The organism is Synechococcus sp. WH 5701 (genome assembly GCF_000153045.1).
GTDB classification, from domain to species: Bacteria; Cyanobacteriota; Cyanobacteriia; order PCC-6307; family Cyanobiaceae; genus Regnicoccus_A; species Regnicoccus_A antarcticus.
This window is the reverse complement of sequence record NZ_CH724160.1, coordinates 219,384-311,041: the sequence shown is the minus strand read 5'-3', so window position 1 is coordinate 311,041 and position 91,658 is coordinate 219,384. Positions and strand designations below refer to the sequence as shown.

Here is a 91,658-nt window from a genome sequence, read left to right as displayed (position 1 = left end):
GATGGGCGCCACCGCTGACTTGCGCATGGCTGTGAAGAAGGCAGGCCCGGTGGTCACCGACCAGGGGAACCTGGTGCTCGATCTCAAGTTCGCTGGCGGCATCACCGATCCAGCGGCCTTGGAGCAGGCGATCAACAACCTGCCAGGGGTGCTGGAGAACGGGCTGTTCGTGGGCCTCACCGATCCAGTCGCTGGGGCGGTAGCTGATGAACGGCCGTTAAGGTCGGATCACATCGGTTGCGATGGCACAGGCGAGGGCCATGAACGGTTCGGGTGATCCTCCCCGCCGGGGACGTCGCCGCAGCGGCGGGTCTCTGGATCAATGGATGTCGGCGGGACGGCAACTGGTGGATGGAGTGGCCGGGGCTCGCCCTGGCTCACGTCCCCAGGCCCGTGGAGCCGAGCGCCGAGCCGGCGGACGCCCGGGTCTGGAGGGTCTGGGTCGCTGGGTGGAGAACCGCATCGACTGGTTCCTCGAAGGCGACGACGACTGGCCGGAACCCTGGCAGGAGCGGGCTGAGACCCCAGAACGCAGGAGGCCCCCGCTGCGCCCGGACGCGGCGCCGTGGGAACCCGAGAGCGAGCGTCCATTCCAACCCCAACCCCAACCCCAACCCAAACCCCAGCCAGCGGCCAGGGCCAGGGCCTTTGAGCCGTCGCCAGGAACCCGCCGGCCCCTGGAGGCCATCTCCCGCCGGGCGGCCCCCCTGCTGCCTCCGTCCAGGGGCCAGGACTCCGTTCAGCCTGCGCAATCAGACATTCAGTCGCGGCAAGCGCCGCTCGAGCCGCCACTGCAGCCGGACCCCACCGGGTCAGTCCCCCCTGGCGGGCGGCCCCTGCCCCGCTCCAGCCGCCGTCCGCGCCGAGACTGAAGCCCTAGCCTGAAGCTTATTCCCGACACTCCCCAGCGTCCATGAGCAACCTGATCGTGGTGGGTTTTCCCAAGGTTGAAGAGGCTGAAGCCGTACGCAAGGAGCTGGTCTCCATCCAGCAGGAGCATCTGATCTCCTTGGAAGACGCCGTGGTGGTGGAGCGCGATGCTGATGGCCAGGTGCACCTGCGCCAGGCCATCAACCTCACCGCCGCCGGCGCCCTGGGGGGCGGTTTCTGGGGGTCGCTGGTGGGGCTGCTGTTCCTCAACCCCCTGCTCGGTGCCGCCGTCGGCGCCGGCATGGGGGCGGCTTCCGGGGCGCTCAGTGATCTGGGCATCAACGACGGCTTCCTGCGGGAGCTCGGTGAAACCCTGCCCAAGGCCAGCGCTGCCCTCTGCCTGCTGGTGCGCGACGCCACGCCCGATCGGGTGGTGGAGCGCCTGCGCAGCTTCGCGCCCCACGCCAAGTTGCTGCGCACCAGCCTCAGCCACACCGATGAGGCCCAGCTCAGCGAGCTGCTGGAGAACAGCCGCAAACAGGCCGAAGCCCTGCGCCTGGGCTGAGGCTCCCAGGCCCCGGACGCTCAGTGGCCGCGGTGCACCCGGCTGCGGCCAGGGGCTGTCTGGCCGTGGTGCGGGGCGGTCTGCTGGGGCCTGGAGGGATGGTGACTCACCTGGAAGTCCCAGCCCTTGTCCTGCAGCTGACGGTTCACGGCTCCCACCAGCTCATGGGGAAGATCTTCCGCCATCTGCTCGGCTGAGGTGATGATCGAGGGGGAGCCCTGCTTCAGGGCCCAGAGCAGTTCCGCCCACTGCTCCACCAGGGTGGGTTGATGGGTCTGCCGAGGGGAGTCGCCCTCAAGGGCGGCGGCGCAGCCGGTCTGCTGCCAGAGGGTGGCGCGACCCCTGTGCAGGCCCTGGCCACTCGCCCGGGCCAGGCCCAGATGCAGTGCCTGCTCGGTGGGGCGGCCATCGAGCTGGCGCAGCCCCGCCTCAATCAGCAGGCGGCCGCAGCTCACGGCCGAGAGGCCGAGGGAGCGCCCCAGGTCGGTGAGGGAGATCCACTGATCGCCGGCTTCGGAGGCCTGGGCACCGGGTGCGGTGGATTCCGCGGAAGAGTGCCCTCCTGGGCTTCCAAGGGTGGTGGTCATCGTCAAACAGGTGGAGCCGATGCCGCCATCCTGTTCAGATCCCCCAGAAGCGCAAGTTGTCAAGTGGAAACCGCCACAGATCACGCTGACTTCATGAAACTTTATGGAGATCTGCGTCGTGATGACTCGCTCCCAGCCAGCGCTCCAGCGCCGGTGAGAACACTTCCCGGATCACCGTGAGTTCCCGTCCCTGCCGGAAAAAGCGGTAGTGGCGGCTCCAGAAGGGACCCTTGGCGGCGAATCCCCGCTCCAACCAGTCGGCGTTCACCTGGGCCAGGCCGTCCACTTCCCGGAACAGCTCCGCCCGCTCACTGGTCAGGCTCAGCCAGATGGGTTGCTGCCGGTCATGCAGATACATCTCGGCCTCCGCCTGGTTCCACCAGCTCTCGGCCCAGGCCAGAGCCTGGCCGTTGCAGCGCAGCCACACCTGCCGCCGCAGCAAAGGCGGGACCAGCTCCGTCACCTCGGCGGGGGGGCGGGCCTGAGCGACATCAGGCAGGGTTGTGGAACCCCCTGGCACGAGCTCAGGCCCCATGGCGATCAGATCGATCGTGATCGGTGTGCCGCTGAGCAGGTGCAGATGGCGGGTGGGGCTGCCATCACCCAGAAGCAACAGCTTCCAGGCACCGCTGAGCTGAGCGCCAGCCCGGGCGTTGAGCACCTCACTGATCGGAGCTTCCCAGAGCGGTGTGGGGGACACCCATGGCCTGGTGAGCAGGGAGTCGGCCATCAGCCTCAGCTCAGGGGGTCCAGGCTAAGGAAGGCCAGCAGAGCACCGGGACGACGATTCCTGAGCCTGACTTTCCAGGAGCCTGCCTTCCCTGGCGCCTGTCGCTCAGAAGCCGCCGCTGATGCTCACCCGTTGTTGCTGGCCGTTGCGTTCGATCACCACGGAGTTGCCGCTGGCGGAGCGCAGGCGCCAGCCGGTGGAGCCGATCGCCTCCCCCACCGATGCGCTGGTGGAGCTGCCGCCCATTTGGAAGATGGCGGAGCCGCTCTGACCAGGCACCTGCACCACCCCCACCAGCTCGGGGGAGCCTCCATCCGCTCCAGGCGCCGGCATGGCGGGGGCTGGGGGAGCCCCCCGGGTGATCGTGCCGCTGACGGGAACCCGCAGCGGCGGGGCGGCCGAAGCACGGGAATTGCTCTCAAGCGGCCCCAGTTCCTGCACCCAGGCTTCCTCCGGCGGCGGCGGTGGCAGCCCGTTGGCGCCGCCATCGGCCATCTGGCCTGCAGGCTGGACGGTGGCGGAGGCCGTGGCTCCGGGCTCGGCAGCCCCCAGGGGGCCCACCGAGCGCAACCGCTCCAGCAGTTGCAGGGTGCGCTCCTGCTGCAGAGCGATGCTCGCCTGGGTCCAGCCACGCCACACCAGCAGGGTGCTGCCGGCTCCCAGCACCGATAGGAGCGCCATCAATACCAGCAGTGGCCGTTGCTGCCTGGAGCGTGCGGCGGCTGAAGCGGCGGCCGTGGAGCTATGGGGCCGGGGTACGGACCGGCTTCCAGCCGTGGTTGTTGGCCGTAGGCGCGGCGGCGCGTCGTGCACCACCACATCGATAGGCGCGGGATCGCCGCCAGACTCCATGGTCAGGCTTGGCTCCGGCTGGAGCGGGTCGCGGCTGTAGCCCTCGAGGGTGGGGCGCTCCCCGGCATGGATACCCAGGGCCGACAGACCGGAGGAAAAGACGCGGTCCATCACCTGCTCGGCCTTCAGCTCCCAGAACGCCCGGGAGGAGGAGATGGGGCGCTGATCACCGCCCATAGCCGATGGGCTTAGGAGTGGATTTTCGCGATCGTAGTGGTGGTCTCCCGATTCGACAATCGCTCCTGCTGACACTCACGGCGGCGGCGTAGTTCCAGCCACAGCAGCAGGGCGGTGGTGTCGGCCGGGCTCACCCCGGGGATGCGCGAGGCCTGCCCCAGGTTCAGCGGCTGCACGGCGGCGAGTTTCTCGCGGGCCTCTTTGGAGAGGGTGGCAATGGCGCTGTAGTCGATGCCGCCCGGGATCGGCCGCTGGTCCTGCTTGCGCACCTGATCAATCTGTTGCTGCTGGCGGGCCAGGTAGCCGCTGTACTTGAGATCGATCTCCGCCCCCTCGCGCACGCCAGCCGGCAGGTCGGCATCGGCCAGGCCCAGGTCCACCAGATCACGGCTGTGGAAGCCGGAGCGGCGCAGCAGATCGGCGAGGGTGATCGATCCCTTGATCGGCGCGCCCGAGCGGGCCTCAGCCTCCGGCGCCACCGGGTCGCTGACTTTGAGCCGCACCGTTTCCAGCCGCTGCTTCTCGGCGGCAATGGCGGCCTGCTTGGCCTCGAACAACCCCCAGCGGCGGTCGTCGATCAACCCCAGCTCCCGGCCCAGGGGGGTGAGGCGGCGGTCGGCGTTGTCTCCCCGCAGCACCAGGCGGTATTCACTGCGGCTGGTGAGCACCCGGTAGGGCTCATGCAGATCCTTGGTGACCAGGTCATCGATCAGGGTGCCGATGTAGCTGCCCTCGCGGGGGAAATGCACCGGTTCCTGGCCCCGCAGCAGCCGGGCGGCGTTGAGTCCGGCCACCAGGCCCTGGGCAGCGGCCTCCTCGTAGCCGGTGGTGCCGTTGAGCTGGCCAGCGCTGAACAGCCCTCGCACCCGCTTGGTCATCAGTGAGGGCAGGCACTGAGTGGCGGGCAGGTAGTCGTACTCCACGGCATAGGCGGGACGCAGCATCACGCAGTGCTCAAGGCCAGGCAGGGTGCGCAACAGTTCCAGCTGCAGCCGCTCCGGCAGGCCGGTGGAGAAGCCCTGGATGTAGAGCTCAGGGGTGTCGCGGCCCTCCGGCTCCAGGAAGATCTGGTGGCTTGGCTTATCGGCGAAGCGCACGATCTTGTCTTCGATCGAGGGGCAGTAGCGCGGGCCCTTGCTGTCGATGAAGCCCCCGTAGATGGGCGTGAGGTGGAGGTTGTCGCGGATGAGTTGGTGGGTGGCGGCCGTGGTGCGGGTGAGGTGGCAGGCCATCGGCTCACTGCTCACCCAGGCGGCGGGATCAAAGGAGAAGTAGCGGCCCTCGGCGTCGCTGGGTTGTTCTTCGAGCTGATCGAGGGCCACGCTGCGGCGATCCACCCGGGCTGGGGTGCCGGTCTTGAGGCGGTCGGTGTGGAAACCGAGGGCCTGCAGCGCTTCTGTGAGGCCTTCGGAGGCCTGCTCGCCGGCGCGGCCGGCGCTCATCGACTGATTGCCCACCCAGATCTGGCCCCCCAGGAAGGTGCCGGTGGTGAGGATCACGGCCGGCGCGGCATAGACACTGCCGAAGAAGGTGCGCACGCCGGTGATCCGGCCCACGGCTCCGTTGCCAACCTGGTTCGGGCCGTTGCCCTCCAGGTCCACCTCAAGCCCCGTGACCATCGCTTCGCGCAGGTGGAGGTTGGGGGTGTGCTGCAGCAGCTGCAGCATCTGGCGCGCGTACTGGCGCTTGTCGGTCTGGGCGCGCAGGGCCCACACGGCCGGGCCACGGCTGGCGTTGAGCACCCGCTTCTGCAGGGTGGTGGCATCGGCGAGGCGCCCGATCACGCCGCCGAGGGCATCCACCTCATGCACCAGCTGGCTCTTGGCCGGTCCGCCCACCGCCGGATTGCAGGGCTGCCAGGCGATGCGATCGAGGTTGAGGCTGAACAGGGCCGTTGAAATCCCCAGCCGCGCCGCGGTGAGCGCCGCTTCGCAGCCGGCGTGGCCGCCGCCGACCACGATCAGCTCGAAGGTTTCGCTGGGGGCTGCACTGAGGGCCATCAGGTCAATGTATGGCGCCCAGATCGCTGGGAGGCTCCACGGCGGCGGCGTAACTGGTGTCTTCGGTGCCGCCGATCCGGTCCCAGAGCGTGAAGTAGAGCCCGAAGTGCACACCCGGGTGGAGATGGTGCAGCGAATGGTGGGCTGGGCCGATCACCCAGCGGCCCAGCCAGTGGTGGGGGAAGCCGCTGGGGAGATAATCAAGGCCGAGGTGATTCACGATCGCCCAGACCGTCATGGTGCTCAGCACCGCCAACAGGGTGATCAGGTGCAGCGGCACCAGCATCACCAGCAGGACCAGCACCAGCGCCTGCACCAGAGCTTCAGGGGGATCGAAAGCGAAGGAGGTCCAGGGGGTGGGCTGGCGTGTGCGGTGGTGACCGTGGTGGCACCAGCGGTAAAGCCAGCGGTGGTGGAAGAGGCGATGGGTGGCGTAATAGAGCCCGTCCTGAAGGATCAGCACGGCGGCGTAGCTCAGAGCGAGGTACCACCAGCCGTAGGTGTCGGGCCTGGCATAAAGGCGGGTGAGCCCATGACTCTGGAGCGTGAGCACAGCGGCGGTCGCCAAGGCGAACACAGCCGCTGAGAGCACTGAAAGGCGGATGTCGGCGCGGATGCCATCGGCGTTGTGGGCCATCTGCCGTGGCGTTGGTCCAGGTGGTGTCGATCTGGGATGTGTTGCGGCGGAGCGGGCATACAGCCACCACCAGGATCCACCTGCCAGCAGAAAGTAGCGGGCCAGAATGATGCCGAAGAAAACAAGTCCGTAAAACAAGAAGGAGTGATCACCGAGTGAACGGATCACTGTTTCGGTGTCGATCTGTGCGATCGGCATGGACTGGTTGTCCCATCGGCGGCGTCAAGACCCAGCCTAGTGACCCCTCACCGCCCTGAACTGCCACGGCCATGCAGCGCTACAGGATCCTGCACCTCACCACCTACAGCTTTGAGGCGCTCGTACGGCTTGACGCCCATGCCCTCAGGCTCAGACCACGGGAGGGCCATGAGCTGCGGATCGAATCCTCCACTCTGCGCATCACACCGCCGGCCAAGCTGCGCTGGCACAGGGACGCGGAGGACAACTCGGTGGCGATCGCCAGCTTCCGCGAGCCCACGGCCCAGCTCCTGATCGAGAGCGAGTTGGTGGTCCAGCAGTACCACCAGGCACCCCTGGATTTCCTGGTGGATGAGAAGGCGGCGCACTTCCCGTTCCGCTACAGCGACGAAGACCAGTTGCTGCTGGCTCCCTACCGCCAGGAGCCCGGGGCCAGGTCTTCTGCACTCCTGACGGACTGGCTGGCGGGTCTGCACCAGCCTGGCGAGCGGATCGAGACCTATGCGCTGCTGGAGCGGATCAGCGATCTCATCCACGCCAGCCTGCGCTACCAGCGCCGGGAGGAACCGGGCGTGCAGACGGCTGAGCACACCCTGGCGGGCGGCTCTGGCTCCTGCCGCGATTTCGCCACCCTGTTCATGGGCGCCGCCCGCCAGCTGGGCTTCGCCGCCCGCTTCGTGAGCGGCTACCTCCACGACCCGGCGGCGGCCGCCGCCGCCGGGTCCACCCATGCCTGGGCGGAGGTCTACCTGCCCGGTGCAGGCTGGAAAGGCTTCGACCCCACCATCGGCGCTCTCGCGGGCCCTCACCACATGGCCGTGGCCGTGGCCCGCCATCCCGAGGCCGTACCGCCGGTGGCGGGCTCGTTTGTTGGGCCGAGTGGCGCGACCCTCAGCGTGGGGGTGTGGGTGACGCGGTTGGAGGAGTCGCCCTGAGCCGTTCTCAAGTCGATACCAGGCCGGCGTGCGGGAACTCCCAGCCGCTGAACTCACCGCGTCGATCAGCTCCACATGCTCCTGCTCATCCGGGTCGTTGCGGGCCACGATCGCTACGGCCGCTTCGCTGCTGCTGAGGTTGGTGGGTTGGTGCGGGACACCGGCCGGGATGAACAGAAAATCACCGGCTTGGTTCACCACCGCATGCTCCAGGCGCTCGCTCTAGCGTGTGCGCACGGTGCCCTGCAACAGGTAGATCGCTGATTCCGAGCCCAGATGCCGCTGGGCCGCCGCGCTGCCGCCGGGGCGGATCACAACGCGGTTGAGCGAGAGGTCCTTGGCGCCACTGTTGGCGCCGGAGATGCCCACCAACTGACCCAGTCGTTGTTTGCTGACGATGCTGGTGCTCGGCCGCACGGTGATGATGCCGCCGCCACCGGGCGAGCCGATCACCCCCAGGGCAGCAAGCCCTAAATCGAATGCTTTTGGTCTCCAATGCACCGTTACCGGATCCTGGCCCTCGCGTCATAACCCGATCCGGATGCGCTGGTGATCCAGCTGATTGGTCACCTTGGCCTCCACCTCCACCTTCCCCTTCACTGTGGCGCCCACATCCCCGCGCACCGTGGCGCCCACATCGCCGGCCACCTGGGCGCTCAACGCGCCGCTGACCTTGGCCTCGACGGGGCCCTTGACGTCGACGCCGATCCCTCGGCTCAGTTCGGGTACGTTCACGGCCAGGGGCGAGGCCAGGCCGACTGGTTCCGCCATGGTCACCTTTGCGATGATCGGAATCGTTTTGATGGGAGCGGTGCGGATCGGTTCTGCAATCTTCTCGACCACCAGCGGCGTCTGAATCGAACCCACATCCACCTGGGCTGCCACGGGCAACGGGCTCTTCATCACCAGCTCGATCTTGATCGGCTCCTGCAGGATCCTGCCCAGGGTGCTCGCTCCGATCCCCACGGCCGCCACCAGGGCGATGGGCCAGCGCAGGGCCAGCATCCAGCCCAGGGCAGACGGCTGAGTGGAGGGGTTGGTGGGGGGCTCGCTCATCGATCGGCGGAAAGGCATTGGCCCCCATGTTGCTGCCGGTGCGGGCGAGTGTGGGTCAGGGGGCTGCCAGGTTGCGGAAGCGGGTGAACTGGGGCTCGAACAGCAGCTTCACCGTTCCCACCGGGCCGTTGCGGTGCTTGGTCACGATTACTTCGGTGATGCCGCGATCGGCCGTTTCCGGGTTGTAGTACTCATCTCGATAGATCATCAGCACCAGGTCGGCGTCCTGCTCGATCGAGCCCGATTCGCGCAGGTCGCTGAGCATCGGCCGCTTGTTGGTGCGGCTCTCCACGCCTCGGCTGAGCTGAGAGAGGGCCATCACCGGTACGTTCAGCTCCCGAGCCATGCCCTTGAGGCCCCGCGTGATGCGGGAGAGTTCCTGCACCCGGTTGTCGGGGGTGGAGCCCTCCATCAGCTGCAGGTAATCGATCACGATCAGCCCCAGCTCCTTGCCCTGCTCCGCCATCAGCCGGCGGCAGAGGGAGCGCATCTCCAGCACACCGGCATTGGGCTTGTCGTCGATGAACAGCGGCAGCTGGCCGAGGGTGTTGATGCCCTGCCCCAGCAACGGCCATTCCTCCTGCTGCAGGCGGCCGGTGCGCAGCCGGCCGCTCTCGATGCCCACCTCCATCGACAGCAGCCGGTAGGTGAGCTGCTCCTTGCTCATCTCCAGGGAGAACACGCACACCGGCAGCTGATGAATCTGGGCCACGTTCTTGGCGATGTTGAGCACGATCGAGGTCTTCCCCATCGCCGGCCGGCCGGCCACGATGATCAGGTCACTCCGCTGCAGCCCCTGGGTGATGGCGTCAAGGTCGTAGAAGTTGACTGGGATGCCCGCCACCGAGGTACCGAGGGAGCGGCTCTCGATCTCGTTGAAGGTGCTGGTGAGGATCTCGGCGGTGGGGGTGAGCCCCACGGAGGGTTTTTCCTGGCTGATCGCGAAGATCTGCTGCTCGGCCTCATCGAGCACCTGCTCCATCGGCTTGGCCTGATCGAAGCCGAGCTTGATCACCTCGTTGCCCGAGCGGATCAGCTGGCGCCGCAGGTACTTGTCCATCACCAGGCGGGCCACCTGGTCGATCGAGGCGGTGCTGAGGGTGCGCTCCACCAGCTCCACCAGCCGGTTGCTGCCGCCAACCTTCTCCAGCTGGCCGGTGTCGGCCAGCCAGGCGGCCATGGCCGTGAGGTCGGTGGGTTTGCCCTGGCCGTGCAGCATCAGGGCGGTGCGATAAATCTCGCGGTGGGCGCCCAGGTAGAAGGCTTCAGGGCGAAGCACGTCGGCAATGCGGCCGAGGGCGTCGGGATCGAGCAGGATGCCGCCCAGCACCGCTTCCTCCGCCTCCAGGTTCTGGGGCGGGACCTGATCGGGCAGGGCCTCGAAGCGGGCCTCATCCTGGTCCCGGCCGCGGCGGCGAAAGGCCGGGGTCAGAGCGGCGGCGGCCGTTGCTGATCGGTCGCTCCCCTCTCCAGCGGTGTCCCACTCGGGACCTCCATCAGGGGCTGGCAGGGGAACACTCACCATCGACTGAGGCTAGGTCCGGGCTTGGGAGCACGGGCGATTTGGGTGGCCGCCAAAGAAAACGCCGGCCCGCATGGGACCGGCGCAGACGCTGACCAATCTGAATGGGGCCTGCTCAGTGGCTGACCACTTCCAGGTTGATTTCAGCGGTGACCTCGGGGTGCAGTTTCACCTGCACCTTGTAAGTGCCGGTGCGATGGATCTCGGGAACGGAGATGTCGCGGCGGTCGAGTTCCTTCTTGGTGGCCGCTTCGATCGCTTCGGCCACATCGCCGTTGGTCACGGTGCCGAAAAGCACGTCGTCGCCACCGGTCTGTTTCTTGACGGTGAAGCGGCCGATCGTGGTCAGGGCCGTGCGGAAGGCTTCGGCCTCCTGCTTCAGGGCCGCCTGCCGCTCGGCCTCCTTGGCGCGGCGGTGCTCCACCTGGCGCAGCACGGCGGCCGTGACGGCAACGGCCTTGCTCTGGGGAAGCAGGAAGTTACGGGCGTAACCAGGAGCCACTTCCACCAGGTCACCCTGTTTGCCGAGGCTGTAAACGTCCTCGCTGAGGACGACGGAGACGCGCTTGGCCATGGAAACAGAACGGCGGGAACAAGTAGGGATCGGGCAAGGACCGCCGCTGTGACGGTCCGCATCCTGGAGCGATCAGAGATCCTAGATCACCGCTTGCGTGGCCTTGCCGGCGGCGGAGGGCAGGCGCACCTGGGTGGCCAGGCCCAGGGCCTTCAGCAGGCGGATGTGCTGCCAGGTGAGGTCGAACTGGCGGGCGCCGAAGCCGTGACGGGCCGAATGGGGGAAGGCATGGTGGTTGTTGTGCCAGCCCTCACCGAAGGTGAGCGCAGCAACCCAGGGGTTGTTGCGCGACTCGTCGCCGCTTTCGTGGGACACGCTGCCCCAGCAATGGGTGGCGGAGTTCACCAGCCAGGTGCAGTGGTAGAGCACCACCAGACGCAGGGGGATGCCCCAGAGCACCAGCGCCCAGCCGCCGGCACCGGTGGCGGTGCCGATCCAGAACAGGAGCAGGCCCACAGGGATCTGCAGGAGCAGGAAGTTGGTGTTGAGCCAGCGGTAGTAGGGGTCGCGCTGCAGATCGCCGGTGAGGCGGGGCACCGCGGCCATGGCTGGAATCTCCTCGAACATCCAGCCCATGTGGCTCCACCAGAAACCTTTGTGGCTGTTGTGGTGGTCGGCTTCGGTGTCGGAGAACTTGTGGTGGTGGCGGTGCAGTCCGGCCCAGTCGATCGGACCGTGCTGGCAGCTCAGGGCGCCGCAGGTGGCGAAGAACCGCTCCAGCCACTGGGGCACCCGCAGGGCCCGGTGGGCGAGCAGACGGTGATAGCCGAGGGTGACCCCCAGGCAGCCGGTGATCCAGTAGAGGAGAAGCATGCTGGCGACGGCTGGCACGCTCCAGAACCGGGGCAGCAGGGCCACCACTGCCAGCGCATGGACCACGGCCATGAAACCGAGCGTGGCCCAGCGGGTCCCCTTGGGCGCCGAGGGAGTGGGTTCACCGCGTCGTGGGCGGTGCAGGGCCTCGGCCCGGGAGAGGGAGCGGGCCGACGGGGGGGAGGGTCGCCGAACGGTGGCGGTCATGGGGACTGGTTCCTGATCGGTCTTTTAGAATAGTAGCAGTACGAATCCAGATCAGGTGGGATATCAAGCAGATATCGAATCAGGGCGCGAAGCTTTTTCGTATCTGATCAGGGCCTGGCATGAGCGCAATGGCTGGTCCCACCGGGTGCTGCCGGCCCTGGCCGAAGTGCTCGACCTGGGCCGGATCCACAATTCCCAGGTTTCGATGCTGCGCAACCGCAAACTCGCCTCCCCCGGCCCCGAGGTGTTTCTGGCCCTTGGGCGCATCAACCAGTGGCTGGTCGCCGGTGCCGGTGCCCCCGGCGCTCCCCTGGCCGGCCACCCTGACCTGATCGAGGCCCTGGGCCAGGGGGCCCTGCCCCTGCTCAGCGACGACGGGGTGCCCCTGGGGCCCGGCGACCTGCTGGAGATCTTTGTGGGCCTGGTGCCTCCGCCGCGGGCCTTTGATCTGCGCATTGACGAGGACGAGGCCGCTGGCCTCAGCTTTGCCCTGGCGGAGTTGCTTTGCGCAGGGCGGCCTTGGCGGCTCTGCCGTGACCAGGTGCTGGCGGCCTATCCGGCGGCGAAGGCCCAGCGCCGGGATCGCTTCGCGGCGGTGATGAGTGGCCAGCGCGATTACAGCGCCGTCGAGCTCGATGCCGAGCTGATGGACCTGCACCGCACCCTGGTGGGGCTGGGAGTGGCCGCAGAGCAGGAGATCAGCGCCGACCGCTTCCTGGAGGTGCTGCGCCAAAAAGCCCGCCTGCAGCAGCAGACGGGCCGGGAGGATCTGGCCGAAGCGATCCGTCAGGAGCTGGTGGCCGAGGGCAGCGGCTGACCCACATGGGCCACCCGGATCCGTTTGGCCAGCCCCAGGGCGCGCAGCAGCTTGATGTGCTGCCAGGTGATGTCGAACTCGAACCAGCGCAGGCCATGGCGGGCGCTGGCGGGGTGAGCGTGGTGGTTGTTGTGCCAGCCCTCGCCGAAGGAGAGGACCGCCACCCACCAGCAGTTGCGCGAGAGGTCGGGGCTGTCGAAGTTGCGGTAGCCGAAGGCGTGGGTGGCGCTGTTCACCAGCCAGGTGACGTGGTAGACGATCGCCAGCCGCAGGGGGATTCCCCAGAGCACCAGCCCCAGGCCGCCTCCGGGTACGCCGGCCCGCTCGCCGTACCACCAGAGAGCGGCACCCAGGGGTACCTGCAGCAGCAGGAACCAGCGGTCGAGCCAGCGGTAGAGGGGATCACGCTGGAGATCGCCGGTGAAGCGAGCCATCTGGCGCACCGCCGGAATGTCGTGCAGCATCCAGTCGCTGTGACTCCACCACAGGCCGCGGCCGGCATCGTGGTGGTCGTTGGGCTGGTCGGAATACTTGTGATGGTGGCGGTGCAGCCCCACCCACTCGATCGGGCCGCTCTGGCAGGCCAGGCTGCCCATCAGCACCAGGGTGCGCTCGAGCCATTTCGGCGCCACGAAGCTGCGGTGAGCCAGCAGGCGGTGCAGCCCCAGGGTCACGCCCAGCACCGTGGTCCAGTAGAGGGCCGCCAGCACCACCACCGCCTGCCAGCTCCAGAAGCGCGGCAACAGTGCGAAGACGGCACCCACGTGGATCGCCAGCATGAAGCTGGTGGTGCCGAACTTGTACTTGCGTTGGCTGGGGGGAAGTGGCTGACGGCGTCCGCTCACTGAGGCGCGGACGGCGGCGTCCTGATGCTCGGCGGCGTGGCCCCGCAAGGCCTGACCCGCAGACCCGATCTGGGGCAAGGCGGATGCTGGATCTGAAGCGGCAACCAAATGAACTCTCGCGATGGTGGCGCAGGCTTGAGTCCGTCATCTCCCCTGCGGCGGGCGATCCCGTTGCAGGGAACCCATCAGGCTGAGGTGAGACCCTGACCTGGGATGCCGGCTGATATGTAGCCGATGCATCGCGGTGAAATCTAGCGGCGTGATGGAAGCCCCAAGGCAGCATGGCGCCGTGAGCCGGTTTCAGGCCATGACGACAACGGCAACGAGCGCTGGGCCCCACACCGGCTGGGCCCGGGATCGGGTGGCCGCGGCCGCCGAGCGGATCGCTCCGGTGGCCGCGGCACGCACCGCTGCCGTCCAGCCGGCACTGGCGCGGGTGCTCGACGCCTTTGCGGCCGAGCGGCTCGGCACCCACCACTTCGCCTCCGTCAGTGGCTATGGCCACGGCGATCTGGGCCGGGAGGTGCTCGATCGGGTCTTCGCGCGGGTTCTCGGGGCCGAAGCTGCTGCCGTGCGCCTGCAGTTCGTCAGCGGCACCCACGCCATCGCCGCTGCCCTGTTCGGTGTGTTGCGCCCTGGTGATCGCCTGCTCGCCCTCACCGGCCGCCCCTACGACACCCTTGAAGAGGTGATCGGTCTGCGCGGCCGTGGTCAGGGCTCCCTGGCCGAATTCGGCATTGATTACGACGAGCTGCCGCTCACGGCCGCCGGCGCGGTGGATGAGGACGGCCTGGCTGCGGCCCTGGCGTTGCCCACGCGCATGGTGCTGATTCAGCGCAGCTGCGGCTACAGCTGGCGGCCCTCCCTGAGCCTGGAGTCGATCGCCCGTCTCTGCGAGCGGGTGGAGGCCCTTCAGCCCGGCTGCATCCGCTTCGTCGATAACTGCTATGGCGAATTCGTCGAGCCCCTCGAGCCGCCGGCAGTGGGAGCCGACCTGATCGCCGGCTCGCTGATCAAGAATCTCGGCGGCACCATCGCCCCCACCGGCGGTTACGTGGCCGGCCGCGCCGAGCTGGTGGAGCAGGCCTGCTGCCGGCTCACGGCGCCAGGCATCGGCAGCGAGGGCGGCACCGGTTTCGATCTCTATCGCCTGCTGTTCCAGGGGCTGTTCCTGGCGCCCCAGATGGTGTCGGAAGCCCTGATCGGTGCCGAACTCACCGCCGCGGTGTTCAGTGACCTGGACTACGCCGTTCAACCAAGGGTGGGGGAGCACCGCAGCGACCTGATCCAGGCGGTGCGCTTTGGTGCCCCCGAGCCCCTGATCCAGGTGTGCCGGGCCTTCCAGTCGTGCTCGCCGGTGGGGAGCTATCTCGATCCGGTGCCGGCATCGATGCCCGGTTACGCCAGCGAGCTGGTGATGGCTGGCGGCAGCTTCATCGACGGCAGCACCAGCGAGTTCTCGGCTGACGGCCCCCTGCGCGAGCCCTACGTGCTCTTCAGTCAGGGCGGCACCCACCGCAGCCACGTGGCCCTGGCGCTGGAGCGGGCTCTGGCGGCCCTCGGTCCCGGAGGATGCTCCTGAGCACGGCGGCCCCCCGGGAGCCACACTGGACCCAACCGTCTTTCGGTCCGCGATGGCCCTCCAGGTCCCCGACGACTGCCGCTACGCCGACAGCCATGAATATGTGCGCCCGGAGGGGGAGCTGGTGCGGGTGGGGGTGAGTGCCTTCGCCGTCGACCAGCTCGGCGACATCGTCTTTGTGGAACTGCCCGAAACCGGCACTCATCTGGAGCGCGGCAGCAGTTTCGGCACGGTGGAATCGGTCAAGGCCGTCGAGGAGATGTACGCCCCGATCAGCGGCACTGTGGAGCTGCGCAACGAGGCGGTGCTCTCCAGCCCCGAGGAACTGCAGAACGATCCCTATGGGGAGGGGTGGTTGCTGCTGCTGCGCCCCAGCGATCCCGCCCAGCTCGACGACCTGCTGGAGCCCGCCAGCTACCGAGCCAAGCTGGAGGGCTCGTGAGCGCTGGCTTGCCAGGGTGAAGTCCCTAGGATCCAGCCTTAAGCCGGACCGGTGGCGTGAGCGTCGAGAGCAGCAGCGACAGCGCCGTGGCCGGCGCCCCCCGGGAATTCTCCCCTTTTCTGCAACGCCATCTGGGCCCATCCGCCGCTGAGCAGGCCCGGATGCTGGAGCGCCTGGGTTGCGCTGATCTGGAGGGCTTCGTGGCTGAAGTCGTTCCCGCTGACATCCTGATTCCAGCCAGCGCCGCCGAGCAGGATCTGCCCGAGGGCGTGGGGGAAGCCGAGGCCTTGGCGGAACTGCGCCGGATCTCTTCCCTCAACCAGGTGCGTCGCAGCCTGATCGGCCTGGGGTACTACGGCACCGCCACCCCGGCCCTGATCCAGCGCCATGTGCTGGAGAACCCCTCTTGGTACACCGCCTACACCCCCTACCAGGCGGAGATCGCCCAGGGACGGCTGGAAGCCCTGCTCAATTTCCAGACCCTGATCAGCGAGCTCACGGCCCTGCCGATCGCCAACGCCTCGCTGCTGGATGAGGCCACCGCGGCGGCCGAGGCGATGTCGCTCAGTGCAGGCGCCTGCCGCCGGAGCGAGGCCCGCCGTTTCCTTGTGGATGAGCAGGTGTTTCCCCAGACCCTGGAGGTGCTGCGCACCCGGGCCGAGCCCCTGGGGATCCTGATCGAGACCTTCGATCCAGCCACGGCTTCTGCAGCCAGCAGCAGCGCGGCCAAGGCCGCTTCTGGTGATCAGTTCTTCGGCTCCGATGTCTTCGGGGTGCTGCTGCAACTGCCTGGCAGCCGTGGCCGCCTGCTCGATCCCAGCGCGGTGATCGCGGCGGCCCACCAGGTTGGCGCCATGGTCACCGTGGCGATCGATCCCCTGGCCCAGGTGTTGTTGGCCCCTGTGGGCGCCCTCGGCGCCGACATCGCCATCGGCAGCAGCCAGCGCTTCGGGGTGCCCCTGGGCTTCGGTGGACCCCACGCCGCCTTCTTCGCCACCACCGAGGCCCACAAGCGTCAGATCCCTGGCCGCCTGGTGGGTCGCTCGCTCGATGCCGAAGGCCGCCCGGCCCTGCGCCTGGCCCTGCAGACCCGCGAGCAGCACATCCGCCGCGACAAGGCCACCAGCAACATCTGCACCGCCCAGGTGCTGCTGGCGGTGATGGCCGGTTTTTATGCCGTGCACCACGGGCCTGAGGGGCTCAGCGCCATTGCCCGGCAGGTTTTGCGCCTGCGCGCTGCCCTGGCCCTGGGGCTCACCCGCCTCGGCTTCCAGCTCGAGCCCGGCCCCTCTTTCGGCACCCTCAGCGTGCTCACGGCCGAGGCCGCCCCGCTGTTGGAGCGGGCGGAGGTGGCCGGCTTCAACCTCCGGCCGCTCATGGCTCCAGGCGGGCCGCTGGAGGGGGTGGCCCTCAGCCTCGATGAGCGCAGCGATGCCGCCGAGCTCGACCAGTTGCTGGCGCTGTTCGCCGCGGGCGCCGCTTGCGCCGATGTGCCCTCAACCGCCGCCCTGCTGGCCGAGTTGGCTGATGATCAGGAGCTGCTGGCGGGGTTGCCCCTGCGCGAGGGCCCCTGGTTGCGGCAGGAGGCCTTCCAGCGCTACCGCAGCGAATCTGAGCTGCTGCGTTACATCCAGCGCCTGGCTTCCCGCGATCTCTCCCTGGTGCACGGGATGATCCCGCTGGGGAGCTGCACGATGAAGCTCAACGCCGCCGCCGAGCTGGCTCCGGTGAGCTGGAGTGAGTTCGCCGACCTGCATCCCATGGCGCCGCCCTCCCAGGCCCGGGGGTATGCCCGTCTGATCGCTGATCTGGAGAGCTGGCTGGCGGCGATCACCGGTTTCGCCGGTGTGTCGCTGCAGCCCAATGCCGGCTCCCAGGGGGAATACGCCGGCCTGCTGGTGATCCGCGCCTGGCACCGCAGCCGTGGCGACGGTCACCGCGACATCTGCCTGATCCCCACCAGCGCCCATGGCACCAACCCGGCCAGCGCGGTGATGGCGGGTCTGCGGGTGGTGCCCGTGGCCTGTGACGCCAAGGGCAACATCGACCTGGAGGATCTGGAGGCCAAGGCCCAGACCCACGCCGCCTCCCTGGCGGGGGTGATGGTCACCTACCCCTCCACCCACGGGGTGTTCGAGCCCGGCATCCGCCGACTCTGCGACGTGATCCATCGCCATCGAGGTCAGGTGTATCTCGACGGGGCCAACCTCAACGCCCAGGTGGGCCTGGCCAAGCCGGGCCTCTACGGCGCCGATGTGTGCCACCTCAACCTGCACAAGACCTTCTGCATCCCTCACGGGGGCGGCGGTCCCGGGGTGGGGCCCATCGGGGTGGCCGCTCATCTGGTGCCGTTCCTGCCCGGTCAGGTCCAGGGCATCGGCGCGGTGGCGGCTGCTCGCTGGGGCAGCGCCGGCATCTTGCCGATCAGCTGGATGTACATCCGCATGATGGGTGGCGCCGGCCTGCGCAGGGCGAGCGCCGTGGCCCTGTTAGCGGCGAATGTGATCGCCGAGCGCCTGGAGCCCCATTACCCCGTGCTCTTCCGCGGACCGGGCGGGCGGGTGGCCCATGAGTGCATCCTCGATCTGCGTCCGCTCAAGCGCAGCGCCGGCCTGGAGGTGGATGATCTGGCCAAGCGCCTGATGGACTATGGCTTCCATGCCCCCACCGTGAGCTGGCCCGTGGCCGGCACCGTGATGGTGGAGCCCACGGAGAGCGAATCGCTCGCGGAGATCGATCGCTTCTGCGAGGCCCTGATCGCGATCCGAGCCGAAGCTGCGGCGATCGAGGCCGGCCAGGTGGACCCCCTCGACAACCCGCTCAAGCGTGCGCCCCACACCCTGGCGGCCGTCACCGCTGATGACTGGGGCCGTCCCTACAGCCGGCAGCAGGCTGCTTTCCCCGCCGGGGAGGGCCAGTACGCCACCAAGTTCTGGCCGGCGGTGGCCCGCATCGACAACGCCTACGGCGACAGGAATCTGGTCTGCACTTGCCCATCGGTGGAGGAGCTGGCGGCGGTGTCCCTGGGGTCGGTCCCGGAAGGGGTAGCCACGGCACCAGCCCTGGCTGGCCATGGGCGTTAAGATCCCGCCAAGTTGATCAATCCACAGGTTTTCTTTTGAATCCAGGGGTTGCTTCTTTTCAATGATCTGTGAGAAATGCGGCCGGTAGTTCCGGTTCCGCTGTCCCTTTCGATCCGCCCATAGGCCACGCCGACCCATCCATGAACGGCAACAACGACGACACTTCCGGTCCTGCGGCCATTCGTCGCCTGGTGAGGGCTGATGCCCAGGCGGCCAGCCAGCCGGGTTCGCCGTCCAAGCCGGGTCCGTCCCTGCCGGCCGTGTCCACCGCCCTCGTCCATTCCCATGACAGGGGAGAGATCTTCCGCGAAGAGGGCACCAATGTGTTGCGGGTTCCTTTCGGGGTGCGTCAGGCCAAGCGCCATCGCAGCGAGCGCCCGGAGCGCTGGGCCACCGTGGTGCTGACGTTCCAGGCTGCCGGCGGCCCCACCCCCACGCCGCCGCAGGCGGCCTGAGCCCCTCAGGGGGCTCTGCTCAGGCAGCCAGGGTGAGGCGCCAGTCGACCAGGGCCTTCACGTCCGCCAGAGAGCTGGCAGGGGTGCGGAAAGGCAGCACCGGCATCGGGCTGCGCTCAGGCCGCACCAGCCAGGTGAGATCGGCCTGGGGCATCAGCACGAAGCCGCGGTAGCGAACGATCCAGCGCTTGGGTTCCAGGTCGGGGACCACGCGCAGGGCAGGGGCGTAGGGATCGTGGGTCGCCATGACCAGGCGCGCGATGGAACGTCGGAATCCATTGCAGGGGCAGGGCTGATCAGGCGCAGCATCACAGGCTGCCTTTCCGAAAAACGGTCATGATTCGTCATGAATTGCCGGTGGAACGGTGGAGCCTTCAGAAACGGGAGCCCGGTTGCTTCAGAAACGCCAGTTCCTCGGTGCTGGAGCTGCGCCCAAGGACTTCGTTGCGGTGGGGGAAGCGCCCGAAACGGGCGATCACATCCCGGTGGCGGCCGGCAAACGCTGTGGTTTCGGCATCACAGAAGCGCTCGAACAGCTTGAGCCCCTGCTCCTGGATCGCCAGGTCCTCGCTGTGCATCAGGGGCATCAGCCAGAACTGGCGCCGCTCGCGCTGGGGTTCGGCTTCGATCCAGCCCATGGCGAGGGCCCGCAGGCTCAGCTCCAGGGCCGCGGCATCCCCGGCGAAAGCCTCGGGCGTCCCGCGCCAGAGCTGTCTCGGCAGCTGGTCGAGCAGCAGCACCAGCGCCAGCGCTGAGTCGGGATCGTCTGCCCACGGTCGCAGCTCCCCGGCCAGGGCCCGCTCGCAGAGCACCCCGAAGCGCTCGCGCACCTGCTGATCGAAGTCGGGATCCTTGCGGAACCACTGGACCGGCTGGCACTCCTCGAACCAGAAGTGCAGCAGATCGCGGGCGGCAGGATCGCTCATGCCAGCTCGAACAGCAACAGATCGGTGCCGGCAGCCCTGGCGGTGAGCTTCCCTGATCCCACGGCCAGGAAGCCGAGGCCATCACCGGCCCCCAGGGGCTGGCTCCCATCCGGACCGCTCAGATCCACGGCACCATCGATCAGCTGCAGCCAGGCCTGGCGCCCCGCCGCCAGAGGAAGCTCCAGGCTGACGCCTTCGCCGGGCTGGGCCCGCCACAGCCGCACCGGCCGATGGATCGCCATGGCGCCCTGAGTCTGCTGGGGATCAAGCAGCAGGGTCCAGTCGTCGCCGAAGCTGAAGGCTTCTGCTCATAGGCCGGCTTGATGCCGCGGCTGCTGGGCTCGATCCAGATCTGCAGCAGCCGGCAGGGGCTGCCCGATTCATTGATCTCGCTGTGGACCACCCCGGTGCCGGCGCTCATGCGCTGCACCTCCCCCACCCTCAGCACGGCGCCATGGCCCATCGAATCGCGGTGGCTGAGCTCCCCCTCCACCATCACCGTGATGATCTCCATGTCGCTGTGGGGATGCATCCCGAAACCACGGCCCGGGGCGATGGTGTCCTCGTTGATCACCCGCAGGGGGCCGTAGCCCATCCAGGCAGGGTCGTAGTGGTGGCCGAAGCTGAAGGTGTGCCAGCTCTCCAGCCAGTCGAGCCGGCCATGGAAGCGCTCGGCCGCCGGGCGCAGCAGGGTTTCGGTGCGTGGGGTGGTGGTCATGGCAGGGCGGGGTAGTCGGTGTACCCCGCGGGGCCCGGGGTGTAGAAGGTGGCGGGGTCGGGGCTGTTGAGCGGGGCCCCACACCGCAGGCGCTCGGGCAGATCGGGGTTGGCCAGGAAGGCCGTGCCGAAGGCCACCGCGTCGATGGCGCCGGCGGCGATGGCTGTTGTGGCCTCGCTGCCGTCGTACCCCATGTTGGCGATCAGGGTGCCGTTGAAGTGTTCACGCACCGGCGTGAGCACATCCCCATGCTGCTGGCCGAGGAGATCGCCGCGCATCACATGGAGATACTCCAGACCGCAGCTATTGAGCCGCTCCGCCAGCCAGCGGGTGAGGCCGACCGGATCGGAATCGACCATGGCGTTGTAGCTGTTGAGCGGCGAGATCCGCAGTCCCACCAGCTCCGCTTCCTGGCGCACCGCCTCGATCACCTCGAGCACCAGGCGGGCCCGGTTCTCGATCGGACCGCCATAGGGGCCAGCGCGGCGGTTGCTCCCGTCGCGCAGGAATTCATCGAGCAGATAGCCGTTGGCGCCATGCACCTCCACACCGTCGAAACCGGCAGCGATGGCGTTGCGGGCAGCCTGGCGGAACCCGGCCACGATGGCGGGCAGCTCAGCGTCGGCCAGCTCCCGCGGCACCACGTAGGGCTTCTTGCCCTCTGGGGTGTGGATCTCATCGCCGCTGATGGCGATCGGGCTGGGGGCCACCGGCTGCCGGCCGCCGTTGAGGAGCGGGTGGCAGGCCCGTCCCCCGTGCCAGAGCTGCAGCACGATGCGGCCTCCCGCCGCGTGAACCGCGTCGGTGGTGAGCGTCCAGCCGTCGACCTGGGCCTTGGAATGGATGCCCGGCTCACGGATGAACGACGACTCCCCCTCCATCACCATCGTGGCCTCGGCGATGATCAGCCCAGCCGAAGCCCGCTGGGCGTAGTACTCCGCCATCAGCGGGCCGGGCACATGGCCCACCTCGGCCCGTGAACGGGTGAGGGGCGCCATCAGTACCCGGTTGGGCAGCTCCAGGGGGCCGAGCCGCAGGGGAGTGAACAGGTCGGCCATCGTGGGAACGTGAGGGTGTCAGAGATGAGTGCGGCGCTCGGGGGCAGCCGGCGATCGAGTCAGGACAGGGATCAGGCCGCCAGCAGCTGAGGCTCGCGGTAGGGCTCGAAGCTGGCCTTGCGGACCCCGCAGATCGGGCATTCCCAGTCGTCGGGGATGGCCTCGAAGGGGGTGCCGGCGGCGATGCCGGAGTCGGGATCGCCGATGGCGGGGTCGTAGATCATCGAGCAGGCCTTGCAGATCCAGAGGCCGGGCAGCGGCTCGCTGGCTGCACCAGCGGTGCCCTCACCGGAGAGGGCCTTCAGGGCGATGCCGTAGCGGTCGGCATGGTGGTGCTCGATGGGGGTGAGGAAGCCGAAGTTGCTGGCGGCCTTGCGGAAGACTCCGGCATGGTCTTCCGATTCGGCGATCTGCTCGTTGAATTCGGCTTCGGCCGAGGCATCGCGTTCGGAGCGGGCAGCGGCGGCGAACTCCGGATACATGGTGGTGTACTCGTAGGTTTCGCCTTCGATCGCCAGCTCCAGGCAGCGGGCGAGCACCGCCTGCTTCTGCTCGTCGCTGAGGGAAGCGGGATCAGCCACCACCAGCTCGGGATGGAGCAGGCGGAAATGGGCGAAGGCGTGCTCGGTCTCCTGGTTGGCGGTGTCGCGGAAGAGGCGGGCCAGCTCGGCGTTGCCCAGCTTCTTGGCCACATCGGCGAAGAAGAGGTATTTGCGGTTGGCCATGCTCTCGCCGCCGAAGGCGGCTTCGAGGTTGGCGCTGGTGACGGGGTTGGAGAGATCCATGGACACAGAGGAGCGGGTTGGCCGGTCTCCCCAGACCCTAGCACTAAGTCGGACTGAGTATGAGTTAGCGGGATCAGTAGTTGGCCCCGCTGCGCCGCTTGTGCACCGCCGTGGTGCCGGAGGGATCCAGCAGGGCGCCGTGGCTCACTTCGGCGTAGATCAGCCAGTGATCCCCGCACTCCATCCGCTGGCTCACCCGGGCCTCCAGCCAGGCCAGGGCCTCCGGCAACACAGGCTGGCCCCCTGGGCTGCTCTCCAGCTCCAGCCCCGCGAAGCGGTCGGCGCCGGGGGGAAAGGGCTGCAGGAACTGCTTCATCGGCCCGCTTTCCCGCCCGGCGGCCAGCACGTTGAGGGCGAACGCATCGCCCACATGCAGCAGGGCCTCAACGGCGCGGTCCCTGGCCACCGCCACCGTGAAGCCCGGCGGGCTGAAGCTGGCCTGGCTGACCCAGCTGGCCACCATTGCTCCCGCCAGGGCGTTCTCTCCCTCCCCCTTGCGCGTGGTGAGCACGCAGAGGGAGCCCACCACGCGCCCAAGCGCCAGCACCGCCGGGTTGCTGCGGCTTTCGCTCAGGCCACCGGCGGCCACCCGCTTCTGGCGCTTCTGGCGCTGTTGAAGCTCTCGCCCCAGGGCCGTGCCGGTTTCCTCCAGCCGTTTGAGGGTGGCACCATCGGGGCTGAACTTCACCCGGATCGGCTCGAAGGCGAAGCGGAAGCCCCCGTCGCGCAGCTTGCTCTCGAGCAAATCGATGGCCTCGCCACTCCAGCCGAAGCTGCCAAACACGCCCACCGGCTTCTCGCGGTCGCCCTCCGCCAGCAGGGTGCCCAGGGCCGAGACGATCGGCGTCGGGGCATGGCCCCCGAGGGTGGGGGAGCCGATCATCAGCGCGTCGCAGCCGCGGATCGTCTGCAGGAGCTGCTCGGGGGGCGCGAATTCGCAGTTCAGGCTCTCGACCCGGACCCCTGTGCGTGCCACCCCCTGGGCCAGGGCGTCGGCGATGGCGGCGGTGTTGCCGTAGGCGCTGGCATAGAGCAGGGCCACCGAGAGCTGGGCCTTCTCCTGGCTTTCGCCCCAGCGGCGGTAATCGGCCAGCAGACTGCGCCAGCTTTCGCTGATCGCCGGCCCGTGGCCCGGCGCGATCGTTCGGATCGGCAGCTCATCGAGGCGGTCGACCACCGTTTCCACCTGGCGGGCCATCGGCGCCATCAGGCAGTCGTAGAAGTAGCGGCGATCCTCCTCCGTGCTGTCGCGGTTGGCCTCGGCCCAGCTCTCGCTGCAGAGGTGGGCGGCGAAGAACTTGCCGCTCATCAGCAGGCCGGTGCGCTCCTCGAAGGCCACCAGGGCACTGGGCCAGCGGGGGGTGGGGGTGGGGATCAGGGTGAGCCGGTAGCCGTTCGCCAGCTCCCGGCTCACTTCCTGTTTGATCACATCGATCGGCGGCAGCGGCGGCAGCGGGGGCTCGGCCTCCGCATCGGCGACAGCAGGAGAGGTGGGCTTGCGCTGGCTCCAGAGCTCCTCAAGCAGCCGGGCGCCGGCGTTGGAGGCCACCAGCATCAGGGCCGGCCAGCGCAGCGCCAGCTCCCGCAGCAGCGTCACCCGGTTGGGGTTGAGGTGACCGACCACAACCTTCAGGGCCGCGTCGCTGGGCACCAGCTCACTGAGCTGCTCCAGGAACGGCTCCGAAAACGAGGCCCCCGGCGGATGCACCAGCACCGGGGGGATCGGGGCGCCACCTGTGCTGCTGCCGGCCTCGAACAGAAACGCATTGGCGGTGGTGCCCCGCTCCAGGCCGTATTCCACCTCGAAGCGCAGACGCTTGGGGCTGAGGCCCCGCAGGCAGATCAGTCCCGGCTCGATCGGCAGCAGGATGACGCGGCGGTCACGGGTCATGGGTGAGGGCGGGTGAGGGGACGGCTGGTATCGAGGGAGGGTTCGAGCAGGGCGAGGAAGCGGACCTGCAGGGCAAGGACGGCCACGCTGGAGAGATGGTCCGTGTCCCTCAGCAAGGAGGACAGCGAGGCGTTGTCGCACTCGCCCGGACAGAGGATCGGGATGGGATCGACAAAGCGGATGCGCGGCGAGAGCCTGGATTTGAGAACGGCATTCATGGCACGGGCATGGCCGAGTTGTCGCACCACCTGCCGCTCACAGTTCCTCACCGCCTGCAGGCTGAACCATTCCTGAAAGCAGAGGTCGTAATCGGGATTGCGTGGGGTGGCACCGAGCAACACGGTCTGCAGGCCCCGATCTGAGGCTTTGGCGGCGAAGGCCTCGAGGGCCTCGAGATACTGGGAGGCCTTGGCCGGACCACGGTTGAGGGGCACACCTCTGGAGTCCACAAAGCTGTCGCGGGTGTCCTTGAGCTTGGAGCGATCTCCCAGATAGCTCAGCCAGTAGCCCACCACCACCACCACATCCCCGGCCCGGGCTTGGCCGAGAAGATAGGTTTGCGACAGCTGCAGGAAACGGTTGCAGTCGGGGTTGGTGGTGCCAAAGCGGGTGGCCGGGAATGGGCATCCGGGCCTGCCGAAGAGCGTGATCCCATAGAGGCCTGTGGCGAAGAGCCGGTCGGCCAGGGGCGATAAGGCCATGGCATGGCTGTCACCCACCACAAAGATGTGACGGGCCGCCGGCTGCGGTGGCTGGCCAGCGGCCGCAGCAGGGGGGAGGCCCGTGCAGCTTTCGGCATAGGCCGCAAAGGAGGCGGCACTGGCCAGCACGGTCGCGTCCTTGCTGTCGGAGGCACAATTCGGTGGATTGATCTCCGTGCCCCTCACCTGCAGGGGGCCGCCGTCGCGGATGCCATCCACCAGGGTGCGATCGCCCAGATAGGCCCTGCCGCTCAAGGGGCTGCTCAGGGCCCAGAGAGGAAGGGCGGTGAGCACGGCGCCGAGCAGGCCGAGGCCGAGGGTGATGCGCTGATCGATCGACCAGCGGGCCTTGCGCAGAGGGGTTTCGATGTAGCGCAGGGTGAGTGTGGCGAGCAGCAGGATCAGGGCGATCTGGATCGGAATCGTCCACCACTGAATGCCGATCGTTCTGCGGCTGATGGCCAGCACACTCCAGTGCCAGAGGTAGAGCGAATACGACAGCACGCCGAGCCGCACCAGCCAGGGCGTGGCCAGCCAGAGCTGAGGGCGACTGCCTGGTCGCACCGTGGCGATCAGCAGCGCCGTGAGCAGCACAACAGAGATCGTTGCCACCACTTGAAACTCCCGAGGCAGCAGCGCCACCGGCAGCAGCAGGCCCAGGGCCGGCATGGGCGACAGCCGTTCAAAGAACCTCGTCCCTCTCCTGGAGCCCAGGAGCAGAACCAGCAGACCGCCGGCCCCCAGCTCCCAGAAGCGGGTCGGCATCAGGAAGTAGGCCGCGGAGGGATCCCGCTCGCTCAGGGCGATGAAGGCCAGCAGCGACGCCCCGCTGAGCGTGGCGATGACCCAGATGAGCGACCTGGAGCTGCGCCGGCCAGCGAAGAGGGAGCCGCAGAGCAGGATCACCACCGGAAACAGCAGGTAGAACTGCTCCTCCACCCCCAGCGACCAGGTGTGGGTAAAGGCGTTGAGCTCGGTGGATCGGGCGAAGTAATCCGTCGCCTGGCTCTGCAGATAAATGTTGGACACGCCGAACAGTGCCGTGATCCCGGTGGTCAGGGAGACGGCTGAATGGCGATCGAACAGCGCGATGAACAGGCTGGTCACGGCGACGCAGACCAGCAGGGCCGGCAGCAGGCGCTTGATGCGGCGGCTGTAGAACTCCAGCAGAAAGCCGCTCGGCCGCGGCTGTGCCTGTGCCCGTGTCAACGACGCGGTGATGAAGAAGCCGGAGATGACAAAAAAGATGTCGACGCCGAGGTAGCCGCTGGGCAGGAGCCTCTGATCGAAGTGATTGATGATCACCGCGACCACCGCCAGCGCCCTCAGCCCATCGATCTCCGGCCGGTAGGTGCTGGAGCCGGCGGCGCTGTTGGCCATGGAGTGGGTGAGGAGCGGCTGCAGATTTGGCTCAGTAATGGTTGCCCACCTTGCGGTGGTGCACGGCGGTGGTGGCTTCACTGTCGGCCACGGTGCCCTCCTCCACCTCGGCGTAGATGATCCAGTGGTCGGGGCCCTCCATGCGCTGGACCACCCGGCAACCCAGGAAGGCCAGGGCATCGCCCAGCACCGGACCGCCCGCGGACACCCCATCAAGGGTGGAGACACCGGAGAAGCGATCGGCCCCGGGCGGGAAGCGCTTGAGGAAGTGCCGCAGCAGCTCCTGGTGGTTGTCCTCGCGCAGGACGTTGAGCACGAAGCGGTCGCCCACCTGCATCAGGGCCTCGATGGCCCGGTCCTTGGCCACGGCGATCGAGAGGCCCGGCGGATCGAAGCTGGCCTGGCTCACCCAGCTGGCCACCATGGCGCTGCTGCGCTCCCCCTGGCGGGCGGTGACGATGTAAAGCCCGCCGCTGAGGCGCCCGAGGGCCTTGTCGAGGTCGCCATCGAGCGACTTCATCGCGGCGATCGTGCGGGCACGGGTGAGCAGCTGGCCCAGGTCAGTGCCGGCCTCTTCGCAGCGCTGGTAGTCGTTGCCGTCGGGCACCTGGCGAATGCGCAGCGGCTCGAAGGCCTCTTTCTGTCCCACGCTGCGCAGCTGGGCGGCGACGCTGTCGATCGGCTGGTCGTTGCCGCCGTAGGCGTCGTAGACCGCCACCCATTGCTTGGGTTTGAGGGCCGCCAGCAGGGTGCCGATCGACTGCTGCAGCTCCGGATCGGCCTTGGCCGGCCATGTGGGCACCACCACGGCGCTGGCCTCGCCCACCAGGGCCGCCAGTTCCTGGGCGTCGGTGGCGCGCAGATCCACCAGCTGCACCTGGGCCTCGGCCTTGCCGATGCCGCGGGCGATGGCCTGGCTGAGCCGGTCACAGAAGCCGTACTGGCTGACGTAGCAGACCGCGGCGTAGGTTTCGCCGGCGCTGCGCTGGCTGCTCCAGTCGCGGTAGTCGCCGGTCCAGAGGCCGAGGTGATCGCGCAGCAGCGGGCCATGGCCGGTGGCGATCATCCGGATCGGCGGCAGGGCATCCATGCGCTTGAGGGCTTGCAGCACGCTGCGGGCGTTGGGGCCCATCAGGCAGTCGTAATAGAAGCGGAAGTCGGGGGCAATGGCGCCGGGATCGACATCGAAGATGTCGTCGCCGCAGTAATGCAGACCGAAGGCATCGCAGGTGAAGAGGATGCCCGTGCCGTGATCGAAAGAGAAGATCGTGTCGGGCCAGTGCAGGTTGGGGGCGCTCAGAAACTCGAAACGGTGCTGCACGCCGCTGCTGGGATTGACGCCCAGATCGAGTTCCTCACCGCTCTTCACCGCCCGGCTGCGGAAGGGCCTGTGCACCTGATCGGCGAGAAATTGGATCGCCACTTTCGAGGCCACGATCTCGATCTCGGGATTGCGCTCCAGCAGGTGGCCGATCAGGCCGGAGTGGTCGGGCTCGGTGTGGGACACGATCAGGTGATCGATGGCCAGCGGATCGATCTGCTCCTCCAGCAGGGGCAGCCAGGTGTCGGCGAATTTGAGGTGACTGGTGTCGATCAGGGCGGTGCGCTCCCCCCGCACCAAAAAGGAGTTGTAGGTGGTGCCGTTGCGCAGACCGAACTCGATGTCGAAGCGGCTGCGCTCCCAGTCGAGGGAGCGGATGGTGGTGGTATCGGCTCCGATCTCTGCGGATTGGAGGGAGAGGCGGGGTGGTGCAGCGGTGGCGACGGTCATCGACGGCGTCTGCGAGGGCGTCGACTCTAGAAACGCCTTCGGGATTTCCTTGTCTCCGGAGACGCCCGGGCGGGGCCAGGCCGATTCGGGCTTCTGATGGCAGCCATAGGCGCGGCTTGGTCCAGCGGGGGACCACAAGGCCGGCAGCGGCTGGCAGGGGCAAGTGTTGCGACTTTGCCTTCCATGCGTCGATCACTCTGCCGTCAGATAATCCAAGCTTATCTGTGGGATTTGCAACTCTTTGCTTAACAAGGCACCCAGTGCCACGGGGATCGAATTAACGTCTCCCGAACTTATTTATTCGCCAGCCATGTCACACCTCTGAGAGCTCTTGAATTCTCAGGGAATTCGGCCCTCTAGCCCCAGTCCAGTCGCGAATTGCCTTGGCCCTCTGCCCAGTTTCCAGCGCCTGGCATGACCATCAATCACCTCCCCTCCCATTTCAGCCAGGAACCCATGACCCTTGACTGAACAGGCACCGCCAAAGGGACGGCTCGTCTGAACTTTCCCGGCACAGTTCAGAATCAAGGGTGAGGCCAGGCCCACCCGCCTGAGACCTAACATGCCCCCCGACCACCAAGGTTGACAGCCTCACGACGGCTGACTGCCTCCGACGTTTCGCAGTCCTGGGCTCCTCCCGGGCATCTAAATCACGGCATGTGGCTTCGTTACTGCCTATGGCGATGTCAGCGGTTCCGGTGCCTGCCGGCCCGCTGGCTGACGCGGGCTGAGGCCCATCAATCTGGTTGAAAACATGGGGCATTCCTCGTCCCATGTCTCCATCTAACTCAGTGTCCTAAATCACCAAAACAACAGAGGATCTGACTTGTCCGAATTCATCACACTTTTCATCAAGCAGCTTCAGTCTCCAACACTTGGCTTCCTGATCGGAGGCATGGTCGTTGCCTCATTCGGCAGCCAGCTGGCCATTCCAGATTCCATCTACAGGTTCATCACTTTCTTCCTGCTGCTGAAGATCGGATTGACCGGTGGCATCGCCATTCGCAATTCCAACCCCACCGAGATCTTCCTCCCGGCACTCGCGGCTGTGGCGCTTGGCATCGTGATCGTGTTCATCGGTCGTTACACCCTGGGGAAACTGCCAGGCATCAACGTGCCTGACGCCGTGGCCACCGGTGGTCTGTTCGGCGCGGTGAGTGGCTCCACTCTGGCCGCTGTTCTGCCGCAGCTGGATACCGCCAAGATCCCCTATGAGGCCTGGACGGCGGCCCTCTATCCCTTCATGGACATCCCGGCCCTGGTGACGGCGATCGTGGTGGCCAGCGTCTACCTCAGCAAGAAGACCGGCAAGGCTGCCGAGAAAGTCGAGATCTGGTCGATCATCAAGGAAAGCGTGCAGAGCTCGGCCGTCACGTCGCTGCTTCTGGGTGTGGCGCTTGGCATTCTCACCAAGCCAGAGCCCGTCTATGAGAGCTTCTTCAATCCTCTGTTCCGCGGCTTCCTCTCGATTCTGATGATCATCATGGGGATGGAGGCCGCCCAGCGCATGAATGAGCTGCGCAAGGTTGCCCAGTGGTTTGCCATCTATGCTTTCTTTGCGCCAATCCTGCATGGTTTTCTGGCCTTCGGTCTTGGCCTTGTCATTCACAAGATCACGGGCTTCAGCATCGGTGGAGCTGTCGTGCTGGCGGTGATCGCCGCGTCGAGCTCGGATATTTCCGGCCCGCCGACCCTTCGCGCTGGCATTCCCTCGGCGAATCCCTCCGCCTACATCGGCGCCTCCACGGCCATCGGCACTCCGGTGGCGATCGCCATCTGCATCCCTCTGTTCATTGGGATTGCTCAGATGATCGGTGGTTAAGCTTTTAAAATCAAAACCAATCGCAAGTTAAAGTCATGAGTCAACAGGTCTGGAAGCTAGTGATCGTTGGGGAGGAAATCCTCTCCAAGAAACTCATCAAGCTCATCAAGGCGGCCGGTGCCACCGGTTACACCGTGAATGCAGCTGGAGGCGAAGGCAGCCGCAATGTTCGCTCCACGGGAGATCCAGTCGTCTCGCATACTCTCTCCAATGTGAAAATCGAGGTGCTCACTGGCACCCGCGAGCTGGCCGACAAGATCGTCCATGAGATCGAAGCCAAGTATTACGCGGACTACTCGATTATTACTTATATCTACCAGGTTGAAGCCCTGCGCGATCACAAGTTCTGATCAGATCAGAGTTGATCTGATCAGATAGGCGATAGGTATCTCGGCTGTGTGCTTGCGCCTGGCCGAGTTTTCGTTTCGGGTGGTCTTGATGGGGGCGGGCCCCGCATCGGCGGTGGTGATGTTCAGGGATTGCACAGCGGGCAGTGCTGTGGGTCCGCCTTGGCCCATCCATCGGGGCGGGGGAGCTCCTCGGTGTGGGAGCAGCTGACGCAGCCGAAGAGCTCGGCGCGCGCCAGGGAGGTGGGCTGAGTGCACCAACCGCAGGGAAGGCCAGGCACCACCTCCACCCGCCCCCAGCCTGGAGCGCCGCAGGCAGGGCAGGGGGTGGAGATCCGTCTGGCCAGTCTGGTGGCCAGGGTGCGCAGGCAGGCCATGCGGGTGGGGTTGCGGTGGGCGCGCATGTCGGTCTCCACCAGGGCCCGGCCGTTGATGGAGCCGGCCGCGGCTGCGCCGATCGCCTCAGCCAGCTGGAGCTGATCCTGCAGATCCTTGAAGAGCAGATCGTCGGCGCCAGACCAGGGCTGCTCGGGGCGCACGATCAGGCCGTGGTCGGGGAAGCCCACCCGTTGAGGCCAGCCTTCCAGTCCCGCCAGCTCGGCGGCACAGCGGTGGTCGAAGTTGGTGCGGCGGGCGATCAGCCGCTCCCAGATCTCCAGCCCGTGGTCCTGATCCAGGAACACCATCACCTCCAGGCCGGCCGCCAGGACGGGCAGAGCCGGGTGGGGGCCGAAGCTGCCCTCACTGGCCATGCCCAGCGGCAGGCCGAGGGAAGCCATGCCCACGAGGGCCTTGTGGCGGCAGGCTTGCTCGGCGCTGCCCGCACGCGGCACCCGTCCGTCGAAGCTGCCCAGCTGATCGGTGTCGAGCTCCGGCGGCAGAGCAACGTCCAGGCCAAGCAGGGCACGAAAGGGACGAGCGAAGGCCCTCTCCTTGCCATGCATGGTGGCCAGGGCGGCAGCACGGCCGCGGTAACGCTCCATTTCTGGCGCTGGTGCTCCGGGCTGGAATCCGGACTTGAGACCACCACCCTAAACAAAGGGGAGGCCAAGTCTGCGGTCCTTGTTGTGCTTGATTCCGGTGGATTGGTGCGATTGATTGCCTGGACTTATCGCTGGCATACGAAATTCTGCCAGGCAAAAATGCCCAGTGATCAAGACTTGCCATTAAGGTCTCTCGACCGCCGCAACGGTGACCCAATGACCCATCCCTGAGGCCCCTTGATTAAGCAATCGGATTTTTGCCTCTACGTCCTAATCCGATTGCCTGCCTGATCTTTTCTTCACTCTGAATCCTGCCCGCCTGGGATGACACACCGTGTCGTCCTTCACTTTCTCCTGCCTTCCTGACCATGCTCAATCGTCGTAAGTTTCTCTCCGTTCTCAGCGCCACCCTGGCCGGCACCCTGATGCTGAATGCCTGTGGTAATCCACCCGAGAAGGGCTCAGGACCCGCTTCCGGCACGGCCCCTGTGGCCGATGCGGGTCTCGAGACGAAGACCATCACCCTGGGCTATGTCCCCATCCTGGAAGCTGCCGCGCTGGTGGCTGGCGTGGAGAAAGGGTTCTTCGCCAAGCACGGCCTTGAGGTGAAGCTGGCCAAGCAGGCCAGCTGGCCCGCCGCTCGCGACAACGTGGTGATCGGCTCAACCGGTGGCGGTATCGACGGCGGCCAGTGGCAGCTGCCCATGCCTCATCTGATCACTGAAGGCATCATCACCAATGGCAACAAGGTGCCGATGTATGTGCTGGCTCAGCTGAGCAGCCAGGGCAATGCCATCGCTGTTTCGAACAGCCTGAAGAAGGCCAATCTGCGGGTGGACCTCACTCCCGCGGCTCCCACGATCCTCGGCTTCCCCAAGACCGAAGGCCGTAAGTTCCGGGCCGCCCACACCTACCCCAATGCCAACCAGGACCTCTGGATCCGTTACTGGCTCGGGGCCGGCGGCATTGATCCCGACAAGGACATCGAGCTGCTGACCGTCCCCTCCACGGAGACCCTGCAGGGGATGCGCAACGGCACGATGGAGGCCTTCAGCACGGGTGATCCCTGGCCCTTCCGCATCGTCACCGACAACATCGGCTACACAGCGGCTCTGACCGCCGAGATTTGGCCTGTGCACCCCGAGGAATTCCTCGGTGTCCGTGCCGACTGGGTGGATAAGCATCCGAAGGCCGCCGTGGCTCTTATCAAGGGTCTGCTGGAGGCCCAGCAGTGGGCCGACAAGGCCGAGAACAAGGAAGCACTGGCGAAGATGCTCAGTTCCCGCCAGTACTTCAACACGCCCGTCTCGGTGCTGGTGCCCGCGCTCAAGGCCGACTACAAGCTGGGTGCCGATCTCAAGCCTTCCACTGATCCCAAGCTGGGGCCGCTCTACTGGGCCAGCGATCGAGGCGTGATTTCCTATCCCTACAAGAGCCTGAGTCTCTGGTTCCTGGTGGAGTCGCTGCGCTGGAAATTCCACCCTGGCAAGCTCGACACGATCGATCAGGCCAAGGCACTGGTCGACAAGGTGAACCGGGAAGACCTCTGGCGTCAGGCCGCCACTGAGCTGGGCCTTCCCGCCGCGGACATCCCCACCGGCTCCAGCCGTGGCAAGGAAACGTTCTTCGATGGTGTCGTCTACGACCCGGAGAACCCGCAGGCCTACCTCGACAGCCTGAAGATCAAGCGCTGAGTTCTCTCCAAGGCCCCCGGCGCACGGACCGGCACCGGGGGCCATTCCTGGCCCGAGGCCTCATGGGCCCCGGCCGTGCCTGTCCCATCCAACTCCTCCTCTTCAGGACGAACGCGTCATGGTTTCCGTTCCCCAGCCACGCGCTGGATCCAAAATGAATCCGATCCGCTGGCTGATGCTCAACCGCAGCACCTGGCTTTACCCACTCCTGGGGATCGGCGGATTTCTGCTGGCCTGGCAACTCAGCGCCAGCCTGAATCTCACCCGTCTGCCAGGACCTCTGAGTCTCTGGACCGACGAGCGTACGCGCGAACTGCTGCTCTATCCCTTCTACGACCGGGGTGGCCTCGACAAGGGACTGTTCTGGCAGACCATGGCCAGCCTGGGACGCGTGGCCCAGGGGTACTTCCTGGCTGCACTGGTGGGCATCGCAGCCGGCATCACGGTGGGACTCAGCCCAGCATTGAACAGGGCTTTCGACCCCCTCTTCCAGTTTCTGCGCATGGTGGCGCCTCTGGCCTGGGTTCCGATCGCCCTGGTGATCTTCCAGAAGAATCAGCCGGCGGCGATCTTCGTGATCTTCATCACGGCGGTCTGGCCGATCCTGATCAACACGGCCGAGGGGGTCCGTCAGATCCCCCAGGACTACCGCAACGTGGCCCTGGTGCTGCAGATGTCGAAAGGACGTTTCTTCACCAAGGTGCTGCTGCCCTCGGCTCTCCCTTACATCTTCACGGGTCTGCGCATCTCGATCGGTCTGGCCTGGCTGGCGATCATCGCCGCTGAGATCGTCATGTCCGGCATCGTCGGCATCGGCTTCTTCATCTGGGATGCCTACCAGCAGAACTATGTCAGCGACATCGTCCTGGCTGTGATCTGGATCGGTGCCGTGGGTCTGCTGCTGGATCGAGGCATGGCCTGGTTGCAGAGCCGCCTCACTCCGGGCCAGTGATGCGCTTCTTTTCGCTTACCAAACTCGAGCTCCGATTGAGGTCTGAATGATGACGGCACTGGTTGATGTCCGCACAGTCGAGAAAAGCTTTCCATTGCAGGGGGGCGGCACCTACCTGGCCCTGAAGGGCATCGACCTGGAGATCCGCAAGGGGGAATTCATCTCCCTGATCGGTCACTCCGGTTGCGGCAAGAGCACCCTGCTGAACATGATCGCCGGGCTCGATCTACCCAGCGAAGGCACGGTGCTGCTGGATGGCGAAGCCATCAAGCGCCCCGGACCCGACAAGATGGTGGTGTTCCAGAACTACTCGCTGCTGCCCTGGCTCACGGTTCGGGAGAACATCGCCCTGGCGGTGGATGAGGTGATGGGCAAGATCGGCAGTAGTGAGCGCGATGCCCTCGTGCAGGAGCACATCGACATGGTGGGGCTCGGTCCGGCGGCGGCCAAGCTGCCGCTGCAGCTCTCCGGTGGCATGCGCCAGCGGGTGGCGATCGCCCGGGCCCTGGCGATCCGCCCCAAGCTGTTGCTGCTCGATGAACCCTTCGGGGCGCTCGATGCGCTCACCCGGGGCAATCTGCAGGAGAAGCTGATGCAGATCTGCAACGAGCATGAGCTCACCGCGGTGATGGTGACCCACGACGTGGACGAGGCGGTGCTGCTCTCCGACCGCATCGTGATGCTCACCAACGGCCCCGGCTCCAGGATCGGCGGCATTCTCGAGGTGGACATCCCCCGGCCAAGGGCCCGCCTGGATGTGGTGCATCACCCCAGCTACTACAGCCTGCGCTCGGAGATCATCTACTTCCTCAACCGCCAGAAGCGGGTGAAGCAGTGGCGCGCCCGGCCCCATGCCGTGGTGGCGCGCCATGGCCTTGAGAAGGTGAACTTGGATCTGGGTTTCCTGCCCCTGGCCGCCAGTGCCCCTCTGGCGGTGGCCGAAGCCCACGGGCTCTTCGCCAAGCACGGCCTCGATGAGGTGAGACTGATCCGCGAAACCAGCTGGCGCGGCATCGTCGACGGGCTGGTGGACGGCACCCTCGACGCCTCGCTGATGCCGGCGGGGATGCCCACCTGGATGACGGCGGGCGGCCACGGCGGCACGCCGCTGCCGATCGTGACGCCGCTCACCCTGAGCCGTAACGGCAATGGCATCACCCTGGGCCGGCGCCTGGCGGAGCAGGGGGTGCACACGGTGGAGGACTACCGCGCCTATCTCAAGAGCCATGAGCGCGAGCCCCACACGATGGGGATCGTGCACGAAGCCTCGATGCACAACCTGCTGCTGCGCTACTGGCTGGCGGCCAACGGCATTGACCCCGACAAGGATGTGCACCTCCAGGCCTTGCCCCCGGCCCAGATGCTCGCCGACCTCAAGGACGGCAGCATCGACGGCTACTGCGTGGGTGCCCCCTGGCTCGACCGGGCCATTCGCGACGGCCACGGCATCGCGGTGGCCGGCGATCTGGCGATCTGGCCCGGCCATCCCGGCAAGGTGCTGGGGCTGCGCGAAGACTGGGCGATCGCCTATCCCAACACCAACATCGCCCTCACCAAGGCGCTGCTGGAGGCCTGCCGCTACTGCGCCGATCCGGCCCACTGGGCCGAGCTCAGTGAGCTGCTCAGCGACCGCCGCTACCTCGGCATCAAGCCGGAGATGATCCGCTTCAGCGAGGCCAGCGCCGACGTGGACCGGGGCGGACCGGAGAGCGAGGGGGCGGTGCCGCACCACCTGTTCTTCGGGGAGGGGCTGAACCGTCCCAGCCGCACCGAGCACCTCTGGATGATGACCCAGATGGCCCGCTGGGGTGAGATCCCTCTGCCGCGCAACTGGGTGGAGATCCTCGAGCGCGTCTGTCAGGTGGGGGTGTTCAGCACGGCGGCGCGGGAGCTGGGCCTCGATGCAATCAGCTATCAGCGCCAGGGCATCGAGCTCTTCGATGGCCTCCCCTTCAATGCCGAAGATCCGATCGGTTATCTCAACGCCCAGACGATCAAACGCGATTTCAGCATCGCCGAGATCCCGCTGGCGCCACCCCGGCGCGGCTGAAGCACCACGGCAACGGGGCCCTGATGCCCCTGGCCCCGCTTGCTGCTTCCTGAATTCTGTTCACACTTCCATTCCGTTCCGACTTCCTCAGCGAGATCCTCCATGTCGACCCTGATCCAGCCTGCCCCCATGGGAGTTCCGGCCTCGGCGGCACCGCCGCCAGGCGAGGCCTTCCTGCGTTTCGAGAACGTCAGCAAGGTGTATCCCACCCCCAGCGGTCCCTATCCGGTGCTGGATGGCATCGATCTGGCCGTGAACCAAGGGGAGTTCATGTGCGTGATCGGCCACTCCGGTTGCGGCAAATCCACCCTGCTGAACATGGTCTCGGGCTTCGCCACCCCCAGCGATGGCCAGGTGATGCTGCATGGCAACCGGATCACCAAACCCGGCCCTGACCGGATGGTGGTGTTCCAGGGCTATGCCCTGCTGCCCTGGTTCACCGCCTATGAGAATGTGTACCTGGCGATTGATTCGGTGAAGCCGGATCTGCCGGCCCGTGAGAAGAAGGAGATCACCCGCGAGCACCTCGCCATGGTGGGCCTCACCGAAGCGGCCGAGAAAAAGATCCTGCAGCTCTCCGGTGGCATGAAGCAGCGGGTGGCGATCGCCCGGGCCCTGGCGATCCGTCCGGAGGTGCTGATCCTCGACGAACCTTTCGGGGCCCTCGATGCCATCACCAAGGAGGAGCTGCAGGAGGAACTGCTGACGATCTGGAACACCCAGAAGTGCACCGTGTTGATGATCACCCACGACATCGACGAAGCGCTGTTCCTGGCTGATCGCCTGGTGATGATGACCAATGGTCCCGCCGCCAGGATCGGCGAAATCATGGACATCAGATTCCCACGGCCGCGCAACCGCGAGGAGATCATGGAGGATCCCATCTACTACGACATGCGCAACCAGGCGCTGGATTTCCTTTACAGCCGTTACGCCCACGACGACACGGAGTGAGCAAAAAAAGCCCCGGCACTGGGGCCGGGGCAGGAGTCCTCTTCTCTCGATCAACGCCTTTGCGTTTCGCTCAGTTCTTCAGTGCGATCAGCCCTCCACTTTCACCACAACGGTGCTGTGGGTCTGGGCCTTGGGGGCCGTGACGGTGAGCAGACCATCGCGGTAGCGGGCTTCGATGCCCTCCCGCTGCAGGCCGGCGGCAAAACGGAAGCTGCGGCTCCAGGTGCCATAGCGGAATTCGCTGTGGATGGGACCGCCTTCTTTGGCGTCGCCGTTGCCGCTGGTGGTCTGGGAGCGGCGCTCAGCGCTGATCAGCAAGGTGCGGTCGGTGGCCTTCACCTCGATCGAGTCCTTGTCGACACCGGGCAATTCCAGCACGACGACATAGGACTGATCGGTTTCATGCACTTCGGCGGCTGGTACACGCTCGGCCTGATTGACCTGTTGCTCCAGACGCTCGAGTAGATCGAAGGGGGAATGGCGCAGGGTCAGCATGGTGGTGTCCTTCACAATTGAGAATCCGGGTGGTTCCGGATCACCCGTCCAGCCAATGTGGCCGATCCCAATGAGATCCAGGAGCGTGTAGACCGTCCATCTCAGTACGGTCTACACGCCTCAGCCGGTCTCTACACCAGAACTGGAGGGAGAACCGACAGGGGCACCTGCGGCAGCCACCACCAGCTGGAGAAGGCAGCGGCCTGACCGCGGTCTTGGCCGTGGCTGTCGCGCAGGGTCCAGAGGCGGGCGCCATGGATCACGAAGCGGCGGCCGTGGCTGTCGATGCGGATGCCGGTGTAGCCGCTGATCGCCTCCTGGGCCCGGGCGCTGGCCAGCAGACGGTCGCGGCCGGAGCGCTCGATGGGCTCGGCCGTGAGCCGGGAGGGCATGCCGACCATCTCGGCCCAGGGGCGCCGCCAGAGCGCCAGGGCTGAACTGTTGGCGTAGATCAGACGGGGGTCGTGATCAGGCCGATCTGCGTTGCCGTCGTGGGCGAGCACCACAGTGGCTGCCGCGAACAACTCCTGAGCCCGCCGGCGGTCTTCACCAGGTGTTGGCGTTGGCGGGGCCGGGCTGGCGGAGGCGATCAGGGGCCGGCCGAAGGCCCGCTGGTGCGAGGTCAGCAGCCAGGTGGCCCGCTCCATGGCTGCGGGGCAGAGCCAGGGGGCCTCACCGGGGAGCGAGCCGGCCTCAGGCACCGGCATCGCTGCTGGCGCCACCCATGGCCTGGGCGAGGGCCTGTTGGCTCACCCGGCTGGCCTGGGCCTGCAGCAGGCCGAGGAAGTGGCGGTTGGCCTCTGGGAAGAGGGGTTCGTGGGCCAGGGGCAGATCACCGGCCTCATCGAGCCCGCTCTCCCCCTCCATGGCTGGCGTGATCACCACCAGATCCGGATCCAGAGCTGAGGCGTACGACCACCAGCGGCTCGGGTCGATCACGGCTGGGTGCACCGGGTGCGGCACATGGACGGCGGCCCGGCGCTTGCCGCCTCCGGCTGCAGCCAGCTGTTTCCGTCGGCGCTTGGCCAGGTCGGAGAGCAATTGGGTCCTGGAGCGGCCGCGCAGCTGGAAGAGCACAAAGGGGTCTTCGCTGAAGCGATCGCCCATCAGGTAGTAGACGGCGCTGACGTGCTTGCAGGGATTGGCCTTGTCGGGGCAGCTGCACTCGCTGCGCACCTCCTGCAGCTTGAAGGGAAACAGGCGGCGGCCGCTGGCGGCAAAGGCGCGCTCAATGTCCTGGGGCATGACTCCGGCCAGCAGCTGGGCTGACCAGCGGGCCTTCTGGCCGAGGGCTTCGAGCACGTAGCCCCAGTCGTCGTCGCTGAGCACATCCAGCCAGAGCTTCACCTTGTAGGGCTCCTCCTCGGTGCCCTGCACGCGGGCATGCACGCGCCGCCCTTCGAAGCGGATCGAGAGCACGTTGCCCTCGCGCACATAGGACCAGGCGCGCTCGAGCCGTTTCTTGTAGCGGTAGGAGTTGATCAGCTCCATCCACTGCTCCACCCACCAGGGCTGCTGCCCCAGGCCCTGCTGGCCCAGCTGGGTGGTGATGGGACTGCCGCCGAAGGCGGTGCCGGTGCCGGAGAGGGTCATGGAGAAAGTATGCCGAGCGGCTGGTGCTGCGGCCGCTGCTGGCCTGTGCTCGCCAGGCTGGAGGGGATCTGGGAGCTGAGCATGGCCCGTGTCGCCGAGCGTCTGGCCGCCAATGTGGATGGCCCCTTCTATGTGGATGCCAGCTGCATCGACTGCGGCACCTGTTGGCAGTTCGATCCGGCCCACTTCGCTCCCACCGGCCGTACCTCTCACGTACGGGCCCAGCCAGCTGGTGAGGAGGAGACCCGGGCGGCCCTGCTGGCCCTGCAGGCCTGTCCGGTGGCGGCCATCGGCACCACCCGGGAACTGCTGGCCCAGACGCCCGCCGATGGCTTCCCGGCCCTGGTGACCAGCGTGCCCCAGGGGCAGGTGCACTACTGCGGCTGGGCGTCGCGCAAGAGCTTTGGGGCCAGCAGCTGGCTGATCACGCGACGGCGAGCCGATGGCAGCCCCGACAACGTGCTGATCGATTCCCCGCGCTGGAGCGCTCCTCTGGCCCGCCGGATCGAGGCGCTCGGCGGCGTGGGCCGGATCCTGCTCAGCCACCGCGACGACGTGGCCGACCACCAGGCCTGGGCCGAGTGCTTTGGCGCCGAGCGCTGGATCCATGCCGCTGATGCGGAGGCGGCTCCGCAGGCGGAGCACCGGTTCGAGGGCACGGAGCGGCTGCGGCTCGATGATGACCTGCTGGTGATTCCGGTGCCGGGACACACAGCCGGCTGCGTGGCGGTGCTGTTCGCCGATCAGGTGCTGTTCAGCGGCGACCACCTCTGGTGGGGGGTGGATCCGCCGGGTGTGGTGGCCTCCCGGCGGGTCTGCTGGTGGAACTGGGAGGAGCAGCTGCGATCCGTGGAGCGGCTCCTGGATCTGGACGTGCGCTGGCTGCTCCCCGGCCATGGCCGCTGGCATGCGTTCGCCCTTGGCGAGTGGCGCCGGGAGCTGGAGGCCACGCTGGCGCGGGAGGGACAGGGCGGGGAACTCTGAAGGTGGATGTGCGTTGAACGCATGGCTCAGGCTTCAGGCCCACGGCTGATGGATCGTTTCCGGGAGGAGATGCAGGTGAGGCATTACGCCCGGCGCACGATCACCAGCTATGCCCAGTGGGTGAAACGCTTCCTGCGCTTTCACGGCATGCGGCATCCGAGGGAGATGGGCGAAGAGGAGATCAATGCCTTCCTGTCTCATCTGGCTACGGAGGGTCAGGTGAGTGCTTCCACGCAGAACCAGGCGCTGTCGGCCTTGTTGTTTCTCTACCGGACGGTGCTGAGCGGAGATGTGGGGAACCTGGAGGGAGTGGTTCGCGCCCGGCAGCGCAAGCGGTTGCCGGTGGTGCTCACAGTGGCTGAGGTGAAGGCGGTGCTGAGTCAGCTCGAAGGGGTCGAGCAGCTCGTGGCGCAGCTGTTGTACGGCAGCGGTCTGCGGCTGATGGAAGCCCTGCGGTTACGCGTCAAGGATGTGGACTGCCAAGCCCGGCAGCTGACCGTTCGCAGCGGCAAGGGTGACAAGGACCGGGTCACCATGCTTCCAACCAGTGTGGTGGAGCCCGTGCAGGCCTATCTGCTGGCCGTCCGGGAGATCCATCGGGCTGATCTGGCGGCCGGGTGGGGCCGTGTGATGTTGCCCCTGGCACTGGGACGCAAGTATCCGACCGCAGCTTCGGAGTGGGCCTGGCAATGGGTGTTTCCGCAGGCTCACCGCTGGCATGATCGGAACAATCGAACCGAAGGTAGGCACCACATCGACCCATCCCTGATCCAGAAGGCCGTGAAGCGAGCAGTGCTGAGCGCAGGAGTCAGCAAGCAGGCCAGTTGTCACACCTTTCGGCATTCGTTTGCCACTCACCTACTGGAACGTGGCCATGACATTCGAACCATTCAGGAGTTGCTTGGACACAGTGACGTGAAGACGACGATGATCTATACGCATGTGCTGAATCGCGGCCCCTGTGGGGTGATGAGCCCAGTAGACCTTTTGTAGCGAAACAAACATTTGGTTCTCGGACCCGCCGAAGTTCTCTTGAGCGATAGGGCAATGAGAGAAAGGGCCTTATGCTGGAAGGGATTTCAGCCATTGGCTTGGGACGCTTAGGGTTCTTATGCGGCCAAGGGGACTGAGCAGGGGGCGGATACCGGACCCGCCGAAATACTGTTAGATCGTCGGGTACGTTGTCGGAGTTCGAAATCAAACCTAGATTCACATCTTGGTCAGGATGCGCTAAAAATTCAACAGAACACAATGGATCGCACGAAGCTTTTTGAAAACATGATGCACGGTACTTATAATCAATGGCATTACAGGGATCAAGTAAGCCTTAAAAATGCTATTATAAGTGAAGTCCTCATCACGGCCGGCTTCTCAATCCTCATCCTGCGGAAATTCCAGTGCTAGGCAGCCTTTGCTTCTTTAACAACAAGGGCGGCGTTGGCAAAACAACGCTCGCTTGCAACGTAGCCTCATATCTTGCCGAGAAGGAAGGCCTCAACATCCTCCTCGTCGATGCAGACCCCCAGTGCAACGCCACACAGTTGGTTCTGCCAGACGAGACTACGGAGCGGCTGTACGAGAGCGGCACAGGGCTGACCGAGATGGACTCCCTCAAGCAAGTTCTCCTACCGCTACTCAAGGGAGACGCATCATTAGGAACAACTCACAATATCGCTGGGCCGGACACAAATAGTTTCGGCATATCGGTGCTACCGGGACATCCACACATCGCACTGCTTGAGGATCGCCTAAGTACGAACTGGACTCAATTCATGGGGGCCGACTTGGGAGGCGCCAGGGTATCGAATTGGAATTCACAGCTTCTCTGCCAACTGAAGTCACAGTATGATCTCATTTTGTATGACGTGGGGCCCAGTCTGGGCGCGCTGAACCGGTCAATCTTGATAGGTGTCGACTACTTCATGGCGCCCATGGGCTGCGATATCTTCAGCCTCATTGGTATTGAGAATATAGCAAACTGGATAGATCAGTGGCGAAGTTACTATGATCAAGCTTACGCTCAGGTAGCCTCGCGCCATGAGACCACACTCCAAGAGTACGCGGGGCAGGTACGTGCCTCGTCAGGTGTTATGGCGCGTTTCGTCGGATACACTGTGCAGCAGTACATCACCAAGACAATCCGCGACGAGAAGCGCGCGACAGGTGCTTACGAGGCAATTCTCGCGCAAATCCCAGAAGAGATATCTAATAGCCTCGGGCCATTTATTGCTCAGCCACTCACTGACGCTGATATGCGACTCGGCGACGTGCCACATATGTTTAGCCTCGTTCCTCTCGCGCAGACTTCTCACACACCAATTCATAAGCTAACGAGACGTGAAGGGCTGTCGGGGGGGCAGTTTCAGCAGCAAGTTAAGTATACGGAGTTTATTCATGCACTAGCGGGATCGCTTATGCGTAATCTGCGGCGTAGCGCGGAGTTTCGACATGATTGAATGGCCGAGGGACCTCGTTAGGGACATTGCCGCTCGACGTTCGGTGGTTTTCTTGGGAGCGGGGGTGTCGAGAAGCGCAGAAAACGCTAGCGGTGTGCATCCACGAGGGTGGACAGACTTCCTCCACCATCTGGCCGCACAGGTGGCGGACGCTGCACAGAAAGCAGAGATCGAGCAGTCCATTACAGACGCGGACCTACTCACCGCTTGCGAGCTGTGCCGCAAGTACTTGTCGCCACACGTGTTCAAAACTGAGTTGATCCAAGAGTTCTCGGGAAACGGATACCGTCCCGCACAGATACACGACGATCTGAGCCTGATAGACTCTCAGCTTGTAATGACCACCAATTTCGATAAGCTGTACGAAAATCGAGCAAATCAGCTGCAAGCTAATACAGTCATCGTCAAGAACTACTATGACAAAGACGTCGCCGATGTGTTTCGACGGCGAGATCGAGTAGTCCTAAAGGTTCATGGCACTATCGACCTTCCAGATCAAACCATTTTCACTCGTAGTCAGTATGCCTTGGCACGACGCGACTACGGACACTTCTATCAGCTCCTCCGAGCTCTTTTTGTCACCCACACGTTCGTCTTTCTCGGCGCTTCGATGCGGGATCCTGATATGCAACTATTGCTGGAAGATCATGCATACCGGTTCGAAGGTTCACGCCCTCATTACATCGTGATGCCCGAGGACTCCGCTCGCAGAGGGGTTTTGGAAGTTTTAGAGGAGACTATGAATCTTAAGGCACTAACCTATGATTCTGTGGACAATCATAGTGCGCTTGCCTCATCAGTTTCCGCACTCGTGCCCCTTGTCGAGTCGGAGCGCGAGAACATCGCGGCGACTGCTGGGTGGTAAAAAATGGCTTCAATACTAGCCGCTGAGGCGCAGCTTGCACCCGTTGAGTGGCGAGAATCAGCCTCGACGGCGGATTCTCGACTGCATCAGCTCGCTCCATATATCGGGAAACTGAAACCGATTATCGCTCGACAACTGCTAAGAGAGTTCACTGCCCACAATGAAATAGTTTTAGACTGCTTCTCAGGTTCAGGTACGGTACCGCTTGAGGCCGTGATCCTTGGACGACGCGTACTAGCATTTGACACTAATCCTTATGCGGTGACTCTCACCAAGGCAAAGCTTGAGCCTCCGCCGACCCTAGATCTCGCTAACGAGCAACTCGTATTGAGGCTTGCCGCGTCGGAGAAGAGACCACGTTACGCAGAAGAGTCCATCCCGGATTGGGTTCGAAAGTTCTTTCATCCGGAGACGCTTCAGCAAACTCTGAGATTTGCAGATGAATGTTTGGAGCACGACGATCCGTTTTTACTCGCATGCCTCCTCAGCATTTTGCACCATCAACGGCCTGGTTTCCTCTCCTACCCGAGTAGCCATCTAGTCCCATACCTTCGTGATCGTAAGTTCCCACGAGTTGAGTATCCTGAAATGTATGCGGAACGAGCTCTTCAACCGAGGCTCGAGGCCAAGCTACGACGTGCGTATAAGGACAGCTTCTTGATCGAGCCCGATAGAGTAATGAAGGTTGATCAAGTGGGCGTGGCTGATCTAAAACTTGAGTGCGAGGTTGATGCAATTGTGACTAGTCCCCCGTACATGAATGCGTTAGACTATGTACGGGATAACAGACTTCGGATGTGGTTCCTTGATCGAAGCACGGCCGACTACTCACCGGAGCCGACAGAAAAGCAGGCTGACTCAGATGCGATTACTGCAGCGTTCGCCCGCAACGCGCTGAAGTACTTACGATCAGGTGGTCACTGCGTGTTAGTCATTGGCGAAAAGGTCTCTCGCAAGCGTGTTACGACGCATCCTGCGGAGCGGATGTTCGCAAAGCTCGTCACTGAGTTCCCTGCGCTTCAGCTAAAGCATGTCATCGAAGACGAAATCCCTGACGTTCGGCGTTCGCGTCGCTCAGGTGCTGCCACGAAACGAGAGCTCATTCTTGTTCTACAAAAGGCGTGAGGTAGTGATTAGCCTTCATCATTACGAGCCAAGGCAGAGGATTTTTTCGGCAAGCGCTACTCATGCTGATGGCACCCATCCTATCCTCAAATTCTCTGTTATGGGAGCCGATCTGAGCGATTCTCAATTATCGAGATCGGCTAGTTTTATCCTGTTTATGAGAATTGCTCTTCGTCATAACTCTGGTGTGATGCTCGATACTCATCTCTGATACGGGAGCTCCGCGCGCAAGCCCCGAATAGTCGATGCAAGACCTTGACGTATCACTAAGAATGAGATTTTTCCTTCGCTAGGATTACGCCAGCAAAAAGGTTTAGCAATGAGCATTGCCCTGCGGGATGTTTTTACCAGTAACTGCCAAAACCCCCTCATCGTGCTCGGTGCACTCTCTGGTCAGCAAGAAAGCGTCTTCTGGCGATCTAACATCATCATTCACCCGACCCGAATCAGTGAGATCTTTCTTAGGCGCAGTCCTGTGCGGGCGGGTGATGATGGGCGTTAGCCATGCAAAAAAGCCTAAGAATTCTTTGACTTGACAACTCAGCGCAACTAGACTAGGATAAATCGAAAAATAATTAAAATGAAGTTCTTCAGATTCCTCAACAACGAAAAAGCGGATGTCATCATCGACTCCTCAGGGGCGTCCACTGTCAGCATTCTTGAAACAATTCTCAGCCCAGAAGGGAAGAAAGAACTGAGGAATATGGCCGAATTTGCAGAAAAACATAACTTACGACAACCACAGTCATGTTAATAAATAACGCATATACATGCTAGAGGCAAATGCCTTTTAACTCTCTCCTGCTGCCATTGGTCGGGGGGTTTCTTTTTATATCAGCCTGGAACAAGACCAAGTACAATTCGAAAAGATCTAACGGCCAAAGGCTTATTCTAGAGTCTGCCTTGTGGGGCACCCTCTTTCTTGGAATATCATACATAGCTGTTCGTTTGCTGAACTGGAGATTTCCAGCAATTTATCCAGTATGGCACTGCTTGATTCCATTTCCCCAGCTTGGGGCACCAATGGGATCTTTGCTGATTGGGGCATGCCTTCCATTTATTCTAAATAAAGTCTGGTTCAGGAGCGAGAAAGAACAGAACGCAAAAAGTTATGCGGCTTTCTCTGATTACCTTGGCCTTGTCTTTTTTAAGGCCCAATTAAAGAAGAAACCAGTCATGATTGCCTTGCGTAATGGCAAGATATATATAGGTTTTATCCATGGCTGCAATTCCCCTGGCAAGCACGATGGTGGTGGTTCGCTATATATACAGCCGTCGCTAAGCGGATATCGCCGGCATGTAACTCATGAAATGTGTATTACCACTGACTATACAGCAATCCTTGAAAGCATTGCAAATCCCGTAGAGGAAGAGCGAACTAAGCTCGAGTCAATGACGCAGAGCCATGACAAGAACAAGATTAAGGATCAAGAGCAACAGCTCAAAACAGTTGAGAGCGCTGCCGAAGAACGACTAGATGACCTCAAGATGGCCCTTTCAGTCTCGGATATCATTTCTGCAGTGGTTTTTGATAGATCGGCCTATGGGCAGTTTAATCCCATGTTCAAGACTTAGGAGGAGAAAAGGCAAAAGAAGAAGGCGCTTTAGGGCACCTCGAAAAATCTACGTCGCTCCCTGACAGCCTATGAAATATGCAATAGAATTGGTTCAGTTCAACACAGCTGAATGGGACAGCGTGGATTCTGGGATGAGGAGAAGCGCATCCACAGGCTTCAGCAGAAGAAGCCCACGTTAGCGACCCTGTCCGAGACGATTCCCTGGGATGCCTTCAGGCCACTGCTGGAGCAGGGTTACAGCCATGAACGCAAGAGCAATGCTGGCCGTAAGCGGATTGATCCGATCATCCTCTTCAAGATGCTGGTGCTGCAGCAGCTGTTCAACCTCAGTGATGAGGAGCTGGAATTTCAGGTCAACGACAGACGCTCATTCGAGGAGTTTGTCGGACTGGGAGTGATGAACACCATTCCCGATGCCACCACTATTGCCTTCTTCCGCGAGCGGCTCCGCAAGGCGGGTGTTGTCGATGAGCTTTTTGAACGTTTTGAGGAGCACCTGCGGACCCATGGGCTGGAGGCCCGTGGTGGGCAGATCATCGATGCAACACTTGTCCCAGTTCCCAAACAGCGAAACTCAAGGGAGGAGAACAAGACCATCAAGGATGGAGCCATTCCAGAGAAGTGGTTGGACAAGCCAAACCGCTTGCGCCAGAAGGACACTGACGCTCGCTGGGTCAAGAAGAATGGCGTCAACCACTACGGCTACAAGAACAGCATCTGCATTGATGCCACTCACGGCTTCATTCGCAGATTTGCCATTACCCCAGCTAATATTCACGACAGCCAGATGCTTACGCAGGTGCTAGACCCTGAAAATAGGGATGACTTTGTCTGGGCTGATTCTGGCTATGCAGGTGCTCAGTTTGAGGATCTCCTGGACCTGGGTGGTTTTGAGAGCCGAATTCATGAAAAGGGCTCACGCTGCCATCCCTTGAGCGAGGAGGCCAAGGAACGGAACAAGGTCCGATCAACTGTACGGGCCAGGGTTGAGCATGTCTTTGGTGCAATCACAACCTGCATGCGCGGCAAGCTGACAAGGCGGATTGGACTGGCCAGAACGAAAGCTTGGTGGGGACTGCGTAATCTGACTTACAACTTTCTTCGATACCTGCATTGCAACTCAAAGGCAATGCTGGCTGTCTGATCATTCGGCAACGGGATAATTATCCCGCATTTAAGTCATGAATGTCAGTCATCAGGCGGATCTGCACGTGCAGAGGATGGGCATTTTGCTTCTCAAGGCAGCCTGGGTAGTGGCAATATTTCGAGGTGCCCTTTAATGGGCCAGCCTCACAGCTATTAACAATTACAGTTTATTTCTCCGTAAGATGGCTGACAATCCTATTCGCCAGGGCCGCCACCGTGGACTGCATTGATTCATCCAAAGCAGCCTGTGGCCTGGTGATAGCAAGCGTTAGCTGTCTTTCCTATGCCAGAGTATGCACACCGACAATCAAGGAGAAAGCAAAACCATGAACGTCAGTAGAACCCTGTTAAGTATCGCGTCCAGTTCCCTGCTATTGATGTCCCCGTCTGTCGCGGTTTCAGCGGAGGAGCCTAAGTACAAGGCGGACGTTCCCAGGTCGGTTCTTACGCCGGACAGCGTCAAGACCCGGCTCGGGACCTTGCGCTTCAAGGATGGCGCACCGGATGATGCGACCGTCAAGACCGTGTATGACAACCTGGATTTCATGCGGGGCGTCCAAGCCTTTCTCGACGGCATACCTGCGGCATCGATCTATGCGATGTGCAACGGCCTGCTGGAAGGCGCCGGGGTTAACGATCAGACGGTTGGCATTTTCGAAACGCTCATGGACGCCAGGTCGCTTTTCCTGACGGCCAACTCGACAACCGTCTATGTCACACACTGCTTTGATCTGGAAAACGGTCCGGTCGTGCTCGAGGCATCGCCGGGACTTCTCGGGCCGATTGACGACGCCTACTTCAGGCACGTCACCGATGTGGGCTTCACCGGTCCGGACAAGGGGAAGGGTGGCAAGTACCTCTTCGTTCCGCCGGGCTACGAGGGTGAACTGCCCGAAGAAGGCTACTTCATCGTCAAGTCGTCCACCTACACGTTGTGGCAACTGACCCGGGCTTTCGTGAAGGATGGTGATCTCGCAGCGACCGCGCAAGCCGTCAAGGACACGATGCGTGTTTACCCCTGGGCGCAGCGCGATAACCCGCCGGAAACGAAGTTCGTCAACCTGTCGGAACTGAAGTTCAACACGATCCACGCCAACAATTTCGAGTTCTTCGAGGAAATCAACGCGGTCATCCAGAAGGAACCGGGCGATGCCTTGCCGGCTGAACTGGTTGGCACTTTGGCGGCGATCGGCATCAAGAAGGGCCAGCCCTTCGCGCCTGACGACCGGATGCGCGCGATCCTGACCGACGCGGTCGCGGTCGGCAACGCAACCGCGCGTTCCATCATCTTCGCCCAGCGGGACAAACGCGGCTTCTACTACCCGGACCGTCAGTGGAAGACGAACTTCATCGGCGGCAGTTCTGAGTTCTACGACAACGGTGAGCGGATGAAGGACTCCCGTGTCCTGTTCCACTACTACGCCACTGGTATCACGCCTGCGATGGCAGCGCCTGCCGTCGGCACGGGATCGGTCTACGGCTACGCCGAACGCGATGCCAATGGCGACTATCTCGATGGCGGCAAGACCTACAGCATCACGCTGCCGGCTCCGGTCCCCGTCAACAACTTCTGGTCCTTCATGGTCTATGACAACCAGACCCGGTCAATGCTGGAAACCGATCAGAAGTTTGCAGGCATCGACAGCAACAGCCCCGATCTGGTGGCGAACGACGACGGTTCCTACACCATCTGGTTCGGACCGGAGGCGCCGGAAGGCAAGGAAGGCAACTGGGTCCAGACCATGCCGAACAAGGGCTGGAACACCCTGATCCGCCTCTACGGCCCGCTTGAGCCCTGGTTCGACAAGACCTGGAAGCCGGGCGACTTCGAGCCGGTCGAATAGGTCCGGGATGTGCTCTGGCCCGGCCAACCGCCGGGCCGGATTTCTCCAGCCGCTCTTCTTAACAAGAATAAAAGACATGACCAGGATAAGGATCTTTTCGGGAACGCTTGCCGCCCTTGCCAGCCTTGGCATGGGCGGCCCGGTTCCAGATCACCTTCCTTTACCCGAAGTAGCGAAAGCGTTCCGTCAATCGAAGTTTCCCCGCAAGCGGCCACGCTGCCGGACTCGGACAACCCAATGAACCAACTCCCAATCATGAAACGAGGTTAATCTAATGAAACTTACTAGAATCCATTTGAGGGCCGCAGCCAGTGCCTTGATCTTGTTGTCTGCGTCTTCTGGGGTTTCCGCACAGGAGCCGAAGTACAAGGCTGATGTTCCAGGGTCCCTGCTGACGCCGAATGCGGTTGAGACCGAACTGCTCGGCACGCTGGACTTCTTTGATGGCATGCCCAGCGACGAAACGGTTCGCAAGACGTTTGATTTTCTGGATACGTCGCGCGCCGCCGAAGCATTCCTGACTGGCATGCCCGCTACTTCGATCTACGCCATGCTCGAGGGCATGAAGCAGGCTGGTGCCATGCCTGGTGACCTCGTCCTCTGGGAAAACTACGGTGACGCCCGCACGCTTGCATTGACCTTCAATACCTCGACGCCCTATGCGTTCGCCGAGATCAACGTCAAGGACGAGCCCGCTATCGTCGATGTGCCGGCAGGGATGCTGGTCGGCGCGGTCGATGACGCATTCTTCCGCCATGTCACGGATCTCGGGGCAACCGGGCCCAATCAGGGCAAGGGCGGCAAATTCATCTTCGTAGGTCCGGACTACAAGGGCACGCTTCCCGACGGTTATCGGGTCATCAGGACGCCGACCTACCGCAACTGGATGTTCCTGCGTGCCATCGTGCAGGAGGCCGGTCTGGAAGCGGCTACCGAGGGGCTGCGCACCAAGTTCCGCGTTTATCCTTTGTCGAAAATCAGTAACCCGCCCAAGGGCAAGGTTGTGTTCGCCTCAGGGGCCAAGATCAACACAATCCATGCGAACGATGTTACCTACTACGACGAGTTGAACGCCGTAGTGCAGTACGAGCCCGCAGACGCTTTCGATCCTGAGATAGTCGGGCTGTTCGCGTCGATCGGCATCAAAAAGGGCAAGCCTTTCGAACCCGACGCTCGTATGAGGAAGATTCTTGCTGAAGGTGTAGCGATCGGCAATGCAGCGGCGCGGTCGTTGACCTTTCGCCCTCGCGAGGAGCGCCTGTATTTCTATCCCGGTCAGCGCCAGTGGTACTCGCCTTTTACAGGCGGCAGTTCAGAGTTCATGAACAATGGTGAGCGTGTGCTGGATGACCGCATCATCTTCCACTATTACGCCACCGGAATCACGCCCGCCATGGCGCGGGCTCAGGTCGGCACCGGTTCAGCCTACGCGATCGGTGCGCACGATTCGGAAGGCAACTACCTCGACGGCGGCAAGACCTACACGGTCACGTTGCCAGCTCCGATTCCGGCCAAGGATTTCTGGTCGTTCGTGGTGTACGACAACCAGACGCGGTCAGTGCTCGAAACGGATCAAAAATCCGCTGGCGTTGATAGCAACAGTCCCGACATCAAGGCAAACGCCGATGGCTCCTACACTGTTTGGTTTGCTCCGATGCCGCCGGCAGGAAAAGAGGGTAACTGGGTGCAGACCATGCCAGGCAAGAGCTACAATGCGCTGCTTCGCCTCTACGGCCCGCTTCAGCCATTCTTCGACAAGACATGGATACCGGGCGATTTCGAGCCTGTGAAGTGATTTGTCCTTCTACATAACGAGTAGATCGTCTCTATCAGACAGCTAACAGCCGGTTGCAGCGGACGGTGCTCACGCGCCGCCGCTGAACCGGGGCGTTAGGCCTCGCAAGCGGATCCGTTTAACGCCCATCTTCAGTAAGTTCATCGCTCGATCTCTTCACCGATGTACTCTCCCGATGTTGACGGCTTTTCGTTTCGTGGCTCGGCCGTAAGGTACACCGAGTCTCCCCCTCCAGAGGGCCTTGTTGAGGTGGTGCACTGCTTCTGGGAGCTCCGGACCCTTGCGGAGCTGCCGGATGACTTTCACTATCACGCACTACCTGATGCGTGCGTGAACCTGTTGTTCAATCTCATCGACACCGAGATCGCCGGGGTCACAGCGCTACATACGGAAGCGAAAACACTTAATCTCGGCAGGTGGTTCCACTACGCTGGGATACAGTTTTATCCAGGCGCGCCGTTTCGTCCTGCGGGAGTTCCGGGCCAGGGTCGACTGAACGCGGTTCCCCTGCCCCTTCGCGGCGCTGCCTCCGCCTAGGCTCGTTTCAGGCCTTACGGCCTTTGACGGCTCCCGTGAAGACGTGCCCTTGAAGTGCCTCCGCTTCAACGACGGATCCTCGCTCCCCATGCTGGGCCTGGGGACCTGGAACGCCCAGCCGGGGGAGGTGGGCGCAGCGGTGCACGCGGCCCTGCGGCTCGGCTACCGTCACATTGACTGTGCCGCCATCTACGGCAACGAGGCCGAGATCGGTACGGTGCTCAGTGCGGCGATCGACGAGGGCGTGGTGACCAGGGAGCAGCTCTGGATCACCTCCAAGCTCTGGAACAACGCCCACGCTCCCGAGGCCGTGGAGCCGGCCCTGAAGAAGACCCTGGCCGATCTGCGGCTCGACTACCTCGACCTCTACCTGATCCACTGGCCCGTGGCCTTCCGGCCGGGGGTGCTGATGCCTGAGTCGGCCGAGGATCTGATCGCCCTCGAGGAGCTGCCCATCGCCGCCACCTGGGAGGCACTGGAAGCCACCGTGGAGCAGGGGCTGTGCCGCCACATCGGGGTGAGCAACTTCGGGGCGGCCACCCTCGGGGCCCTGCTCGATCAGGCCCGCATCCGGCCGGCCGTGAACCAGATCGAGCTTCACCCCTACCTTCAGCAGAGCAACATGCTCTCCTTCTGCGAGGCCCGCGGGGTGCATCTCACCGGCTACGCTCCGCTCGGTTCGGCCGGCCGGCCAGCGTTCATCAGGCCCTCCGGCGAGCCGGTGCTGCTGGAGGATCCAACCATCCACGCGATCGCCGGGCACCGGGGCATCACCCCGGCCCAGGTGCTGCTGCGCTGGGCCCTGCAGCGCAGAACCGCCGTGATCCCGAAGTCGGTGAGCCCCGCGCGCCTCTGCGAGAACCTCGCCGCCGCCGAGGGCGACCTGGCCGCTGAGGACATGGAGGCCATCGCCGCCCTCGATCGCGGACGGCGCTACATCGATGGCTCCATCTGGGTGAAGCCTGGTGGCCCCTACACCCTGGAGAGCCTCTGGGCCTGATCAGGCGGCGGCGATGCGCCGGCGCAGATAGGCGATGGCCAGTTCGGAGGTTTCCCGCACCAGTTCGGAGCGAAGGGGGTGCTCCCGGGTGGCCGAGAGCCACAGCAGGTTGCCGATCGTCTTCACCAACAAGTAGGTGATCAGGCGGCCTTCTCCTCACTAAGCCCGGTGCTGACGTGGACCCCAAAACCTGATCCACTCCTTATGAGAGCTTCCCTACCGGCCAGACTTGGCCAGGAGAAGCCCCATGAAACGCAAACGCCACAACCCCGAGCAGATCATTCGCAAGCTGCGGACGGCAGACCAGCTACTGAACCAAGGACAGACTGTTGCTGATGTCTGCCGAGCACTGGAGGCTTCGGCAGCGACGTATCACCGCTGGCAGCAGGTCTATGGCGGCATGAAAGCTACGGTGGCGAAACGACTCAAGGAGCTTGAGCAGGAGAACAGCAGGCTCAAACGACTGCTCGCTCTGGCCAACGCTGCTATGAGGAGCGCAGCGGAATCAACGCAACCAGCGCCTGCCTTGCGACCCTTGAGGTCGCCCCGGCCCATGAGATGGGCTGAGTGATGCCGATCCTCAGGGCGCCGCTGAAGCCTGGAACGCTGAGCCGTGAGAGGCCTTTGTGTCTCGCGCGACCCACGGCGGAGCCGCCCGGCGAAAGCTGGCCAGAATGGCGATCTGTAACTATCCAGCCCATGGCGCTCGAGCTGATCCCGCTGCAGCCCCAGCACCTTCCCGAAGTGGCGCGCATCTGCCACGACGCCTTTGCCAGCCTTCACGACCGCCATGCGGTCCCCAGGGACATCGCCGACATCGGCACGGCAGAGATGATCCTCTCCCATGTGGCCGGACGTCCCGACTACACCGGCGTCGTGGCCGTGCTCGACGGTCGTCCCGTGGGGTCCAACTTCCTGCTCCATGCTGATCCGGTCGCCGGGGTGGGGCCGATCACCGTGGATCCGGTGGTCCAGTCACGGGGCGTCGGTCGGGAGATGATGCAATGGGTTCTGGGCGAAGCGGAGCGGCGGGGCATTCGCGCCACTCGCCTGTTCCAGGAGGCCATCAACACCACGTCGCTAGCGCTCTACAGCCGGCTGGGATTCGCTTGGCGGGGCACGGCGGCGGCGATGCAGCCCGCTGCCGCAGGCAGCGATGACCCGTCGATCCGCCCACTCAGCGCCGATGACCTGGAAGCAGTCAATAGCCTGAGTGAGGCGGCCTACGGCTTCTCGCGCGCCGGCGACGCCGCGGGGTTGCTGGCGGGGGGGATCCCCGGCTTCGTGCGGGAACGCGATGGGCGGTTGGTGGGCTACAGAATCGCCTCGCTGTTCGGCCACGCCGCCGCCGAAACGGACGACGACCTGCTCGCCCTGATCGCCCACAGCGCTCGCCATGTCCCGGCCCCCATGGCCGTCTTCCTCTGCCCGCTTCACCGCTCCGAGTTGTTCCGCCGTGCCCTGGAGGCAGGCCACCGCACGCTGAAACAGCTGACCTACATGTCCTACGGGGAGTACACCGAACCCCTGGGGGTGTATTTGCCCTCGATCCAATGCTGAGAGGGTCACCTGGTGATAACGGTTTGATCCCAGCCAATTGACGAGATCCCCGGTAATCGGTTCACGGTGAATGAGAGTCCTCATCCGACCAGACTCGGCGGGGAGGAGATGGCGGCCTATCTGGACGCCTGCATTGAGGAGGCGGATGGAGATGTGGCTTTCATTGCCAAGGCATTGGGTGACATCGCACGGGCATAAGGTATGACCAAGGTGGCCAGGGATTCAGGGTTATCCAGAGAAAGTCTCTATAAGGCATTGTCTGGAGAGCGCAGTCCGAGTTTTGACACCATCCTCAAGGTCGTGTCGGCCTTGGGCCTGAAGTTGAGCGCTAGTGTGAGAAGTGAAGCGGAGGTAGCCTGAGTGTTGATGGCGAAGCGAAGGCTCGGAGAGGTTGCCTGAGGAGAAGCGACACCTTTGAACAAGCCCCTTGAGTGGACAGGCCGTCATCAAGTCTGCTTCGATAGCAATAGTTTCTTGTCTGCCCCTCAGGGGCAGCGTTAGGCAGGCCAGCCTCCCCTCATGGCGCCGTCGCTCCACGGTGGCAGGGGTTTTGAGCAAACTCCTAACGGTCTATCGTCTGCTCGGACTGGTCAAGGGTGCGAACAACTACGGCCTGGACCCCAAGGTGGCGGAGATCTTCTACGCAGGGTCAATCGAGGCGAGCAAGATCGTGCAGAAGGAGCTGCATGGGGAGTAGGCCGTGAAAAGGCAGCCCCCCTTCCCCACGGTCGCCGACCTGGGCAAGGACATCCGACCAGTGCTCAACCGGTTGACGCCGGCCATGATGCGGGAGCTGACCAAGACGCTTCCGATCCTCGGTTGGCCCGGCGACCGCCGCATGATTGGTCTCAGCAAGGAGCCCCCGTGACAAGCCGGGACACGGACGACATTCGCCGCGTCTTCGAAACGCGGCACACGACGCTGGAGCGCAGCCTAAGCCTTGGCGAGAAGACCCTCCCCGACATGCTTCCCCTGGGTACCCAGATTGCCTTCACCTGCAATCAGCCCCGGGGATTTGCGCTGTGGTGCGGCTGTAAGTGAGCGACTTTCTGATGCCCCATGTGACGCGAGCGGCGTGATGCTTGGTCGGCCCAGCTGATCGATGACACGTCGAGGGAGGTGGTTGATCGCGGCGATGCTGGGGGGGCTGGGCTGGCTCGCTGCGGCCTGCAGCGTGGCGCCCTCCCCGAGGCCCCTGCTGGTGGCGGCAGCAGTGAGCCTGGCTGATCCACTCCAGGAGGTGGCGGGGGCTGAACCACCCAGCCCGCGTGCCGGCCCGTCTGTGCAGTTTCACTTCGCCTCCTCGGGCGCCCTCCAGCAGCAGATCCTGCAGGGGGCGCCTGTGGATGTGTTTCTCTCAGCCGGTAAGCGTCAGCTGGATGCACTCGAGAGCGCTGGCCGGCTGCTGCCTGGCAGCCGCCGTGAGTTGTTCAGCAACGAGTTGGTGCTGGTGGTGCCCTCTCGCTCATCGCGGCGAACCCTCAGCTTTGAAGGCCTGGCGCAGCCTGAGCTGCGCTCGATCGCTATCGGTGATCCCTCTGTGCCAGCCGGCGATTACGCCCGCCAGGTGCTCGCCTCGATGGGGCTCAGCGCCGTGGTCGCGCCCAAGCTTGTACCCCTTGGCTCCGTTCGTGCCGTGGCCCAGGCCGTGGCCGAGGGCCATGTGGACGCTGGCTTCGTTTACCGCACCGATGCCCAGGCGGTCGAGGGCCTGCGCATCACCGCCGTGGCACTTGCCGGCAGCCATGATCCGATTCGCTACGCAGGTGCTGTGCTCAAGACCAGCCGCGACCCCGCCGCGGCCGAGGCCTATCTTCGGTCCCTGGCGGAGTCAGCTGCCCGCGAACCGTTCCGTCGCCATGGTTTCAGGGTTCCTGGGCCCTCCTCCCAGCCGTGAGTGCGGGCCTCACCGATCTCTCGCCCCTCTGGCTCTCCCTGCGCAGTTCCGCCCTGGCGGTGCTGCTGGTGGTGCCCCTGGGATTTTTTGCGGCCCGGCAGGTGAGCCGCTGGCAGGGTTCCCGCCGCGCCGGCGCTGATCTGCTGCTGCTCTCACCTCTGGTGCTGCCTCCCACGGTGCTCGGCTTCCTGCTGCTGCAGTTGCTGGGGCCCTACGGGGTTGTGGGTGCTGTGCTGGGCCGTTTGGGGGTGGAGCTGGTCTTCCACTGGCCGGCCATCGTGCTCAGCTCAGCGGTGGTGGCCTTCCCGCTGCTCTACCGCACCCTGCTCGCGGCCTTCGATCAGATGGATCCCTCGCTGGAGGCGGTGGCCCTCAGCCTCGGGGCTGGACCCTGGCGGGTGCTGCGAACCATCACCCTGCCGCTGGTGATGCCGGGCCTGCTGGCCGGGATCAGCCTCGCCTACGCCCGGGCCCTGGGCGAATTCGGCACCACGTTGATGCTGGCGGGCAACATCCCCGGCCGGACCCAGACCCTTCCCCTGGCGATCTACGCGGCGGTCGATGGCGGCGATCGGGCCCTGGCCTGGTTCTGGACCGTGCTGGTGCTGATCCTCAATGGCTTTTGCCTGCTGCTGGTGCAGGGCTTCCAGAGCCGGCGGCTCAGACGGTCGCCTCGGCCCTGGTCGAGGGAGGAACCCGCGGCCCCGGTGGCTGCTGGCGTGGCCAGGCGCCCAGCGCCGTTCCTCCTTGAGGTGGACCTGGAGCACCACCGGCCCGGCTTCCAGTTGCAGTTGCGGTTCAGCAGCAGCTGCCCGCGCCTCGCGATTCTCGGGGCCTCAGGCGCGGGCAAGAGCCTGCTGTTGCGCTGCCTGGCCGGACTGGAGCGTCCGGACCGGGGCCGTATTCGCCTCAATGGCCGGCTGCTCCTCGAGAGCGAAACACACCTCGACGCCCCCCTGCAACGGCGGCGCATCGCCATGGTGGTGCAGCACCACGCGCTCTTCCCCCACCTGAGCGTGGAGCAGAACGTGGCCTTCGGGCTGGCCGGGCTGGAGCGCCACCACCGCCAGACGCGGCTGCGAACCCAGCTGGAGGCCATGGGTCTGACGGCCTTCGCCGGTCGCTTCCCCCACCAGCTCTCGGGCGGCCAGCAGCAGCGGGTGGCCCTGGCCCGCGCCCTGGTGATCGAGCCGGAGCTGCTGCTGCTCGATGAGCCCCTCTCCTCCCAGGACGCCTACCGGCGCCGCCAGTTGCAGCAGCAGATGATCGAGCAGCTCCAGCGCACAGGCGTGCCCTTTCTGCTGGTCACCCACGACATCGATGAGGCCTACCGCATGGCCGACGACCTGCTGGTGATCAACGACGGCCGGCTGATCGCCCATGGGCCCCGCCAGCAGGTGTTCGAGCAGCCGGGGTCGCTGGCGGCGGCCCGTCTCACCGGCTGCAAGAACATCACCCGCATCGAGCGCCGCAGCTCCGGCGATCTGTGGGCGCCTGCCTGGGGCGTTGAGCTGCGGCGTCAGCGGCCCTGGGACAGCGGCACCACCCATGTCGGTCTGCGCGCCAATCACCTGGAGTTGCACGCCTCCCGCGATCCGGTCGAGCCCAGGGAGGCCAATGCCTGGCCCTGCCGGGTGGTGGACGTGAACGAGAGCGCCCTGAGCGTGTCGGTGTACGTGCGCCCCCTGGGGGATGCGCCCGCCGCAGGCGAGGCCCTGCAGGTGGAGATGGCGGCGGGCGCCTGGCGGCGCCTGGCCGCAGGCGCCGGCCCGCTGATCCTCTCGATCCCGGACTCTTGCCTGATGCCCCTGCGCTGAGCCTGTGCCCCGAAGGGGCTCCGAGGCTCCAGGCGATTCGGCTTGCTTCAGCGCTGCAGAGGATCGCGTACCCCGGGGAGCCGGCCGCGGGCCAGCTGCTGTTTCGGGTCGAACTGGGTCTTCACCGTCTCGATCAGCGGCCGTGAGGGGACGTCATCCCAGGCGGGAACATGGCAGCCAGCTGGCTGCTGCAACACCGTGAGCACGCCACCGCGCGACACACAGCAGCGGCGCAGCTCCTCCACCCGGTAGGCGGGCAGCTGCGCCGGCGCCCAGCTGTCGCCAAGGCCGCTGCCGGCCCCCAGCACCACCGGCAGGTCGCGCAGCACCCGCTCCGCCAGCAGTGCACTCGTCTGGGCGGGGAGGGTCCCCAGGCGCAGCAGCCAGCCGTCTGGCTCCGGGCGGCCGAGCGCCACGGCCCGCAGGGCTTCCAGCCGTTCCGGATCCAGGGGCTGGCCCCGAAGCCCCAGCTGTTCGCCCCGGGTGCGGATTTCCAGGCACTGGGCCCGCAGGGCGGCATCACTGACGCTGGCCAGCCCCAGCAGCAGGGCGTGCTGGGGATCAGCTCCGGCCTGGGCGGCCACTGCCGGGCTCCACCAGTCGATCAGTTCGGGGGTGAGGCTGGATCTCAACAGCCAGCGGCGCAACTCATCGAGGGGCTTGAGCTCCCCCTGAAGCAGCAGACCCCGCCGCTCAGGCGGTTGGGGGCTGGTGCGCAGGGTCATCTCCGTGATCAGGCCGAGGGAGCCCCAGCTGCCGGTGAACAGCCGCATCAGGTCGTAGCCGGCCACGTTCTTGACCACCTTGCCGCCGGCGCGGGCGGCCACCCCATCGGCGCGCAGCAGACCAATGCCGATCAATTGGTCGCGCACACCCAGATAGCGCTGGCGCAGGCCACCGGCGAGGCCACGGGCCACCAGTCCCCCTACCGTGCCCGCGCCATTCCCGTCGGCATCGCTGCCCCAGGGCCAGTCGATCGTCAGCCACTGGTTCTCCCGGTGCAGGGCCTGCTGCAGGTCCCGCAGCGGGGTGCCCGCCTCCACCGTCACCGTGAAATCCCCGATGGCGTGATCGAGGATGCGGTTCAATCGCCGGGTGCTCACCACCATGGTGGTGTCGCGTACAGGCGGTCCCCAGTGCAGACGGCTGCCACTGCCGGCGGGGAGCCAGGGCGTGCCATCTGCGTGCAGGTCACGCACAAGATCAGCCAGATCGTGGGGCTCGGGGGTGATCACGGCACGATGGTGCCATGGCCCCCATGCCCTCCCCCGCGTCTGCTGGCTTGAAGATCATCGTCCTGGATGACGACCCCACCGGATCCCAGTCGGTGCATGGCTGTCCGCTGCTTCTGCGCTGGGATCCGGCCACCCTGGAGCAGGCCCTGCTCGACCCCTCCCCCCTGCTGTTTCTGCTCAGCGACACCCGGGCGCTGGTTCCTGATCAGGCGGCCCAGCGGGTGGACGCCATCTGCCGGTCCCTGCGCGCGGCCCTGGTTGAGGCCCCTGGTGAAGCCGGCCCAGGCTCCTGGCTGCTGGTCAGCCGCGGCGATTCCACCCTGCGCGGCCATTTCCCCCTGGAGATCGATCGGATCGCGGCGGAACTCGGTCCATTCGATGCCACCTTGCTGGTGCCGGCCTTTCTGGAGGGAGGGCGCACCACGGTGGAGGGGGTGCACCTGCTCCATGGCGAGCCGGTGCATCGCTCGGCCTTCGCCGCCGATGCCCGCTTCGGCTATCCCACCAGCCACCTGCCCGCCTGGGTGGAGCACAAGAGCGGTGGCCAGCGCCGGGCCGAGGAGGTGCAACACATCACCCTGGCGGAACTTGAGCCGACAGGCCAGCAGGCCCTGGTGGAGCGGCTGCTGGCCTTGCGCGGCAACCCCGTCGTGGTGGTGGACGCGCAGCGGCCCGAGCAGCTCGAGGCTCTGGCGCAGGCGATCCGGGCGGTGCTTCCGCTCAGGCGGTTGCTGGTTCAGTCGGCGGCGAGCCTGCTCCAGGCCCTCTCAGCCCTGCCGCCTCAGCCGCTGCCGCCCCCCGCCCTGGCCCGCCTGCGCAGGGGCTCGGCCCCGGGAGCCGTGCTGGTGGGATCTCATGTGCCCTTGAGTGATCAGCAGCTCCTGCAGCTGCTGGCCGAACCCGCCTGCGCCGGGGTGGAGCTGCCGGTGGAGCGGGTGCTGAACACGATCCGGCGCCTGGGCTCCGGGCCTGGCGGTCCGCCGTCCGTCCTGGACCAGCAGGAGCCGGTGGATCAGGCCCTTGAGCCGCTGCGTGAGGAGCTGCTTGAGCGTTTGCAGCGCGCCTGGACCTCCGGCCGCACGCCGGTGCTGTTCACCAGCCGGGGTGAGCGGCCGTGCCATAACGCCAGCGAGCGGCAGCGGTTGTCGTTCAGCCTGGCGGGGCTGATGGCCCGGCTTGCCGCTGGGCTGCCGCCGGAGCTGAGCTACCTGATCAGCAAGGGCGGCACCACCAGCCAGACGCTCCTGCGTGATGGCCTGGCCCTGGCTGCGGTGCGGCTGGAGGGGCAACTGCTGCCGGGCCTCTCGATGCTGCGCCTGCCAGCCGACCACGCTCGCTTCCCGCTGCTGCCCCTGCTCACTTTCCCCGGCAATCTCGGTGCTGATGACACTCTCCACCAGGCCTGGCGGTTGATGGAGCCGCAGGGGGGCAGCTCCTGAGCAGGGGGCTCAGCTGCCGGTGGCGCTGCGCATCAGCAGCTCCACCGGATGGGCCACGGGGATCGGGCGGGCCGTGCTCTCCATGTGCTGGCGGATCTGCAGGCTGCAGCCGATGTTGGCGCTCACCGCCAGATCGGCGCCACTGCCGCTGAGATCGGCGGCTTTGATCCGGCCCAGTTCAGCGGCTTCCTCGGGCTGCACCAGGTTGTAGATGCCGGCGCTGCCGCAGCACACGCCCGCTTCCAGCGCCTCCACGATCCGCACATGGGGGATCTGGCGCAGCAGCTGCCGCGGCTGCTGGCTCAGCCCCTGGCCGTGAAGCATGTGGCAGGCATCGTGGTAGGCCAGGCGCAGGGGGTGATCAGCGCTGGCGGGGGTGCCATCGGCGTGGCGCAGGGGCTGAAGCCGCTGAACAAACTCCGCGCTCAGACCCACCCGGTGCAGGAACTCCTGAATGTCAGCCACCTGGCCGGCGAAGGCGCTGCCCCGGGCGGCCCACTCCGGCTCTCCCGCCAGGATTTCGTCGAGCTGCTTGAGCGTGTGCCCGCAGCCGGAGGCCGCCACCAGCACCGCATCGAGGGGTTCGGAGCCCGCCGCCAGCCCCGGACCGATCACCGCCTCGAAGCTGCAGAGCAGGTCCTTGGCCAGGGCCCGGGTCTGCTCCAGTTCCCCCTGGTGGTGGGTCATGGCGCCACAGCAGTTCTGATCGGGAGGGATCACCACCTCGATGCCGTTGGCACTGAGCAGCTCGATCGCCGCGTGGTTCACCGCCGGATCAAACAGCCGCTGCACGCAGCCCGTGACCAGCCCTACCCGGTAACGGCGGGCGCCCTGGGCAGGGATCAGCGCCGGTGCCGAGGGCTGGAAGGCCTCGGGTTGCAGCGCCGGCAGCAGCCGCTCCATCGCCTCCAGCTGCGGGCCGAGCAGGCGGGTAAAACCGCTGCGGCGGGCGAAGTCCTGCAGGGGGGTGCCCGCATAGAGGCGCAGGGGTTGCAGCAGCGCCCGCAGGCGCGCGGGGTAGGGCAGGAGCTGGAACAGCAGCGCCCGGAAACTGCGCTGCCAGGGGCTGCGCAGCTCCGGCGCATTCAGCTTCGGCCGGGTGGCGGCGATCAGCTCGTCGTAGCGCACCCCGGAGGGGCAGGCCGAGACGCAGGCCAGGCAGCCCAGGCAGCTGTCGAAATGGCCCGCCACGGTGGCGTCGAGGCTCAGTTCACCGCGATCGATCGCCTTGAGCATGTGGATCCGCCCGCGGGGTGAATCCATCTCGGACCCCAGCACCCGGTAGCTGGCACAACTCGGCAGGCAGAAGCCGCAGTGGATGCAGGGGTCGGTGGCGAGCGCGCTGGCCGTCCGCAGGAATGGATGGTCGGGCTGGGTGACGGTCATCGCTGGGAGCCGGGGCGCTGGAGCCGGTGCTCAGGGATCGAAGTGGCCGATCACTGCCTCGGCGAAGCCGGAGCAACTGACCGGCTCCACCCGAGGTTCCATCAGTCTGGCCAGGTCATAGGTGACCTGGCCGCTGGCGATCGCAGCGCTGATGCCTTGGGTGATCAGATCGGCGGCTTCCTGCCAGCCCATGAACTCCAGCATCATCACGCCAGAGAGGATCACCGAACCTGGATTGATCCGATCGAGGCCCGCATGCTTCGGCGCGGTACCGTGCGTGGCCTCGAAGATGGCGGCGCTGTCGCCGATGTTGGCCCCCGGCGCCATGCCCAGGCCGCCCACCACGGCAGCGGCTGCATCGGAGATGTAGTCGCCGTTGAGGTTGAGGGTGCAGAGCACTGAATACTCCTGGGGCCGGGTCTGAATCTGCTGGAAGATGCTGTCGGCGATGCGGTCGTCGACCATCACCATCGATTTCCACTGACCATTGCCGTGGCTTTCGCCGATGGCGGCCAGCACCTCCTTCACCTCGGTGTCCACCGCCGCCTTCTTTTCGGGGGTGAGGCTGTCGTAACCGGGCTCGATCAGCCGGGCGTTGTCCTCGATGCTCAGGCCCGGCTTCTCCTCCAGGTTGCCGAGGATCCAACTCTCCCGTTCCGTGATGCACTGACCGCGGAATTCGCTTGTGGCCAGCTCATAGCCCCAGTCGCGGAATGCCCCTTCGGTGAACTTCATGATGTTCCCCTTGTGAACCAGGGTCACGTGGCGCTTGCTGCCCTCCAGGCCCAGGGCGTGCTGGATCGCCTTGCGCACATGGCGCTGGGTGCCGGCCTTGCTCACCGGCTTGATGCCGATGCCGGAGCCATCGGGGATGCGGCGCTTGCCGAGCTTGCCGTTGGCCGGGATCACTGTGTCGTTGAGATGGGCGATCAGCTCCACGCAGACCGGATCAGTGGCTTCCCACTCGATCCCCATGTAGATGTCTTCGGTGTTCTCCCTGTACACCACCACGTCCAGGTCCTGGGGCCGCTTGTGGGGGCTGGGGGTGCCGGCGTAGTAGCGGCAGGGGCGCACGCAGCAATAGAGATCGAAAATCTGGCGCAGGGCCACGTTCAGCGAGCGGATACCGCCACCGATCGGGGTGGTGAGCGGCCCCTTGATCGCCACGCCGTATTGCTCGATGGCGGTCAGGGTGTCCTGGGGCAGGTACTGATAGGTGCCGTAGAGGTCGCAGGCCTCATCGCCGGCGTAGACCTTGAACCACTCGATGCGGCGCTCGCCGCCGTAGGCCTTGGCCACCGCCGCATCCAGCACCCGCTGGGTCGCGGGCCAGATGTCCACTCCGGTGCCATCGCCGCGGATGAAGGGAATGATCGGGTCGTTCGGCACCACCGGCAGGCCGTTCTCGAAGCGGATGGCTGTGCCGCTGCTGGGGGGGGTCAGCTGGTCGTAGGCGGGAGCTGGGGTGGACGCCATCGGCGGCAGATCATGCGACGTGATTCAGGACAAACCGGGAAAACCCGTGGTCATCCGCCGACCATGTCCTGCAGCGGCCGTCGGCACGCTGCAGCATGGGTTCGGTGGGGTGAGCCTAGGTTCAGCCCGATCCGCACTTCTGCTCAGGGGAAACGCCATGAATGCGGCAGACCTGGCCCGCAGTCCGGAGATGGCCCAGGCCATCGCCTCCGCGGCCGGCCTGTTCCGGCGTCATTTCCCTGATGCCAGGGCCAACCTCACGCCCTGGCGTGACGACCCGGTGACCCGTCACTTCGAGGAGGAGGAGTCGGTGGACCTGGCTTTCCATTTCCCGGGCTGGAGCCCGCGGTTGCAATGCCGCAGCCTGCTGATGCAGCTGCGCCTCGCGGCGGCTCCTGCGCCCGAGCAGGGACCACCGCGGCTGCTGGGGGTGGTGCTCAGCGGCATGACCTTCCAGGGGGAGCAGTGGCGGCTGGCCACGGTGGGCGACTGGTGCCCAAGCGGCCCGAACCTGCCCCGGCCCGACGTGGTGGAGAAGCTGCAGCAGGTCTGCCGTGAGCTGTTCACCCTGCTGGCCCGCGACCCGGATCAGCAGGAGCAGGCCGCTTAAACCTTCGCAACCAATGCGGGACTCCCGTCCACAATCAGCCCTACTTTGACTGTTCCGTACAAACAGCACCCCGGCTGAGATGGCTGTCGATCTGGCGTCCCAATTGCGCGAAGGAACCAAGAAAGCGCACACGATGGCCGAGAACACCGGCTTCGTGACCTGCTTCCTCAAGGGGGTGGTCGACAAGATCAGCTACCGCAAGCTGGTGGCCGACCTCTACTTCGTGTACAGCGCGATGGAAGAGGAGATCGGCAAGCTCAAGGGCCACCCCGTCGTGGGCCCGATCGCCAGCGATGCCCTCAACCGCCGCGGAGCCCTGGAGGCCGACCTGGCCTTCTACTTCGGCTCCGACTGGCGTCAGCAGGTGAGCCCCACCCCCGGCGCCGAGGCCTACGTGGCTCGTCTGCATCAGGTGGCAGCCGAATCCCCTGAGCTGCTGGTTGGTCACCACTACACCCGCTACATCGGTGATCTCTCCGGAGGACAGATCCTCAAGAACATCGCCCAGAAGGCGATGAATCTGGGCGATCACGATGGCCTGAGGTTCTATGAGTTCGACGCCATCCCCGATGAGAAGGGATTCAAGGCCAACTACCGCACCAGCCTTGATCAGCTGCCGATCGATCAGGCCATGGCCGATCGCATCGTGGCGGAGGCCAACCATGCCTTCCACCTCAACATGGTGATGTTCCAGGAGCTGGAGGGCAACCTGGTGGCGGCCATCGGCAAGGTGCTCTTCGGGTTCCTCACCCGTCGCCAGCGCACCGGCAGCACCGAAGCCGTCGCGGCCTGAGGTCCGGGCCGGTCATGGCCTGAGCCAGAGTCTTTGGCGATCGAGCCGGCTTCTTTGCGACCCCTCCGCTTTCTGGTGCCCGGTACCACCGGCCGCTTCCGCTGCGGAGGCCTGCAGGTGGAACTGCAGACGGCCCGCCTGACGGCGCAGCTGCGGCCTACCGAGGTGGTCACCTACCGCCAGCGGGAACCCGAGCGCCCCTACTTGAGCGATCTGCTGCGCCACGAGCCGCTGCCGGGCACGGCCCTCTGGGTCGTGAGCTGGGGTTTCGATGTGCCGAAACTGCTGGGCCAGCTCAAGGGCCGGGCGGTGGCTTATCACGCCCACAGCAGTGGTTACGGCTTCGATCTCCCACCCGGCGTACCCGTGCTGGCGGTGAGCGGCAACACCCTGGGTTACTGGGGCGATCGGGCGCCCCGCAACCCGCTGCTCCTGGTGCCCAACGCCCTTGAGCCCCATTGGGTCGATCGTGGCCTGGAGCGCGACATCGACGTGCTGGTGCAGGCCCGGAAGACCAGTGCCTACGTGCTTGAGGCCCTGGTGCCGGCCCTGCGGCGGCGGGGTCTGCGCGTGGAGGTGCAGCGGGGCTGGGTGGACGACCTGGTGGAGCTGTTCAACCGCAGCCGCGTCGTGCTCTATGACTCCGCCGACTACTGGCGCGGCCGCGGGGTGAGCGAGGGCTTCGGCCTGCCGCCGCTGGAGGCGATGGCCTGCCGTTGTGTGGTGTTCAGCAGCCTCAACCATGCCCTGGCCGATTTTCTCGATCCTGGAATCCTGGGTCATCAGATCGGTTGCGGCACCCTCGGGGCCGACTTGGAGCGAATCAGTGCGGCGGCGGCGGATCCTCAGGCCTGGCGGGCCGAGCCGCAGCGCTTGGCGGCTTTGCTGGAGACCTGCGGGGAGACCGAGCTGCTGCGGCGCTGGGCCGAGGCGCTGGAGCTGATCGATCAGCACTGGGATCGTCTGTTGGGCCAGAATCCGGGGGGCACGGCAGGCTCCGGCGAGCCGCCCCTGCGCTCACTTCCAACCTGGCGTCTGAGCTGGCGGCAGCGGTTGGGGCGCTTGCAGGGCTGGCTGTCCCGCTGACCCCGGTCGGATTCGGTCACATACCGTCGAAGGGGAATGGGTTCAGCGTCGCTGGGATCTCCGCTTCGATCGATGCCGCGCATGCGCAGCAGAACGGTGTCCCAGCTGCGCAGCCTGCTGGCTTACCTGCCGCCGGAGCGCATGCGCGCTTTGAAGGTGCTGCTACCCCTCTCGATCATTCCTGGCCTGATCGATCTGGCCACCGTGGCGCTGGTGGGCCGGCTGATGGGTGCGCTGGTGGGCAGCAAGCTCCCCAACACCCTCCCCGGCGTGAAGGTCTTCGGGGGCAACCCGGTTGATCAGAGCCTCTGGCTGATCTTGCTTCTGATTGCCCTCTCCTGGGTTGGGTCCTTCTCCAAGGTGGGTCTGCAGTTCTTCCAGCAGCGCCTCACGGCCAAGATCTGGATCGATCTCTGCAACCTGATTCACTCCAGGGTCTTGGCCCAGAGCTATGAATTCCATCTCTCGAAAAGCACGGCCAAGCTCTCCACCCTGCTGCTGAGCCATATCAAGAAGACCTCCAATTCGGTGGTCAATCCCCTGCTGCGCATGGTGGGCAGCATCTTCTCGATCCTCCTTCTTTCTTTCGGGGTGCTGGTGGTGGGCCGCTGGCTGGCTGTGATCCTGATCAGTTCGCTGGTGGGGGCCTATCTCACCCTGTCGCTGGTGATCACCCCCTATCTGCGCCATGCCTCCAAACAGAAACTTCGGCTCGAGTCGCGCAGCGCCCACATCCTGATGGAGTCGCTGGGCTCCATCCGCGACATCCGGCTCACGGGTTCCGAGAGCTTTTTCCGCGACGCCTTCGTGTCGACCGGCGAGAAGGCCAAGCAATATTCCTGGGCCTCCGAGCTGCTGCCCACGCTGCCGCGGATGCTGATCGAGCCGTTCGGGATCACGCTGATCTTTGCGGTGGGCGCCGTGCCGGCCCTGCTCAGCGGCGATCGCGACCGCATCATCCAGATCATTCCCTTCCTCTCCACCCTCGCGGTGGTTGCCCTGCGGCTCACCCCCCCCCTGCAGGACTTCTTCTCGGCTCTCACCCAGCTGCGCGGCGGCCTGCCGGTGATGGAAAAGACGCTTGAATACCTCAACCTGCCCAAGGACCGGCCCACTCTCCTGACCCCCGGGGTGCCCAGCCCCGAGGGCATCTTCCCCACCCGCACGATCCGTCTGCGCGACGCCTGGTACAGCTATCCGGGCAGTCATGAGCCCGTGCTGCGCGGGGTGAGCCTCTCGATCCCGGTGGGCTCCCGCATCGCCCTGGTGGGCTCCACCGGCAGCGGCAAAACCACCACCGCCCACCTGCTGCTGGGACTGCTTCATCCACACCCGGGCTGCCTTGAACTCGACGGCATCCCTGTGAATGATCTGGACATTCCGGCCTGGCAGGCCTGCTGTGCCCAGGTGCCGCAGTTCATCAACCTGCTCGATGCCAGCATTCTCGAGAACGTGGCCTTCGGTCTGTCCGAGATGACCGTCGACACTGACGAGGTCTGGGATGCTCTGCATGCCGCCCAGCTGGCGGAATTCGTCAGTGAGATGCCCTATGGGCTGCACACGCCCGTGGGGGAGAACGGTCTGCAGCTCTCCGGCGGCCAGCGTCAGCGTCTGGCCCTGGCGAGAGCCTTCTTCCGCCGCGCCCGCTTCCTGCTGCTGGATGAGGCCACCAGCGCCCTCGACAACCGCACCGAGAACGAGGTGATCGAGGCTCTGGAGGTGGTGGGCCGCCGCTGCACCACCGTGGTGATCGCCCACCGGCTCAGCACCGTGATGCGTTGTGATCGCATCTACGAGTTCGATGCTGGTCGGATCAAGGCCTCCGGTACCTTCGAAGAGCTGCAGCAGCGGTCGGAGACCTTCCGGGATCTGGCCTCTCTGGAACGCAAGCTGGTCAGCTGACGCCCTCCTCCTTCCCCCCATGAGCTTCACCCTGATCGCCGGCCCCTGCGTGATCGAAAGCCCCGAGCTTGTGTTCCAGGTGGCCGAGCGGATGCAGGCGATCGCCGAGCGGCTGGGCATCACCTACATCTTCAAGGCCAGCTTCGACAAGGCCAACCGCAGCTCCGGTGGCTCCTTTCGTGGCCCCGGGGTGAGCGGGGGCCTGGAGGTGCTCAAGGAGGTGAAGCAGCGCTTCGGCCTGCCGGTCCTCACCGACATCCACGAAAGCCAGCAGGCGGCCCAGGTGGCCGAGGTGGTGGATGTGCTCCAGATTCCCGCCTTCCTCTGTCGTCAGACCGACCTGCTGCTGGCAGCGGCCGAGGCGGTGCGCGGCACCGACAAGACCATCAACGTCAAGAAGGGCCAGTTTCTCGCTCCCTGGGACATGGCCCAGGTGGTGACCAAGCTGCGCGAGGCCGGGGTGGAGAACCTCTGGCTCACGGAACGGGGCTCCAGCTTCGGCTACAACACCCTGGTCGTCGATTTCCGCAGCCTGCCCCAGCTGCGCGCCCTGGGTTGCCCGGTGATCTTCGATGCCACCCATTCGGTGCAGCAGCCTGGGGGTCGCGGCAGCAGCAGCGGTGGCCAGCGCGAATTCGTGGCGCCCCTGGCGCGGGCAGCGGCCGCGGTGGGCATCGATGGCCTGTTCATGGAAGTGCATCCCGACCCCGACCAGGGCCTCAGCGATGGGCCGAACATGGTGCCCCTCCACCGGGTCGAGCCGTTTCTGGAGCAGCTCCTGGCCATCCGCGCCCCCCTGCAGGAGCAGGGGGAGGCCGTCACGGTGCTGTGAGCGGGTCCCTGGCCTGGCCCTTGCGCCAGCCGGCCCTGCTGGCCTGGCGTTGGCGTGAGCGGCTGAGGGGCCTGCGTCTGCTGGTGCTGGATGTGGATGGGGTGCTCACCGACGGGGGGCTCTGGACGACGGAATCCGGGGAGGTGATCAAGCGCTTCGATGTGCGTGATGGTCTCGGGATCCGCCTGCTGCAGCAGGCGGGACTGGAGGTGGCGCTGCTCAGTGGCGGCAAGAGCGGGGCCACCGAGCAGCGGGCCCGCTACCTGGGCATCAGCCAGTGCCTCACCGGCATCAAGGACAAGCCTGAGGCCCTGGCGCGGCTTCAGGACAGCCTGGGCGTCAGCGCCTCCCAGACGGCCTTTGTGGGTGACGACCTCAACGATCTGGCGGTGCGGCCAGCTGTTGGCCTGCTGCTCTGCCCGGCCGATGCCGTGGCTCCCCTGCGCCGCCGGGCTGATGCGGTGCTCGCTGCCGACGGCGGCAATGGCGCCGTGCGCTCCCTGGCCGAGGCGATCCTGCGGGCACGCGACGAATGGCGGGTGCTGAGCCGTGTCGGCTGGCGTGACCGCAATGGTTGAACGTCTCGCCGGCCTGCGGGAGCGGTTGCGTGCCGGCCTGCGCCAGGCCCTGAGGGCCGGTCGGCTCGGTCCGGTCGGCCGGCTGGAGCGGCTGGACCGGGATGAGTGGCAAGGCCTGGCTGCCTACCGGGGGCTCGTGCATCAGGCCTTCGGCCAGCGGCCCTTCGCTCCCCAGGTGAGCGCCGACCTCTGGGATCGCCATGCCTTCCGCTCTGCGGCCTCCACCAAGCCGTTCTTCAGCCCGGCCCGGCGCGAGCTGGAGAATTCTTCCCATCATTACGGCCACGACATCCAGCTCAAGCGTCATGCGGGCCTGCCGTTGATCGGGGCGCCGCTCCCCCACCTGCTGGAGCACGGCCTCAAGGTGAGCCGTGAGGCCACCTTCGAGAGTCCCCGCCCCTGGACCCGCGGCTACCTCTGCATGGGACCCCTCAGAGCCCGCTGGCTGCGCGAGCGCTTCGGGCTGCCAGCCCATCCGATCGGCCCCTGGATCGCCTATGCCCGGCCACTGCTCAAGGCCGAGGCCATCAGCCAGTTGCGCGCCGAGCTGGGTCCAACCCTGCTGGTGGTGCTGGCCCACAGCTGGGATCAGGTGGAGCGCCGCATGGACCTGGGCCGCTGTGTGGCGGAGGTCCGCGGGCTGATGGAGGCGGGCGGTTATCACTCGCTGATCTGGCTGCGCCACTGGAAGGACCCCGAGCGCCTGCCGCTGCCGCCCGAATGGATCGTGGCCTGCAATGGGCACCGCTCCAACCCCTGGTTCCTCGATGCGATGCGCACGCTGCTGGAGCTCAGCGATGGTCTGGCCAGCAATGCCTTCGGTACCCACCTCGGCTATGGGGTGGCCCTGGGGGCACGGCTGCACTGGATCGAGGCGGAAGCTGAGCAGGACCTCTCGGCCCTGGCCGGAGCCAAGGCCGTGGAGGAGGCCGGCGAGTGGGCCGAACGCCAGCGCCTGAGCGCTCTGCTGCGGCAGGCGCTGGCGTCGGCTGAACCTGGCTCCCAGGACAACGTGCGGCGTCTGCTTGATCCCTACTGGGGCTTCGATGCGCTTCAGCCGGTCCCCGCCCTGCGGGATCTGTTGCTGGACCGCCGCCGGTCCGCTCCCGCCGCCTGAGCCCCTGTGCTGGCCTTTCCGTCGGTTGCTCCGTTCCGCCTCGATCAGGTCACGGCGGCGCCGCTGCTGATGGCTGGCCTCTTCGCTGCCCAGCTGGCCCTGGCGACGGCCCTGGCCTGGGCAGGCGTGCGCCAGCGGGCGGCCTTCTGGTGGATGGCGGCCCTGGCCCTGGTGGCCCTGGTGGGACTGTTCTTCACCCTGGGCAGCTGGGGCAACAGCGACACCACCAAGTTGAGCTACTACTTCAGTTTCGATCTCTCCCGCGTCAAGGGAGAGGCCTTCTGGGTGTTGGTGGCCCCCTGGGTGGTGCGGCTGCCTTACCGAATGTCGGCGGTGCACGGGCTGGTGGTGGCCAGCTACGCCCTGGCGCCGCTGCTGCTGGCCTGGCACTGGCGGGCCCTGGCCTGGGCAGGCTGGTGGAGCCTGTTGCTCTGCTGCAGCCCACTGCTGCGCAATTTTCTTCAGAACGGTGTCAGCCGTCAGGCCCTGGCCACGCTGTTGTTGGTGCCCCTTCTGCTCTGGGCTGGCCGATTGGCACCGCTGCGGCGGCGCTGGGCCGCCCTCGCCGCCCTGCTCTCCCTCACGATGCACACCGCCTTCGCTGGCTCCCTGGCGCTCGCGCTTCTCCCCAGGCTGGCGTTGCTGCGCCCGCAGATGCCGCTCAGGCCAAGGCTGCTCAGGCCCGCTGGCGTTGTTGCTCTACTGGCCCTGGGCGCAGGCCTGGTGCTGCTGGTGGGTCTGGCCCTGCCCACGGCGCTGGAGAAGCTGGGGAGCTACATCCAGCAGGAGAGTTATTTCAACAAGTACCCCCTTGATCAGGCGGTGGGAAGGCTGCAGGCGGCGATGCTGCTGGGGGTGCTGCTCACCTGCTGGTGGCGCCGGCTGAGCTGGCGAACTTTGCTGCGCTGCGGTGTCACCCGTCAGTTGATCCTGTTCGGCCTGCTCTATCACCTGATGCAGTGGTCGGTGCAGGCCGTATGGTTCCCGCAGATCACCAGTCGCCTGGCCGATGTGGTGGGCTTATTCCTATTGGTGGTGTATCTGGCCTGGTTGAACCGTTACCAATGCCATTGGGCGGTGCTGCCAGCCTTGTTTGTCACGCTCGATTACTGGCTGATGGAGCGTCTTCTGCCCTCGCGGCAACTCACCTGCGGCCTGGACGACAACTTCCTCTGCATTCCTGATCGCTGGCCCTGGCAGATCCGCTACTGGGATCTCCCCTCACGCTGATGCTGCCTGCGGCCTTTCCGCTCGACGCTCCCTTCCGGATCGACCAGGTCACCCAGGCCCCAGGGCTGATGGGTGCCCTGTTCCTGGCTCAGGTGGTGATCGCGTTGCTGATGCACCTGGCCGGGGCCCGCCAGCGGCCACGGCTGTGGTGGTCTGCCGCCGGGGTGCTGCTGCTGCTGGTGCTGGTGTTCTTCACCCTGGGCAGCTGGGGCAACAGCGACACCACCCGCTTTTCCCATTACATGGCGGTTGATCCGGAGCGGGGACCACCGGAGCCCCTCTGGCGCCTGCTGCGGCCGTTGCTGTTGCTGCTGCCATACCGCATGGCGGCGGTCCATGGCCTGGTGGCTACTGGATATGCGGCGGCTCCGCTGCTGATGGCCTGGGCCTGGAGGGTGCCCTCCTGGGGCGGCTGGTGGAGCCTGCTGATCTGCTGCAGCCCGATGCTGCGGGGCTTCATGCAGAACGCCCACAGCCGTCAGGCCCTGGCGGTGCTGCTGCTGCTGCCGCTGATGCTCTGGGCGGCTCGGCAGTTCCGCCCCGGGCGTCTCTGGCTGGGACTGGGGGTGATCCTCTCAGCGCTCACCCACAGCACCATCATCTGGAATTTGTTGATCAGCCTCACCCCCCTGGCGATGCGCCTGCCGGAATCGACGGCCCTGGCGGTCGGGCGCTGCCGAAGGTTCTGGGCACTCGCCGGCAGGCGGCGCTGGTTGGTGCTGTTGCTGGTGCTTGCTGGTGGGGGCCTGATCGCCCTGGTGGGGGTCACGGCTTTACGACGGCTTCTGGATTACTCCTCCGATGCCTATTTCAGTGATTATTCGATCCGCAAAATCGTGGGCCGTCTGCAGCGTGCCCTGACCCTGGGCTTCCTGCTGGCCTGCGCCCAGAAGCGCCTCTCGCCCCTGCAGTTGCTGCGCTGCGATCAGACCCGGCTGCTGTTGGTCTTCGGGGTGGGCTATCTGCTGATCCAGGCCTCGGTCACCCACCAGTGGCTGCCGCAGGTGACCAGCCGCCTGGCTGACAGCGTGGCCTTCCTGCTCCTGATCAGCTTCCTGATCTGGCTGAACCACTACGACGCCCACTGGTGTGTCATCCCAGCGCTCTACGTCACGTTCCAGTACTGGTTCGAGGGTCGCATCCTCCCCTCCGCCGGCTTCGATTGCGGTCACAACGACGGCTTTCTCTGCGTGCCCGACCGCTGGCCCTGGCAGGTGCGCTGGTGAGCGGGCCCCGGCTTCACCAGCGCTCTTGATCGAGACACTCACTGCGCAACTCGCGCAGCTTTTCCCCCAGGGCTGGTCCGGCGGGGTATCCCGCCTCCATCAGCTGCCGGGCACTGGTGGGGGAGGCCAGGGAGCGCCAGCGCAGCAACCAGCGCAGCAGCCCCCGCCGCCAGACACCAGGCGGCCCGCTCACCAGCGCCAGGATCACCGCCTCGGGCGTCAGCCCCCCCCGCTCCAGCGCCAGGCTCAGCTGCGCCGGGCTGACGCCTGGCTCAAGGCCGGGCTCCGCGAGCCAGTGGCGCAGCCGCACCAGCCCGCGCAGGGTCAGCTGGCTGCGATGGGGCAGCTGCAGCTGGTCGCCCAGGGCCAGGGGATCCGCCAGGGGGGCCAGCAGCGCCAGCATCAACCACTGCTCCGAAGGCCAGGGCGGCAACTGCGCCAGGGCCAGCAGCCGCTGGGCCCAGTGCAGCCGCCGCCGCCAGGTCCGGTCGTGCTGGAGGCCGGAATCCAGCAGCTCCAGGGCCTGCCACTGCTGCAGCAGCTCCAGGGCCCGCGGCCATGGCTCGCGTCCGAGCAGCAGCTCCAGCTCCTTGCGCAGGCGGCTGCCGAGGGAGGGGGGCACACCCGGACTGCCGCTGGGGTTGGCCTTACCCCGGCGCCAGGGCCAGGCCGCCAGGGTGTGATGCCACTGTGCAAGGGCCTCGGGGGCCAGCTCCAGGCCCAGCCGGGCGCTGTAGCGGGCCGCCCGCACGATCCGGGTGGGATCGTCCTGAAGGCTGTGCCCATGTAGGAAGCGCAGGCGCCGGGCCGCCAGATCCTCACGGCCGCCGAAGGGGTCCAGCAGCTGACTTTCGAGGACGTCGGCGTGGGCCGCCTCGGCCTGCTCCAGCTGCTCGGCATCCAGCAGCAGGGCGATGGCGTTGATGCTCAGATCGCGGCGGGCCAGGTCATCGGCCAGGGAGCCATAACTGACGCTGGGATTGGCGCCGGGTTCCGCGTACCACTCCCGCCGGGCGGTGGCCAGATCCAGCAGCACCCCGTCGATGTCCAGTTCGGCGGTGCCGAACTCCTCATGCAGCTGGCATCGGCGCAGGTTGTGGCCCAGCAGCTCGGCCAGCAGGCGGGCGATGCGGTGGGCGGCCGGCGTCCCGGGTTCGGACCCGGGTTGCTCGACCACCAGGTCGAGGTCGGGCAGACCCCGCCAGGGATCCCTGTGAACCCTGTGCAGGAGCAGATCCCGCACGGCCCCGCCCACCAGGGCCACACGCAGGGGGGCAGCGGCTTCGACCACCAGCAGCAGCGCCCGCCGCAGCGGGGGGTCGAGCTGGATCAGCACGGGGTCACCAGACGTCGGGTGAGCCAGGCCATGCGCCGCACCCGCACCAGGCGATGCAGGAATTCCAGGGGATGGCGCCGGTAGCGGGGGTTGTGGGTCCAGAGGGGCCGAAGGCCGAGCCAGACCACCTCGGCGCCGCTCAGGCTGCGGACGCCATAGAGCGCTGAGGTGAGGCCGGCCACCACCAGGCGCCGTCCGGGTGCCGCCCGCTCCAGAGCCCGCACCAGCACCTCCACCGGCACGGCGCTGCGCAACACGGCAACCACCCCGGGGGGTGGTTCGGACCCGAGGCTTCCGGCGGTCGGTGCCTTGGGGTGCTCGATCAGCAGCAGGCGATCCAGCGACGGATCGAAGCCCGGCAGCTGGTCGATCCAGGCCCCGAGCAGCTCCGGCGGCAGACGCGTCCCCGGGAACTGATGGGCCAGGTTGGGCAGGGAGCAAAGCCAGAGCGCACGGTCCGGCCGGGTGGCCGCCAGGCAGTCCTCGACGAACGGCTTGCAGGCCTCACTGAAGCTCGCCACCAGGGCTTCGAACAGCCGCGCCCGGGTGCCGAGCGGCACCGGGTCGATCGGCCCATGGGGACGGTGCCAGCACGGTTGGGCCCCTACGAGCGCGGTGTGCACCCGCCGGCCAGGCTCCCGGATCGGCAGGTTGAGCAGGCTGGGTGGGATCGCCTTCAGCTCGCGGGCACAGCGGTAGTAAAGGCCCAGTCCATCGCCGCAGATCAGCCAGGTGGGGATCTCCAGCTGCTCGCAGGGGTCCCGCTGCACCTGCTGCCACTGGTTGTTGAGGCAGGCCAGGTCGAAGGTGCCCGGCTCGAGGGTTTCCGGCTTCCGGATCAGCTGCACGGAGGCCAGCCGCTGGGAATCCAGCTGGCGCAGCTGCTCCAGCCAGCGCTCGATCGCCCTGTGCTGCTCGGCCAGGCGCAGGGGATCCCAGGTGATGGCCCCGGTGAGCAGCACGGAAATCTCCGCGGCACCGCCGCGCAGCTCCGGCCGCTCCAGCACTACCGCCAGTTGGTTGGCCAGGTGGATCAGCCCTCCGCTGAGCACCAGCACCCTGGGAGGCGGGCTCACAGGGGCTCGATCGGGGCCAGGCGCGGATCGAGGATCTTCGGGCCCATGCCCTCGAACTTCACCGCGATCGAGATCTTCTCGCCGCTGCCGAACAGGTGGGTGATCGTGCCGTCGCCGAAGCTGGCGTGGCGCAACTGATCGCCGATGGACCAGGCCCGCGCCGGCGCCCGGCGCCTCACCGCATTGGTGGGGGCCGAAGCGCTGCCGCCGGCGGCCACCCGCTGGCTCTCCTCGCGGTCCACCCGGGTGAGGCGATCCAGCCGCTGCTCCCGCCGGATGGCGGCGCCACCGCTCTGGGGGATGTCGCCCTGCACCAGCTCAGGCGGCAGCTCCGACAGGAACACCGACGGCACCGCCGGCTCGCGCATGCCGCCCCACAGCCGCCGCTCACTGGCGTGGGAGAGGAACAGCCGCTCCTTGGCGCGGGTGATGCCCACGTAGCAGAGGCGCCGCTCCTCCTCCAGGGCGGAGGGATCCTCCAGGGAGCGGTAGCTGGGGAACAGCCCCTGCTCCAGCCCCACCAGGCAGACCACCGGAAACTCCAGCCCCTTGCTGGCGTGCAGGGTCATCAGGGTGACGCGGTCGGCGGCGGTGTCCTTGCTGTCGGCGTCGCTGGCCAGGGCGGCGGAGGCCAGGAAACCCTCCAGCGACCCCTCCTCGTTCTCTTCCTGGTATTGCAGGGCGGCGTTCACCAGTTCCTGCAGGTTGCGCCGCCGCTCCTCGGCCTCATCGGTGCCTTCGGTGATCAGTTCGGCCAGGTAGCCGCTCTGCTCCATCACCCGCTGCACCAGCTCCGCTGGGGGCGCGTCCTGGATGCGGCCGCTGAGATCACTGATCAGTTCGCTGAACTGCAGCAGCCCCTTGGCGGAGCGACCGGCCAGGGAGCGCACGGCCTCCGCATCGTTCACCACCTCCCACAGCGGCAGTCCCAGCTGGGCGGAGGCATCGCTGAGGCGCTGCACGGTGGTCTTGCCGATGCCGCGGCGCGGAACGTTCAGCACTCTCAACAAGCTGACGCTGTCGGCCGGATTGACCAGCAGCCGCAGGTAGGCGAGCACGTCCTTGATCTCGCGCCGGTCGTAGAAGCGCAGCCCGCCCACCACGATGTAGGGGATGCCCCAGCGCACCAGCGACTCCTCCATCGCCCGGCTCTGGGCATTGGTGCGGTAAAGGATTGCCATGTCGCCCCAGCTCAGCTCGGGGTGGGCCGCCTCGAGCATTCGCAGCCGGTGAACCACCGCCTCGGCCTCGGCGATCTCGTCGTCGCAGCGGGTGAGGGTGATCAGCTCGCCTTCGCCGCGGGTGGGGCGCAGCACCTTGTCGATGCGCTCGCTGTTGTGGGCGATCAGGGCGTTGGCCGCCTCCAGGATCGTGGCGGTGGAGCGGTAGTTCTCCTCCAGCTTCACCATCGTGCGGGTGTCCTCGTCGCTGGCCCGGTCGCCGAAGTCGTCCTGGAAGCCCATCAGGATCGTGAAATCAGCTGCCCGGAAGCTGTAGATGCTCTGGTCGGCGTCGCCCACGACGAACACCGAGCGCCCGCCCCAGTCGTTGAAGGTCTCGGGGTCGCGGCCGCCCGTCACCAGCAGCTTGATCAGGTCGTACTGGGTGCGGTTGGTGTCCTGGTACTCATCCACCAGCACATGGCGGAAGCGGCCGTGCCAGTAGTGGCGCACCTGCTCGTTGCTCTGCAGCAGTTGCACTGGCAGCAACAGCAGGTCGTCAAAGTCGAGGGCGTTGTTGGCGGCCAGGGCACGGCGGTAGAGCCGGTAGGCCTCGGCCTCCTTGCGGCCACGCATCCCCTCGGCCTTCGCCTCCATCACATCCGGCAGCCAGCCCTGGTTCTTGGCGTTGCTGATCGCCCAGCGCACCTTCTTGGGCTCGAAGCGCTTGGGGTCGAGCCCCAGCTCCTGGGTGACGATCTCCTTGACCAGGGTCTGGGCGTCGGATTCGTCGTAGATGGAGAACTGGCGGGTCCAGGTGAGCCCTTCCGGATCCTTGTACTTGTCGATGTCGAAGCGCAGCAGCCGCGCGAACAGGGCGTGGAAGGTGCCGATCCAGAGCTCCTTGGTCACCTCCCGGTAGATGCGGTTGCGCAGCTGCCGCTGCTGCTGGGGCTGCAGGGTGCTGAAGGGCTGGCCGAACTGGCTGCCGGCCAGCCGCTGGGCCAGCAGCAGCTCCAGCCGCTCCTTCATCTCCCGTGCCGCCTTGTTGGTGAAGGTGACCGCCAGCAGCTGATGGGGATCGACGCCGTGGTGGCCGATCAGATGGGCGATGCGGTGGGTGAGGGCCCTGGTCTTGCCGCTGCCAGCCCCGGCCACCACCAGCAGGGGGCCGTTGTGGTGATCGACTGCCCGCCGCTGGGCGTCGTTGAGGCCGGCGAGGAAGCTCATCAGAGGAACTGTATCGGCGCCTCAAGGCGCACCGGGCCCAGTCCCGCCGCTCCCTGACCTGGGCTTGGACAAGACTGCCCTCGACGAGTGCCTGCCCGAGTGTGTCCTTGCTTCGAAGGCCAGTGACGCGCTCCGAGGCCACCGCGATCGCCATCCAGGCTGCCGCCGATCTGGTGTTCCTGCTGGCCTGGCTGGCGGCCGGGATCGTCCTGGCGATCTGGAACGACAGCGCGGTTGTTCTCAACACGGACAGCTCGGCGCCGATCACCCAGCTGCTGTTGCTGGCTCAGGGCCGGGTGGCCAGCCTCCAGGAGCTTCGGCTGGCCAGGATCCCCAGCTTCTTCCCGGATCTGCTGATCCTCAGGGCAGGGATCCAAGGGATGGCAGGTCGGGAAGCCATCGATGGTCTTCAGGCCGGCTACGCCATTGTCATGGCCTCCCTGCTGATGGGAGTACAGGGAGCGCTGATCGGCCTGACCACCAGCCTCAGTCGCTGGAGGACACAGCTGTTCACTGTGCTCGGAACGTTCGTCCTGATTCAGGTCAGCCCCCTCTATCGCGAAGCGGTCGGACTGACCCTGACCCCCGTTCACCACGGCGGCAACGTCATCAACACCCTGCTGGCTCTGGTCTTGCTTGCCGTCATCGTCAGGAGCGCATCGACATTGCGATCCCGCATTGCCGTGTCGGCTCTGGTGGCACTGGTTCTGGTCGGCACCCTGTCCAATGTCCTGATGCTGTTCACGGCCGTCGCTCCAGTGTGTATCGCGCTCACGCTTGTTCTGCTCCGCTCTTCCCCGTGGAGCGGGGGGGGGGGTGATCGCACCGATCATGTCCCGAATTGGCTTCGGACCCGAGGCAGGACCATCCAGGTGTCGCTGCTGGCGGCTGCCCTGCTCGGGGTGATTGCTGCTCGCGCCTTCAACCTGCAGTGCACGTTGAGTTTGAGTGTCTTTCCGGCCAGCAATCTGCTGGCGGAGTACCGGGGCTCGCCGGTTGTACTCCTCGCCACGGCCCTGGGCCTGATCCTGCTGCTTCGGGCCGTGATCTCCCACCACCGAACCAGGCAGGCAGTTGTTGTGGGTGTGGCTTCCCCTGACCCGGCCCAAGGGCCTGTGGCTCTGGCCGTCGCCCTGTCGGCCCTGAGTCCCTATGCCTACACCTGGTTCCTTCCCGATACACCGCGGCGCTACTTCCTCAGCCTGCCCTTCCTGCTGCTTGTCATGATCGCGATGCTCGCGTCCGCAGCCACAGCCAGGCAGTGGCGCGGAACGGCGACGGCCTCTCCGCTGGCCAAGGCGCGGCGAATCCGATCCCTCGGTGCCTTCATGGCCATTCTCTGCGCCCTGCCCATCGCCTACGCCATGTTGAAAGTGTCTTCTTCCGCTCTGGCTGCCCGCTTCCAGCTGCGGTACGACTCAGGCGACAGGGTCATGCTGGAACGGTTGGCCTCCCTTGGGCATCACAGGGGCCTCTCCGACTTCTGGGGTGCCCATCTCACGGTGATCTCCCGTGGCAGCGTTGAAGTGCAGCCCATCAACAAGGACGGTGAACCCGATCTCTGGGCGCACAATCGGGAGGCGTTCCTTGTGGAACCTTCGCAGGCCAATGAAGCGATTCTGCCGGCGCGGATTGTGGACTTTAGCTTCGTGTATCTGAGGGTCGACAAGGAGGAACCCAGCCTCATCGAGGCCAAGGATGTCCTCGCCGCCTATGGACCGCCTTCGGGGCGGCTGGGATGCTCGAAGGATGGTTCCGGGCCGTGCGTCCTGCTGTACGGCGACTCCAGCCGCCTGCGTGACGTTCTTGGCGGAAAGCTCTCGACCTTCAGAAACCGCTGCCGTGATGGAAACGTCCTTTGAAGCCCCTGGCCAGCATCCTCACGACGCAAGGCTGATCTGGCCTAGGCCGATCGAAGCCCGGCCCTTACTCTGACTGCCTTGTGATGTCCGATGGGATCGGCCCCGATGGAACAGTCCTCCTCTTTCATCGAAAATCCCAGCCCGATCCCCATCTTCATCGGCTACGATCCGCGCGAGCGGGCCGCCACCACGGTTCTGATCGACAGCCTGTACCAGCACAGCAGTGCACCGCTGGCGATCACACCCCTGGTGACTCCCCAGCTGGAGCGGCAGGGTCTCTACCGGCGGGAGCGGGATCCCAAGCAGAGCACGGCCTTCTCCTTCACCCGCTTCCTGGTGCCCGCCCTGATGGGCTATCAAGGCTGGGCCATCTTCATGGACTGCGACATGCTCTGCCGCGGCGATATCGCCGAGCTCTGGGCCGAGCGCAGCGATGATTACGCCCTGATGTGTGTGCAGCACGAGCATGTGCCGGCGGAAACCGTGAAATTCCTTGGTGAGGTGCAGAGCGCCTACCCGAAGAAGAACTGGAGCTCCCTGATGCTGCTCAATTGCGACCGTTGCCAGGCGCTCACCCCCGACTACGTGAACAGCGCCAGCGGCCTGGAGCTGCACCGCTTCCACTGGCTGGCCGGCGACCACGAGATCGGCGGCCTCGACGGCCGCTGGAACCATCTGGTGGACGTCCAGGCCGCCCCGACGGCCGCAGTTGCCGAAGGAGGCCCCACCCTGCTGCACTGGACCCTGGGGGGGCCCTGGTTCCGGGAGCAGCGCACCATGGGTGGTCCGCTGGCGGCGGAATGGTTCTCCGCCCGCGACGACGCCCTCAAGCTCTGGGACTGACCCGTTGACAGCGCGCGCAACGCAGCCGACGGTGCCGGGGCTGAGCGTGGTGACGGTCTGCATGAACCGCCGCCACCACCTGCTGCACTCGGCCGCCGCCCTCAGCCGCTGGCCCCACCACCAGGAACACCTGATCGTGGACTGGAGCAGCGCCGAGCCCCTGCGCCGCGAGGACCTGCCCGACGATCCCCGTCTGAGGCTGCTGCGCGTCGAGGGGGAGAGGCGCTGGAACCTCTGCCGTGCCTACAACTTCGCCATTGCCCAGGCCCGGGGCTCCCTGTTGCTGAAGCTTGATGCGGATTGCTGGCCGAGTGAGCGCTTCGATCCCGCCGCCGCCGGGCTGAGGGTGGCCCTCGAAGCCCCTGACACCGCTCTGGAGGACGGCGACCAGTCAATTCTCTGCGCCCTTGGCAGTGGCCCCGAGGGCCGCAAGGGTCAGGTTCTGATGGCCCGCTCCCTGCTGACGGCCGTGGGTGGCTACAACGAAGTGCTGGTGGGCTACGGCTTCGACGACAAGGACCTGGCGGCGCGGCTGGTGCAGCGGCTCGGGGTGGAGCCGGCCCGAATCCCCTCCGACTGGCTGGAGGTGATCCCCCACTCCGATCAGGAGCGGGCCGAGCAGGCCGCGGCCGCTGGCCCATTTGGGCTGCGGCGCTCCCAGGGGTTTGCCGCCATGCGGGCCTCACGCCTGGCCAACCGGTTGCTGGCGGCCCAGCACCCCTGGGGACGGCGTTCGCGGGCCTCCCGCTATGGGGAGCAGGCCCCGGGGGTGTGGCGGCTGGAGCCAGGCAGCCTCCCCCGCCCCTCCCCGGCACTGCAGGAGGAGGTGGAGAACGCCCGGCGCATGACCTTCTGGGGCACCTTCCTGGCGATTCCGGAGGTGTTCCTCGAGCAGATGCCTTACCCCCTGGTGCCCCCGGCGCGGGGCGGACCCTGGCCGGTGCGCTGGTGGCATCGCCTCTACTGGCTCAGCTGTCGCCAGCTGCTGCAACTGCCTGTGTTCGCCCTGGCCCTGGTGCGCGAGGCCCTCCAATGGGCCCGGCAGCGGCGGGAACGCCGCTGAATCCCGTCCGTACATTGAGCGTGCCATCGCCCGTGGGCGCGATCCCCTCCCTCAGCCTGGTCACCGTCTGCATGAACCGGCAAGAGCACCTGCTGCGCTCCGCCGCTGCGGTGGCTGCCTGGCCCCACCACGAGGAGCACCTGGTGGTGGATTGGAGCAGCGATGAGCCCCTGCGCCGCTCCGATCTGCCGCCCGATGGGCGCCTTCGTCTCCTGCGCGTCGAGGGTGAGAGGCGCTGGAACCCCTCCCGCGCCTACAACTTCGCCCTCGCCCAGGCCCGGGGAGATTGGTTGATCCGCATGGACGCCGACTGCTGGCCCACGGCCGGCTTCGATCCGGAGGAGTTGCTGGCGGATGGCCCCCTCTGGGTCGGAAGCGGCACCGAGGGTCGCTATGGCCAGTTCCTGATGACCCGCGAGCGTTTCGAGGCAGTGGGAGGCTTCAACGAGTGCATGCGTGGCTGGGGCTTCGAGGACAAGGACCTGCGCGGGCGCCTGACCTTCCAGCAGGGTTGGTCCCTGGGGGAGATCCCCTTCGCCTCGATCGGGGTGATCACCCACTCCAACGAGGAGCGCATGGGCCAGCCGCGGGCGAATGGCCGCGGCAGTCTGCGCCACAGCCTCGGCCTGGCCACGATGCGGGCCTCCCGTCTCGGCAACCGCCTGGTGGCGGCCCACTGCCCCTGGGGCGCCGCCAGCCGCCGGTCCCGTTATCAAGAGATCCAGCCTGGTCTCTGGCGCCTGGAGCCGGGCAGCCTGCCGAAGCCCCCGGCGGACACCGCCGATGAGATCGATCACGCCCGGCGCATGGCTTTCTGGGGCTGCTTTCTGGCCATCCCCGACATCTTTCTGGAGCGGCTGCCGATCAAGCTGGTGCCCCGAGATCGCCACGGGGTCTGGCCGGTGCGCTGGTGGCATCGCCTCCATTGGCACACGGGCCGGCGGCTGCTGGAGCTGCCGGTCTGGCTGCTCTCGCTCGGCCGGGGCCGCCTGCAGGGGATGAAACGGGTGGCCGGGCGGCCGCTGTGATCCGGCTCACTTTCGTCTTCAACGCGATCCACCTCGAGGCCGCACGGCGCCTGCGGCGGGGGGCGGCGCCGGAACCATGGGTGCGGCGGACGTGGGCCATGCCCGTGCTGCAGGTGCTGGTGCTCGAAGGCAGCCGCCTACGCCTGGAGCCCGACGACCGGCAGCTCTGGCCCCTGCGTCTGCGGATCCAGCCGACGGTGATGGTGGCCCTGGCCCTGTTCACCACTCTCGGGCTCGTGGGCGAAGTGCGTCTGCCCCACCTGCGTGGCGCGGGCCGCGCCCTGCGTTGGCTGGTGGGTCGTTGTCCCCGCCTGCTCCTGCTCGATGACGGCCTCGATCAGTACCGCGCCCAGCCCCGGGCCCTCGATCCCGGCCGTTTCCCACTGGGAACCCCGCTGGCCCTCTTCTCGGACCAGCGTGATGGCCGGGCCCCCTGGTGCGAGCGCTTCCATGTGCTGGAGCTCGGGCCGCTCTACCTGGCCGCCCCGTGTCCCATTCCGTTGTCCGTTGCCCCCCCGGTCGGCGTAACGCCGGGCACCTTGATCGTGGATTCCCCCGGGGTGGAGCGGCTGATGGCCACAGCGGAGCGACTGCCCCGGCCCTGGCTGGTGCTGCCCCACCCGGTGCGCTCGAAACGATCCTGGCGGTTGCCGTGTACAGCCACCCCAGAGGGGAGTGAAGCCCTGATCGCGCTCGAGCAGCGCATCGCCCGCTGCTCCGGCTTGATCGTGGTGGGGGAGAGCATGGCCCTCTTGGCGGCTCTGGCCCTGCGTCCGGCCGGATCGCCACTGCTGGTGGCCCTGCCGACCAGCTGCGATCCCCACCTGCGCGGCTTGGTGACTCGCCTGGCCAGCCGGAATCAGGCGGTGAGTCTGGTCTGATCCGGCTCGGCTCAGGCCAGCTGCCGCAGCAGGTCCTCCACCGCGCGGCCGGTGTCCGCCCAGCGGAAGCGGGCGGCCTGCAGCAGGCCCGCCTCCCCCAGCTGGGCGGCCAGAGACGGCTGCTGGATCAGGGCCTCCATCGCCGCCCCGATCGCGCCCACCTGGCGGGGATCCACCCGCAGGGCCGCCTCTCCCACCACCTCCGGCAGGGCCCCGGCCTCGGCGGCGATCACGGGGGCGCCGCAGGCCATCCCCTCCAGGGCCGGCAGCCCGAAGCCCTCCCAGAGGCTCGCCATCACCAACCCGCGGCAGCGGTTGAGCAGGTCCAGCCGATCCTGGTCGCTTACCCAGTTGCTCCAGTCGCAGCGGCCGGCGATGCCCAGCTCGCTGGCCAGGCGCCTTAGCCGGGGGGTGTAGCGGGGATCCTGGGGGCCCACCAGGGCCAGGCGGTGGTCGCGGTCGCGCAGCCCCGCGAAGGCCCGCAGCACCCGCTCCAGATTCTTGTGGGGGTCGTGGCGGCCGAGCACCAGAAAAAACGGCTGCCGCTTCAGCCCCAGGGGCCGCAGCAGCCCCGGGCTGAATCCCAGCCGGATCGGCACCAGCCGTTTCGCAGGCACCCCCAGGCGCTGGTGCACCTCCCGGGCCGTGGCTTCGGAGTTGCAGAGCACCCGCACCGCCTGGTGCAGCACCAGCGGCACGTAGGCCAGGTGGTACGCCAGCAGCGGGGTGAGCTGCGGATAGCGCAGGGGCAGCAGGTCGTGAGCGAGCACCAGCGAGCGCACCCCCCGCCCCAGGGGGGCTTCCGGCAGGGGCGAAAGCAGCAGCGGCGCCCCGCTGCGGCGCAGCAGTTTCGGCAGCTCCCACTGGGTCCAGAGCAGCCGGCGCAGGTGGCCGGCGCGGCCGTGCTCGGGCGAGAGATTGGCGGGAATGGCCAGGCTGCCGGGGCGATCGCCGCCGCAGGGATCCAGCAGTGGCACCAAGCCCGGATCCAGGGCCGCCACCAGTTCCCGGGCCACCACGCCGATGCCGGTGGGCCGCCCGCCCAGGTAGCTGCCGTTGAACAGGGCCAGGGGCATCGCCGCACTCATCGTCTTGGGGACACCGCCGGATCGGCGCGGGGGAAGGGAGCCATGGCTTCTGCCATCGCCACCAGCGTCGCCCAGCCGCGTTTCGGCCGCCCCGGCAGCCGCACCAGTGTCATGAGCAGCAGCCGCAGGCTGCGCAGGGCGAGCACCCAGCCGGGCCGGTGGCGGCGCAGGAAGCGCAGATAACTCAGCGTCGACAGCTGCTGGCGCCGTTCGCTGGGGGTCCGGCTGCCCGCGCCGCGCTGATGGGTCACCGCCAGCACCGGCCACCACAGCACCGGGGCGCCCGACGCCGCCAACCGCAGGCAGAGGTCCATGTCCTCGTAATAGAGGGGGAAGGCGGGATCGAAGCGGGCGGGCGGGATGTGGGCGCTGGGCCGGATCACCAGGCTGCAGCCGCTCAGCCAGTCGAGCTGCACCGTTCCGCCCCCGGAGCCGGCAGAGACGGCCTTGGCCAGGGCGGCCTCACCCACCCGGCGGCGGCGGAAGTCGAGGCCGGGATCGATCCAGCCACCGCTGGGTTCGAGCTCGCCGCTTTCGCTGCGCACGGCGGTGCCCAGCAGCGCCCGGGGCGGCAGCTGCGCCAGGGCCAGGCTCAGCCGCTCCAGTTCATCTCCGGCTGGCAGGGCGGTGTCGGGATTGAGCAGCCAGATCCAGCCCCCCCAGCCCCGGCGGGCCAGGTGCTCGAAGCCCCGGTTGCAGCCCGCCCCGAAGCCATCCCCTTCACGCCCCGTCACCAGTTCCAGCTGAAGGTCGCCAGCCGCGGTGAGGTCGCCGGGCCGAAGCGGCGCCGACTCAGGGCTGTTGTCGACCACCAGCCAGCAGAACGGGAGCAGGCTCTGGCGGGCCAGATCGCGCCCCAGTTGCTGCAGGGCGTCGAGGCTGTGGTAAGCCACGCTGAGCACCACGGGCACGAAACCGGGAGGAACGGCAGTGATGAGCGACCCGCGGCTGAGCGCAGCTTCGCAGGAGGGCTCCGGGCAGCCAAGCGGCGAGGCCCCTTGCGGCATCTGTCGCCTCCACGGCGATGGGGAGGCGGCGGCCCGCGACGAAATCCTCCGCCAGGGCCCATGGCTGTTGCGCCATCACCCCCGCCCCGCCCCTCTGGCGGGCTGGCTGCTGCTGGATGCTCGCCGCCATCTCGGCGGTCCGATCGACTTCCAGCCGGACGAGGCCGCGGCCTTCGGTCCGATGCTGCAGCGCTGCAGCGCCCTGGTGCGCACGCTCACCGGCTGTGGGCGGGTGTATGTGATCGCTTTCGGGGAAGGGGCCCGGCACCTGCATGTTCATCTGATTCCCCGCCATGGGGATGACCCCGCCAGCGAAGCCTGGAGGGTGGCCGACCTGTACCGGGCCGTGGCCTCGGGCGAGCGGGCCGCGGCGCCCCAGCGGCAGGTGGAGGAGCTGGTGGATCAGGCCCGGAAGCTCACCGCGGCCTGGCGATAGGCTCCGCAGCAGCGGCCGGCAGCAGCGGTGAACGAGGCGGACCTGCAGCAGGAGGCAGCGGCCCCCTGGCGTTGCCTGGTGGCGGTGCCAGCCCGGCTCGAGTCTTCTCGCCTGCCTAACAAGGTGATGGCCGACATCGGCGGGCAGCCGATGCTGCGGCGGGTGCTGGAGTGCTGCCGGCGCTCGCGGCGGGCCTCAGCGGTGGTGCTCTGCACCGACAGCGATCTGCTGCGCCAGGAGGCAGGCGGCTGGGGTTTCCCCGTGCTGATGACGGCGGCCTCCTGCAGCTCCGGCAGCGACCGCCTCGCTTCGGTGGTGGACGCGCTCATGGCCCAAGCTGCGGCGGCAGTCGCCGGGCCGGACGCTGCCCCGGTTGATCCCGCCCGCACGGTGATCATCAACGTTCAGGGGGATCAGCCTTTCATCGATCCGGCGGTGATCGATGCGATGGCGGAGGCTTTTGCCAGCACCACACCGGCCCCTTCCGTGCTCACACCGGTGTACCGGATGGGGGCGGAGAAGGTGCACAACCCGAATGTGGTCAAGACGCTGCTGGCGGCAGACGGCCGCGCCCTCTACTTCTCCCGCTCGGCCCTGCCCCATGTGCGCGGCGTTGAGCCCGCCGACTGGCCCCAGCACGCGCCCTACTGGGGCCATGTGGGGATCTACGGCTACCGGGGCGATGTGCTGGCGGGCTGGAGCGCCCTGCCCGCCTCTCCGCTGGAGCAGATCGAAAAGCTCGAGCAGCTGCGGCTGATCGAGGCCGGCATCCCGGTGGGCACCTTCCCCGTGGATGGTGATTTCCTCTCTGTGGACACCGCCGAGCAGCTGGAGCAGGCCCGCGCCATCGCGGCGGCCGCTGCCGGCTGAGAGTTCATCTGGCCGACGGGGTCAGGCCCGCCTGCACCAGATCGTGAAGCCGCAGCAACCCCAGCATCGGCCCCCCCTCGCCCAGCACCGGCAGCACACCGATCGGCTTGCGCCGGTTGCGCTCCATCCGCTCGAGTGCCTCCACCGCCAGCAGATCTGCCGCCACGGTGATCGGGTCGATGGTCATCAGATCGGTGGCCCGCAGCTCACCCCACGCGGCGGGTGCGTGCTGCTCCAGGGCCCGGCGCAGGTCGCCGTCGGTGATCAGCCCGGCCAGCAGGGAGTCATTGTCGGCCCGGCGCACCCAGCAGGCTCCCACCCCATCGCCGGTGAGCCCGGCGATCACCTCGCTGAGGCTGGCGCCCTCCTCGAGGGGATGGAGCTTGGCGGTGGGCACCATCAGATCCCCCACGGTGAGGGTGAGTTGCTTGCCCAGGGCTCCAGCTGGATGGTTCAGGGCGAAATCGGCCGGTGAGATGCCGCGCCGCTCCATCCACACCGCCGCCAGGGCATCGCCGATCGCCATCGCCACGGCGGTGCTGGCGGTGGGCGCGAGGTTGAGGGGGCACACTTCCCGGTCGACGGAGCCATCCAGCACCACCTCACAGCCCCGGGCCAGGCTGGAGGCCACCCGGCCCACCAGGGCGATGCGGCCTGTGCCGCGGCGGCGCAGGTGGGGCAGGATCTCCAGCAGCTCCTGGGTCTCGCCGCTGTTGGAGAGCAGCAGCACCACGTCCTCGGGGGCCACCACCCCCAGATCCCCGTGCAGGGCGTCGAGGGGGTTGAGGTAGAGGGCCATCAGCCCGATCGAGGAGAAGGTGGCGGCGATCTTGCGCGCCACGATGCCGCTCTTGCCCACGCCCGTGATCACGAGCTTGGCGCGCTGGTCGGCGCAGCGGTCGAGCAGCACCAGGGCCGCATCCACCTGCTCGGCATCGAGGCGCCCGGCGGCGGCGGCGATGGCGGCCGCCTCTTCCTGCAGACAGCGCGTCAGTGCCGACATCCCAGTGCCCCGCAACTGCTGGGGACTGTATGGCTAGAGGCGGGCCAGGGCGGAGCGCACCTCCCGGTCGGCGTCCTTGCGGCGCTCCTCCTGGCGCTTGTCGTGCAGCTTGCGGCCCTTGGCCAGCCCCAGGGTGAGCTTGATCCAGGAGCCCTTGAGGTGCAGGTTCAGCGGCACCAGAGTGAGACCTTTCTGGTCGAGGGCCACCCGCAGCTTGTCGATCTCGCGGCGGTGGGCCAGCAGCTTGCGGGTGCGCAGGGGCTCGTGGTTGAAGTAGGCACCCGCGTGGCTGTGGGGCGAGATGTGCACGTTGTGCAGCTGCAGTTCGCCGTTGCGGATCAGGCCGAAGCCGTCGCGCAGATTGGCCTTGCCCGCCCGGATCGACTTCACTTCGGTGCCCACCAGCTCGATGCCCGTTTCCAGGGTTTCGAGGATCTCGTATTGATGGCGTGCGAAGCGGTTGTCGGCCAGCAACCGGTTGGAGGCATCCCGTGCTGCTCTGGCCGCCTTCTTGCCCGCGCCTTTGGCCATCGACCTCCCCTCTGCTGAGCTGACCCTATCCACGGCCTGGCCTGCCTACTGTCAGGGCCATGGCGATCGTCTCCTCTGCAGCCGGATCCGGCGCCCAGCCGCCACCGCGGCTGCTGGATCCGCGCCAGCAGAAGACCAGCCCCAGTCAGGATCCGTTTACGGCCGAAGAGGAAGCCCCCCTGCCCAACCGGGAGGACGGGCTGCGGCCGCGGCGCCTGAGTGATTACATCGGCCAGAGCGAGCTCAAGCAGGTGCTGGGCATTGCTGTGGAGGCCACGCGCCAGCGGGCCGAGGCGCTCGATCATGTGCTGCTCTACGGCCCCCCCGGCCTCGGCAAGACCACCATGGCCCTGGTGCTGGCGGAGGAACTGGGGGTTCGCTGCCGCATCACCAGTGCACCCGCCCTGGAGCGCCCGCGCGACATCATCGGTCTGCTGGTGAACCTGCGCCCGAACGAGGTGCTGTTCATCGACGAGATCCACCGGCTCAACCGCGTGGCCGAGGAACTGCTCTATCCGGCGATGGAGGACTTCCGCCTCGATCTCACCGTGGGCAAGGGCACCACCGCCCGAACCCGGGCGGTGCCGCTGGCCCCCTTCACCCTGGTGGGCGCCACCACGCGGGCCGGAGCCCTCAGTTCACCCCTGCGCGACCGCTTCGGGCTGATCCAGCGGCTGGAGTTCTACACCGTCGACGATCTGCAAGCGATCGTCGAGCGGGCCGCCGGGCTGATCGGTCTGGTGCTGGAAGCGGAGGCGGCCGTGGAGGTGGCCCGCCGCTGCCGCGGCACCCCCCGCATCGCCAACCGGCTGCTGCGGCGGGTGCGCGATGTGGCCAGCGTTCAGGGGGAGGCGCGCATCGGCCCGGGCCTTGTGGCCGAGGCCCTCAGCCTGCACCGGGTGGATGACCGTGGCCTCGATGCCAGCGATCGCCGCCTGCTGGAGTTGTTGCTCGGCGGCTACGGCGGTGGCCCGGTGGGCCTCGACACCCTGGCCGCTGGTCTCGGCGAAGACCCGATCACCCTGGAAACCGTGGTGGAGCCGTTTCTGCTGCAGCTTGGCTTTCTGCAACGCACCCCCCGGGGCCGGGTGGCCACCGAGGCGGCACGGCGCCATCTGAGCTGGCCGGAGGCCGCCTGATGCACAACTGGCGTCAGCGTCTCCTGTTCAGCTGCGGAACCGGCTTGCGGGCCATGGGAATGGGCCTGCTAGCGGCCGGTCTGGGGCTGGTTCTGCTGTTGCTGCCGGCACCGGGACCGCTCTGGGCCAGCCCCGCTGCACCAGCGCCGCCTGCAACCCCGCAGCGCTCCCAGCCGTTGCCGCAATTGTTCGAAGCGGCCCTCGGGGCCAGCCGCGAGGGCCGCTTCGGTGATGCCCTGCCCCTCTGGGACCAGGTGCTGGAGCAGGCCCCCAACGATGCCGCGGCCTGGAGCAACCACGGCAACGTGCAACTGGCCCTGGGGCGGGCCGAGGCGGCGATCGCGGATCAGGAGCGGGCGATGGCGCTCGATCCGATCAACCCCGATCCCCACCTCAACCGTGGCACCGCCGAAGAGGCCCTGGGCCAGTGGGACCGGGCCGCCGCCGATTACCACTGGATCCTCGAGCGGAATCCCGAGGAGGCCTCCGCCCTCTACAACCTCGGCAATGTGCAGGGTTCCCTTGGCCATTGGGATCAGGCCAGGGACTGCTTCGAGGCGGCGGCGGCGGCCCGGCCGGGCTTTGCCATGGCCCGCTCAAGCGCGGCCCTGGCCGCCTTTCAGCTTGGGGAGCCGGCCGAGGCGGAGCGGGAACTGCGCAAGCTGGTGCGCCGCTATCCCCTTTTCGCTGACGCGCGGGCGGCCCTCACGGCTCTGCTCTGGCAACAGGGCGCCGCCGGCGAAGCGGAAAGCAACTGGGCGGCGGCCTCAGGCCTGGATCCCCGCTACCGCCAGCCAGAATGGTTGCTGGAGATTCGACGCTGGCCTCCGGGGCCGGTTGAGGCTCTCGAAGATTTTCTCCAGTTGGTCCAGCGATGAGTTCTGCCGCCCCACCCCGTTCCAGCGGCACCGCGGCTGATCTGTGGCAGCGGCTGGATCTGGCCAGGGCTCTGGAGCAGGCCACGCCCGAGCTGATCGGTCTGCGCCGGCATGTCCATGCCCACCCCGAGCTGAGCGGCGCCGAACACCAGACGGCGGCCCTGGTGGCCGGTGAACTGCGCCTGCTCGGTTGGCAGGTGCGCGAAGGGGTCGGCCGCACCGGTGTGGTGGGCGAGCTGGGACCGGTGGGGGCGCCGCTGGTTGCCGTGCGGGTCGACATGGATGCCCTGCCGGTGGAGGAACGGACCGGCCTGGCCTTCGCCTCCAGCCAGCAGGGGTTGATGCATGCCTGTGGGCACGACCTGCACACCGCCGTGGGGCTCGGTGTGGCGCGGCTGCTCGCGCCCCTGGCCGCACAACTGAGCGCGCGGGTGAGGCTGCTGTTCCAACCGGCGGAGGAAACGGCCCAGGGGGCGGCCTGGATGCTGGCCGATGGCGCCATGGAGGGTGTGCAGGCCCTGTTCGGGCTGCATGTGTTCCCCAGCCTGGAGGTGGGAACGATCGGGGTGCGCAGCGGCAGCCTCACCGCCGCCGCCGGCGAACTGGAGGTGGAGGTGCTGGGGGAAGGGGGCCATGGGGCCCGGCCCCACCAGTCGACGGATGCGATCTGGATCGCGGCCCGGGTGGTGAGTGGCCTGCAGGAGGCGATCAGCCGCCGGCTCGATGCCCTGCACCCGGTGGTGGTGAGCTTCGGGCGGATCGAGGGGGGCAAGGCGTTCAACGTGATCGCCGACCATGTGCGCCTGCTGGGCACAGTCCGCTGCCTGGACACCACCGTGCACGCCGAGCTGCCGGGCTGGATCGAGGACACCGTCCACGCCATCTGCCGGGGGTACGGCGGCGAGGCCCGCGTGAGCTACCGCTGCATTTCGCCACCGGTGCACAACGACCCCGGCCTCACCGACATCGTCGAAGAAGCCGCTCAGGCCCTGCTGGGCCACCAGCAGGTGCTGCGCCTGGATCAACCGTCTCTGGGGGCCGAGGACTTCGCTCAGCTGCTCAGCGCCGCGCCGGGCTCGATGTTCCGGCTGGGGGTGGCGGGGGCCAAGGGCTGCGCGGCCCTGCACAACGGCGCCTTCAATCCCGATGAGGGTTCCCTGGCCGTGGGCGTGCAGGTGCTCACCCTCAGCCTGCTTCTCTGGATGGAGCGCCAGGCTTGAGCCGCTCCCGTCCTGCCCTGAGGATGGTGCTGGCCCTTTCGGCCCCGCTGCTGATCCTGCTGGCGCTGGTGAGCATGGCCTCCCGCCGCGGCAACCAGCGGCTCGAGGCGGTGCCAGCCCTGCTGATCGGTAGCGGGCTGCTGGTGAGCAGTGGCGTGCGCCGGGCCCGGCGGCGGCGGACTCTGCTGGAGGCGCTGCAGCAGGCGACACCGGCGCAGGCCCCTGGCAGCGGTCGCGTGAACGGCGTGGGAGGGTGAAGCCACCCCAACCCTGAGTCCAGGCCATGGCCGATCCAGACTCCGCCAGCCCGGCTGGCCTGAACCCCGAAGAGATTCGCCAGGCCATCGTCTCTGGTGATCCATCCCGCGCCCTGCCAGCCCTGGTGGGGCTGCGGCGGCTGGAGGTGGAGCAGGCCGTGCCGCTGCTG

At 66.3% G+C, this 91,658-nt stretch carries 87 protein-coding genes and 3 pseudogenes (1 of these 90 only partly in view); 56 read left to right on the top strand and 34 right to left on the bottom strand.

What is annotated here, in order from left to right; translation table 11 throughout:
* The 3 genes from WH5701_RS11625 to WH5701_RS11615 all read left to right on the top strand — a co-directional run.
* A partial coding sequence (locus WH5701_RS11625) for a ribose-5-phosphate isomerase A (RefSeq protein WP_006172583.1) occupies positions 1–277 on the top strand: 277 nt, incomplete at its 5' end.
* Positions 261–872 carry a hypothetical protein gene (locus WH5701_RS15795; RefSeq protein WP_083781891.1) on the top strand — a complete coding sequence of 204 codons (612 nt, stop codon included), beginning with the start codon at positions 261–263 and terminating at the stop codon, positions 870–872. The genes WH5701_RS11625 and WH5701_RS15795, both read left to right, overlap by 17 nt.
* A 41-nt stretch (positions 873–913) precedes the next feature.
* Positions 914–1,435 carry a DUF1269 domain-containing protein gene (locus WH5701_RS11615; protein ID WP_006172581.1) on the top strand — a complete coding sequence of 174 codons (522 nt, stop codon included), beginning with the start codon at positions 914–916 and terminating at the stop codon, positions 1,433–1,435.
* 20 nt (positions 1,436–1,455) lie between these two features.
* Here WH5701_RS11615 and WH5701_RS11610 read toward each other — a convergent pair whose 3' ends face one another.
* From WH5701_RS11610 to WH5701_RS11590, 5 genes are all read right to left on the bottom strand, one after another.
* Positions 1,456–2,022 carry a hypothetical protein gene (locus WH5701_RS11610; protein WP_006172580.1) on the bottom strand — a complete coding sequence of 189 codons (567 nt, stop codon included), beginning with the start codon at positions 2,020–2,022 and terminating at the stop codon, positions 1,456–1,458.
* 91 nt (positions 2,023–2,113) lie between these two features.
* Complete coding sequence (locus WH5701_RS11605; protein ID WP_006172579.1) at positions 2,114–2,752, bottom strand: chorismate lyase; 639 nt, start codon at positions 2,750–2,752, stop codon at positions 2,114–2,116.
* Positions 2,753–2,857: 105 nt separating this feature from the next.
* A complete protein-coding gene (locus WH5701_RS15790) occupies positions 2,858–3,781 on the bottom strand; it encodes a hypothetical protein (protein WP_006172578.1) in 924 nt (307 codons plus the stop codon).
* Positions 3,782–3,792: 11 nt separating this feature from the next.
* The gene (gene mnmG / locus WH5701_RS11595) at positions 3,793–5,781 is read right to left on the bottom strand and encodes a tRNA uridine-5-carboxymethylaminomethyl(34) synthesis enzyme MnmG (protein ID WP_006172577.1); all 1,989 of its coding nucleotides are present in this window, start codon (positions 5,779–5,781) and stop codon (positions 3,793–3,795) included.
* Positions 5,782–5,785: 4 nt separating this feature from the next.
* Positions 5,786–6,616 carry a sterol desaturase family protein gene (locus tag WH5701_RS11590; protein WP_006172576.1) on the bottom strand — a complete coding sequence of 277 codons (831 nt, stop codon included), beginning with the start codon at positions 6,614–6,616 and terminating at the stop codon, positions 5,786–5,788.
* A gap of 71 nt (positions 6,617–6,687) precedes the next feature.
* Here WH5701_RS11590 and WH5701_RS11585 point away from each other — a divergent pair, with 71 nt between their 5' ends.
* A complete protein-coding gene (locus tag WH5701_RS11585) occupies positions 6,688–7,551 on the top strand; it encodes a transglutaminase family protein (protein ID WP_006172575.1) in 864 nt (287 codons plus the stop codon).
* A 222-nt stretch (positions 7,552–7,773) separates the two neighbouring features.
* On the opposite strand, the gene WH5701_RS18065 is transcribed toward WH5701_RS11585, so the two are convergent.
* The 5 genes from WH5701_RS18065 to WH5701_RS11560 all read right to left on the bottom strand — a co-directional run bounded on the left by WH5701_RS18065 (position 7,774) and on the right by WH5701_RS11560 (position 11,723).
* Positions 7,774–8,004, bottom strand: a complete 231-nt coding sequence (locus WH5701_RS18065; RefSeq protein WP_006172574.1) for a hypothetical protein — start codon at positions 8,002–8,004, stop codon at positions 7,774–7,776.
* A gap of 72 nt (positions 8,005–8,076) precedes the next feature.
* Positions 8,077–8,607, bottom strand: coding sequence for a hypothetical protein (locus WH5701_RS11575; protein ID WP_006172573.1), 531 nt, complete (start codon positions 8,605–8,607; stop codon positions 8,077–8,079).
* 55 nt (positions 8,608–8,662) lie between these two features.
* The gene (dnaB, locus tag WH5701_RS11570) at positions 8,663–10,132 is read right to left on the bottom strand and encodes a replicative DNA helicase (protein WP_006172572.1); all 1,470 of its coding nucleotides are present in this window, start codon (positions 10,130–10,132) and stop codon (positions 8,663–8,665) included.
* Positions 10,133–10,244: 112 nt separating this feature from the next.
* Positions 10,245–10,703 carry a 50S ribosomal protein L9 gene (gene rplI, locus WH5701_RS11565; RefSeq protein WP_006172571.1) on the bottom strand — a complete coding sequence of 153 codons (459 nt, stop codon included), beginning with the start codon at positions 10,701–10,703 and terminating at the stop codon, positions 10,245–10,247.
* An 81-nt stretch (positions 10,704–10,784) separates the two neighbouring features.
* Positions 10,785–11,723, bottom strand: a complete 939-nt coding sequence (locus tag WH5701_RS11560; protein ID WP_006172570.1) for a fatty acid desaturase — start codon at positions 11,721–11,723, stop codon at positions 10,785–10,787.
* A 55-nt stretch (positions 11,724–11,778) separates the two neighbouring features.
* On the opposite strand from WH5701_RS11560, the gene WH5701_RS11555 reads away from it, so the two are divergent.
* Positions 11,779–12,540 (top strand): hypothetical protein, encoded by a 762-nt coding sequence (locus WH5701_RS11555; protein ID WP_006172569.1) that lies wholly within the window; start codon positions 11,779–11,781, stop codon positions 12,538–12,540.
* On the opposite strand, the gene WH5701_RS11550 is transcribed toward WH5701_RS11555, so the two are convergent.
* Positions 12,510–13,433: a fatty acid desaturase gene (locus WH5701_RS11550; protein ID WP_037981309.1), complete on the bottom strand. Its 924-nt coding sequence runs from the start codon at positions 13,431–13,433 to the stop codon at positions 12,510–12,512. The genes WH5701_RS11555 and WH5701_RS11550 overlap by 31 nt on opposite strands.
* A 259-nt stretch (positions 13,434–13,692) precedes the next feature.
* Between WH5701_RS11550 and WH5701_RS11545 the strand changes: the two genes are divergently transcribed.
* From WH5701_RS11545 to WH5701_RS18440, 4 genes are all read left to right on the top strand, one after another.
* Complete coding sequence (locus tag WH5701_RS11545) at positions 13,693–14,967, top strand: methionine gamma-lyase family protein (protein ID WP_037981033.1); 1,275 nt, start codon at positions 13,693–13,695, stop codon at positions 14,965–14,967.
* A 52-nt stretch (positions 14,968–15,019) separates the two neighbouring features.
* Positions 15,020–15,409, top strand: a complete 390-nt coding sequence (gene gcvH, locus WH5701_RS11540; protein ID WP_006172566.1) for a glycine cleavage system protein GcvH — start codon at positions 15,020–15,022, stop codon at positions 15,407–15,409.
* A 161-nt stretch (positions 15,410–15,570) separates the two neighbouring features.
* Positions 15,571–18,492 (top strand): aminomethyl-transferring glycine dehydrogenase, encoded by a 2,922-nt coding sequence (gene gcvP, locus WH5701_RS11535; protein ID WP_232201967.1) that lies wholly within the window; start codon positions 15,571–15,573, stop codon positions 18,490–18,492.
* Between the two features lie 140 nt (positions 18,493–18,632).
* Positions 18,633–18,947 carry a hypothetical protein gene (locus tag WH5701_RS18440; protein ID WP_006172564.1) on the top strand — a complete coding sequence of 105 codons (315 nt, stop codon included), beginning with the start codon at positions 18,633–18,635 and terminating at the stop codon, positions 18,945–18,947.
* A 19-nt stretch (positions 18,948–18,966) separates the two neighbouring features.
* Here the strand turns inward: WH5701_RS18440 and WH5701_RS11525 are convergent, their stop codons facing one another.
* The 8 genes and pseudogenes from WH5701_RS11525 to WH5701_RS11490 form a co-directional block, all read right to left on the bottom strand.
* Positions 18,967–19,194: a hypothetical protein gene (locus WH5701_RS11525; protein WP_006172563.1), complete on the bottom strand. Its 228-nt coding sequence runs from the start codon at positions 19,192–19,194 to the stop codon at positions 18,967–18,969.
* A gap of 127 nt (positions 19,195–19,321) precedes the next feature.
* Entirely contained in the window at positions 19,322–19,873 is a 552-nt protein-coding gene (locus tag WH5701_RS11520; protein ID WP_006172562.1) for a DUF924 family protein, read from the bottom strand.
* Positions 19,870–20,591: pseudogene (locus WH5701_RS11515) on the bottom strand (pirin family protein). The gene WH5701_RS11520 and the pseudogene WH5701_RS11515 overlap by 4 nt, the downstream one beginning before the upstream one ends.
* Positions 20,588–21,649: an alkene reductase gene (locus WH5701_RS11510; protein ID WP_006172559.1), complete on the bottom strand. Its 1,062-nt coding sequence runs from the start codon at positions 21,647–21,649 to the stop codon at positions 20,588–20,590. Before WH5701_RS11510 ends, WH5701_RS11515 begins: the two are co-directional and overlap by 4 nt.
* A gap of 71 nt (positions 21,650–21,720) precedes the next feature.
* On the bottom strand, positions 21,721–22,434 hold the full coding sequence (locus WH5701_RS18695; protein WP_006172558.1) for a rubrerythrin family protein: 714 nt from the start codon (positions 22,432–22,434) through the stop codon (positions 21,721–21,723).
* Positions 22,435–22,507: 73 nt separating this feature from the next.
* On the bottom strand, positions 22,508–24,325 hold the full coding sequence (locus WH5701_RS11500; protein ID WP_006172557.1) for a diflavin flavoprotein: 1,818 nt from the start codon (positions 24,323–24,325) through the stop codon (positions 22,508–22,510).
* Positions 24,322–26,406, bottom strand: coding sequence for an acyltransferase family protein (locus WH5701_RS15785; protein WP_006172556.1), 2,085 nt, complete (start codon positions 26,404–26,406; stop codon positions 24,322–24,324). Before WH5701_RS15785 ends, WH5701_RS11500 begins: the two co-directional genes overlap by 4 nt.
* Before the next feature lie 31 nt (positions 26,407–26,437).
* Positions 26,438–28,177 (bottom strand): diflavin flavoprotein, encoded by a 1,740-nt coding sequence (locus WH5701_RS11490; protein WP_006172555.1) that lies wholly within the window; start codon positions 28,175–28,177, stop codon positions 26,438–26,440.
* An 826-nt stretch (positions 28,178–29,003) separates the two neighbouring features.
* On the opposite strand from WH5701_RS11490, the gene WH5701_RS11485 reads away from it, so the two are divergent.
* Both WH5701_RS11485 and WH5701_RS11480 read left to right on the top strand, forming a co-directional pair.
* The gene (locus WH5701_RS11485; protein WP_006172554.1) at positions 29,004–29,999 is read left to right on the top strand and encodes a sodium-dependent bicarbonate transport family permease; all 996 of its coding nucleotides are present in this window, start codon (positions 29,004–29,006) and stop codon (positions 29,997–29,999) included.
* Between the two features lie 35 nt (positions 30,000–30,034).
* Positions 30,035–30,349 (top strand): hypothetical protein, encoded by a 315-nt coding sequence (locus WH5701_RS11480; protein ID WP_037981031.1) that lies wholly within the window; start codon positions 30,035–30,037, stop codon positions 30,347–30,349.
* 122 nt (positions 30,350–30,471) lie between these two features.
* Here the strand turns inward: WH5701_RS11480 and WH5701_RS11475 are convergent, their stop codons facing one another.
* Positions 30,472–31,329 carry a DUF6671 family protein gene (locus WH5701_RS11475; protein ID WP_006172551.1) on the bottom strand — a complete coding sequence of 286 codons (858 nt, stop codon included), beginning with the start codon at positions 31,327–31,329 and terminating at the stop codon, positions 30,472–30,474.
* 368 nt (positions 31,330–31,697) lie between these two features.
* Here WH5701_RS11475 and WH5701_RS11470 point away from each other — a divergent pair, with 368 nt between their 5' ends.
* The 4 genes from WH5701_RS11470 (at position 31,698) to WH5701_RS11455 (ending at position 36,979) form a co-directional block, all read left to right on the top strand.
* The gene (locus tag WH5701_RS11470) at positions 31,698–33,023 is read left to right on the top strand and encodes a CmpA/NrtA family ABC transporter substrate-binding protein (RefSeq protein ID WP_006172550.1); all 1,326 of its coding nucleotides are present in this window, start codon (positions 31,698–31,700) and stop codon (positions 33,021–33,023) included.
* Positions 33,024–33,177: 154 nt separating this feature from the next.
* A complete protein-coding gene (gene ntrB, locus WH5701_RS11465; protein WP_006172549.1) occupies positions 33,178–33,975 on the top strand; it encodes a nitrate ABC transporter permease in 798 nt (265 codons plus the stop codon).
* 49 nt (positions 33,976–34,024) lie between these two features.
* Positions 34,025–36,025 carry a nitrate ABC transporter ATP-binding protein gene (locus tag WH5701_RS11460; RefSeq protein WP_037981025.1) on the top strand — a complete coding sequence of 667 codons (2,001 nt, stop codon included), beginning with the start codon at positions 34,025–34,027 and terminating at the stop codon, positions 36,023–36,025.
* A 129-nt stretch (positions 36,026–36,154) separates the two neighbouring features.
* Positions 36,155–36,979 carry a nitrate ABC transporter ATP-binding protein gene (locus WH5701_RS11455; RefSeq protein ID WP_050751580.1) on the top strand — a complete coding sequence of 275 codons (825 nt, stop codon included), beginning with the start codon at positions 36,155–36,157 and terminating at the stop codon, positions 36,977–36,979.
* A gap of 87 nt (positions 36,980–37,066) precedes the next feature.
* Here the strand turns inward: WH5701_RS11455 and WH5701_RS11450 are convergent, their stop codons facing one another.
* The 3 genes from WH5701_RS11450 to WH5701_RS11440 form a co-directional block, all read right to left on the bottom strand.
* Complete coding sequence (locus WH5701_RS11450) at positions 37,067–37,474, bottom strand: Hsp20/alpha crystallin family protein (RefSeq protein WP_037981300.1); 408 nt, start codon at positions 37,472–37,474, stop codon at positions 37,067–37,069.
* Positions 37,475–37,605: 131 nt separating this feature from the next.
* Positions 37,606–38,181: an MEKHLA domain-containing protein gene (locus WH5701_RS11445; RefSeq protein ID WP_006172545.1), complete on the bottom strand. Its 576-nt coding sequence runs from the start codon at positions 38,179–38,181 to the stop codon at positions 37,606–37,608.
* Positions 38,168–39,067, bottom strand: a complete 900-nt coding sequence (locus tag WH5701_RS11440; protein WP_006172544.1) for an SWIM zinc finger family protein — start codon at positions 39,065–39,067, stop codon at positions 38,168–38,170. Before WH5701_RS11440 ends, WH5701_RS11445 begins: the two co-directional genes overlap by 14 nt.
* Positions 39,068–39,148: 81 nt before the next feature.
* On the opposite strand from WH5701_RS11440, the gene WH5701_RS11435 reads away from it, so the two are divergent.
* The 12 genes and pseudogenes from WH5701_RS11435 (at position 39,149) to WH5701_RS11385 (ending at position 52,396) form a co-directional block, all read left to right on the top strand.
* Positions 39,149–40,051: an MBL fold metallo-hydrolase gene (locus WH5701_RS11435; protein WP_037981298.1), complete on the top strand. Its 903-nt coding sequence runs from the start codon at positions 39,149–39,151 to the stop codon at positions 40,049–40,051.
* Positions 40,052–40,072: 21 nt separating this feature from the next.
* Positions 40,073–41,044, top strand: a complete 972-nt coding sequence (locus WH5701_RS11430; protein ID WP_006172542.1) for an integron integrase — start codon at positions 40,073–40,075, stop codon at positions 41,042–41,044.
* A 404-nt stretch (positions 41,045–41,448) separates the two neighbouring features.
* Positions 41,449–42,507: a ParA family protein gene (locus WH5701_RS11425; protein WP_006172541.1), complete on the top strand. Its 1,059-nt coding sequence runs from the start codon at positions 41,449–41,451 to the stop codon at positions 42,505–42,507.
* Between the two features lie 142 nt (positions 42,508–42,649).
* Positions 42,650–43,372 carry an SIR2 family protein gene (locus WH5701_RS11420; protein WP_006172540.1) on the top strand — a complete coding sequence of 241 codons (723 nt, stop codon included), beginning with the start codon at positions 42,650–42,652 and terminating at the stop codon, positions 43,370–43,372.
* A 3-nt stretch (positions 43,373–43,375) separates the two neighbouring features.
* Positions 43,376–43,636, top strand: a pseudogene (locus tag WH5701_RS18805) (DNA methyltransferase); the annotation flags it as partial.
* 393 nt (positions 43,637–44,029) lie between these two features.
* A complete protein-coding gene (locus WH5701_RS18435) occupies positions 44,030–44,497 on the top strand; it encodes a hypothetical protein (protein ID WP_232201877.1) in 468 nt (155 codons plus the stop codon).
* Positions 44,498–45,490: 993 nt separating this feature from the next.
* The gene (locus tag WH5701_RS17700) at positions 45,491–46,072 is read left to right on the top strand and encodes a hypothetical protein (RefSeq protein WP_232201875.1); all 582 of its coding nucleotides are present in this window, start codon (positions 45,491–45,493) and stop codon (positions 46,070–46,072) included.
* A 111-nt stretch (positions 46,073–46,183) separates the two neighbouring features.
* Positions 46,184–47,218: an IS5 family transposase gene (locus tag WH5701_RS11405; RefSeq protein WP_006170455.1), complete on the top strand. Its 1,035-nt coding sequence runs from the start codon at positions 46,184–46,186 to the stop codon at positions 47,216–47,218.
* A 379-nt stretch (positions 47,219–47,597) separates the two neighbouring features.
* Positions 47,598–49,064: a DUF1254 domain-containing protein gene (locus WH5701_RS11400; protein WP_232201874.1), complete on the top strand. Its 1,467-nt coding sequence runs from the start codon at positions 47,598–47,600 to the stop codon at positions 49,062–49,064.
* A 316-nt stretch (positions 49,065–49,380) separates the two neighbouring features.
* Entirely contained in the window at positions 49,381–50,859 is a 1,479-nt protein-coding gene (locus WH5701_RS11395) for a DUF1254 domain-containing protein (protein WP_232201873.1), read from the top strand.
* 162 nt (positions 50,860–51,021) lie between these two features.
* Entirely contained in the window at positions 51,022–51,396 is a 375-nt protein-coding gene (locus WH5701_RS18800; RefSeq protein ID WP_006172536.1) for a DUF6597 domain-containing transcriptional factor, read from the top strand.
* A gap of 88 nt (positions 51,397–51,484) precedes the next feature.
* Positions 51,485–52,396, top strand: a complete 912-nt coding sequence (locus WH5701_RS11385; RefSeq protein ID WP_006172535.1) for an aldo/keto reductase — start codon at positions 51,485–51,487, stop codon at positions 52,394–52,396.
* Here WH5701_RS11385 and WH5701_RS18635 read toward each other — a convergent pair whose 3' ends face one another.
* Positions 52,397–52,525: a hypothetical protein gene (locus WH5701_RS18635; RefSeq protein ID WP_255346402.1), complete on the bottom strand. Its 129-nt coding sequence runs from the start codon at positions 52,523–52,525 to the stop codon at positions 52,397–52,399.
* 118 nt (positions 52,526–52,643) lie between these two features.
* Between WH5701_RS18635 and WH5701_RS11380 the strand changes: the two are divergent.
* From WH5701_RS11380 to modB, 7 genes and pseudogenes are all read left to right on the top strand, one after another.
* Positions 52,644–52,868 (top strand): annotated as a pseudogene (locus WH5701_RS11380) (transposase); the annotation flags it as partial.
* A gap of 227 nt (positions 52,869–53,095) precedes the next feature.
* Entirely contained in the window at positions 53,096–53,956 is an 861-nt protein-coding gene (locus WH5701_RS11375) for a GNAT family N-acetyltransferase (protein WP_006172532.1), read from the top strand.
* A gap of 201 nt (positions 53,957–54,157) precedes the next feature.
* Positions 54,158–54,316, top strand: a complete 159-nt coding sequence (locus WH5701_RS18690) for an addiction module antidote protein (RefSeq protein WP_300974208.1) — start codon at positions 54,158–54,160, stop codon at positions 54,314–54,316.
* A gap of 190 nt (positions 54,317–54,506) precedes the next feature.
* Entirely contained in the window at positions 54,507–54,653 is a 147-nt protein-coding gene (locus tag WH5701_RS17695; RefSeq protein ID WP_006172530.1) for a hypothetical protein, read from the top strand.
* A gap of 3 nt (positions 54,654–54,656) precedes the next feature.
* Positions 54,657–54,824 carry a hypothetical protein gene (locus WH5701_RS17690; RefSeq protein ID WP_006172529.1) on the top strand — a complete coding sequence of 56 codons (168 nt, stop codon included), beginning with the start codon at positions 54,657–54,659 and terminating at the stop codon, positions 54,822–54,824.
* Between the two features lie 234 nt (positions 54,825–55,058).
* Positions 55,059–55,853, top strand: coding sequence for a molybdate ABC transporter substrate-binding protein (modA, locus tag WH5701_RS11365; RefSeq protein ID WP_037981020.1), 795 nt, complete (start codon positions 55,059–55,061; stop codon positions 55,851–55,853).
* On the top strand, positions 55,850–57,670 hold the full coding sequence (gene modB, locus WH5701_RS11360; protein WP_006172526.1) for a molybdate ABC transporter permease subunit: 1,821 nt from the start codon (positions 55,850–55,852) through the stop codon (positions 57,668–57,670). Before modA ends, modB begins: the two co-directional genes overlap by 4 nt.
* Before the next feature lie 47 nt (positions 57,671–57,717).
* Here the strand turns inward: modB and WH5701_RS11355 are convergent, their stop codons facing one another.
* On the bottom strand, positions 57,718–58,905 hold the full coding sequence (locus tag WH5701_RS11355; RefSeq protein ID WP_006172525.1) for an FAD-binding oxidoreductase: 1,188 nt from the start codon (positions 58,903–58,905) through the stop codon (positions 57,718–57,720).
* A gap of 14 nt (positions 58,906–58,919) precedes the next feature.
* Here WH5701_RS11355 and WH5701_RS11350 point away from each other — a divergent pair, with 14 nt between their 5' ends.
* A complete protein-coding gene (locus WH5701_RS11350; protein ID WP_006172524.1) occupies positions 58,920–60,344 on the top strand; it encodes a four-carbon acid sugar kinase family protein in 1,425 nt (474 codons plus the stop codon).
* A gap of 9 nt (positions 60,345–60,353) precedes the next feature.
* Here WH5701_RS11350 and WH5701_RS11345 read toward each other — a convergent pair whose 3' ends face one another.
* Positions 60,354–61,730, bottom strand: coding sequence for a (Fe-S)-binding protein (locus tag WH5701_RS11345; protein ID WP_006172523.1), 1,377 nt, complete (start codon positions 61,728–61,730; stop codon positions 60,354–60,356).
* A gap of 30 nt (positions 61,731–61,760) precedes the next feature.
* Positions 61,761–63,206: an NADP-dependent isocitrate dehydrogenase gene (locus tag WH5701_RS11340; protein WP_006172522.1), complete on the bottom strand. Its 1,446-nt coding sequence runs from the start codon at positions 63,204–63,206 to the stop codon at positions 61,761–61,763.
* A 157-nt stretch (positions 63,207–63,363) separates the two neighbouring features.
* Here WH5701_RS11340 and WH5701_RS11335 point away from each other — a divergent pair, with 157 nt between their 5' ends.
* The 9 genes from WH5701_RS11335 to WH5701_RS11295 all read left to right on the top strand — a co-directional run bounded on the left by WH5701_RS11335 (position 63,364) and on the right by WH5701_RS11295 (position 72,580).
* Positions 63,364–63,816: a hypothetical protein gene (locus WH5701_RS11335; protein ID WP_006172521.1), complete on the top strand. Its 453-nt coding sequence runs from the start codon at positions 63,364–63,366 to the stop codon at positions 63,814–63,816.
* Positions 63,817–63,895: 79 nt separating this feature from the next.
* Positions 63,896–64,609, top strand: a complete 714-nt coding sequence (locus tag WH5701_RS11330) for a heme oxygenase (biliverdin-producing) (protein WP_006172520.1) — start codon at positions 63,896–63,898, stop codon at positions 64,607–64,609.
* Positions 64,610–64,663: 54 nt separating this feature from the next.
* Positions 64,664–65,695: a glycosyltransferase gene (locus WH5701_RS11325; protein WP_006172519.1), complete on the top strand. Its 1,032-nt coding sequence runs from the start codon at positions 64,664–64,666 to the stop codon at positions 65,693–65,695.
* 72 nt (positions 65,696–65,767) lie between these two features.
* Positions 65,768–67,597, top strand: coding sequence for an ABC transporter ATP-binding protein (locus WH5701_RS11320; RefSeq protein ID WP_037981018.1), 1,830 nt, complete (start codon positions 65,768–65,770; stop codon positions 67,595–67,597).
* A 19-nt stretch (positions 67,598–67,616) separates the two neighbouring features.
* Complete coding sequence (kdsA, locus tag WH5701_RS11315; RefSeq protein ID WP_006172517.1) at positions 67,617–68,429, top strand: 3-deoxy-8-phosphooctulonate synthase; 813 nt, start codon at positions 67,617–67,619, stop codon at positions 68,427–68,429.
* Positions 68,426–69,007, top strand: coding sequence for an HAD family hydrolase (locus WH5701_RS11310; RefSeq protein WP_006172516.1), 582 nt, complete (start codon positions 68,426–68,428; stop codon positions 69,005–69,007). Before kdsA ends, WH5701_RS11310 begins: the two co-directional genes overlap by 4 nt.
* Positions 69,000–70,124, top strand: a complete 1,125-nt coding sequence (locus WH5701_RS11305) for a hypothetical protein (protein WP_006172515.1) — start codon at positions 69,000–69,002, stop codon at positions 70,122–70,124. Before WH5701_RS11310 ends, WH5701_RS11305 begins: the two co-directional genes overlap by 8 nt.
* 6 nt (positions 70,125–70,130) lie before the next feature.
* Positions 70,131–71,354 (top strand): hypothetical protein, encoded by a 1,224-nt coding sequence (locus WH5701_RS11300; RefSeq protein WP_006172514.1) that lies wholly within the window; start codon positions 70,131–70,133, stop codon positions 71,352–71,354.
* The gene (locus tag WH5701_RS11295; RefSeq protein ID WP_006172513.1) at positions 71,354–72,580 is read left to right on the top strand and encodes a hypothetical protein; all 1,227 of its coding nucleotides are present in this window, start codon (positions 71,354–71,356) and stop codon (positions 72,578–72,580) included. Before WH5701_RS11300 ends, WH5701_RS11295 begins: the two co-directional genes overlap by 1 nt.
* Before the next feature lie 13 nt (positions 72,581–72,593).
* Here the strand turns inward: WH5701_RS11295 and WH5701_RS11290 are convergent, their stop codons facing one another.
* From WH5701_RS11290 to WH5701_RS11280, 3 genes are read right to left on the bottom strand one after another with little or no spacing between them, the layout of a single operon-like run.
* Positions 72,594–73,916, bottom strand: a complete 1,323-nt coding sequence (locus WH5701_RS11290; RefSeq protein WP_006172512.1) for a CCA tRNA nucleotidyltransferase — start codon at positions 73,914–73,916, stop codon at positions 72,594–72,596.
* The gene (locus tag WH5701_RS11285) at positions 73,910–74,992 is read right to left on the bottom strand and encodes a hypothetical protein (protein WP_006172511.1); all 1,083 of its coding nucleotides are present in this window, start codon (positions 74,990–74,992) and stop codon (positions 73,910–73,912) included. The genes WH5701_RS11290 and WH5701_RS11285 overlap by 7 nt, the downstream gene beginning before the upstream one ends.
* On the bottom strand, positions 74,989–77,382 hold the full coding sequence (locus WH5701_RS11280; protein WP_006172509.1) for a UvrD-helicase domain-containing protein: 2,394 nt from the start codon (positions 77,380–77,382) through the stop codon (positions 74,989–74,991). The genes WH5701_RS11285 and WH5701_RS11280 overlap by 4 nt, the downstream gene beginning before the upstream one ends.
* 122 nt (positions 77,383–77,504) lie before the next feature.
* On the opposite strand from WH5701_RS11280, the gene WH5701_RS11275 reads away from it, so the two are divergent.
* The 5 genes from WH5701_RS11275 (at position 77,505) to WH5701_RS11255 (ending at position 83,059) form a co-directional block, all read left to right on the top strand.
* Positions 77,505–79,244, top strand: a complete 1,740-nt coding sequence (locus WH5701_RS11275; RefSeq protein ID WP_006172507.1) for a hypothetical protein — start codon at positions 77,505–77,507, stop codon at positions 79,242–79,244.
* A 105-nt stretch (positions 79,245–79,349) separates the two neighbouring features.
* Positions 79,350–80,087 carry a glycosyltransferase gene (locus WH5701_RS11270; RefSeq protein WP_050751529.1) on the top strand — a complete coding sequence of 246 codons (738 nt, stop codon included), beginning with the start codon at positions 79,350–79,352 and terminating at the stop codon, positions 80,085–80,087.
* A gap of 4 nt (positions 80,088–80,091) precedes the next feature.
* A complete protein-coding gene (locus WH5701_RS11265) occupies positions 80,092–81,150 on the top strand; it encodes a glycosyltransferase family 2 protein (protein WP_232201872.1) in 1,059 nt (352 codons plus the stop codon).
* A gap of 20 nt (positions 81,151–81,170) precedes the next feature.
* The gene (locus WH5701_RS11260; protein ID WP_232201871.1) at positions 81,171–82,178 is read left to right on the top strand and encodes a glycosyltransferase family 2 protein; all 1,008 of its coding nucleotides are present in this window, start codon (positions 81,171–81,173) and stop codon (positions 82,176–82,178) included.
* Positions 82,175–83,059 carry a hypothetical protein gene (locus WH5701_RS11255; protein WP_006172500.1) on the top strand — a complete coding sequence of 295 codons (885 nt, stop codon included), beginning with the start codon at positions 82,175–82,177 and terminating at the stop codon, positions 83,057–83,059. Before WH5701_RS11260 ends, WH5701_RS11255 begins: the two co-directional genes overlap by 4 nt.
* Before the next feature lie 11 nt (positions 83,060–83,070).
* Here WH5701_RS11255 and WH5701_RS11250 read toward each other — a convergent pair whose 3' ends face one another.
* Together WH5701_RS11250 and WH5701_RS11245 are read right to left on the bottom strand one after the other, a co-directional pair.
* On the bottom strand, positions 83,071–84,135 hold the full coding sequence (locus tag WH5701_RS11250) for a glycosyltransferase family 1 protein (RefSeq protein WP_232201870.1): 1,065 nt from the start codon (positions 84,133–84,135) through the stop codon (positions 83,071–83,073).
* Between the two features lie 8 nt (positions 84,136–84,143).
* Positions 84,144–85,058 (bottom strand): glycosyltransferase family 2 protein, encoded by a 915-nt coding sequence (locus WH5701_RS11245; protein WP_006172491.1) that lies wholly within the window; start codon positions 85,056–85,058, stop codon positions 84,144–84,146.
* A 22-nt stretch (positions 85,059–85,080) separates the two neighbouring features.
* Here WH5701_RS11245 and WH5701_RS11240 point away from each other — a divergent pair, with 22 nt between their 5' ends.
* Positions 85,081–85,590: an HIT family protein gene (locus tag WH5701_RS11240; protein ID WP_006172489.1), complete on the top strand. Its 510-nt coding sequence runs from the start codon at positions 85,081–85,083 to the stop codon at positions 85,588–85,590.
* 27 nt (positions 85,591–85,617) lie between these two features.
* Positions 85,618–86,460, top strand: coding sequence for a 3-deoxy-manno-octulosonate cytidylyltransferase (gene kdsB, locus WH5701_RS11235; protein WP_006172487.1), 843 nt, complete (start codon positions 85,618–85,620; stop codon positions 86,458–86,460).
* 4 nt (positions 86,461–86,464) lie between these two features.
* Here kdsB and WH5701_RS11230 read toward each other — a convergent pair whose 3' ends face one another.
* A complete protein-coding gene (locus WH5701_RS11230) occupies positions 86,465–87,463 on the bottom strand; it encodes an SIS domain-containing protein (RefSeq protein ID WP_006172485.1) in 999 nt (332 codons plus the stop codon).
* Positions 87,464–87,496: 33 nt separating this feature from the next.
* The gene (gene smpB, locus WH5701_RS11225) at positions 87,497–87,994 is read right to left on the bottom strand and encodes an SsrA-binding protein SmpB (protein ID WP_006172484.1); all 498 of its coding nucleotides are present in this window, start codon (positions 87,992–87,994) and stop codon (positions 87,497–87,499) included.
* Positions 87,995–88,053: 59 nt separating this feature from the next.
* Here smpB and ruvB point away from each other — a divergent pair, with 59 nt between their 5' ends.
* The 5 genes in view from ruvB to WH5701_RS11200 are tightly spaced (at most 26 nt apart) and all read left to right on the top strand, a layout consistent with a single transcriptional unit that may run on beyond the window.
* Positions 88,054–89,133, top strand: coding sequence for a Holliday junction branch migration DNA helicase RuvB (gene ruvB, locus WH5701_RS11220; RefSeq protein WP_006172483.1), 1,080 nt, complete (start codon positions 88,054–88,056; stop codon positions 89,131–89,133).
* Positions 89,133–90,011, top strand: coding sequence for a tetratricopeptide repeat protein (locus tag WH5701_RS11215; RefSeq protein WP_006172482.1), 879 nt, complete (start codon positions 89,133–89,135; stop codon positions 90,009–90,011). Before ruvB ends, WH5701_RS11215 begins: the two co-directional genes overlap by 1 nt.
* Entirely contained in the window at positions 90,008–91,231 is a 1,224-nt protein-coding gene (locus WH5701_RS11210) for an amidohydrolase (RefSeq protein WP_006172481.1), read from the top strand. Before WH5701_RS11215 ends, WH5701_RS11210 begins: the two co-directional genes overlap by 4 nt.
* Positions 91,228–91,488, top strand: a complete 261-nt coding sequence (locus WH5701_RS11205; protein ID WP_255143606.1) for a DUF3188 domain-containing protein — start codon at positions 91,228–91,230, stop codon at positions 91,486–91,488. Before WH5701_RS11210 ends, WH5701_RS11205 begins: the two co-directional genes overlap by 4 nt.
* Before the next feature lie 26 nt (positions 91,489–91,514).
* Positions 91,515–91,658, top strand: the start of a protein-coding gene (locus WH5701_RS11200; protein WP_006172479.1) for a HEAT repeat domain-containing protein. The gene runs 489 nt beyond the window's last position; only the first 144 of its 633 coding nucleotides appear in the window; the start codon lies at positions 91,515–91,517; its stop codon lies off the right edge, out of view.

What these genes read in the sequence shown, in the direction of transcription:
- WH5701_RS11450 (WP_037981300.1), bottom strand. Translation starts at nt 37,474, where the DNA reads ATGCTGACCCTGCGCCATTCCCCCTTCGATCTACTCGAGCGTCTGGAG.
- WH5701_RS11345 (WP_006172523.1), bottom strand. Translation starts at nt 61,730, where the DNA reads ATGACCGTCACCCAGCCCGACCATCCATTCCTGCGGACGGCCAGCGCG.
- WH5701_RS11520 (WP_006172562.1), bottom strand. Translation starts at nt 19,873, where the DNA reads ATGAGCGATCCTGCCGCCCGCGATCTGCTGCACTTCTGGTTCGAGGAG.
- WH5701_RS11385 (WP_006172535.1), top strand. Translation starts at nt 51,485, where the DNA reads ATGCTGGGCCTGGGGACCTGGAACGCCCAGCCGGGGGAGGTGGGCGCA.
- WH5701_RS11455 (WP_050751580.1), top strand. Translation starts at nt 36,155, where the DNA reads ATGGGAGTTCCGGCCTCGGCGGCACCGCCGCCAGGCGAGGCCTTCCTG.
- WH5701_RS11430 (WP_006172542.1), top strand. Translation starts at nt 40,073, where the DNA reads ATGGCTCAGGCTTCAGGCCCACGGCTGATGGATCGTTTCCGGGAGGAG.
- WH5701_RS15785 (WP_006172556.1), bottom strand. Translation starts at nt 26,406, where the DNA reads ATGGCCAACAGCGCCGCCGGCTCCAGCACCTACCGGCCGGAGATCGAT.
- WH5701_RS11445 (WP_006172545.1), bottom strand. Translation starts at nt 38,181, where the DNA reads ATGCCGGTGCCTGAGGCCGGCTCGCTCCCCGGTGAGGCCCCCTGGCTC.
- WH5701_RS11470 (WP_006172550.1), top strand. Translation starts at nt 31,698, where the DNA reads ATGCTCAATCGTCGTAAGTTTCTCTCCGTTCTCAGCGCCACCCTGGCC.
- WH5701_RS18695 (WP_006172558.1), bottom strand. Translation starts at nt 22,434, where the DNA reads ATGGATCTCTCCAACCCCGTCACCAGCGCCAACCTCGAAGCCGCCTTC.
- WH5701_RS11340 (WP_006172522.1), bottom strand. Translation starts at nt 63,206, where the DNA reads ATGGCGTCCACCCCAGCTCCCGCCTACGACCAGCTGACCCCCCCCAGC.
- WH5701_RS11270 (WP_050751529.1), top strand. Translation starts at nt 79,350, where the DNA reads ATGGAACAGTCCTCCTCTTTCATCGAAAATCCCAGCCCGATCCCCATC.
- WH5701_RS11500 (WP_006172557.1), bottom strand. Translation starts at nt 24,325, where the DNA reads ATGACCCGTGACCGCCGCGTCATCCTGCTGCCGATCGAGCCGGGACTG.
- kdsA (WP_006172517.1), top strand. Translation starts at nt 67,617, where the DNA reads ATGAGCTTCACCCTGATCGCCGGCCCCTGCGTGATCGAAAGCCCCGAG.
- gcvP (WP_232201967.1), top strand. Translation starts at nt 15,571, where the DNA reads ATGCTGGAGCGCCTGGGTTGCGCTGATCTGGAGGGCTTCGTGGCTGAA.
- WH5701_RS11375 (WP_006172532.1), top strand. Translation starts at nt 53,096, where the DNA reads ATGGCGCTCGAGCTGATCCCGCTGCAGCCCCAGCACCTTCCCGAAGTG.
- WH5701_RS11280 (WP_006172509.1), bottom strand. Translation starts at nt 77,382, where the DNA reads ATGAGCTTCCTCGCCGGCCTCAACGACGCCCAGCGGCGGGCAGTCGAT.
- WH5701_RS11435 (WP_037981298.1), top strand. Translation starts at nt 39,149, where the DNA reads ATGGCCCGTGTCGCCGAGCGTCTGGCCGCCAATGTGGATGGCCCCTTC.
- WH5701_RS11525 (WP_006172563.1), bottom strand. Translation starts at nt 19,194, where the DNA reads ATGGCGACCCACGATCCCTACGCCCCTGCCCTGCGCGTGGTCCCCGAC.
- WH5701_RS11480 (WP_037981031.1), top strand. Translation starts at nt 30,035, where the DNA reads ATGAGTCAACAGGTCTGGAAGCTAGTGATCGTTGGGGAGGAAATCCTC.
- WH5701_RS15795 (WP_083781891.1), top strand. Translation starts at nt 261, where the DNA reads ATGAACGGTTCGGGTGATCCTCCCCGCCGGGGACGTCGCCGCAGCGGC.
- rplI (WP_006172571.1), bottom strand. Translation starts at nt 10,703, where the DNA reads ATGGCCAAGCGCGTCTCCGTCGTCCTCAGCGAGGACGTTTACAGCCTC.
- dnaB (WP_006172572.1), bottom strand. Translation starts at nt 10,132, where the DNA reads ATGGTGAGTGTTCCCCTGCCAGCCCCTGATGGAGGTCCCGAGTGGGAC.
- WH5701_RS11320 (WP_037981018.1), top strand. Translation starts at nt 65,768, where the DNA reads ATGCCGCGCATGCGCAGCAGAACGGTGTCCCAGCTGCGCAGCCTGCTG.
- WH5701_RS11250 (WP_232201870.1), bottom strand. Translation starts at nt 84,135, where the DNA reads ATGCCCCTGGCCCTGTTCAACGGCAGCTACCTGGGCGGGCGGCCCACC.
- WH5701_RS11330 (WP_006172520.1), top strand. Translation starts at nt 63,896, where the DNA reads ATGGCTGTCGATCTGGCGTCCCAATTGCGCGAAGGAACCAAGAAAGCG.
- WH5701_RS15790 (WP_006172578.1), bottom strand. Translation starts at nt 3,781, where the DNA reads ATGGGCGGTGATCAGCGCCCCATCTCCTCCTCCCGGGCGTTCTGGGAG.
- WH5701_RS11510 (WP_006172559.1), bottom strand. Translation starts at nt 21,649, where the DNA reads ATGGCCGACCTGTTCACTCCCCTGCGGCTCGGCCCCCTGGAGCTGCCC.
- WH5701_RS11585 (WP_006172575.1), top strand. Translation starts at nt 6,688, where the DNA reads ATGCAGCGCTACAGGATCCTGCACCTCACCACCTACAGCTTTGAGGCG.
- WH5701_RS11605 (WP_006172579.1), bottom strand. Translation starts at nt 2,752, where the DNA reads ATGGCCGACTCCCTGCTCACCAGGCCATGGGTGTCCCCCACACCGCTC.
- WH5701_RS11545 (WP_037981033.1), top strand. Translation starts at nt 13,693, where the DNA reads ATGACGACAACGGCAACGAGCGCTGGGCCCCACACCGGCTGGGCCCGG.
- WH5701_RS11335 (WP_006172521.1), top strand. Translation starts at nt 63,364, where the DNA reads ATGAATGCGGCAGACCTGGCCCGCAGTCCGGAGATGGCCCAGGCCATC.
- WH5701_RS11215 (WP_006172482.1), top strand. Translation starts at nt 89,133, where the DNA reads ATGCACAACTGGCGTCAGCGTCTCCTGTTCAGCTGCGGAACCGGCTTG.
- WH5701_RS11560 (WP_006172570.1), bottom strand. Translation starts at nt 11,723, where the DNA reads ATGACCGCCACCGTTCGGCGACCCTCCCCCCCGTCGGCCCGCTCCCTC.
- WH5701_RS11590 (WP_006172576.1), bottom strand. Translation starts at nt 6,616, where the DNA reads ATGCCGATCGCACAGATCGACACCGAAACAGTGATCCGTTCACTCGGT.
- WH5701_RS18440 (WP_006172564.1), top strand. Translation starts at nt 18,633, where the DNA reads ATGAACGGCAACAACGACGACACTTCCGGTCCTGCGGCCATTCGTCGC.
- WH5701_RS11210 (WP_006172481.1), top strand. Translation starts at nt 90,008, where the DNA reads ATGAGTTCTGCCGCCCCACCCCGTTCCAGCGGCACCGCGGCTGATCTG.
- WH5701_RS11440 (WP_006172544.1), bottom strand. Translation starts at nt 39,067, where the DNA reads ATGACCCTCTCCGGCACCGGCACCGCCTTCGGCGGCAGTCCCATCACC.
- ruvB (WP_006172483.1), top strand. Translation starts at nt 88,054, where the DNA reads ATGGCGATCGTCTCCTCTGCAGCCGGATCCGGCGCCCAGCCGCCACCG.
- WH5701_RS11575 (WP_006172573.1), bottom strand. Translation starts at nt 8,607, where the DNA reads ATGAGCGAGCCCCCCACCAACCCCTCCACTCAGCCGTCTGCCCTGGGC.
- WH5701_RS11230 (WP_006172485.1), bottom strand. Translation starts at nt 87,463, where the DNA reads ATGTCGGCACTGACGCGCTGTCTGCAGGAAGAGGCGGCCGCCATCGCC.
- modA (WP_037981020.1), top strand. Translation starts at nt 55,059, where the DNA reads ATGACACGTCGAGGGAGGTGGTTGATCGCGGCGATGCTGGGGGGGCTG.
- WH5701_RS11295 (WP_006172513.1), top strand. Translation starts at nt 71,354, where the DNA reads ATGCTGCCTGCGGCCTTTCCGCTCGACGCTCCCTTCCGGATCGACCAG.
- gcvH (WP_006172566.1), top strand. Translation starts at nt 15,020, where the DNA reads ATGGCCCTCCAGGTCCCCGACGACTGCCGCTACGCCGACAGCCATGAA.
- WH5701_RS18800 (WP_006172536.1), top strand. Translation starts at nt 51,022, where the DNA reads ATGTACTCTCCCGATGTTGACGGCTTTTCGTTTCGTGGCTCGGCCGTA.
- WH5701_RS11350 (WP_006172524.1), top strand. Translation starts at nt 58,920, where the DNA reads ATGGCCCCCATGCCCTCCCCCGCGTCTGCTGGCTTGAAGATCATCGTC.
- WH5701_RS11610 (WP_006172580.1), bottom strand. Translation starts at nt 2,022, where the DNA reads ATGACCACCACCCTTGGAAGCCCAGGAGGGCACTCTTCCGCGGAATCC.
- WH5701_RS11305 (WP_006172515.1), top strand. Translation starts at nt 69,000, where the DNA reads ATGGTTGAACGTCTCGCCGGCCTGCGGGAGCGGTTGCGTGCCGGCCTG.
- WH5701_RS11405 (WP_006170455.1), top strand. Translation starts at nt 46,184, where the DNA reads ATGGGACAGCGTGGATTCTGGGATGAGGAGAAGCGCATCCACAGGCTT.
- smpB (WP_006172484.1), bottom strand. Translation starts at nt 87,994, where the DNA reads ATGGCCAAAGGCGCGGGCAAGAAGGCGGCCAGAGCAGCACGGGATGCC.
- mnmG (WP_006172577.1), bottom strand. Translation starts at nt 5,781, where the DNA reads ATGGCCCTCAGTGCAGCCCCCAGCGAAACCTTCGAGCTGATCGTGGTC.
- WH5701_RS11460 (WP_037981025.1), top strand. Translation starts at nt 34,025, where the DNA reads ATGACGGCACTGGTTGATGTCCGCACAGTCGAGAAAAGCTTTCCATTG.
- WH5701_RS11475 (WP_006172551.1), bottom strand. Translation starts at nt 31,329, where the DNA reads ATGGAGCGTTACCGCGGCCGTGCTGCCGCCCTGGCCACCATGCATGGC.
- ntrB (WP_006172549.1), top strand. Translation starts at nt 33,178, where the DNA reads ATGAATCCGATCCGCTGGCTGATGCTCAACCGCAGCACCTGGCTTTAC.
- WH5701_RS11615 (WP_006172581.1), top strand. Translation starts at nt 914, where the DNA reads ATGAGCAACCTGATCGTGGTGGGTTTTCCCAAGGTTGAAGAGGCTGAA.
- WH5701_RS11490 (WP_006172555.1), bottom strand. Translation starts at nt 28,177, where the DNA reads ATGACCGTCGCCACCGCTGCACCACCCCGCCTCTCCCTCCAATCCGCA.
- WH5701_RS11400 (WP_232201874.1), top strand. Translation starts at nt 47,598, where the DNA reads ATGTCCCCGTCTGTCGCGGTTTCAGCGGAGGAGCCTAAGTACAAGGCG.
- WH5701_RS11240 (WP_006172489.1), top strand. Translation starts at nt 85,081, where the DNA reads ATGAGCGACCCGCGGCTGAGCGCAGCTTCGCAGGAGGGCTCCGGGCAG.
- WH5701_RS18690 (WP_300974208.1), top strand. Translation starts at nt 54,158, where the DNA reads ATGACCAAGGTGGCCAGGGATTCAGGGTTATCCAGAGAAAGTCTCTAT.